The 113,890-nt window shown below is 58.0% G+C and carries 113 protein-coding genes, 1 pseudogene and 1 riboswitch (2 of these 115 running past the window's edge); of the genes and pseudogenes, 55 read left to right on the top strand and 59 right to left on the bottom strand.

Going from position 1 to position 113,890, the window contains the following annotated elements; genetic code table 11:
* Positions 1-1,570: the 5' portion of a catecholate siderophore receptor Fiu gene (locus ACNAZS_RS08195; RefSeq protein ID WP_415788055.1), read on the bottom strand. The gene continues 752 nt to the left of window position 1, outside the view; only the first 1,570 of its 2,322 coding nucleotides appear in the window; the start codon lies at positions 1,568-1,570; its stop codon lies beyond the left edge, outside the window.
* 302 nt (positions 1,571-1,872) lie between these two features.
* Here ACNAZS_RS08195 and ACNAZS_RS08190 point away from each other — a divergent pair, with 302 nt between their 5' ends.
* Positions 1,873-2,778, top strand: coding sequence for a LysR family transcriptional regulator (locus tag ACNAZS_RS08190; protein ID WP_415788053.1), 906 nt, complete (start codon positions 1,873-1,875; stop codon positions 2,776-2,778).
* On the opposite strand, the gene ACNAZS_RS08185 is transcribed toward ACNAZS_RS08190, so the two are convergent.
* Genes ACNAZS_RS08185 through ACNAZS_RS08160 form a run of 6 tightly spaced genes read right to left on the bottom strand, consistent with a single transcriptional unit; the run spans position 2,768 to position 7,682 of the window.
* Positions 2,768-3,490 (bottom strand): amino acid ABC transporter ATP-binding protein, encoded by a 723-nt coding sequence (locus tag ACNAZS_RS08185; RefSeq protein ID WP_415788051.1) that lies wholly within the window; start codon positions 3,488-3,490, stop codon positions 2,768-2,770. The two genes, ACNAZS_RS08190 and ACNAZS_RS08185, sit on opposite strands and share 11 nt — an antisense overlap.
* A gap of 8 nt (positions 3,491-3,498) precedes the next feature.
* Entirely contained in the window at positions 3,499-4,191 is a 693-nt protein-coding gene (locus tag ACNAZS_RS08180) for an amino acid ABC transporter permease (protein ID WP_415788049.1), read from the bottom strand.
* A 6-nt stretch (positions 4,192-4,197) separates the two neighbouring features.
* On the bottom strand, positions 4,198-4,902 hold the full coding sequence (locus ACNAZS_RS08175) for an amino acid ABC transporter permease (RefSeq protein WP_415788047.1): 705 nt from the start codon (positions 4,900-4,902) through the stop codon (positions 4,198-4,200).
* A gap of 24 nt (positions 4,903-4,926) precedes the next feature.
* Positions 4,927-5,757, bottom strand: a complete 831-nt coding sequence (locus ACNAZS_RS08170; RefSeq protein ID WP_415788045.1) for an ABC transporter substrate-binding protein — start codon at positions 5,755-5,757, stop codon at positions 4,927-4,929.
* Between the two features lie 18 nt (positions 5,758-5,775).
* On the bottom strand, positions 5,776-7,002 hold the full coding sequence (locus ACNAZS_RS08165; protein WP_415788043.1) for an aminotransferase class I/II-fold pyridoxal phosphate-dependent enzyme: 1,227 nt from the start codon (positions 7,000-7,002) through the stop codon (positions 5,776-5,778).
* An 8-nt stretch (positions 7,003-7,010) separates the two neighbouring features.
* The gene (locus tag ACNAZS_RS08160; RefSeq protein ID WP_415788041.1) at positions 7,011-7,682 is read right to left on the bottom strand and encodes an RraA family protein; all 672 of its coding nucleotides are present in this window, start codon (positions 7,680-7,682) and stop codon (positions 7,011-7,013) included.
* 442 nt (positions 7,683-8,124) lie between these two features.
* Between ACNAZS_RS08160 and ACNAZS_RS08155 the strand changes: the two genes are divergently transcribed.
* The 4 genes from ACNAZS_RS08155 to ACNAZS_RS08140 all read left to right on the top strand — a co-directional run bounded on the left by ACNAZS_RS08155 (position 8,125) and on the right by ACNAZS_RS08140 (position 12,646).
* The gene (locus ACNAZS_RS08155; RefSeq protein WP_415788039.1) at positions 8,125-8,685 is read left to right on the top strand and encodes a sigma-70 family RNA polymerase sigma factor; all 561 of its coding nucleotides are present in this window, start codon (positions 8,125-8,127) and stop codon (positions 8,683-8,685) included.
* 1 nt (position 8,686) lies between these two features.
* A complete protein-coding gene (locus ACNAZS_RS08150; protein WP_415788037.1) occupies positions 8,687-9,685 on the top strand; it encodes a FecR domain-containing protein in 999 nt (332 codons plus the stop codon).
* A gap of 140 nt (positions 9,686-9,825) precedes the next feature.
* Positions 9,826-12,300: a TonB-dependent siderophore receptor gene (locus tag ACNAZS_RS08145; RefSeq protein ID WP_415788035.1), complete on the top strand. Its 2,475-nt coding sequence runs from the start codon at positions 9,826-9,828 to the stop codon at positions 12,298-12,300.
* Between the two features lie 64 nt (positions 12,301-12,364).
* A complete protein-coding gene (locus ACNAZS_RS08140) occupies positions 12,365-12,646 on the top strand; it encodes a peptidylprolyl isomerase (protein WP_415788033.1) in 282 nt (93 codons plus the stop codon).
* A gap of 92 nt (positions 12,647-12,738) precedes the next feature.
* Here ACNAZS_RS08140 and ACNAZS_RS08135 read toward each other — a convergent pair whose 3' ends face one another.
* The 8 genes from ACNAZS_RS08135 to ACNAZS_RS08100 all read right to left on the bottom strand — a co-directional run bounded on the left by ACNAZS_RS08135 (position 12,739) and on the right by ACNAZS_RS08100 (position 18,501).
* Positions 12,739-13,554 carry an HvfC family RiPP maturation protein gene (locus ACNAZS_RS08135; RefSeq protein WP_415788031.1) on the bottom strand — a complete coding sequence of 272 codons (816 nt, stop codon included), beginning with the start codon at positions 13,552-13,554 and terminating at the stop codon, positions 12,739-12,741.
* Positions 13,547-14,422: an HvfB family MNIO-type RiPP peptide maturase gene (locus ACNAZS_RS08130; protein ID WP_415788029.1), complete on the bottom strand. Its 876-nt coding sequence runs from the start codon at positions 14,420-14,422 to the stop codon at positions 13,547-13,549. The genes ACNAZS_RS08135 and ACNAZS_RS08130 overlap by 8 nt, the downstream gene beginning before the upstream one ends.
* Positions 14,423-14,465: 43 nt before the next feature.
* Entirely contained in the window at positions 14,466-15,008 is a 543-nt protein-coding gene (locus ACNAZS_RS08125) for an HvfA family oxazolone/thioamide-modified RiPP metallophore (protein ID WP_415788027.1), read from the bottom strand.
* A gap of 91 nt (positions 15,009-15,099) precedes the next feature.
* Positions 15,100-15,750: an HvfX family Cu-binding RiPP maturation protein gene (locus ACNAZS_RS08120; RefSeq protein ID WP_415788025.1), complete on the bottom strand. Its 651-nt coding sequence runs from the start codon at positions 15,748-15,750 to the stop codon at positions 15,100-15,102.
* Positions 15,750-16,130 carry a hypothetical protein gene (locus ACNAZS_RS08115; RefSeq protein WP_415788023.1) on the bottom strand — a complete coding sequence of 127 codons (381 nt, stop codon included), beginning with the start codon at positions 16,128-16,130 and terminating at the stop codon, positions 15,750-15,752. The genes ACNAZS_RS08120 and ACNAZS_RS08115 overlap by 1 nt, the downstream gene beginning before the upstream one ends.
* Positions 16,131-16,393: 263 nt before the next feature.
* Complete coding sequence (locus tag ACNAZS_RS08110; protein ID WP_415788021.1) at positions 16,394-16,870, bottom strand: DUF4148 domain-containing protein; 477 nt, start codon at positions 16,868-16,870, stop codon at positions 16,394-16,396.
* A gap of 334 nt (positions 16,871-17,204) precedes the next feature.
* Positions 17,205-17,723 (bottom strand): thioredoxin family protein, encoded by a 519-nt coding sequence (locus tag ACNAZS_RS08105; RefSeq protein WP_415788019.1) that lies wholly within the window; start codon positions 17,721-17,723, stop codon positions 17,205-17,207.
* Positions 17,724-17,811: 88 nt separating this feature from the next.
* Entirely contained in the window at positions 17,812-18,501 is a 690-nt protein-coding gene (locus ACNAZS_RS08100; protein WP_415788017.1) for a cytochrome c biogenesis CcdA family protein, read from the bottom strand.
* A gap of 256 nt (positions 18,502-18,757) precedes the next feature.
* Here ACNAZS_RS08100 and ACNAZS_RS08095 point away from each other — a divergent pair, with 256 nt between their 5' ends.
* The 5 genes from ACNAZS_RS08095 to ACNAZS_RS08075 all read left to right on the top strand — a co-directional run bounded on the left by ACNAZS_RS08095 (position 18,758) and on the right by ACNAZS_RS08075 (position 24,447).
* Positions 18,758-19,492, top strand: coding sequence for a response regulator (locus ACNAZS_RS08095; RefSeq protein WP_415788015.1), 735 nt, complete (start codon positions 18,758-18,760; stop codon positions 19,490-19,492).
* Positions 19,492-20,826 (top strand): ATP-binding protein, encoded by a 1,335-nt coding sequence (locus ACNAZS_RS08090; RefSeq protein WP_415788013.1) that lies wholly within the window; start codon positions 19,492-19,494, stop codon positions 20,824-20,826. Before ACNAZS_RS08095 ends, ACNAZS_RS08090 begins: the two co-directional genes overlap by 1 nt.
* A gap of 36 nt (positions 20,827-20,862) precedes the next feature.
* Entirely contained in the window at positions 20,863-22,113 is a 1,251-nt protein-coding gene (kynU, locus tag ACNAZS_RS08085; protein WP_415788010.1) for a kynureninase, read from the top strand.
* A 174-nt stretch (positions 22,114-22,287) separates the two neighbouring features.
* Positions 22,288-23,379 carry a tartrate dehydrogenase gene (locus ACNAZS_RS08080; protein ID WP_415788008.1) on the top strand — a complete coding sequence of 364 codons (1,092 nt, stop codon included), beginning with the start codon at positions 22,288-22,290 and terminating at the stop codon, positions 23,377-23,379.
* 81 nt (positions 23,380-23,460) lie between these two features.
* Entirely contained in the window at positions 23,461-24,447 is a 987-nt protein-coding gene (locus ACNAZS_RS08075) for a Bug family tripartite tricarboxylate transporter substrate binding protein (RefSeq protein WP_415788006.1), read from the top strand.
* 91 nt (positions 24,448-24,538) lie between these two features.
* On the opposite strand, the gene ACNAZS_RS08070 is transcribed toward ACNAZS_RS08075, so the two are convergent.
* On the bottom strand, positions 24,539-25,456 hold the full coding sequence (locus ACNAZS_RS08070) for a LysR family transcriptional regulator (protein ID WP_415788004.1): 918 nt from the start codon (positions 25,454-25,456) through the stop codon (positions 24,539-24,541).
* A gap of 254 nt (positions 25,457-25,710) precedes the next feature.
* Between ACNAZS_RS08070 and ACNAZS_RS08065 the strand changes: the two genes are divergently transcribed.
* From ACNAZS_RS08065 to ACNAZS_RS08055, 3 genes are read left to right on the top strand one after another with little or no spacing between them, the layout of a single operon-like run.
* Entirely contained in the window at positions 25,711-26,571 is an 861-nt protein-coding gene (locus tag ACNAZS_RS08065; protein WP_415788002.1) for a heme/hemin ABC transporter substrate-binding protein, read from the top strand.
* Positions 26,572-26,611: 40 nt separating this feature from the next.
* A complete protein-coding gene (locus ACNAZS_RS08060; protein ID WP_415788868.1) occupies positions 26,612-27,583 on the top strand; it encodes a FecCD family ABC transporter permease in 972 nt (323 codons plus the stop codon).
* Entirely contained in the window at positions 27,583-28,371 is a 789-nt protein-coding gene (locus ACNAZS_RS08055) for a heme ABC transporter ATP-binding protein (protein ID WP_415788000.1), read from the top strand. The genes ACNAZS_RS08060 and ACNAZS_RS08055 overlap by 1 nt, the downstream gene beginning before the upstream one ends.
* Before the next feature lie 60 nt (positions 28,372-28,431).
* Here ACNAZS_RS08055 and rodA read toward each other — a convergent pair whose 3' ends face one another.
* The 5 genes from rodA to ACNAZS_RS08030 all read right to left on the bottom strand — a co-directional run bounded on the left by rodA (position 28,432) and on the right by ACNAZS_RS08030 (position 34,320).
* The gene (gene rodA / locus ACNAZS_RS08050) at positions 28,432-29,568 is read right to left on the bottom strand and encodes a rod shape-determining protein RodA (RefSeq protein ID WP_415787998.1); all 1,137 of its coding nucleotides are present in this window, start codon (positions 29,566-29,568) and stop codon (positions 28,432-28,434) included.
* A complete protein-coding gene (mrdA, locus tag ACNAZS_RS08045; protein WP_415787996.1) occupies positions 29,565-31,748 on the bottom strand; it encodes a penicillin-binding protein 2 in 2,184 nt (727 codons plus the stop codon). Before mrdA ends, rodA begins: the two co-directional genes overlap by 4 nt.
* Before the next feature lie 24 nt (positions 31,749-31,772).
* Positions 31,773-32,339 (bottom strand): rod shape-determining protein MreD, encoded by a 567-nt coding sequence (gene mreD, locus ACNAZS_RS08040; RefSeq protein WP_415787994.1) that lies wholly within the window; start codon positions 32,337-32,339, stop codon positions 31,773-31,775.
* Positions 32,326-33,210: a rod shape-determining protein MreC gene (gene mreC / locus ACNAZS_RS08035; RefSeq protein WP_415787992.1), complete on the bottom strand. Its 885-nt coding sequence runs from the start codon at positions 33,208-33,210 to the stop codon at positions 32,326-32,328. The genes mreD and mreC overlap by 14 nt, the downstream gene beginning before the upstream one ends.
* Before the next feature lie 66 nt (positions 33,211-33,276).
* Positions 33,277-34,320: a rod shape-determining protein gene (locus ACNAZS_RS08030; protein WP_415787990.1), complete on the bottom strand. Its 1,044-nt coding sequence runs from the start codon at positions 34,318-34,320 to the stop codon at positions 33,277-33,279.
* 230 nt (positions 34,321-34,550) lie between these two features.
* On the opposite strand from ACNAZS_RS08030, the gene gatC reads away from it, so the two are divergent.
* From gatC to gatB, 3 genes are read left to right on the top strand one after another with little or no spacing between them, the layout of a single operon-like run.
* Positions 34,551-34,859, top strand: a complete 309-nt coding sequence (gene gatC / locus ACNAZS_RS08025) for an Asp-tRNA(Asn)/Glu-tRNA(Gln) amidotransferase subunit GatC (protein ID WP_415787988.1) — start codon at positions 34,551-34,553, stop codon at positions 34,857-34,859.
* Between the two features lie 3 nt (positions 34,860-34,862).
* On the top strand, positions 34,863-36,404 hold the full coding sequence (gatA, locus tag ACNAZS_RS08020) for an Asp-tRNA(Asn)/Glu-tRNA(Gln) amidotransferase subunit GatA (RefSeq protein WP_415787986.1): 1,542 nt from the start codon (positions 34,863-34,865) through the stop codon (positions 36,402-36,404).
* Positions 36,401-37,858, top strand: coding sequence for an Asp-tRNA(Asn)/Glu-tRNA(Gln) amidotransferase subunit GatB (gatB, locus tag ACNAZS_RS08015; RefSeq protein WP_415787983.1), 1,458 nt, complete (start codon positions 36,401-36,403; stop codon positions 37,856-37,858). The genes gatA and gatB overlap by 4 nt, the downstream gene beginning before the upstream one ends.
* A 103-nt stretch (positions 37,859-37,961) precedes the next feature.
* On the opposite strand, the gene pyrE is transcribed toward gatB, so the two are convergent.
* Positions 37,962-38,630, bottom strand: a complete 669-nt coding sequence (pyrE, locus tag ACNAZS_RS08010; RefSeq protein ID WP_415787981.1) for an orotate phosphoribosyltransferase — start codon at positions 38,628-38,630, stop codon at positions 37,962-37,964.
* Between the two features lie 119 nt (positions 38,631-38,749).
* Between pyrE and ACNAZS_RS08005 the strand changes: the two genes are divergently transcribed.
* Both ACNAZS_RS08005 and gdhA read left to right on the top strand, forming a co-directional pair.
* Positions 38,750-39,538, top strand: a complete 789-nt coding sequence (locus ACNAZS_RS08005) for an exodeoxyribonuclease III (protein ID WP_415787979.1) — start codon at positions 38,750-38,752, stop codon at positions 39,536-39,538.
* A 437-nt stretch (positions 39,539-39,975) separates the two neighbouring features.
* Positions 39,976-41,319, top strand: a complete 1,344-nt coding sequence (gene gdhA / locus ACNAZS_RS08000; protein ID WP_415787977.1) for an NADP-specific glutamate dehydrogenase — start codon at positions 39,976-39,978, stop codon at positions 41,317-41,319.
* Between the two features lie 79 nt (positions 41,320-41,398).
* Here gdhA and ACNAZS_RS07995 read toward each other — a convergent pair whose 3' ends face one another.
* The 4 genes from ACNAZS_RS07995 to metX all read right to left on the bottom strand — a co-directional run bounded on the left by ACNAZS_RS07995 (position 41,399) and on the right by metX (position 45,336).
* Positions 41,399-42,037: a trimeric intracellular cation channel family protein gene (locus ACNAZS_RS07995; protein ID WP_415787975.1), complete on the bottom strand. Its 639-nt coding sequence runs from the start codon at positions 42,035-42,037 to the stop codon at positions 41,399-41,401.
* Positions 42,038-42,148: 111 nt separating this feature from the next.
* Positions 42,149-43,411 carry a muropeptide transporter gene (locus ACNAZS_RS07990; protein WP_415787973.1) on the bottom strand — a complete coding sequence of 421 codons (1,263 nt, stop codon included), beginning with the start codon at positions 43,409-43,411 and terminating at the stop codon, positions 42,149-42,151.
* 60 nt (positions 43,412-43,471) lie between these two features.
* Positions 43,472-44,089: a methionine biosynthesis protein MetW gene (metW, locus tag ACNAZS_RS07985; RefSeq protein WP_415787971.1), complete on the bottom strand. Its 618-nt coding sequence runs from the start codon at positions 44,087-44,089 to the stop codon at positions 43,472-43,474.
* On the bottom strand, positions 44,086-45,336 hold the full coding sequence (metX, locus tag ACNAZS_RS07980; protein WP_415787969.1) for a homoserine O-succinyltransferase MetX: 1,251 nt from the start codon (positions 45,334-45,336) through the stop codon (positions 44,086-44,088). Before metX ends, metW begins: the two co-directional genes overlap by 4 nt.
* Positions 45,326-45,405: riboswitch (SAM riboswitch) on the bottom strand. (Overlaps the previous gene by 11 nt.)
* 348 nt (positions 45,406-45,753) lie before the next feature.
* On the opposite strand from metX, the pseudogene ACNAZS_RS07975 reads away from it, so the two are divergent.
* Positions 45,754-45,981, top strand: a pseudogene (locus ACNAZS_RS07975) (LuxR C-terminal-related transcriptional regulator); the annotation flags it as partial.
* On the opposite strand, the gene ACNAZS_RS07970 reads toward ACNAZS_RS07975, so the two are convergent.
* Positions 45,959-46,501, bottom strand: a complete 543-nt coding sequence (locus tag ACNAZS_RS07970) for a hypothetical protein (protein WP_415787967.1) — start codon at positions 46,499-46,501, stop codon at positions 45,959-45,961. The pseudogene ACNAZS_RS07975 and the gene ACNAZS_RS07970 overlap by 23 nt on opposite strands.
* A gap of 134 nt (positions 46,502-46,635) precedes the next feature.
* Between ACNAZS_RS07970 and gshA the strand changes: the two genes are divergently transcribed.
* On the top strand, positions 46,636-48,210 hold the full coding sequence (gene gshA / locus ACNAZS_RS07965) for a glutamate--cysteine ligase (protein ID WP_415788866.1): 1,575 nt from the start codon (positions 46,636-46,638) through the stop codon (positions 48,208-48,210).
* 59 nt (positions 48,211-48,269) lie between these two features.
* Here the strand turns inward: gshA and ACNAZS_RS07960 are convergent, their stop codons facing one another.
* From ACNAZS_RS07960 to ACNAZS_RS07950, 3 genes are all read right to left on the bottom strand, one after another.
* The gene (locus ACNAZS_RS07960; protein WP_415787965.1) at positions 48,270-49,628 is read right to left on the bottom strand and encodes an ankyrin repeat domain-containing protein; all 1,359 of its coding nucleotides are present in this window, start codon (positions 49,626-49,628) and stop codon (positions 48,270-48,272) included.
* A gap of 153 nt (positions 49,629-49,781) precedes the next feature.
* Positions 49,782-50,873 carry an ankyrin repeat domain-containing protein gene (locus ACNAZS_RS07955; protein ID WP_415787963.1) on the bottom strand — a complete coding sequence of 364 codons (1,092 nt, stop codon included), beginning with the start codon at positions 50,871-50,873 and terminating at the stop codon, positions 49,782-49,784.
* A gap of 162 nt (positions 50,874-51,035) precedes the next feature.
* Positions 51,036-51,653, bottom strand: a complete 618-nt coding sequence (locus ACNAZS_RS07950; RefSeq protein WP_415787961.1) for an ankyrin repeat domain-containing protein — start codon at positions 51,651-51,653, stop codon at positions 51,036-51,038.
* A gap of 308 nt (positions 51,654-51,961) precedes the next feature.
* On the opposite strand from ACNAZS_RS07950, the gene ACNAZS_RS07945 reads away from it, so the two are divergent.
* Complete coding sequence (locus tag ACNAZS_RS07945) at positions 51,962-53,773, top strand: hypothetical protein (RefSeq protein ID WP_415787959.1); 1,812 nt, start codon at positions 51,962-51,964, stop codon at positions 53,771-53,773.
* Between the two features lie 17 nt (positions 53,774-53,790).
* On the opposite strand, the gene ACNAZS_RS07940 is transcribed toward ACNAZS_RS07945, so the two are convergent.
* Positions 53,791-54,126, bottom strand: coding sequence for an STAS domain-containing protein (locus ACNAZS_RS07940; protein ID WP_415787957.1), 336 nt, complete (start codon positions 54,124-54,126; stop codon positions 53,791-53,793).
* An 89-nt stretch (positions 54,127-54,215) separates the two neighbouring features.
* On the opposite strand from ACNAZS_RS07940, the gene ACNAZS_RS07935 reads away from it, so the two are divergent.
* From ACNAZS_RS07935 to ACNAZS_RS07915, 5 genes are all read left to right on the top strand, one after another.
* A complete protein-coding gene (locus ACNAZS_RS07935; RefSeq protein ID WP_415787955.1) occupies positions 54,216-54,683 on the top strand; it encodes an ATP-binding protein in 468 nt (155 codons plus the stop codon).
* Positions 54,684-54,948: 265 nt separating this feature from the next.
* Entirely contained in the window at positions 54,949-56,907 is a 1,959-nt protein-coding gene (locus tag ACNAZS_RS07930) for a SpoIIE family protein phosphatase (protein WP_415788864.1), read from the top strand.
* A gap of 56 nt (positions 56,908-56,963) precedes the next feature.
* Entirely contained in the window at positions 56,964-58,118 is a 1,155-nt protein-coding gene (locus tag ACNAZS_RS07925; RefSeq protein ID WP_415788862.1) for an ABC transporter substrate binding protein, read from the top strand.
* Positions 58,119-58,287: 169 nt separating this feature from the next.
* Positions 58,288-58,869: a BspR family type III secretion system anti-sigma factor gene (locus ACNAZS_RS07920; RefSeq protein ID WP_415787953.1), complete on the top strand. Its 582-nt coding sequence runs from the start codon at positions 58,288-58,290 to the stop codon at positions 58,867-58,869.
* Between the two features lie 228 nt (positions 58,870-59,097).
* Complete coding sequence (locus ACNAZS_RS07915) at positions 59,098-59,655, top strand: RNA polymerase sigma factor (protein WP_415787951.1); 558 nt, start codon at positions 59,098-59,100, stop codon at positions 59,653-59,655.
* Here ACNAZS_RS07915 and sctC read toward each other — a convergent pair.
* The 21 genes from sctC to ACNAZS_RS07810 form a co-directional block, all read right to left on the bottom strand.
* The gene (sctC, locus tag ACNAZS_RS07910; protein ID WP_415788860.1) at positions 59,628-61,394 is read right to left on the bottom strand and encodes a type III secretion system outer membrane ring subunit SctC; all 1,767 of its coding nucleotides are present in this window, start codon (positions 61,392-61,394) and stop codon (positions 59,628-59,630) included. The two genes, ACNAZS_RS07915 and sctC, sit on opposite strands and share 28 nt — an antisense overlap.
* Positions 61,395-61,465: 71 nt before the next feature.
* Complete coding sequence (locus ACNAZS_RS07905) at positions 61,466-61,861, bottom strand: type III secretion system chaperone family protein (protein WP_415787949.1); 396 nt, start codon at positions 61,859-61,861, stop codon at positions 61,466-61,468.
* Positions 61,858-62,913, bottom strand: a complete 1,056-nt coding sequence (sctU, locus tag ACNAZS_RS07900) for a type III secretion system export apparatus subunit SctU (RefSeq protein ID WP_415787947.1) — start codon at positions 62,911-62,913, stop codon at positions 61,858-61,860. The genes ACNAZS_RS07905 and sctU overlap by 4 nt, the downstream gene beginning before the upstream one ends.
* Entirely contained in the window at positions 62,910-63,710 is an 801-nt protein-coding gene (sctT, locus tag ACNAZS_RS07895) for a type III secretion system export apparatus subunit SctT (protein WP_415787945.1), read from the bottom strand. Before sctT ends, sctU begins: the two co-directional genes overlap by 4 nt.
* Positions 63,711-63,728: 18 nt before the next feature.
* Positions 63,729-63,992: a type III secretion system export apparatus subunit SctS gene (gene sctS / locus ACNAZS_RS07890; RefSeq protein ID WP_415787943.1), complete on the bottom strand. Its 264-nt coding sequence runs from the start codon at positions 63,990-63,992 to the stop codon at positions 63,729-63,731.
* A 16-nt stretch (positions 63,993-64,008) separates the two neighbouring features.
* Positions 64,009-64,692, bottom strand: coding sequence for a type III secretion system export apparatus subunit SctR (sctR, locus tag ACNAZS_RS07885; RefSeq protein WP_415787941.1), 684 nt, complete (start codon positions 64,690-64,692; stop codon positions 64,009-64,011).
* On the bottom strand, positions 64,689-65,855 hold the full coding sequence (sctQ, locus tag ACNAZS_RS07880; protein WP_415787939.1) for a type III secretion system cytoplasmic ring protein SctQ: 1,167 nt from the start codon (positions 65,853-65,855) through the stop codon (positions 64,689-64,691). Before sctQ ends, sctR begins: the two co-directional genes overlap by 4 nt.
* Positions 65,845-66,447: a hypothetical protein gene (locus tag ACNAZS_RS07875; RefSeq protein WP_415787937.1), complete on the bottom strand. Its 603-nt coding sequence runs from the start codon at positions 66,445-66,447 to the stop codon at positions 65,845-65,847. Before ACNAZS_RS07875 ends, sctQ begins: the two co-directional genes overlap by 11 nt.
* Positions 66,444-66,950 (bottom strand): type III secretion system stalk subunit SctO, encoded by a 507-nt coding sequence (gene sctO / locus ACNAZS_RS07870; protein WP_415787935.1) that lies wholly within the window; start codon positions 66,948-66,950, stop codon positions 66,444-66,446. The genes ACNAZS_RS07875 and sctO overlap by 4 nt, the downstream gene beginning before the upstream one ends.
* On the bottom strand, positions 66,947-68,278 hold the full coding sequence (sctN, locus tag ACNAZS_RS07865; protein ID WP_415787933.1) for a type III secretion system ATPase SctN: 1,332 nt from the start codon (positions 68,276-68,278) through the stop codon (positions 66,947-66,949). Before sctN ends, sctO begins: the two co-directional genes overlap by 4 nt.
* A gap of 27 nt (positions 68,279-68,305) precedes the next feature.
* A complete protein-coding gene (locus ACNAZS_RS07860; protein ID WP_415787931.1) occupies positions 68,306-68,953 on the bottom strand; it encodes an HrpE/YscL family type III secretion apparatus protein in 648 nt (215 codons plus the stop codon).
* Complete coding sequence (locus ACNAZS_RS07855) at positions 68,923-69,549, bottom strand: SctK family type III secretion system sorting platform protein (protein ID WP_415788858.1); 627 nt, start codon at positions 69,547-69,549, stop codon at positions 68,923-68,925. Before ACNAZS_RS07855 ends, ACNAZS_RS07860 begins: the two co-directional genes overlap by 31 nt.
* Positions 69,550-69,575: 26 nt before the next feature.
* Positions 69,576-70,400 carry a type III secretion system inner membrane ring lipoprotein SctJ gene (sctJ, locus tag ACNAZS_RS07850; RefSeq protein WP_415787929.1) on the bottom strand — a complete coding sequence of 275 codons (825 nt, stop codon included), beginning with the start codon at positions 70,398-70,400 and terminating at the stop codon, positions 69,576-69,578.
* Between the two features lie 53 nt (positions 70,401-70,453).
* A complete protein-coding gene (gene sctI / locus ACNAZS_RS07845) occupies positions 70,454-70,888 on the bottom strand; it encodes a type III secretion system inner rod subunit SctI (protein ID WP_415787927.1) in 435 nt (144 codons plus the stop codon).
* Positions 70,889-70,890: 2 nt separating this feature from the next.
* Complete coding sequence (locus ACNAZS_RS07840; RefSeq protein ID WP_415787925.1) at positions 70,891-71,331, bottom strand: hypothetical protein; 441 nt, start codon at positions 71,329-71,331, stop codon at positions 70,891-70,893.
* A gap of 6 nt (positions 71,332-71,337) precedes the next feature.
* Positions 71,338-71,811 (bottom strand): tetratricopeptide repeat protein, encoded by a 474-nt coding sequence (locus tag ACNAZS_RS07835; RefSeq protein WP_415787923.1) that lies wholly within the window; start codon positions 71,809-71,811, stop codon positions 71,338-71,340.
* 19 nt (positions 71,812-71,830) lie between these two features.
* Entirely contained in the window at positions 71,831-73,072 is a 1,242-nt protein-coding gene (sctE, locus tag ACNAZS_RS07830; protein ID WP_415787921.1) for a type III secretion system translocon subunit SseC family protein, read from the bottom strand.
* 18 nt (positions 73,073-73,090) lie between these two features.
* Positions 73,091-73,957, bottom strand: coding sequence for a type III secretion system translocon subunit SctB (sctB, locus tag ACNAZS_RS07825; RefSeq protein WP_415787919.1), 867 nt, complete (start codon positions 73,955-73,957; stop codon positions 73,091-73,093).
* Complete coding sequence (locus tag ACNAZS_RS07820; protein WP_415787917.1) at positions 73,944-74,468, bottom strand: SycD/LcrH family type III secretion system chaperone; 525 nt, start codon at positions 74,466-74,468, stop codon at positions 73,944-73,946. Before ACNAZS_RS07820 ends, sctB begins: the two co-directional genes overlap by 14 nt.
* 14 nt (positions 74,469-74,482) lie before the next feature.
* Positions 74,483-74,752 carry a hypothetical protein gene (locus ACNAZS_RS07815; protein ID WP_415787915.1) on the bottom strand — a complete coding sequence of 90 codons (270 nt, stop codon included), beginning with the start codon at positions 74,750-74,752 and terminating at the stop codon, positions 74,483-74,485.
* A gap of 133 nt (positions 74,753-74,885) precedes the next feature.
* Positions 74,886-75,425 carry a hypothetical protein gene (locus ACNAZS_RS07810; RefSeq protein ID WP_415787913.1) on the bottom strand — a complete coding sequence of 180 codons (540 nt, stop codon included), beginning with the start codon at positions 75,423-75,425 and terminating at the stop codon, positions 74,886-74,888.
* Between the two features lie 194 nt (positions 75,426-75,619).
* On the opposite strand from ACNAZS_RS07810, the gene sctW reads away from it, so the two are divergent.
* From sctW to ACNAZS_RS07770, 8 genes are all read left to right on the top strand, one after another.
* Positions 75,620-76,720, top strand: coding sequence for a type III secretion system gatekeeper subunit SctW (gene sctW / locus ACNAZS_RS07805; protein WP_415787911.1), 1,101 nt, complete (start codon positions 75,620-75,622; stop codon positions 76,718-76,720).
* A complete protein-coding gene (locus ACNAZS_RS07800) occupies positions 76,717-77,097 on the top strand; it encodes a type III secretion system chaperone family protein (protein ID WP_415787909.1) in 381 nt (126 codons plus the stop codon). Before sctW ends, ACNAZS_RS07800 begins: the two co-directional genes overlap by 4 nt.
* A 15-nt stretch (positions 77,098-77,112) precedes the next feature.
* On the top strand, positions 77,113-77,508 hold the full coding sequence (sctX, locus tag ACNAZS_RS07795) for a type III secretion apparatus assembly protein SctX (protein ID WP_415787907.1): 396 nt from the start codon (positions 77,113-77,115) through the stop codon (positions 77,506-77,508).
* 8 nt (positions 77,509-77,516) lie between these two features.
* On the top strand, positions 77,517-77,915 hold the full coding sequence (gene sctY / locus ACNAZS_RS07790) for a type III secretion apparatus assembly chaperone SctY (protein ID WP_415787905.1): 399 nt from the start codon (positions 77,517-77,519) through the stop codon (positions 77,913-77,915).
* Between the two features lie 9 nt (positions 77,916-77,924).
* Complete coding sequence (gene sctV / locus ACNAZS_RS07785; RefSeq protein ID WP_415787903.1) at positions 77,925-80,018, top strand: type III secretion system export apparatus subunit SctV; 2,094 nt, start codon at positions 77,925-77,927, stop codon at positions 80,016-80,018.
* 25 nt (positions 80,019-80,043) lie between these two features.
* Positions 80,044-81,336 (top strand): type III secretion system inner membrane ring subunit SctD, encoded by a 1,293-nt coding sequence (gene sctD, locus ACNAZS_RS07780; protein ID WP_415787901.1) that lies wholly within the window; start codon positions 80,044-80,046, stop codon positions 81,334-81,336.
* 34 nt (positions 81,337-81,370) lie between these two features.
* Positions 81,371-81,613 carry a hypothetical protein gene (locus tag ACNAZS_RS07775; protein WP_415787899.1) on the top strand — a complete coding sequence of 81 codons (243 nt, stop codon included), beginning with the start codon at positions 81,371-81,373 and terminating at the stop codon, positions 81,611-81,613.
* Between the two features lie 72 nt (positions 81,614-81,685).
* Positions 81,686-81,955, top strand: a complete 270-nt coding sequence (locus ACNAZS_RS07770; protein ID WP_415787897.1) for an EscF/YscF/HrpA family type III secretion system needle major subunit — start codon at positions 81,686-81,688, stop codon at positions 81,953-81,955.
* A 40-nt stretch (positions 81,956-81,995) separates the two neighbouring features.
* On the opposite strand, the gene ACNAZS_RS07765 is transcribed toward ACNAZS_RS07770, so the two are convergent.
* On the bottom strand, positions 81,996-82,439 hold the full coding sequence (locus ACNAZS_RS07765) for a type III secretion system chaperone (RefSeq protein WP_415787895.1): 444 nt from the start codon (positions 82,437-82,439) through the stop codon (positions 81,996-81,998).
* 384 nt (positions 82,440-82,823) lie between these two features.
* Here ACNAZS_RS07765 and ACNAZS_RS07760 point away from each other — a divergent pair, with 384 nt between their 5' ends.
* The 19 genes from ACNAZS_RS07760 to ACNAZS_RS07670 all read left to right on the top strand — a co-directional run bounded on the left by ACNAZS_RS07760 (position 82,824) and on the right by ACNAZS_RS07670 (position 103,707).
* Complete coding sequence (locus ACNAZS_RS07760) at positions 82,824-83,285, top strand: type III secretion system chaperone (protein ID WP_415787893.1); 462 nt, start codon at positions 82,824-82,826, stop codon at positions 83,283-83,285.
* A gap of 174 nt (positions 83,286-83,459) precedes the next feature.
* Positions 83,460-85,160: a hypothetical protein gene (locus ACNAZS_RS07755; protein WP_415787891.1), complete on the top strand. Its 1,701-nt coding sequence runs from the start codon at positions 83,460-83,462 to the stop codon at positions 85,158-85,160.
* A gap of 188 nt (positions 85,161-85,348) precedes the next feature.
* Entirely contained in the window at positions 85,349-86,986 is a 1,638-nt protein-coding gene (locus tag ACNAZS_RS07750; RefSeq protein ID WP_415787889.1) for a BCCT family transporter, read from the top strand.
* An 83-nt stretch (positions 86,987-87,069) separates the two neighbouring features.
* Complete coding sequence (locus ACNAZS_RS07745; protein ID WP_415787887.1) at positions 87,070-88,947, top strand: DUF294 nucleotidyltransferase-like domain-containing protein; 1,878 nt, start codon at positions 87,070-87,072, stop codon at positions 88,945-88,947.
* Positions 88,948-88,960: 13 nt separating this feature from the next.
* Positions 88,961-89,710, top strand: coding sequence for a 3'-5' exonuclease (locus ACNAZS_RS07740; protein ID WP_415787885.1), 750 nt, complete (start codon positions 88,961-88,963; stop codon positions 89,708-89,710).
* A gap of 261 nt (positions 89,711-89,971) precedes the next feature.
* A complete protein-coding gene (locus ACNAZS_RS07735; RefSeq protein WP_415787883.1) occupies positions 89,972-90,529 on the top strand; it encodes a DUF3455 domain-containing protein in 558 nt (185 codons plus the stop codon).
* A gap of 95 nt (positions 90,530-90,624) precedes the next feature.
* Complete coding sequence (locus ACNAZS_RS07730) at positions 90,625-91,191, top strand: sigma-70 family RNA polymerase sigma factor (protein WP_415787881.1); 567 nt, start codon at positions 90,625-90,627, stop codon at positions 91,189-91,191.
* Positions 91,188-91,913 carry an anti-sigma factor gene (locus ACNAZS_RS07725; protein WP_415787879.1) on the top strand — a complete coding sequence of 242 codons (726 nt, stop codon included), beginning with the start codon at positions 91,188-91,190 and terminating at the stop codon, positions 91,911-91,913. The genes ACNAZS_RS07730 and ACNAZS_RS07725 overlap by 4 nt, the downstream gene beginning before the upstream one ends.
* 219 nt (positions 91,914-92,132) lie before the next feature.
* Positions 92,133-93,290: an NAD(P)/FAD-dependent oxidoreductase gene (locus ACNAZS_RS07720; RefSeq protein ID WP_415787877.1), complete on the top strand. Its 1,158-nt coding sequence runs from the start codon at positions 92,133-92,135 to the stop codon at positions 93,288-93,290.
* A gap of 33 nt (positions 93,291-93,323) precedes the next feature.
* A complete protein-coding gene (locus ACNAZS_RS07715; RefSeq protein WP_415788856.1) occupies positions 93,324-93,692 on the top strand; it encodes a RidA family protein in 369 nt (122 codons plus the stop codon).
* Positions 93,693-93,715: 23 nt separating this feature from the next.
* Positions 93,716-95,170 (top strand): M81 family metallopeptidase, encoded by a 1,455-nt coding sequence (locus ACNAZS_RS07710; RefSeq protein ID WP_415787875.1) that lies wholly within the window; start codon positions 93,716-93,718, stop codon positions 95,168-95,170.
* 39 nt (positions 95,171-95,209) lie between these two features.
* Positions 95,210-96,793 (top strand): ABC transporter substrate-binding protein, encoded by a 1,584-nt coding sequence (locus tag ACNAZS_RS07705; RefSeq protein WP_415787873.1) that lies wholly within the window; start codon positions 95,210-95,212, stop codon positions 96,791-96,793.
* Between the two features lie 42 nt (positions 96,794-96,835).
* Positions 96,836-97,771: an ABC transporter permease gene (locus tag ACNAZS_RS07700; RefSeq protein WP_415787871.1), complete on the top strand. Its 936-nt coding sequence runs from the start codon at positions 96,836-96,838 to the stop codon at positions 97,769-97,771.
* 5 nt (positions 97,772-97,776) lie between these two features.
* The gene (locus ACNAZS_RS07695; RefSeq protein ID WP_415787869.1) at positions 97,777-98,643 is read left to right on the top strand and encodes an ABC transporter permease; all 867 of its coding nucleotides are present in this window, start codon (positions 97,777-97,779) and stop codon (positions 98,641-98,643) included.
* An 8-nt stretch (positions 98,644-98,651) separates the two neighbouring features.
* Positions 98,652-99,632, top strand: coding sequence for an ABC transporter ATP-binding protein (locus ACNAZS_RS07690; protein WP_415787867.1), 981 nt, complete (start codon positions 98,652-98,654; stop codon positions 99,630-99,632).
* Positions 99,633-99,665: 33 nt separating this feature from the next.
* Positions 99,666-100,655: an ABC transporter ATP-binding protein gene (locus tag ACNAZS_RS07685; RefSeq protein ID WP_415787865.1), complete on the top strand. Its 990-nt coding sequence runs from the start codon at positions 99,666-99,668 to the stop codon at positions 100,653-100,655.
* Between the two features lie 26 nt (positions 100,656-100,681).
* Positions 100,682-102,133, top strand: coding sequence for an N-acyl-D-amino-acid deacylase family protein (locus ACNAZS_RS07680; protein ID WP_415787863.1), 1,452 nt, complete (start codon positions 100,682-100,684; stop codon positions 102,131-102,133).
* Between the two features lie 24 nt (positions 102,134-102,157).
* A complete protein-coding gene (locus ACNAZS_RS07675; protein ID WP_415787861.1) occupies positions 102,158-103,078 on the top strand; it encodes an N-carbamoyl-D-amino-acid hydrolase in 921 nt (306 codons plus the stop codon).
* A 17-nt stretch (positions 103,079-103,095) separates the two neighbouring features.
* Positions 103,096-103,707 carry a helix-turn-helix domain-containing protein gene (locus ACNAZS_RS07670; protein WP_415787859.1) on the top strand — a complete coding sequence of 204 codons (612 nt, stop codon included), beginning with the start codon at positions 103,096-103,098 and terminating at the stop codon, positions 103,705-103,707.
* Between the two features lie 16 nt (positions 103,708-103,723).
* Here the strand turns inward: ACNAZS_RS07670 and ACNAZS_RS07665 are convergent, their stop codons facing one another.
* Both ACNAZS_RS07665 and ACNAZS_RS07660 read right to left on the bottom strand, forming a co-directional pair.
* Positions 103,724-105,127, bottom strand: a complete 1,404-nt coding sequence (locus tag ACNAZS_RS07665; protein ID WP_415787857.1) for an MFS transporter — start codon at positions 105,125-105,127, stop codon at positions 103,724-103,726.
* 24 nt (positions 105,128-105,151) lie between these two features.
* Complete coding sequence (locus tag ACNAZS_RS07660; RefSeq protein WP_415787855.1) at positions 105,152-105,469, bottom strand: EthD family reductase; 318 nt, start codon at positions 105,467-105,469, stop codon at positions 105,152-105,154.
* Between the two features lie 508 nt (positions 105,470-105,977).
* Here ACNAZS_RS07660 and ACNAZS_RS07655 point away from each other — a divergent pair.
* The gene (locus ACNAZS_RS07655) at positions 105,978-107,231 is read left to right on the top strand and encodes an acyl-CoA dehydrogenase family protein (protein ID WP_415787853.1); all 1,254 of its coding nucleotides are present in this window, start codon (positions 105,978-105,980) and stop codon (positions 107,229-107,231) included.
* A gap of 60 nt (positions 107,232-107,291) precedes the next feature.
* On the opposite strand, the gene ACNAZS_RS07650 is transcribed toward ACNAZS_RS07655, so the two are convergent.
* The 4 genes from ACNAZS_RS07650 to ACNAZS_RS07635 all read right to left on the bottom strand — a co-directional run bounded on the left by ACNAZS_RS07650 (position 107,292) and on the right by ACNAZS_RS07635 (position 112,489).
* Positions 107,292-108,995, bottom strand: coding sequence for an ATP-binding cassette domain-containing protein (locus ACNAZS_RS07650; protein ID WP_415787851.1), 1,704 nt, complete (start codon positions 108,993-108,995; stop codon positions 107,292-107,294).
* Positions 108,992-109,855, bottom strand: coding sequence for an ABC transporter permease (locus tag ACNAZS_RS07645; RefSeq protein ID WP_415787849.1), 864 nt, complete (start codon positions 109,853-109,855; stop codon positions 108,992-108,994). The genes ACNAZS_RS07650 and ACNAZS_RS07645 overlap by 4 nt, the downstream gene beginning before the upstream one ends.
* On the bottom strand, positions 109,852-110,781 hold the full coding sequence (locus ACNAZS_RS07640; RefSeq protein WP_415787847.1) for an ABC transporter permease: 930 nt from the start codon (positions 110,779-110,781) through the stop codon (positions 109,852-109,854). Before ACNAZS_RS07640 ends, ACNAZS_RS07645 begins: the two co-directional genes overlap by 4 nt.
* A 70-nt stretch (positions 110,782-110,851) precedes the next feature.
* A complete protein-coding gene (locus ACNAZS_RS07635; protein WP_415787845.1) occupies positions 110,852-112,489 on the bottom strand; it encodes an ABC transporter substrate-binding protein in 1,638 nt (545 codons plus the stop codon).
* A gap of 206 nt (positions 112,490-112,695) precedes the next feature.
* Here ACNAZS_RS07635 and ACNAZS_RS07630 point away from each other — a divergent pair, with 206 nt between their 5' ends.
* Positions 112,696-113,890: the 5' portion of an LLM class flavin-dependent oxidoreductase gene (locus tag ACNAZS_RS07630; RefSeq protein ID WP_415787843.1), read on the top strand. The gene runs 119 nt beyond the window's last position; the window shows 1,195 of its 1,314 coding nt (coding positions 1-1,195); the start codon lies at positions 112,696-112,698; its stop codon lies off the right edge, out of view.

The following is a 113,890-nucleotide window of genomic DNA, read 5'->3' as shown; positions in this document are numbered from 1 at the left end:
TGCCCGAAATGCGCTCGTCGACGGTATTGATTGGCGTACCGACTGGGGCGCCATTGCACGCGACCGGATTACGACCCGTACCGCCGCAAGCGGTGGCGCTGTCGTATTTGGTGCGATAGTGATCCAGGCGAATGCCGCCGTTGACCTGCCATGCATCGCTTAGATCGATAGTGTCGAACGCGTAAATGGCGACCGTATCCGTGGTCCCGTGTGCGTTGGCACCGTTATTGTGTATACCGTCTGCGCTGATGCTGTTGTCGGGATTGTAGATATTGACCGGCGGATACGTCACGGGTGGTGTCATGCCGTACGAATCCTGCATTTCACTCGTGAACTCGAAGCCCGTGCTCAAGTCGTGTTTAAGCGAGCCGGTGTTGAACTTGGCCGTCAAGTTTGTCTGGTTGGTCCAGATGCGGTTGTTGATGTTTTTCTGATTGGCCGAACGCGACATGTACCAGGTACTCGGATCATTGGGATCGCCAATCGTCAGGTTCGACGCGCCTGCCATGAAAGAGGTCAACAGATAGTTCTGCTTGGTGCGCGACCAACGGGTCACATTGCGCAGCGTCACGTTTTCGTTGAGATCGTGCTCTAGGCGCAAGGTCGCCATGTCAGTGGTCGAGTAATCGTGATCTGATTGAGTGCCGTAGAAATTATTGGTATCGACCGTGTCGGCGTTGTCCAGAAAGGACAGTGAATCATTGGGTGCGGAGTAACCCGGCAAGCCTATCGTGACCACGCCGCCATCGGGCACATTGGTCTGTTTGACGTGCATAAAGTCCAAGAACACGCGAGTATCGGTTCCCAGGCCAAAGGCCAGAGACGGCGCGACGCCCCAACGGTTGTTTTCGATTTGATCACGACCCGCTACGTCGGACTTCAAACCCATCATGTTCAAGCGAAACGCCGAGGTCTCGCCGATGCTTTGGTTCCAGTCCAGCGTCGAACGCTTATAGCGCGCGCTGCCGATGCCAAAGCTGGCGTCAAAGCTGTTGTCGAGCTTGGGTTGCTTGCTGACCAGATTGATCGAGCCGCTAGGTGCGCTGCGGCCATAGTCTGAGCCAGAAGGCCCTTTAATGACCTCCACGGCTTCGGTATTGAACATATCGCGTTTCACGCTGGCGATATCCCGAATGCCATCGACATAAATACTGTTGGACGTATCGAAACCTCGCAGATAGATGGCGTCGCCGGTTGAGGTATTGCCGTTCTCCCCCGCGTAGAACGTCCCTGCGCCGGCTACGTTGCGCATGGCTTCGGTCAGCGTGGTGGCCTGCTGGTCCTTCATCAGTTGCTCGGTCACGACCTGCACGGTTTGCGTCGTGTCGACGAGCGGCTGGGTGAATTTGGGAGATTCGAGCCGGTTTGCCTTGTACGATGTTCCGTCCTCACCAATGACGGTAACGGGCGACAGGGTATTGACGCCCGACGCCGCGGGGGTCTGGGCCGCGGCCATACCAGACTGGCCCAGCATCAGTGTCGCCAGGACAGAGGCTGCGGCATTGCCCGCCAGGGTGCTCTGGCTCACGGCGCATAGGGGTGCGCATTTTCTATTCTTGATATATGGCATTCGGCTTCTCTTCGGATGTGAACAAACAGGGCGTCCTCTCCTACGATCCTGTTTCAGTTAGCTACAGAGAATAGGATTCTAAATAAAAATGATTTTTATTAACTGACAGAAAACTGAAACGTTGCAATACAGAGACACGGCATAAAATCGACAGAACCGTCCCTCGTTCTTACATCATGAGATTCTTTATGTCGCAGCGATCCACACGCCTTGCCATGCTGATGGCAGGCATTTGCCCCACCACCGCGAGCACTGCCCGGGCGGTCAAGCGATCCGGGGCTTCGGTTGACTAACGGTCTTCCATGCTGACCTTCAAACAGATCGAAGCGCTGTACTGGGTTGTGCAGTTGGGCAGTTTTGCCAATGCGGCCGAGCGGCTCAACACGACCCAGTCCGCGATTACCAAGCGCATCCGGGAATTAGAGACCCATTTCAATATCCAGGTCTTTGACCGTAGCGGTCAACGGGCCACGCTCACCAGCACCGGCGAAGAACTGCTGGCGATGGCGACAGATCTGCTGGGCCGCCGGGATCAGATGCTGCTGAAGATGCAAGGCATTAAGCCGTTCTCGGGCTCGCTGCGGCTGGGCATTACGGAAATCACCGCAATGACTTGGCTGCCTAAGTTGATGAAAGAGTTGCGGACGTTGTTTCCCGAACTCGTGGTTCAGCCCAAGATCGGCCTGGCGTGGCAGTTGCAGCAAAGTTTGTTGCAAGGACAACTGGATATGGCCATCTTGCACCGAGAATTGCGCAACCCGTTCCTAGAGGCGGAACCGATCGCGCAAGTGAACTTCTCATGGGCGGGCAGCCCCGAAATAATTTCTCCGACGAAGGTGTACTCGCTAGAAGAAATCTCCCGCATGAATATCATTCGCCAAGATCCCGAGTCAGGCCTTAATGCCATCTATGACGAATGGTTTGCCCCCTTTACGCCGCAGTCGAATCTGTTCACCATTAATAGCCTGCAGGCCATGGTAGGGATGGCGGTCGCAGGGTTTGGCGTGACGTGTATGCCAGAGGATTACTTCTCGGATCTATTCGCAAGCCGCAAGCTGGTTGCCCTGCGTACGACCAAAACGACGCCCTCGTCCTTGTACTGTGCGATGTACGCCAAGCAATCGAACACCATGTTCTATCAGGAGATCGCGCGCATTGCGCGCGAGGTGTCTGATTTTTCTCAGCCGTACGGCGGTGTTAATGCTTGATATCCGACAGAAACTTGCGCGCCCGATCAGTCTGAGGTTGCTCAAAAAACTGTTTGGGCGGGGCTTGCTCGACGATGCGGCCGGCATCCATGAACCACACCGTGTCAGCCACATCGCGGGCGAAGTTCATTTCGTGTGTCACGCACACCATCGTCATGCCCTCGGCGGCGAGTGATTTCATCACCAGCAGCACTTCGTTAACCATTTCGGGATCCAGTGCACTGGTGGGCTCGTCAAACAGCATGATGCGCGGTTTCATTGCCAGCGCGCGGGCGATGGCCACACGCTGCTGCTGCCCACCCGATAACTGACCCGGATAGGCATCAGCCTTGTGGCCCAGACCCACGCGCTCCAGCAACGCAACAGCGTGCTCACGGGCCTGCGCTTTATTCATGCGCTTGAGCATCACGGGCGCCATCATCAGGTTGCCCAGCACATCCATGTGCGGGAACAAGTTGAACGACTGAAACACGAAACCAATATGGCTACGCATCTCGTCTAGCGAACCACTGCCATAAACATCCGTGCCATCGACGAAGATGTTGCCCTTCTGGATAGGCTCCAGGCGGTTGACGGTACGAATCAATGTGGACTTTCCCGACCCTGAGGGCCCACATACCACCAGGACCTCTCCTTTTTGTACTTGGGCATTGATGTTGTCCAGGGCGAGATAGTCGCCATACCATTTACTAACGTTCTTGAATTCGATCATGAGTAGGCCTAGGCTGCTGCAGGTCGAGATCCGTTCATGCGGATCTCGACGAGTTTAACGGCGCCGGTAAGAATCAGGTTCAGCACGAAATAAGTCAGCGCCAGCAATGCGAAGACCTCAAACGGCTTGGTCAGCAACATGTTGTTGACCTGCGCTGCCGCAAACGTCAGTTCGTGCACGCTGATCACGAAACCCAACGAGGTTTCCTTCACGGTCGAGATGAATTGACTGAGCATGCTGGGCAAGGTGTTGTACAAGGCCTGCGGCAGCACGATCTTGCGCATAGTCTGCATATGGCTCAGGCCCAGCGAGCGGCCTGCTTCCATTTGTCCGGCCGGTAACGCCTGAATGCCACTGCGGATAATCTCGGACAGATAGGCGCCCTCGTAGAGAATCAACGCGGCGGCCATGGTGGTCACGCCACTGACCGACGTGCCGATCACCAGGGGCAAGAAAAAATAAGCCCAAAAAATGAACATGATGAGTGGCAAACCCCGCACCAAATACACCACCGCCGTTGCCGGCCAATAGAGTATTTTGTGCGAGCTGATGCGTCCCAGCGCCAACAACACGCCCAGCGGGAACGCCAATGCCAGGCTGATCAATGCCAAGCCAATCGTTGCGATCAACCCGCCCATCGGACCGTTGGGCCATTGGCCGACCAGCAACAATAACCAGTTATCGGAGAGTATTTCCAGCATGACGCGTTACCGGGCCTTGGTCACGTACGCGACCCGTTTAGAGAGATAGGCGCCCGTAACCATCAGCAGCAGAGAGATCACCAGATAGAGCACTGTCACAACGGTGTAGATTTCGAACGTTTTAAATGTGGCGGATTCGATTTCCCGGCCCGCCCCCGTGAGCTCAATCAGACCAATTGCCATTGCCAGGCTCGTGTTTTTAAACAGCAGCAAGGTCTGATTGGTCAACGGCGGAATCGAAATCTTGAATGCTTGAGGCAGGATCACCTTGCGCATAGTGCGCAGATAACTCAGGCCCAAGCTACGCGAGGCCTCCATCTGGCCGCGAGGAATCGCGCGGATCGCGCTACGCAGGTCCTCGCTCACATAAGCAGCCATCACCAAGCCGATGGCGATGGTCGCGTAAAAAAACTCGCCACCCACACGGTTGATCACATCTTCCGCCGCCAGAGGCATGAGAGCCGCCACACCGAAATACCACACCAGAATATGGACCAACATCGGCACGTTGCGATGAAAAGCCACATACAAGATGATCAGGGCGTTCAGTATCCGAATGTTGAGCATGCGCAGCACAGCCAGCACGCTGCCCAGCACGAATGCGAACACCCAGGCAAACAAAGTCATTTTCAGGGTGGTGAAAAGCCCACCCAGAATCAGCGTCGGGTAGCCGTTATTGAGTAACGCACCGAAATCTAATGTGTAGTTCATAAACCGCTACCCGCTCTGCCCACATTAACCCTTGATTTCTTCGACCTTGAAGACGCGCTTGGACGGGAACTTGGTGTCCGGGCCAAACCAGCGGTCATAAATCGTTTGGAGCTCGCCGGACGACTCCAGCTTGGAGAGCACTTTGTTAACTTCGTTGCGTAGACCCTCTTCGCCCTTGCCCATACCGATACCCCACGGTTCGACGAACAGCGGATCTTCGATGATGTCGAGTTTGACGGGCGTCGCCTCAGCATCTTGCTTGAACTTGATCAGCATGAGCTCAGATCCGACAAAGCCAGAGACCTTGCGCTGTTGCAATGCGACAAAGGCCGTGGGAGGATCCTTGAAGGTCACGGTGGTCACGTCGGGGATCAGGCGCTTGGCACCCGCCTCGGATGACGAGCCCGACACAGCGCTGACGCGCTTGCCAGCCAGATCTGCGTTGGTTTTCAACGTGGCCGCATCATCGCGACGGATCAGAATTTTCTGGGGGCTGACATAGTGCTGGTAGCTATAGTCGATCTGCTCTGCACGCTGCGGGCTCCAGCCCAGATTGGCGGCCACCACGTCGACACGCCCCCCAGCCAATTCGGGGATTCGGGCGGCCACCGAAATCATTTTCACCTCGAGCTTGACGCCTAGATCGTCGGCGATCGCCTTGCACAGATCTATTTCGTAGCCCACAACCTGGCGCGTCTTGGGATCCTGGAAGCTAAACGGCTCGGACGTACCCAGCGTGCCGCAAACCAGCGTGCCACGCGCTTTGATATCGGCCAGCGCGTCTGCGTGCGCCATATTTACAATGCCCAGGCACGCCAATAGGGGAACGCACTTCAGTATATTTTTGAAGACCATGATTTCCTTCCTTGAATGTTATTGAAGTTTGCTGCAAGCCTGCGATAGCTTTTCGCAGCCGGTCTTGATGGTTTCCAGATCGGTGGCGAAACTCATGCGCAGGTAACCAGGGTTGCCATAGGCCGTGCCGTCCAGGACCGCAACACCGGCCGCGTCCAGCAGGTAATGCACGAAATCCAGATCATTCGTAATGGCCTTGCCAGCGGGCGTACGCTTGCCGATGAAGCCCTGGATATTGGGAAATACGTAGAAGGCGCCCGCCGGATTGGGACACGACATCAACGGGATGCGATTGAGCAGATTGACGATGGTGTCGCGGCGCTCTTTGTAAATCGCCACGGTATCGGCCACGCATTGCTGATCGGCTGTCAGTGCCGTCGCCGCGGCGACTTGGCAAATCTGGCTGGCGCACGAGGTCGATTGGGAAATCAGCGTCGAGATCGCTTTGGCCAACCACGCGGGGCAGGCCGCGTAGCCAATGCGCCAACCGGTCATGGCATACGCCTTGGAGACGCCATTGACCAGCATCACGCGCGATGCCAGGCTCGGATTCACGGTCAGCGGCGAGAGATAGGTACCGTCGTAACAAAAGTGTTCGTAAATTTCATCGACCATCAGCAGCACTTGCGGATGACGCTCCAGTATTGCCAGCAATGCCTTCAGTTCAGCCTCGGTGTAGATCGCACCCGACGGGTTATTCGGTGCATTGAGCAGCAACCACTTGGTGCGCGGCGTGATGACAGCCTCGAGGGCCTGGGGCGTGACTTTGAAATCCTGGGCTTCGGTCGTCGGCAGAATCACCGGCTTGCCATCATTCAACAGCACCATGTCCGGGTAGGACACCCAGTAGGGCGTGGGAATGATGACTTCATCGCCCGCGTCCAGTGTGGCCTGCAAGGCCGAGAAAATCAATTGCTTGGCGCCCGTACCAACAACCAGTTGATCCAAATCGAAAGACAACTGATTTTCACGCTGAAATTTTTGCTGTACGGCCGACAGCAGTTCGCGAATACCGGACGATGAGGTGTACTTCACCGCACCACTCTCGATCGCGCGGATACCGGCCTGCGCGATGTGTGCCGGGGTTGCCAAGTCGGGCTCACCGATAGTGAAGTCGACAATATCTTTGCCTTCGGCGCGAAGCATGTCGACTTTGCGTTTGGCCGCCATGCTCGGCGACGGTTTGATGGCGCTCATGCGCCGGGCAAGAAATGAGGGGGCTTGATTCGAGTTGCTTAGCGTCATGATTCGATCTACAGGAGGTTCTTGGCTTCCAATACGGGGTGCAGCCAGCTTTGGCGGTCGGCGCCACTATCGATCTCTGCCATGATCCGCTCTTCTTTAGCGGCATGGGCGCGGGCTTTTTCTACCAGGGCATCCGCCTGGCTGACGGGAAACGACACGATGCCGTCCTCGTCGGCCACAATGACATCGCCCGGATAAATGACTTGGGCGCCAATGGTGACAGGGACGTTGACTTCGCCCGGGCCGTCTTTGTAGGGGCCGCGATGTACATGGCCACGCGCATAGCAGGGGAACGAATCGTTTTCGAATGCGGCGACATCGCGAATCGCGCCGTCGACGATCAGGCCAACGCAGCCAAGCCGTTGCAGATAGCGTTTCATGATTTCGCCCACGCAGGCGTTGGTCAGATCGCCACCCGCGTCCACGACCAGCACATGTCCCGGCTGAATCAGCGTCATGGCTTTGTAAATGAACAGGTTGTCGCCGGGTCGCGTCTTCACCGTGACGGCACTGCCGACCAGCTTGCCACGACGGTTGTAGCGGCTCAGGCCCACAACGCCGCTCTGGCGATGCATGTTGTCGCTTAGGTGCGGGGTCACAATGGATTGCAGGGCCTGGGTCAACTCGGGACTGAGCACCGGCGCGGCCGCATTGAGGGTAAATGGCGAAGCGTTCTGCATGGTTGATCTCCTGAAGCCAGGATCATGCAAAACAATCCGCATGTGCAAAAAGGGAATTAAATGCCTATCGTTTTATTCCTTTTAGGAATATTACATGACATTGGCCCCACTGAATTTCATGACGGCAAAGTTTTTATTCTTTAAGGACAAGGCCTTATATTTTTTCGGAGTAGACCGTTAACCATTCAGCCGTCTCGTCGGGCGTGCACCATGATGGCGCCTGACTCGGGAAATCCCCTAGCAGAAGTCTGCTCAATTTGCACACTTTCCGTAGCCACAATCTATTAATGCGGGGGAATTGCGATAGAAACCGCTGATGCAGCAAGGCGAAATAAAAGTTGAATTTGACGGCACGGGTAATACTGGATTTCAAATAAGAACTATTTCTATTAATATTGCCGATTCACCTGCTCCCTTGCCAACGCCTGCAAAGAGTTCGATCGTGAGTGCCGCGCCCTACCCGTCTCTGTCTTCGTCGTCGGTCGATACCCTATACACCGACCATCACTCCTGGCTTCGGGCGTGGCTGCAGCGGCGTCTGGGTAACGCAGCCGATGCGGCCGATTTGGCACATGACGCGTTTTTACGTTTGATCCTGAAACCGGCCCCACGTGGTTTCAGCAGCCCATCAGAGGCCAGGGCCTATTTGCGCACGATGGCGCAAGGGATGTGCATCAATCTATGGCGCCGGCGCCAGATCGAACAGGCCTGGCTGGATACCGTAGCCGCGCAACCCGAAGGTTTTGCCCCCTCTGCCGAGCGCCAGGCGATTGTCCTGGAAGCCTTGCAAGAGATCGCCGAATTGCTTCAGGGCCTGTCTCCCAAGGCGGCTCAGGCCTTTTTGATGTCGGCCGTATGCGGCATGACTGCGGCAGAGGTCGGCAATGAGCTTGGCGTGTCGTCGCGCATGGTGCGCAATTATGTCGCACAAGCCATGCTGCATTGCATGCAAGCAGATGCCGTGCAAACAGTGGCCGAACTACGATGTGCTCCCCTGACGTGACATGACGCCTTCTCACGAGATCATGACAGAGGCCGCACAGTGGTATGCCTTGCTGATTTCCGGCGAGGCCTGCCCAGCAGATCGGGTACGCTGGCAGGCGTGGCTAACCTCCCATCCCGAGCACCGGCGCGCATGGACGTACGTGGAATCCGTCAGCCAACGCGTGCTGGCGCCCCTGCAAGAGACACCCGACCCGCCGTTGTTGGCGGCCAAGATTCACGATGTTCATACCCGAATACGATCTCGTCGGCGTGTGTTGGCGGGCCTGGGCATCCTGGCAGGCGTAGGTCTGGTCGGATGGGCAAGTCGGCCACACACTCCGATTGCAGATGCCTTATCGGCCTGGATGGCGGACTATCGCACCGGGACAGGCGATATACGCGAGTTCAAATTAGCGGATGGGTCACGCATCTGGCTCAATGCCGCAACCGCGGTGAATGCGGAGATACAGGTTCGTCTGCGCAAACTCACCCTTGTCGCCGGCGAGGTCCTGATATCGACGGCCCAAGGGGATTCACGACCCTTTATCGTCGAAACCCCGCAAGGCAGCCTGCGTGCGCTGGGCACCCGATTCACGGTGCGACGTGAATCCGGGCACACGTTTCTGGCGGTCTACGACGGATCGGTGGAGATCCGCACGGCGGACAATGCCGCCACCCGCATTATTCCAACCGGGCAGCAGGTTCGCTTCACCCCGGACCGAATCAGCAATGCGACGCCCGCCGACCCGGCCCGCGAGGCATGGAGCCGGGGGGAACTGATTGCCTGGGACTTGTCTTTGGCCAGCGTCGTCGAGGAACTCAGCCGCTATCACTGGGGGCATATCAGTGTGGCATCCGAGGTCGCACAACGGCGCGTATTCGGCACGTTTCCGTTACGCGACGTCGATGGCACCCTTGCCATGCTGGCCGAGGCGGCGTCGCTGCACATACATAAGCCGTTGCCGTGGTGGATTTCAATCGACCCCGACGGGACCACAGCGTCCACGCCACCCCGTTGAGTTCCGCTTTTTGCCCTCTCGATTGATTTAAGGATAGAGAGGGCCAAATCATCAAAAACCGCGATCTGCATGCGCGCGAGAGGCCCCATTGCATCAACCCTTGTTGAGAGAAAGCCTCCATGTCCCGGTGCCCGCCATCCATGCCCCGCCGTCCATTGCCCCGCATGGGCCATTTTCCTTATCTGAATCTCGCCCGGCAGACACCGGGGAAAACCAGATTTGACACCAAACCCCGGACAATAGGGACTGGTTTTAGTGCCATCGCCGCCGCGATCATCGCGGGCGTCGGCATGCTACCTGGCCACGCCCATGCCGCCCAAGGTCTCGTCGCACAGGCAGCATCGACCGCGGCGCCTGCACAACATCACTACGATATCCCCGCGGGCCCATTACGTACCGTATTGACCCGCTTTGCCAGCGAATCGGGTATTTTTCTGGCGGGATCCATCGACCTGGCCAATGGAAAAAACAGCACTGGCCTGAAAGGCAGCTACACCGTTTCTCAAGGCCTGGCGAACGTGCTGGCGGGCACGGGCCTGCAAGCGACGCCCGATGCAAACAAGCGATATATCCTCAGGGCGTTGCCCCCCGCGAGCGTGAGTGAACTCCCTGTCGTCACCATCACGGGCCAAACCGAAAGTGGCACGGGACCGGTGATCGGCTATATGGCGCGCAACAGCGAAACCGCCACGAAGACCGACACACCTATTGTCGAGACGCCGCAATCGATCTCGGTCGTGTCGGCAGACCAGATCCGCGACACGGCATCCAGCACGCTAGATCAGGCCTTGACCTATAGCGCGGGCGTGCGCACATCGATCTACGGGGCCAGCTCTCGCCTGGACGCGATACAGGCTCGGGGTGTCGAGATTGAAGATATTTATCTAGACGGCCTGAAAGACCGGGTCAATTTCTGGACCAGCGCGCCGCGCGTAGAACCCTATTTGATGGAGCGCATGGAAGTCCTGCGCGGGCCCGCATCCATGCTGTACGGCCAAGGCGGCCCTGGCGGACTGGTCAACAACGTCAGCAAACTTCCTCAGTCAGAGGCGCAGCGTGAAGTCGGCATTCAGGTGGGCAGTCACAACAAACGACAGATACAGACGGATCTGACGGGCCCGTTGAATGAAGATGCCAGCTTGATGTATCGGTTGGTGGCCCTGGGCCGAGAAAGCGGCACGCAGATTGACCACGGCCAGGATGACCGCCAACTGATCGCGCCCTCGCTGACATGGGCACCCAGTGCCAGTACCGACCTGACGCTGCGGTTCAAATGGCAAAAGGATCGGGCCAACGGCGATTCGGGCAGCACCCTGCCCTGGGACGGCACGATTCTATCCAATCCCAACGGACAGATTTCCCGACACACCTTCATCGGAGAGCCAGGCTACGACCACTTTGACGCCGACAGTTGGCAGGCCGGCTGGTCGTTTCGCCATGCGTTCAATGATCAATGGACGTTTCGCCAAAATACGCGCTGGACAGATACCAAGACGGACTATGCGGCCTTTGATGTCTATGCACCGTATTTGGATGCTGACCAACGCGTGCTAGATCGGGCCGCTTATTTTTGGAAAACGGACATCAACGTCTTTGCCGCGGACCAGAACCTGCTCGGCAAATTTTCAACAGGATCGGTTGCCCATCAATTGCTGGTCGGTCTGGACATCATGCAGTATCGCAAATCGGGCTCCGGTGTGGATGACGTTCCGATCGCCGATGGCGGTGGATTGGCGCCTATCGATGTCTACGACCCCGTTTATCAGGGCAACTATAGACCTCCCGAGCTCGAACCAATCGCCACGAACGGCGTCAAGCAACTCGGAATCTACGTTCAGGATGAAATGCGTTGGGGGTCGTGGATTTTGCTGGCCGGTTGGCGGCACGATGAGTCGCAAAACTGGGAAGACGGTGCCGACGATCGTAATGACCGCGCCGATACCATGCGTATGGGCTTGATGTACGAGATCGCGCCCGGCCTGCTGCCCTACATCAGTTATTCGGAATCCTTCCTGCCCCAGGGCAATACGGATTGGGGTCAACAACTGCGCCCGCTTCGCGGTAAACAATGGGAGGCCGGTGTCAAATACCAACCCCCGGAGCAAGATTGGCGCGCCTCGGCGGCGGTATTTGAACTACGGGAGGTCAACCGCACGGTAGAGGTCTCGCCGACCGAAGTTGCGCAACGCGGCAAAACCCGAAACACCGGCCTGGAGCTGGAATGGGTGGGCTCCATCACCCCGCAGGTCGATATCAACGCCAGCCTGACCCTTGTGAACGTCGACCGCCAATTGAGCGGTGTCCCCAAGCGGCAGGCCGCGCTATGGGGAACTTATAAATTCTCGATCGGGAATCTGGATGGCTTCTCTGCTGGCGCGGGCGTGCACTACGCGAGTGGCTTCGTCGACGAGTCCAGCGAAGGCGCGGACGTGCCCAGAACCCCGTCGGTCACCTTACTGGATGCCATGCTGGCATGGGAAAACCGCAATTGGCGCATAGCGCTCAATGCCAGCAATCTGACCGATAAAGTCTATTTCAGCCAATGCTCGGAGTGGGGTTCTTGCTCGTATGGCACGGGCCGTCTGGTTACATTGAGTACAACCTATCGCTGGTAGGTAATGCCTGACCGAGTATTATTTGGTCGGCAGTCATCTTGTTATTTATTAAAGGAGCAATTCCATGGCCCAAGCCAGCGCACGCCACATCCTGGTATCCACCGAAGCCAAATGCAACGAACTCAAGACCGCGATCGAAGGCGGTGCCGACTTTGCCCAAGTGGCACGCGAGAACTCCAGCTGCCCCTCCAGCCGTGATGGCGGCAATCTGGGCACCTTCAGCCCGGGTCAAATGGTGCGTGAATTCGACCAAGTCGTGTTCAGCGCCCCGCTGAATGTGGTGCAAGGACCGGTGAAAACCCAATTCGGCTATCACCTGCTCGAAGTGACTGATCGTCAAGATTAATCACAGTGCTGCCTGCGGAGCGTCAGCCGCCCCGCAGGCCGGCGATGACGGCCTGCCACGCTTGGCCGTCATCCCACGAAGAAAACGCGCGATTAAGCGGCAGCGCTAAACGCCAGTACGCGTTGATCAAGCAGGCTCTGCAGCAACGCCTCTGCCGAGGCCATGAATGCGGTCATATCCGGGACCGCGGCGTCTTTGCCCAATTGCTGCAACAGAATTCGCGCAGGCATGCCTGGATATTGCTCAACGCATTGCAATAGATGCCACGCCAACGGGCTCAACTCAGAGAATCTCACGACGTCATCGGGATCACGGCGTACCAACAGCAAGGTAGGCACGTCAGGCGGCTGGACGGGTTGATATTCCGGACCCAGGCGATGGACGGGCCAGGTGTAAACCAGTGGCCAAGCCAAGGGCGATAATCGCAACCCATGATCCAATAACGACGGATACTGTTGCGGCAATTCCGGCCCGAATATCACAATATTCACGCCATCGGCCGGCTCAAACGATTCCGCGTCACGTTGCATCAGCACCATCTCGACCCATTCATAGTGCGCCAGTTCAACCATAAAGGGACGACAGCACGCGGTCGGAATGGATGCAGGATCAAGGCCGGCAAGGAACTCGACAAACTGGGCGGATACCTCGCCAAATCGCGGGGTATGAGATTGGAAATCCCGCAGGAAACGCTTGACCAGGAGTGCCCAGTTTTGCGGCCCCAGCAATGACACGAGCACAGGAAAAGTACCGCCCAGCAACGCGATCAAGTTAGCGGGAATCAGCTCAAGGTAAACCTTGACCCGAGTGGCATTCATGCCTGCCGGCGAGGGATAACGCAATGGGTCACGCAGATGTCGAGTCAAGGCCTGCTGCTGGGTATGCAATGCGGGGGCATCATTAGCCATGGCTTACCTCTTCGTGCCGGGTCGTCAGGGTTTGTGCTTGCAAGCCGCGAATGACACCCAACTCAGCCACGAGTTCTGCGTAGGGCGGAAAATTAAAGTCCCGCTCCAGCAAGGTAGGCTGCACGCCGAAGCGTTCATGCGCCAGTTCCAGCAAGGACCACACCACGGATTTAACGGGCGCACCGTGCGTATCGATTTTTAAGTCCTCAGCTTCGTCGTAATGGCCTGCCACATGGTACCCAACCACACGGCCGGGGCTGACACGATCCAGATAATCCGTGGGATCGAATCGATGATTGATCGCGTTAACGTAGACGTTGTTCACGTCGAGCAACAAATCGCAGTCAGCCTCTTGCACTACCGCGTTGACGAACGTGACCTCGTCCATATCTTGGCGCGGCTTGGCATAATAAGAGACGTTCTCCACGGCAATACGGGTCTCCAGAATATCCTGAGTACGACGGATGCGTGCCGCCACATGATGGATAGCCTCTTCGGTAAACGGCAATGGCAGCAGATCGTACAAGTGTGCCTCGTCGGTGCAATAGCTCAGATGCTCGCTGTAGGCAGAAATGTTGTGATGGCTCATAAACAACCGGATATCCCGCAATAGGGCCTCGTCCAGCGGTGCAATACCGCCCAAAGAGAGCGAAAGACCGTGGCAATAGAGCGGATAGCGTTCCGCGAGACGATGCAACGCCTTGCCGTGTGCGCCGCCCACACCCAGCCAGTTCTCAGGCGCCAACTCCAGAAAGTCAAAATCTCCCGCAGGCGCCGCTTGCAGATCCCGCAACAGCGCGCGACGCAGCCCTAGCCCCGCCAAGGCGCGAGTCGAAGGATTCAATGATGAAGTCGTGGAGTCAGGCATCTGGATTCCTTTGAAAACAAACCGAACTGGCTGGGTGATACCGTCAGTCGGCGATACTGCTGAACAATCCCTTGGGCATGGGTTTGCCATTGGCGGCGTAAGTGGCCTTCAAGTAGTCATACGCTTCTTGTTCAGAAATTTTGCTGTCTCCACTGGTATCGATTTTTTTGAATACATCGGCACGACCGGGAGCAACCTTCAGAAACTCGGCCCGGGATACAAAGCCGTCACCATCCGTGTCGGTCTTGGAAAACGAAGCATCGCCGCATTTACCTTCACCGCATTTCCCCTCGCCACATTTACCTTCTGCCGACTTGGCGTCGGCGCCGCATTTGCCTTCACCACATTTGCCTTCTGCCTCGGTGGCTTTGGCATTGCCGCCCGACTTGGTTTGAGCACTGGTTTCGGCGCCGCACTTTCCTTCACCACACTTACCTTCGGCAGGCTTCGCGTCGCTGGAAGCGACCAGATAACCCTGTGCCAGAGGTTGCATGGCGAAGGCGGATCCGCTCAGCAGCACACTACCGGCCAACGCTGCGCCAATCAGGCCCAGGGCGGTTTTGCGGGGCGTAGAAATGTTAGACATAGACTTCTCCAGAGTAGGTGCACATCAAGGTGCGTCGTAATTGCCACGATCTGTGGCGTTTAGAAAAACACGTTAGGTAGCGAAGGAATTACTAGGCCTGCAGCGCGAAAAGCAGTAACACCAACCCGGCCACGAACACGACAATCCCGGCCCAAGGCACAAGCAAGGACAGCGGCAAACCCAGCAACACCAAAGTGATGCCCCAAGCGAAGGCGAGGCGAGTAGCCGGCTCGACAGGCGGGCGACCACGGAACGTAACAATCAGGTGATCTAGGCTGAAGCGCCCTGCCCCGTTGAGCATCAGTGGCAACAGCATGATCAAATACAGGAGCGGAAGTTTGTAATTTCCGTAGCCCTTGTCAGTAATGGCATAGCCCTGCCACAACTCACTCAAACTGGTCCAATCGCCAGGCCAGTGGACCGCGTAGGTCGCCACAATGGTCAGTACCCACAAGGAATAGGCGACAAAGCGTGTGCCCAATCCCAACAGCAGGGCCAGACTGCCCAAGAGCTCGAACCAAGTCGCCAGCGACCAGTTGAGATTGGCGCCCAGTACGGAAAAGGGCCACGGGAAACGATCGCCAAGTTGAGCAAACCAGTTCTCGCCGAGTAATTTCTCACGGCCCGATTCGAAAAATTCCCAGGCCAGAATCAAACGCAAGCCTAACGGCGCTAACCAGTTCCCCACTCGATTCAAAGGAGAAAGGCTCAACTGGGTGGGACTCAACGCGGCGTGGCGCATCACAACACCGACACGTCACGGCTTGCCATTAGCGAAGCAGGCGAGTGCGCGTAAGCCGCCAACTTGGTCCGGTATGACACACTGTCGATGTCGGGCGTCGCGTTACCACGCCATGCTTCAGACAGACCAGCATTGCGCCAAGCGGCGAGATCGGCTGTAACCTGCATACGCGAGAGTGTTGAACGCGTAACGGGAATGTAGGTTTGATCGCCTGGTTGCACGTTACCGGTGGCCTTGGCAAGCTCCAGATCCGCCTTCACCTCTGCGCCTGAGAGCGTCGAGAACGTGGGCGGCACGTAGGTTTCTTCGGCAGCGTGCACAGCAGTACCGGCAGACAGGGCGGACAAAGCGATGGCGAAAATGGCGACTTGGGTTTTCATGATTAATCTCGATAAAGAAAGTTAGGGATGAATAAACTGCAAGGGGTTATCTGAATCCGTTGGACATTTCAGTCCGCAGCTTTTGTCGCATCATGTATTGCGCAGGTGGCTGCGGGTTGGCTGTCCATGGAAGTCATTACAAGGCAGTGGCGTATCCCGGTTGTGTCGCGTGATCCCGTTTTTTGGTGCGCAACGTATCTATGTAGGGGGTAGATACACTGCGATACGAAACTACGGCTGACCGGGGTTTTCCACTCGACTTATTACTGAACCGCACCGCCGTGGGCCTTTTGTTGCGCAACTAAGTATTGGTAGTAGGCGAGTTTGTGGCGGTATGCCGTGCTGTAGATATCGGGGGTTTGCTCGCCGCGCCATTCCTCGGCCAGTCCCGCCTTACGCCACGCAGCCAGGTCAGCTTTGACTTCCGTACGCGACAGGGTCGAGAACGTGGGGGGCACGTAAGTTTCGTCACCATCCTGGATCTGTCCGGCAGCACGGGCGGCGGCCAGCTCGGCGCGAACTTCGCCGCTTGAGCGGGTTGAAAAGCTGGGCGGCACGTAGGTTTCGTCGCCGCTTTGCACGTTGCCGGCAGCCTTGGCGGCAGCGAGCTCGGCCTGGACTTCAGCACGGGACAACACGTCGAAGGTCGGTGCGACATAGGCGCTTGCAGCGGTTTGCGCGGCGGCGCCTGCCGACAGGAGGGACAATGCAACAGCGAGGATAGTGAATTGGGTTTTCATGATCGGTCTCGATATAAAAGTGTTGGAAGAAACGAAGGATTTGTTTAAGCATGTTGGGCATCACGTCTTTCGTGTTGTCCATGGAAGTCATTACAAAGGGCTGGCGTATCCCGGATGTGTCGTGCAACCCAGGGTTTTGGCACGCAACGTATCTATAGAAAAGGCAGATACAGTGCGAAAAGAAATAACGCTCTGGCCGCGTTCGGTAGCAAACGAAAACAGCGTTCAAAAATCCCACGCGAGGTGCGTAACACCAGGATGGCGCGAAGGCCTGGTCACGAAAAAAGGGGGCGGCCTATGGCCGCGCCCTGCTACGTCTGGCGATCTCACAAGATCAGCCGGGTTGCGCCAGCAGACGCTGGATTTCCGCTTCGGTCTCTTTGTATTTCCCTTCGCCAAAATGGCGATACACGATTTGGCCGTGCTTATCGATCAAGTAGGCGGCGGGCCAGTACTGGTTGCGATAAGCATCCCAGGTAGCGTAGCGATTGTCTTGGGCCACCGGGTACTTGATGCCCAAGCGCTCCATCGCCTGGCTGACATTCTTGGTAGACCGTTCAAAAGGAAACTCTGGAGTGTGCACGCCAACGACGACAAAGCCCTGGTCTTTGTACTGTTGATACCAGCGGGTCACGTAAGGCAGTGTGCGAATGCAATTAATGCAGGTGTATGTCCAAAAATCCACGAGCACGACTTTTCCGCGCAAGGACTGCAGCGTCAAGGGATCGCTATTGAGCCATTTCTCGATCCCGGTAAATTCCGGCGCGGCGACCGGGGCGGATTGAGGCGCGGCCTGTACGGCACAAACGACGAACAACGAGGCAGCGGCCAGTGATTTCAAAAGGGTCAGCATGATGATGTCCTTGCAAAGATGATTGGGCCCAGAGAAGGGGCACGGGTCAGGAAGAAAGGCCTTTTGGCATAGGCTTCGTTAGCCCTTCTCATTGAAAGAAATTGGCGAACCAGGCATAGAACAGGATGTCGTACTGGAAATGAATGGCCAGCGCGGTCAGTACCAACAGCCCCCCGAATCCTTGTTGCAGACGGGGGGTATAACGATTGATCCAGCGCACATGGGTAGCGATGGCCTGACCGCCATAGGCAATGGCAAGCATGGGAATCCCTGCGCCGATGGCGTAAAACAGCAATAACGTGCTGGATTGGCCCAGGTCCTGAGCCTTGGCGGCCAGCACCAGGATGGAGGCCAGCACCGGCCCGGCACATGGAGTCCATATCGCACCTAACGAGATGCCCAACAGGAATCCTCCCGCATTGCTGTTACCGGTTTTGCCAGATAGCAGCGCGATATGCTGTAGCGGCCCGCCGACACCCGCGATCAACCAGTCGTATGGGCGAGGCCAGATCCGTGCCAGTCCGAACAGCACCAACAGAACGACTGAGGTTGAGCGCACCGCCTCGTGGACGGTTTCGTTCAAGTTCGACAACAGACTCAGTGTGATCCCCAGTCCGGCAAACGCCGAAACAAAGCCGGTCACGACGAACAACGGACGTAGCCGAGTAGCGCGTTCGACTGAGCTACCCAGCAAAATGGGCAGGAGAGGCAATACGCAGGGTGAGGCGATGGTCAGGATGCCGGCGAGCAAGGCAATAGGAGCATTAATGACATTCATGGCGAATATTCCGTGATCAGGAAACGCCATTTCATCCGTGTCAGGTATCCGGCTTGTGCCGCGAATGCGTCAATTTTTCAAGTTCTTGTATCGTGTACGGCGGTATATACACTACGACACACAAGGGGGGGTTCCCTCTGCACGTGCGTTGACTACACTTCTGGTCATACCGAGGCGCCCCGACCTGACGTGCATCCCCTAGCTCTGGTTCCAGGCCCCTGCCCACTTTGATGTATTCCAGATAAGGCTGCTGTACATGGATCAAATTGATCACATCATGATCGTTGACGACGATCGGGAAATTCGTGAACTGGCCGGCAATTTCTTGAAGAAAAATGGCCTGGAAGTGACATTTGCCGCGGATGGCAGGCAGATGCGCTCATTGCTGGAAGGCATGAAAGTCGACCTGATCGTGCTCGACATCATGATGCCGGGCGATGATGGACTGGTGTTGTGCCGGGAATTGCGCAGTGGCAAGCACCGCAAGACGCCAATCCTGTTACTGACTGCGCGCAGCGACGATATGGATCGTGTCATCGGTCTGGAGATGGGCGCCGATGACTATCTGGTCAAGCCCTTTGTCGCGCGCGAGTTGCTGGCCCGCATCAAAGCCGTGCTGCGTCGCACCCGCATGCTGCCCCCGAACTTCCAGGTCACCGAGCCTGGACGGCAGATCAAGTTCGGCAACTGGCGGCTGGACACCACAGCGCGGCACTTGCTGGACGAAGACGACACGATCGTATCGTTGAGCGGTGCGGAATACCGGCTATTACGCGTATTTCTGGATCACCCGCAACGCGTGCTCAATCGCGATCAATTATTGAATCTGACCCAAGGGCGCGATGCCGACATGTTCGGTCGATCGATTGATTTGTTGGTCAGTCGAGTACGGCTGCGGCTGCGCGAGGATGCTCGTGAACCTATGTATATCAAGACGGTACGCAGCGAAGGCTATGTATTCACGGCTGCGGTCGAGGTGCAGGAAGAATAATGCGCATATCCCGTTTGCCGCTGCGCCTTTGGCCACGCACACTGGTCGCGCGCCTGTTTCTGATTTTTCTGGTGGGCCTGGTGCTGGCTCACACCCTGTCGTTTGCCCTACTGTTCTACGAGCGCTACGACGCGACCAAATCGATGATGCTCGGCGACCTGGAGCGTGACGTTTATATTGCCGTCGACATTCTGAATCGACTCCCCGCTGACGAGCGGGCCGACTGGCTGGAGCGTTTATCCAGCGGCCGCCGCCAATACCTGCTGGGCCCGGGCCAGGCCGATCAACCATTGCAGCTGACCGAGGCACGTAACGCGGCCGACTCTATTGAACAGGCCGTACGCAACCGCTATCCGATCGTCGTGCACGCCATGGAGGGTGACGAGCGCCATATTCAGGCCCGAATCACCCTGCAAGATGGCAACCCGATTGTGCTGGATATTCATTTGGGTATGCCTCCCTTGGCCATGTGGCTGCCCGTCGTCTTGTGCATACAGTTGGCGTTGCTGGTGCTGTGTGCCTGGATGGCCGTGCGGCTTGCGGTACGCCCCCTGACACATCTCGCGCAGGCGGCGGACACGTTAGACCCGAATCGAACTGGTCCGCGCCTGGATGAACAAGGTCCCGCAGAGGTAGTGCAGGCCTCCGCCGCATTTAATGCCATGCAAGACCGCATCGCCAGTTATCTGAAAGAGCGGATGCAATTGCTGGGCGCGATCTCGCACGATCTGCAGACACCGATTACCCGAATGAAGCTGCGAGCCGAATTTATGGACGACTCGACGGACAAGACCAAGTTGACGCAGGATTTGGGCGAAGTAGAGCGTCTGGTACGCGAGGGAATCGAATATGCGCGTAGCGCCCATGGCACAGAGGAAAAAGCGGCGCGGATCAATCTACACGACTTTCTGGACAGCCTGGTCTGTGACTACCAGGATACTGGCCAGCAAGTCGCGTTGACCGGCCCGTCGGACCGGGCATCCAAGCTGGTGCATACCCGCCCCCACGCACTGCGGCGCATATTGGGCAATCTGATCGACAATGCACTGAAATTCGCAGGCGCCGCTGAGGTCTCTATGCATGATCGCGGGGCGCGGGGAATATCGATTTTTGTACTAGATCGTGGCCCGGGGATCCCGCCCGGCGAACTGGATGCCGTGCTGCAACCGTTTTACCGTCTGGAGGGCTCGCGCAATCGGGATACGGGCGGCACCGGGTTAGGTCTGGCAATCGCGCAACAACTGACTTCCGTCCTCGGAGGCACGCTGGTATTAAGCAATAGGGCTGGCGGGGGATTATCGATAGAGGTGCAAATCCCCGTCTCGCTTGAATAGACGGTGCTAGTATTCAGAGGTCACCAAGGAGCCTCTATGCCTACCCGTCAAGCGTGCCTGCAGGCCGATCAGAAAGATCCTCTGGCATCACTGAAAGCCCATTTTGAACTGCCCGCGGGCGTTCTTTATATGGATGGGAATTCGCTGGGCGTTTTACCAAAAGCCGCCGCCGAGCGCAGTGCACAGGTCATCCAGAAAGAATGGGGCCAAGGGCTGATTCGCAGTTGGAACGACGCCGGTTGGTTTGACCTGCCCTCGCGCTTGGGAGACAAACTGGGGCAGTTGATCGGCGCAGGCGCAGGTCAGGTTGTCGTAACCGATACCACCTCGTTGAACCTCTTCAAGTCCTTGGCGGCGGCGCTGCGCATTCAGCAGCGCGCCGCGCCACAACGCAAGGTCATCGTGTCGGAACGCGACAATTTTCCGACCGATTTGTACATGATTCAAGGGATGATAGACCTGCTGCAGCAGGGCTACGAGATGCGGCTGGTCGATGAAGACTTATCGCTAGAACAAGCGCTCGATGACACGGTCGCGGTGCTGCTGCTCTCGCACGTGAACTACCGTACCGGCTATCTTTACGACATGGATCGCGTCACCGCACAAGCCCACGCCCAAGGGGTGTTGACGATCTGGGATCTGGCCCACTCGGCAGGCGCCGTGCCGGTGGATTTGACGCGTTCCAATGCGGACTTCGCAGTAGGCTGCACGTATAAGTATTTGAACGGCGGGCCGGGCGCGCCTGCCTATATCTGGGTGGCCCCGCGCCATACCGACAGCTTCTGGCAGCCGTTATCCGGCTGGTGGGGACATCAACGGCCCTTTGACATGGCCGTCGCCTACGAGCCCGCGGGTGGTATTCGCCGTTACTTATGCGGCACGCAACCGATGGTTTCGTTATCGCTGGTGGAATGTGGCCTGGATATCAGCCTACAAGCGAACATGAAGGACGTACGCCAGAAATCACTGGCGCTGGGCGACTTGTTCATTGAGCTCGTGGAGCAGCGCTGTACCGACCACCCACTGACACTCATCACGCCGCGCGAACATGCGCAACGTGGCAGTCATATCAGTATTCGGCATCCCAATGGCTATGCCGTTATGCAAGCGTTGATTGCACGCGGCGTGATCGGCGACTACCGCGAACCCGAAGTCCTGCGTTTTGGTTTGACGCCGCTATACCTGGGCTATACCGACGTCTGGGATGCGGTTGAGATTCTGAAAGAGGTACTCGATAGCAAGGTGTGGCAGCAACCCGAGTTTTCACGGCGAGGCGCAGTGACCTGACATATGGGTTTGGCAGGCAGGTGATGGCGGGCCTCGCCACGGCGAGCACGCCAAGCCCCACCGTTAACCTGAAGTTAATAATGCTTTGAATCGCCTGCGCCCCTGCGCGGTGTGACGGTGGGTACAGTGTCTGGCAAACATGCTGGCGATCGACGTCAGCCAGGAGCCAGGCACATGAAAACATACCGTATCGCAACTATTCCCGGTGACGGCATCGGCAAGGAAGTCATTCCTGCCGGTCGCGAAGTCATGCAAACGTTAGCCGAGGCCGACGGCTCGTTCGTCTTCGAATTTCATGATTTTGATTGGGGCGGTGATTACTACCGCCGCCATGGCGTCATGATGCCCGCCGAGGGTCTGGACGAGCTACGCGACAAAGATGCTATTTTGTTTGGGTCGGCAGGTGATCCGGACATTCCGGATCACATCACGCTGTGGGGCCTGCGACTGAAAATCTGCCAGGGGCTGGATCAATACGCCAACGTGCGACCCACCCGCATTCTGCCCGGTATCGACGGGCCGCTAAAGCGCTGCACACCGGAGCAACTCGACTGGGTGATCGTGCGCGAAAACTCTGAGGGCGAATACTCGGGTGTCGGCGGTCGTGTGCACCAGGGTCAACCCATCGAAGCCGCGACCGACGTGTCCATGATGACGCGCGCGGGTGTCGAACGCATTTTGCGCTTCGCTTTTCGGTTGGCGCAGTCGCGCCCCCGCAAACAACTGACGGTAATCACCAAATCCAATGCGCAACGCCACGCCATGGTGATGTGGGACGAAATCGCCCTGGAAATCAGCCGCGAGTTCCCCGATGTGCACTGGGACAAGGAGCTGGTAGACGCCGCCACCGCGCGCATGGTGAACCGCCCCGCGACGCTGGACACCATTGTGGCGACTAACCTGCACGCCGATATTCTGAGTGATTTGGCCGCGGCACTGGCCGGGAGCTTGGGCATTGCCCCGACCGGCAACATTGATCCGGAACGACGTTACCCGTCGATGTTTGAACCCATTCACGGCTCTGCCTTCGACATCATGGGCAAAGGCCTGGCAAACCCGATCGGCACGTTCTGGTCGGTGGTGATGCTCTTGGAACACCTGGGCGAGCACCAAGCCGCCGCACGTGTGATGCAGGCCGTGGAAAACGTGACGGCCGACCCCGCGCTACATACCGGTGATCTTGGAGGGAAAGCGACGACAGCGCAAGTCACGCAAGCCGTGTGCCAGTACTTGAAACAAACGGCGGCCCAGACACAAGCCGCATAGTGTCAGCCTAACGCACTACCCGCGGAGGATGATCTCATCTTTCGCGCGATCAACAAAAAATCGACAAAACGAGGAGACATCATGAAACCTGCAAAGCATGCCTTGCGTGGCGCGCTGGCGGGCGCGCTCTGCGCCCTGGGCTTTACCGCAGCAACGCCCGCGGCGGCGCAAATGTATCCGACACGACCCGTCAACCTGGTCGTCCCCTTTCCTGCGGGCGGCACGACTGATGCGCTCGCCCGCGCGCTGGGCCAAGAACTGGCGAAAAGCCTGGGCCAACCCGTAGTCGTGGAAAACAAACCCGGCGCCGGCGCGACATTGGGCGCCGATTATGTGGCCAAGGCGACCCCGGACGGCTATACCTTGCTGATGGGCGCGGTCCATCACACCATCGCCACTAGCGTGTACCGCAACCTGCAATACGACTTTCAGAAAGACTTTGCACCGGTCACCACCGTCGCGTTAGTTCCGAACATCCTGGTCGTCAACCCCAAGGTCCCCGCGCAAAACGTAGAGGAATTACTGGTCTTGGCTCGCAAAACACCCGGCAAGATGACATTTGGCTCCAATGGCGTCGGTACGGGACAGCATCTGATCGGCGCACAGTTTCAGAAGGCCGGTGACGTTACCCTGCTGCACGTGCCGTACAAGGGCAGCGGGCCATTGACGACCGACCTGCTGGGAGGCCAGATCGATATGTCGTTTGACACGATCACGCCTGTGCTGCCACACGTCAAATCTGGCAAGCTGCGTGCGCTGGCGGTCACCACCGATCAGCGTTCGGCCGCGCTGCCCGACGTACCTACCCTGGCCGAGGCCGGATTAAAGGGCTTCAATATGGGCACATGGTTTGGAGTGCTGGCGCCCGCAGGGACACCGCCCGACGTCGTCGCGCGCCTGAACACCGAAATGGTCAAAGTCATTAAATCACCGGCATTCGGCAAACGTATGGCGGAAATTGGCGCGGTACCCATTGGCGATAGCAGCGCAGAGATGGCGCAACAAATCAAAATGGACACGGAAAACTACGCCAAGCTGGTCAAAGAAGCCAACGTCTCGGTCAATTGATCATCCTTACGCTGCGCCGCTCGCCCAACGAAGGAGAGTGGCGCAAACGCCTGTCAATCTAGCGCACGCCTCACCAACGGGGACGATCGCACTACCACGAGGCACCCTTGCCGCCTTTGCGTCGATCCTGAAAATAATCGACCAGAAAATCAATAAATACCCGCACCTTGGCCGACAGATGATGGCGTTCTGGAAACACGGCGTGAATATCGGCGGGCGGTAGGGCGTAATCTTGCAGCAGCAACGCTAAACGCCCCGCGCGTAGATGACGCGCCAAATCCCACTCGGCACGCTGCAATATACCCAAGCCGGCCAACCCCCACGTCAGAGTGACCTCGCCGTCATTGCTACTCAACGCACCACGCACTTTTATCGTTTCACTATAGGCCCCTTTGGTAAACCGCCATAAGCCATAGGTTTCGTCATTTTGGCGCAGCACGATGCACTGATGACGGATCAGATCTTGCGGCACCAAAGGGTGCCCATGCTTTTTCAGATAATCCGGCGACGCGCACACGAGACGCCGATTAGGAGCAATGGGACGTGCAATCAGACGGGTATCCGGAATATCCCCAAAGCGGATCGCGACATCAAACGCATCTTTGACAAAATCACCCGGTGCATCCGTCAGCTGCAATTGCACATCGACCTCGGGATAGCGTCGTGCAAACAAGACAATGGCGGGCGCAATATAACTGCGCCCGAATCCCAAGGGCGCATTCACCTTCAATAGCCCCCGCGGTTGCGTCTGGCTACTGGCGATCAACTGATCGAGATGGTCGATGTCGTGCAGGATACGCCGGGCGTTTTCCAGGTAGAGCTCGCCCTCGGCCGTTGGACTGAGGCGGCGCGTATTGCGATTGAGCAAGCGTACGCCCAGGCGATCTTCGATCTGCGCGAGCCTTTTACTGACCGCGGCGGTCGTCACACCCATCTCGCGCGCCGCGGCAGACAGACTGCCGGCGCGCACCAATTCGACCAATAGTTGCAGTTCTTGGGACTGGCCCATCGGCGTTACGACCCCGTGCAAAAGATGAGAATCATAGTAGCTCAATGCACCCATATCACCTGTCACTGAAGCCAACGGGACGTCACGGCTACTCCGTGTCCGGTAGACTGATACTCCGAAGCTGGTCGGCGTGCGCGCGTTTCATTAACCTATCAATACTGAACCGCAAATCACCCAGTGGTGGCCCTGGCAGCGATACTGGGGATCGGGAATCCGTCGCGCGATAACATCGAGGTTCTATCAAGGATAGCAACATGGCAGCAAGCCTAGTCAAGACGATCGCCGCACTCACCGCAGCCTGGATCGCAGGCCTCGCCCAGGCCGCGAACGAAGCCCCCGCTCACGCTCAACGTGTTGTGACGTTGGGTGGCACGGTAACCGAGATCGTCTATGCTCTGGATCAAGGAGATCGACTCGTCGGAGACGACGTGTCCAGCCTCTACCCCGAGGCAGCCACCAAATTGCCACGCGTGGGGTATTACCGTGCCGTACCGGTCGAGGGTGTGCTGGCTCTCGACCCGGACTTGATCCTGGCCTCTGAACAATCCGGCCCCCCCGCCGCCTTGGCGCGTCTGAAAGACATCGGCGTCCCGGTGGAGATTATCTCGGACAAGCCCAGCGTGGAATCGCTTAACAAGCGCATCCGGCAGATCGGCAACGCACTCGGCGTGCCTGAGCGCAGCGAGCAACTAATCAAATCGGTCGATGCGGCATTACGCGAGGTCCAAGGACTACCCGAATCTCATTTACGCGCCGTACTACTGATGAACCGGACGGGGACCCCTCAAGGTGCAGGTAGCGACACCGCCGCCTCGCTCGTTCTGGAACTCTCTGGCTTGATCAATGTACTCGCCGATCAAAAGGGCTACAAACCCGTGTCGGCAGAGGCCCTCAGTGCATTGGCCCCCCAAGTCATTGTTGTACCTCGCATGGCGCTGGAGGCTAATGGCGGCATGGAAAAGTTGCGTGCGATGCCGGGCGTCGCTCTGACGCCCGCGGCAACTAACCATTGCATCGTCGTGCTGGATGATCTACTGGCGCTGGGTACCGGACCGCGGCTGCCTCAGGCTATCCGTACGCTGAAGGAGATGCCTTGTGTCGCTCGCCAAGGCTAGCCGCCTGGGACATCCTGTCAGGCGTGTTACCCCCTCCGTCATACTGATCGGACTGGGTGGCGCAGCGTTGGTCGTCGCGCTGCTTGCCGCCCTGAGCGGCGCAGTCGACATTCCCTTCACTGACGCGTTGCGCCTGCTCGCGACAGGCGCATCACAGCCCGACGATACGCTGTGGCGCAATGTGTTGTGGGATATCCGCCTGCCACGTGTCTTGCTCGCCGTGGTGGCGGGCTCGGCGCTGGCCATTGCGGGCGCCGCGATGCAAGCGTTGTTTCGCAACCCGCTTGCCGAGCCGGGCTTGGTAGGTATTTCAGCGGGGGGTGCGCTGGGCGCCGTTGCCGCCATCGTGCTCACAACGGGCGGTTTTATCGTCACCGCGCCTGCCGCATTTGTGGGCAGCTTATTAACCACCGCGGCGGCGTATGTGGTCGGACGGCGCGTACCAGGCGTCGCCGGTCTATTGCTTGCTGGCATCGCTATCAACACCGTCGCAGGCAGCCTGATCGGGTTACTGACCTATATGGCTTCCGACACGCAATTGCGCGACCTGACGTTCTGGAGCATGGGTAGCCTGGCGGGAGCCAGTTGGCTGCTATTGGCTTTTCTTGCACCATGGACGCTGCTGTGGTCCTTCTGGCTGATGCGACAATGGCGCGCGATGAATGCCTTGCTGCTTGGCGAACGCGAGGCGCAGCATTTGGGCTTTGCCCTGGTGACGGTCCGCTACAAACTCGTGGTGGCGACCGCCCTGATCGTGGGCCCACTCGTGGCCGCGACCGGCGGAATTGGTTTTGTAGGCCTGGTCGTGCCTCATCTGGTTCGCATGACCTTGGGCGCCGACCATCGTTGGCTACTACCGGCATCGATGCTGACAGGTGCGCTGGCGTTGACCCTGGCGGATTGGCTAGCACGTATTGTGGTGATTCCTGCGGAATTACCGATCGGCTTAGTCACGAGTTTGGTGGGTGGGCCCTTTTTCCTGTGGTTGCTGGCACGGGGGCGTCGATTCTGATGAGCCTGCGTACAATAGACCTGAGCCTCTCACGTAGCAAGAACCGTATCCTTTCCGGGGTATCGCTCAACATCGAGCCTGGTCGCGTGATGGGCCTATTGGGCGCCAACGGCGCGGGTAAATCAACACTGCTCGCGGCGCTGGCCGGAGAACTATCTCCCGACACCGGCGGTATCGAACTGGACGGCAAGCCCCTCACCCGCCTGCCGTTACGTCGGCAGGCCCGACAGCGTGCCGTCCTGCCACAAAAGCCGTCGCTCAGTTTTGATCTGAGTGTGCACGAAGTCGTGGGCATGGGCACTTATCCCTTTCCCGAACTCGATCCTGTCGAGGTCGACGAATTGATCGAAGCAGCCCTCGCGCTGGCCGGTGTGCCGCATCTGGTCCAACGGCGTTATCCGGACCTATCGGGTGGCGAACAGCAAAGAGTGCAGTTTGCACGCGTCCTGGCGCAATGCCAGGCACAACGTGATCCAATGCTCTCTCGCTATCTGCTGCTGGACGAGCCGATTGCCAGCCTGGACCCCAAACATCAAATCGAATTGCTGCGGACCACGGCCGACCTGGCCCATCAGCACGGGTATGGCGTCTTGATCATTGTGCACGACATCAATTTGGCGGCACGGTGGTGCGATCAGTTAATTATGCTGGGCGAGGGCACGGTCGTCGCCGATGGTGTGCCGCAAGAAGTTTTGACCCAGGACAATCTACGTACCGTATATGGCATCGAAACAGACATCCTCCCCCACCCGACTCTGCCTGGGCGTTTACTGGTGCTGGCCGGCTAACGGAAGTGCAAACTGAAACGAAAAGGGAGTTGCGGATGGCCAACCATAGCGTAGCGACCGCTAGGTCTGCTCATTACGATAGCGAGAGATACTCATCAGTATCCCGCACGCTATCCCCATCGTCAGTAACGCGGTCCCACCGTAGCTCATAAACGGCAATGGCACGCCCACAACGGGCAGAATGCCCGTCACCATACCGACGTTCACAAAGACATAAATAAACACCATCATCGTCAGTGCACCGGCCATCAGACGTCCAAACTGCGTGGTCGCGCGCACGGCGATGGTCAGGCCCCGCGCGATCAGCAAGATATATAGAACCAGCATGGCGACCCCGCCGTACAAGCCAAACTCTTCTGCATAGACAGCAAAAATAAAGTCAGTGGTGCGCTCGGGGATAAAATCCAGGTGGGTCTGTGTGCCCTGCATATAGCCCTTGCCATACAGGCCTCCAGATCCGACAGCGATCATGGATTGAATCGTATGAAAGCCTTTGCCCAAGGGGTCCGAACTGGGATTGAGCAAAGTGCAGACACGCTGTTTTTGGTACTCGTGCAGGACGACCCAGTCGACGTCGGGCTCGCACAAGATGTCTTCGTAATAAATCAGCGTGCTGATACTGAATATGCTGACGATAGCCAGCGGTGCCAGGAGCTTGAACGACAAGCCGGCAAAGTAAATCGCGCAAAAGCCTGCGCCAAACACCAATAATGCCGTACCCAGATCGGGTTGCAACACGATCAGTCCAAACGGCGCGGCCAGCATGCAAGCGGCAACCAGAAAGTCACGAAAACGCACATCGCCCTCGTGTTGCTGAAAGTACCAAGCCAGCATCAGCGGGACCGAGATTTTCATCATCTCGGAGGGCTGAATGCGCGTGAAACCCAAATCCAGCCAACGCGTCGCACCTTTACTGGTTTCGCCAAAAAACTCCACGCCCAGCAACAAAACCACGCCAAGAATGTAAAACGGCAACGCCAGGCGCATGAGCTTGGGAGGCGATATGAGCGCCGTGAGCCACATGGCGAAGAACGCAATCAGGAAGTTTCGCGACTGGTCGGCATAGCGCCAATCGGTGCTGCCGACGGCCGAATGCATGACCGTTAGTCCCAACGCAGCGAACATTGCCAGGATGATCAATAACGGCCAGTCAAAGGCCAGGAATACGTGAGCTAGCAGAGCACCCAGACGCTTCATGGCTTGACTCTCTTTTCGGATGCTTTAAACAGGTCATCCAGATCGGACAATGCCGGGCCGGTAGACGGACGTCGCGTTGCCGTCGGCGCTTGCGGAGCTGGGGTCGCCTTGGGTACTGGCCGCGGCCGCGGCGGCGCAGGCGGCTTATCGGAGCCTGGAACCCATCGGAACTCGGGTTCGGTCTCAGTCACGCCCTCGCTGCCGGTTACGACGGCACCATCAGGCACCGATGCAGAGTCTGCCTCTGGCGTCGCGCCGGTGCCGGCCTCAGGCGCAGATTCGGACAACGGTGCGACGCCGGATGGCAACACGACCCGTGAACCCACCGGGGGCGTAGCGGGCCTGGATAACCAATAATCAAATACGGTACGGGCCACAGGCGCTGCCACACTCGCCCCCCAGCCGGCGTTTTCTACCAGCAAGGCAACCGCAATGCGCGGTTTGTCCGCCGGCGCGAATCCCATGAACAAGGCATGATCGCGCAATCGCTCATCCAGCTCGCTGGCCTTGTATTTTGATCCTCGCAGACTGAACACTTGGGCGGTGCCGGTCTTGCCTGCCGCCTGATAGGCTGCGCCTGCAAACGCACGCCGCGCCGTCCCCGAGCGCACCACGCCCACCATCGCATTCTTGATGACGTCGACGTTCTCTTGTTTTAACGGAATGAGATAGTCCGGCGTTGAGGGGGTGGGCGTGGCAACGCCAGTACGCGTATCGCGCGTGGCGTGTACCAGGTGAGGCCTGCGATAGGCCCCGCTATTGGCCAAGGTCGAGGTCGCCTGCGCCAACTGCAGCAAGGTGAACGAGTTATACCCCTGTCCCACGGCGACGGAAATCGTCTCGCCCGCATACCATTGCTGCTGCTTGCGATCTTTGTAGGCTTTGCGCTTCCATTCTATGGACGGCAAGATACCGGCACGTTCGCCGTCGAGATCGATACCGGTTATTTGGCCAAAGCCGAACTGTTTGGAAAAATCATGCAATCGGTCAACGCCGATCTCTGGGCCCAACGAATAAAAATAAGTATCAGATGACACCACGATCGCGCGGTGCATATCCGTCATGCCATAGGCAGCGCCGCCGGCATTCCTGAAGCGCTGGCCACCGAACTCATAATAACCAGGATCGGAGATGCGCTGTTTCGCACTGCGCACGCCCAATTCCAATGCCGCCAGCGCGACAAAAGGCTTATAGGTCGAACCAATCGGGTACGTGCCGTACAGAGGACGATTGATCAAGGGATGGTCGGGCGACTCGTTCAGCAAGCGCCAGTTTTCGACGTCGATACCGTCAATGAATAAATTGGGGTCGAACGAGGGCTTTGAAACAAAGGCCAGAACCTCTCCGGTGTCAGGGTCAATCGCCACCAAGGCGCCACGCTGATCTCCAAACGCCTCTTCGGCCACACGCTGCAGTCCCAGGTCAATGGACAGCATGATGTCCACACCCGGCACGGGATCCCTGCGATGCAACGTACGGACAGGACGACCACTGGCATTGACCTCGACCTCTTCGATCCCGGTCTGGCCGTGCAATTGTTCTTCCCAGCTTTTCTCGATGCCCTTCTTGCCAATGACATCGGTGCCACGGTAATTACCCAACTGGCCTGCTGCCTCCAGTGCCTCGACGTCGTTCTCGGAAATCCGGCCGATAAACCCCACGACATGGCCAGCGGTCGCCCCCTGGGGATACTCGCGCACCCAACGCGCGCGCAACTCGACCCCAGGGAACTCATACGCATGCGCCGCGAACCAAGACGCCTCGGTATCGTTCAAGTTATTGCGCAAGATCAAGCTGGCATAACGGCCGGACTCGAGCACACGTCGCTTGAAACGGCGTTGGTCACCCGGACTGACATACACAATCGGAGTCAGGCGTTCGAGCATCGCGTTGATGTCACCGGCGTGGCCAGGCACGACTTCAAGCGTATAGGTACGGTAATTGCGCGCCATAACCACGCCATTGCGATCCAGGATCTCGCCCCGCCTCGGTGCAATGGGAACCACAGCGATGCGATTACGATCGGCACGCTCGGACAAGCCCTCGTAGCGGTCTACCTGTAAATACCAGAATCGTCCCACCAACACAAAGAAGCAGGCCAGCGCAAACAAGCCGCCCACCCAGGCACGCAAGGCAAAGCGCTGCTTTTGCTGTTGACCGGTTTTTTTGAATTCAAACATGGCGGGCCGCTATCAAACCCGGCCCTAGACCGATGAGGACTCGACGTCGTCAGCCCCTCCCTGCGGCAGATGCAGAACCCACCCCAGTAGCGGCCAAATGACTGTCATGAGCAAAACACTCAGGACCCAGGCCCAACCCGACCACCTGCCGGCCAACCAGGCCAAGACCAGTTGTTGTGCCAGCTGTGCCAAAAAAAACACGGGCAGCATGTGAATAGCCTGGCTCAAGAGGTCAAAGTGCCGCAAGCGACGATGCAGCGCAACCGCGCCATACGCCACCAATGTGTACGACAAAGCATGCGCCCCCAGCACCGTAACGTCGTGCACATCCATCAACACGCCAAAGCAAAACGCCGCCACCAGCCCCATGCGACGGGGCTCATTCACGCACCAGAAGGCCAGTACCAACACCAAAATGTCGGGTGCGCCTTCCCAGACGCGCCAGGGCAGCAAGGACAGCAGCCACGCCACCAGCACTGTGCTCCAGACGAAATAGATATTGGCCGGACGCGTCAAGCGTTCGGGCTGCACGTTGCGAGGGGTGCCCAGGCGACGCGCGGGCTGCTGGATTGATGAATCATTTCGGGCCATCAGACTCAGCCTCTTGTAGTTCAGATTCTGCGCGCGCGACATCAACCTGCAGCACTAGGAAATGACGATGACGTTCGGGGTGAGCCAGCGGCTCGCAAATCGCCCGGGCAAATCCCGATGCCGTGTCCCGCTCGACCTTGAGCACCTTGGCCACCGGCAAACCCGCGGGAAATAGCCCCCCCACGCCGCTAGTCACAACAGTGTCGCCCTCCTGGATATCTGCGTTGGCCGCCAGGAAGCGGACTTCGATGCGACCCGGGGAGTTTGATCCAAAGGCAATCAAACGCAAACCATTGCGCAAGACCTGCACGGGCACGGAAACGCGTTCGTCGGTGACGAGGGCAGCCTCTGCCGCCTGCGGTGTCACACGAACAATCTGGCCGACCACACCGCCTTCGTCAATGACCGGCATACCCGGTGCCAAGCCCGACCGACTGCCCTTGTTAAAGACCAGTCGCTGCTGGAAACTGTTGGCGGGTTCGTACATCACCTCGACCACCACGGCAGCTTGGTCGACCGTATCGGTGACACCCAGCAAACGGCGCAATTGCGCGTTTTCGGCGGCCAACTGAGCGGCATGCGTCGTGACCTGCGAGAGTTCGATACGCTGGCGCTGTAGCGCCTCGTTTTCGTTACGATTGTGGTTGGCCGCGTCGATCCACTCGTTGACTTGTCGAGTCAGATCGCGCGGCGCCATGACCGTGCGTTGAAACGGATACAAGCCGACCGAGAGGGTCCGCCGCAAGGGCTCGAGCAGATGAAACTGCGAATCGAGGATCAACAACGCCAGCGACAAAGCGACCATGACGGCCAACCGGATTTCGACCGGTGGGCCGCGCCTGAACAGCGGTGGAGACCCTTGTCGTTGCATGAATATCCAGCTTGGCGTCAGCCCCTGCAGCCACTACGCCGGGTGGCGCCCGCTGGCGGCACGGGCTTATTCGTTAATGAAAATAGCACCCAGCTTTTCGAGATGCTCGAGTGCTTCACCACAACCACGAACCACGCAGGTCAGCGGATCCTCGGCGACCACCACAGGCAAACCGGTTTCCTCTTGGAGCAGACGATCGAGATCACGCAGCAGCGCGCCACCGCCGGTCAGGGCAATGCCCTTGTCGGTAATGTCGGCCCCCAGTTCGGGCGGGGTTTGCTCCAGGGCGATTTTGACGGCTGAGACGATCTGGTTCAGAGGATCGGTCAGCGACTCCAGAATCTCGTTCGATGACACCGTAAAACTGCGCGGCACACCTTCGGCCAGGTTACGGCCCTTGACTTCGATTTCGCGGACTTCGGAACCCGGAAAGGCGGACCCGATTTCCTTCTTGATGTATTCGGCCGTGGGCTCGCCAATCAGCATGCCGTAGTTGCGACGGATATACGTGACGATAGCCTCATCGAACTTGTCGCCGCCGACGCGCACCGAGCCCTTGTACACCATGCCGCCCAGCGAGATCACAGCGACCTCGGTCGTGCCACCGCCAATATCCACCACCATCGAGCCGCTGGCGTCCGAGACAGCCAGGCCTGCCCCGATGGCGGCAGCCATGGGTTCTTCGATGAGATAGACGTGCGAAGCGCCTGCCCCGAGGGCAGATTCGCGAATGGCACGGCGCTCGACCTGGGTCGAGCCGCAGGGCACGCACACGATAATGCGCGGACTGGGCGCCAGCATGTTGCGCGGGTGAACCATGCGGATGAACTGCTTGAGCATCTGCTCGGTCACCGTGAAGTCGGCGATCACGCCGTCTTTCATGGGCCGGATGGCTTCGATGTTGCCGGGAACCCGCCCAAGCATTTGCTTGGCCTCGTGGCCAACGGCCTGGATGATTTTTTTGCCATGGGGGCCGCCTTCGTGGCGGATGGCTACGACCGAAGGCTCATCGAGCACGATGCCCTTGCCCCGGACGTAAATCAGCGTATTGGCGGTACCGAGGTCAATCGCCATATCGCTAGAAAAGTAACTGCGCAGGAATCCGAACATGGGGGCTCAGCGAGATTCAGAAATAGTGCCGGTCTGCAGTAAACGGACCGTATACACAGGCCCGCCGCATCTCTGCAGCGTGAAACGATGAATGATAACTTATAATTTCTTCGAAAATAGCGCAAAAGTGCTGACAGTTGATGGTTTGTCACAGGGATAGACACGGTGTAATCCCATCCCCTCCTCTGGCACGGCAACCTGCCCCCTTGGATTTTTCTTAGTTTCCCCACATGGCGCTCAACGAACAAGATGTAACCCGCATTGCCCGGCTGGCCAGAATTGAACTGACGCCGGACCAGCGCGACCGCGCGCAGGACGAACTCAATGGCATCCTCCACCTGATCGAACGGCTGCAAGCCGCTGATACACAAGGGGTCGAGCCGCTGGCCCACCCCCTGTCGGCCCACCAGGACATCTCGCTGCGCCTACGTCCGGACGTGGTGACCGAAACCCCCTCCGAGGCTCGCCGCGCCGAGTTGCTGGCCAATGCCCCGGACGCCCGTGACGGCTTGTTCCTGGTTCCCAAGGTCATCGAATAAACCATGACGACTCCTGCCCTTCATACCCAATTCGGTGGTATTGCCGAACTGCGCATCGCCCTGGCCCAACGCCAGGTCAGCGCCCGCGAGCTAGCCCAGAGCGCGTTGGCTGCCGCCCAGGCCGCCAGCGACCTGAACGCCTTTCTGCACATCGACGAGACCCTCACCCTGGCGCAAGCTGATGCCGCCGATGCCGCCTTGGCAGCCGGTACCGCCGGCCCTCTGGCGGGCGTGCCCATCGCCCACAAAGACGCCTTTGTCACCCGCGACTGGCACACCACCGCCGGCAGCAAGATGCTAAAGGGCTATACCAGCCCCTTCGACGCGACCGTGGTGCAGCGCCTGCAGGCCGCGGGCGCCGTGTCGATCGGCAAACTCAATTGTGATGAGTTCGCCATGGGCTCGGCCAACGAAAACTCGGCCTACGGCCCGGTACGCAACCCCTGGGATACCCAAGCCGTCCCCGGCGGCTCGTCGGGTGGTTCGGCGGCCGCGGTAGCGGCCCGCCTGGTCGCGGCCACCACCGGCACCGATACCGGCGGCTCGGTGCGCCAGCCCGCCGCCTTGTGTGGCGTCAGCGGCATCAAGCCGACCTATGGCACGGTATCGCGCTTTGGGATGGTGGCTTTTGGCTCCAGCCTGGATCAGGCCGGTCCCCTGGCCCCGAGCAGCCGCGACCTGCTCGAGTTGCTGGATCCGATGAGCGGGTTTGACCCGAATGATGCGACCAGTCTCGAAAGCTGCGATGGCACCCCTAACGCGCCTGGCCGCATCCGGGCCGCCTACGACGCCGCGCAGGCCAGCTATGACGCGGCCGGCAGCCAGCCCCTCAACGGGCTGCGCATCGGCGTACCCGAGGAGTATTTCGGCGCAGGCCTCGCTCCCGATGTTGCCGCCGCCGTCGAATCAGCACTGGCGCAGTTCGAGTCCCTGGGTGCGCGACGTGTATCCATCTCGCTGCCGCGTACCGAGTTGGCGATCCCGGCCTACTACGTTATTGCGCCTGCCGAAGCCTCGAGCAACTTGGCACGCTACGATGGCGTGCGCTACGGCCACCGCGCCCAGGAATACGGCGACCTGAATCAAATGATCGCCCGCTCCCGCGCCGAGGGCTTTGGCGATGAGGTCAAGCGCCGCATTCTGATCGGGACTTATGTTCTGTCTCATGGCTACTACGACGCGTATTACCTACAAGCCCAGCGTGTACGACGCCTGATTGCACAAGACTTCCAACGCGCTTACGCCGACCAGTGCGATGTCATCATGGGGCCGGTGTCGCCCACTGTGGCCAAAAACCTCGGCGACAATCGTGACGACCCCACGGCCGACTGGCTGGCTGACGTTTATACACTGGGCGTCAGCCTGGCAGGCCTACCGGCCATGTCTGTTCCCTGCGGTTTCGGCGAGACAGGCCGGCGTCCCGTTGGCCTGCAAATCATCGGCAACTATTTCGACGAAGGCCGCCTGTTGGCCATCGCCGACCGTTATCAACAAGTCACCGACTGGCACCGTCGCGTGCCCGGCCAGCAAGGCACTGAGCAATGAACTGGGAAATCGTCATCGGCCTGGAAACGCATACGCAGCTTTCCACCGACGCCAAGATATTTTCGGGCAGCAGCACGCGCTTTGGCGCCGCCCCCAACACGCAGGCCAATGTCGTCGACCTGGCCCTGCCGGGTAGCTTGCCCGTGATGAACATCGGCGCCACCGAGCGTGCCATCCGTTTCGGGCTGGCCGTCGGTGGCACCGTTGCCCCCCGCTCGGTATTCGCTCGCAAAAACTACTTCTACCCCGATTTGCCCAAGGGCTACCAAATCAGTCAGTACGAACTGCCGATCGTGCTGGGTGGGACGATTTCGTTTTTTGTCAACCAAGAGGAAAAAACCGTCAATCTGACGCGTGCCCACCTCGAAGAAGACGCCGGCAAATCACAGCACGACGACTTCACGCTGTCCAACGGCAAACCGGCCAGTGGAATCGATCTGAACCGCGCTGGCACTCCGTTGCTGGAAATCGTAACCGAGCCCGAAATGCGCTCGGCCGCCGAAGCCGTCGCGTACGCACGGGCATTGCACAGCCTGGTCGTCTGGCTAGGCATTTGTGACGGCAATATGCAAGAAGGCTCCTTCCGCTGCGACGCCAACGTCTCCGTACGCCCTGTCGGTCAAGCCGAATTCGGTACCCGCACCGAAGTCAAAAACGTCAACTCGTTCCGCTTTCTGGAGCGCGCCATCTTGTTCGAAGCGCGCCGCCAGATCGAACTGATCGAGGACGGCGGCACCGTCGTGCAGGAAACCCGCCTGTACGATGCCGACCGCGATGAAACGCGCAGCATGCGCAGCAAAGAAGACGCCCACGACTATCGCTATTTCCCAGATCCCGATCTGCCCACGCTGGTCATTTCGCCCGACTGGGTGGAGCAGGTGCGTGCCCAGATGCCCGAGCTGCCCGCGACTCTGCGTGTGCGCTTCGAGCGCGACTACGGACTGTCCGCCTACGATGCCGCCCAGTTGTCCGCCAGCCGTGGCCTGGCCGCGTACTTTGAAGCTGTCGCGCAGGCCCTGCCGGCAGACCAGACCAAGCAAGCGGCCAACTGGATCATGGGCGAGGTCTCCGCCACGCTGAACCGCGAAGAAAAAGACATTGCGGATGTCCCGGTGCAAGCACCCGCCCTGGCGGCGCTGATCGGTCGCATCATTGATGGCACGATCTCCAACAAGATCGCGCGCGATGTGTTTTCAGCCATGTGGGCCGGTGAACAAGGCGGTCAGCCCGACGCCATCATTGAAGCTCGTGGACTGAAACAAATCAGCGATACAGGCGCGATTGGCGCGATGATCGACGAGGTCCTGAATGCCAACCCGGCTATCGTGGCCGAATACCGCGCAGGCAAACAGAAGGCTTTCAACTCTTTGGTCGGCCAAATCATGAAAGCCGCCAAGGGCAAAGCCAACCCGCAGCAAGTCAACGAGCTATTAAAGCAAAAGCTGGATAGTTAAATACCCAACACACAGCCTGAACGCCTGCGGCAACGCTCGCAATAATGCAACAGGGTCAGCAAACGCTGACCCTGTTGCATTTTCGAAAAGGCAAATCAGCGCGTCACGCGATGCCGTATTTCGCCCGATACGCCAGTACCGCATCACGGTGGTTCGCGAACTGGTCGTCGTCCTGCAGCAGCGTCAAAATATCCGCCAGCGACGCAATGCTGATCACGGGGATACCGTAGGTATTGGCGACCTCTTGCACCGCGGAGTGCGGCGATAGCGCGTCATCGGGGCCAGCGCGCTCCTGGCGATCCAGGGCGATCAGCACCGCGGCCGGCTCGGCGCCCGTGGCACGAATGATCTCGACCGACTCGCGCACTGAGGTGCCCGCCGTAATGACGTCGTCAATAATGACCACTTTACCGTGCAGCGGAGCACCGACCAGCGTGCCGCCCTCGCCATGGTCTTTAGCCTCTTTGCGATTAAAGGCAAACGGGATATCACGCCCCTGCATATCGGAGTGTCCCGCCAGCGCCACCGATGTGGCCGTCGCCAGTGGAATGCCTTTGTAAGCCGGCCCGAACAGCATGTCAAAAGCCACACCGGAATTCAGCAACGCCTGTGCATAAAACTGCGCCAATCGGCCCACCGAGGCCCCGCTATTAAACAAGCCCGCATTAAAAAAATAGGGGCTGATTCGGCCAGACTTGACCTTGAAACTGCCAAAGCGCAACACGCTCTCGTCTAGAGCAAAACGGACAAAATCGGTGGAGATGGCAGCCATGGGCGGGGGGATTCCGATGAATAACAAGACGGGACGCATTTTAGCTGGCTTCGTTCCAGTGCTGGTAAAGTCGCCCCTTAGGGCCAACATTTGTCGATCGCCATACAGGAGTTCTCGCCGTGCTGCGCATTACCTCGCTCAATCTGAATGGCATCCGGGCAGCCTTTCGCAAAGGCTTGCAACCCTGGATGCAGACCCACAACGCCGATGTACTATGCCTGCAAGAAATCAAGATTGCCGACACGGACCTGACCGACGACATGCGGCATCCCCCCGGCTATACCGGCCATTTCCACCACGCCGTCAAGAAGGGTTACAGCGGGGTGGGCATATATCTGCGTAATGCCGCGGAGCGTGTGAATATTGGCCTGGATTGCGAAGAGTTCGATGCAGAAGGCCGTATCATTCGCGCCGATTGGAAAAATCTGTCCGTCATCAGCGCGTATCTGCCCTCGGGCTCTAGCGGCGACGAACGCCAGCAGGCCAAATATCGTTTCCTGGACACCTTTGGTCCATGGATGGACGAGCTGATGCAAGAGCACAAAAAAACCGGCCGCGAATTTGTGATCTGCGGTGACTGGAACATTGCGCACAAAGAAATCGACCTCAAAAACTGGAAAGGAAACTTGAAAAACTCCGGCTTTCTACCGGAAGAGCGTGCCTGGCTCAGCGAGGTCTTTGATCGGCGCGGATTTATCGATGTCTTTCGCCAACTGGATGATCGTCCTGACCAATACACATGGTGGAGCAACCGTGGCCAAGCCTGGGCCAAGAACGTGGGGTGGCGTATCGATTATCAGATCGCCACGCCCGGCATCGCCGCGCGCGCGCGCAGCGTTGCCATCTACAAAGACGAGCGCTTCAGCGATCACGCGCCGCTTACCATCGACTACGACACCACACTATAAATCACGGCTCAGATGGTCAAAGCCACGCCATCTGAGCAAAATAATAAATGGGGACATATAAATCCCAAAACGGGTTGCATTATCTTTTTTGAAGAGTGATCGGCCGCATGACTTCATAGTGCTTGCCTGACCGATTATGGCCCTTTTATTACCGCAATAAATAGGGACGCATTATTCTCAGAGGAGAACACGGCCTTTCCTTTGGGTAACACCTCAATCACCCAGAACCTGAACGGTTAGTCTTTTTGTTGCGTCCCCAATATAGGCTCGGCGTAACGTCAATATCCATGCGGGTTTCGGGCTGGATATTTTTTGCAACCCCATCCAGATCGACCTACAATTGCGCACCGAGTCAGTGCCATTCCGCACTGTTTTGGATCTAATTGCACCACATCCGGGCGCCCATGCACCGGTTTGCGGCACCCCAGGAGACCCCGTTGAAATTGCAAAGTCTTGACGACTTTTTGCGTCAGGTCGCTGTGCGCGACCCGCAACAGCCCGAATTTATGCAAGCCGTGCACGAAGTCATGGCCAGCTTGTGGCCGTTCCTCGCGCAGCACCCCCATTACGCCGAACAAGCGCTGCTTGAGCGCTTGGTAGAACCCGAGCGCGTGATTCAATTCCGCGTTTGCTGGACGGACGACCAGGGTAAGGCGCACGTCAATCGCGCATTCCGTGTACAGCACAGCTCGGCAATCGGCCCTTACAAGGGCGGTATGCGCTTTCATCCGTCGGTCAATCTGTCGGTGTTGAAATTCCTGGGTTTCGAGCAAACGTTGAAAAACGCCTTGACCACCTTGCCAATGGGCGGCGGTAAAGGCGGATCGGATTTCGACCCCAAGGGTAAATCCGACGCCGAGGTCATGCGCTTCTGCCAGGCGCTCATGCTCGAATTGCACCGTCATTTAGGCCCCGATACGGACGTACCCGCTGGTGACATGGGCGTTGGCGCACGCGAAGTCGGCTTCATGGCCGGCATGATGAAAAAACTGTCGAACTCGGCGGCCAGCGTCTTCACCGGCAAAGGGCTGACCTTTGGCGGTAGCCTGATTCGTCCCGAGGCCACCGGCTACGGCACCGTTTATTTTGCCGAGGAAATGCTCAAGCGTACCGGCTTGTCGTTTGACGGCCTGCGCGTTTCGGTGTCGGGCTCCGGCAACGTTGCTCAGTACGCGATCGAAAAAGCCATGATCCTGGGCGCACGCGTGGTCACCGTCTCTGACTCCGAAGGCACCGTCGTCGACGAAGCCGGCTTTACCCACGAGAAACTGGCCGCGTTGATGCATCTGAAAAATGACCTGCGCGGCCGCCTGGCCGAATACGCCGGCCAATTCAAGCTGACCTATCTGGCCGGCAAACGCCCCTGGCATATCCCGGTAGACATCGCGCTGCCCTGCGCCACGCAAAACGAACTGGAGCTCGAAGACGCCCGCACGTTGATCGCCAATGGCGTCAAGTGCGTCGCAGAAGGCGCCAACATGCCTGCTACGCTGGATGCCGCCAAGGCCTTCATCGAAGCCGGCGTGCTATACGCGCCAGGCAAGGCGAGTAACGCCGGTGGCGTTGCGGTATCGGGCCTGGAGATGAGCCAAAACGCCATCCGCCTGCCATGGACACGCGACGAAGTCGACCAACGTTTGCACGCCATCATGCGTGACATCCACGAAAACTGCGTTCGCCACGGCCAAGGTCGCGGCACGTCCGTCAACTATCTGGATGGCGCCAACATTGCGGGCTTCGTCAAGGTCGCCGACGCGATGCGCCAGCAGGGCCTATATTAAGCCCGCTTGACCCCGCAGGGATCAACGGTCCGGCCAATACGCCGGGCCGTTTTTTGTGCTGCGCGCGGCGCAATATCCCTCAGTGCCAGTCATCCCGGTACACAAAGCGCGGCATTTGCCAATTAAACCGCAAGGCCAGCAGACGGAAAGCCAGTCCCACCGCGAGCGCCACAGGCACCACAACGTTGCCAGACCAGTCCAGCGTCTGCAAACCGACATACAGTGCCCCTGTTACGATCGACACACTCGCATAGAGCTCTTTGCGAAACAACAGCGGCACGTCGTTACACAGCACATCTCGCAGGACGCCCCCCGCGCACCCGGTAATCATGCCGCTGATCAATACCACGCTGACCGACATTTCCATATGCTGTGCCACCTGGCAGCCAATGACCGTAAAAGCCACCAGCCCCACCGCATCCAGCCAGAGAAACAGGCGACGCAACCGTCGCATCCACGGGGCCATAAAAGCGGTCAATAGCGCCGCGCCGGCTGTCATCCCCAAGTATTCGGGATGCGCGACCCAAGTCAGGGGATAGTGTCCCAGCAGCACGTCTCGCAACGACCCACCGCCCAGCGCCGTCACGCACGCAATGATACAGACGCCCATCCAGTCCATATCGCGACGGCCCGCCGCGAGCGCCGCCGTCATCGCCTCGGCCACAATAGCGATCAGATACAGCGTATGCAGCAATAACGTAGACGTCTCAGCAGACATAACCACCTCACAAACACCGCCACACCAAGCGGTGCGAGAACCCTTCGGTCCATCCATCAGATAGACCCAGGACACAACCGCGAAACGGTCGATCTAAAACCGCTGGACCGATCATGCCCGTGGCTCCAGGGCCTCGATCGTTCGGCGCTGGTTCCACAGCAGTAACAACCCAGGCACGGCAATCGCCACCGTCAACAAGAAGAATCCCGGCCAATCCAGCCACCGCACTAACGGTGGCGTAAACGGCCCCGCCAGATAGATCCGCCCCACCGCCGACAGCGCCGACAGCAAGGCAAACTGCGTCGCCGAAAATCGTTGCTGGCACAAGCCCATCAACAAGGCGACAAACGACGCGGTACCCAGGCCGCCGCACAAGTTCTCGACACCGACGGCGGTCCCCATCAGCCAAATGCTTTTAGGGCTGACCGAGATCACCCAATATCCCAGATTGGAAATTGCCTGCAAAATACCAAACGCCATCAAGGAACGATATAGCCCCCAGCGCGTCATCAACGAACCACCCGCCAGCGCCCCGACAATCGTGGCGACCAATCCCAGCACCTTGTTCACCGTCCCGACCTCGGTGGGGTCAAACCCCGCTCCACGAATCAGAAAAGTCGTCGAGAGCGCGCCCGCAAACGCGTCCCCGAGCTTGTACAACACGATCAATGCCAGCACCGTCCACGCGCCGCGCCGGCTGAAAAACTCGCGAAAGGGTTCAACAACGGCCAGGCTCAGCGTCCGCGGGGCAGTGGCAGGCTGTTCGGGTTCGGGCGCCCAGAACGTCGCTGCCGAACAAAGCAGCATCAGCCCTCCCATCAAAACGTACATGCCCCCCCAGCCCAACCACTGATCGGCCAAAATCAAGGCCAGGCCGCCTGACACCACCATTGCTAGCCGGTACCCCAGTACTTTTAGCGCAACCCCTGCCCCCCGCTCATCCCGATGCAACACGTCCGTGCTATAGGCATCAAAGACGATGTCCTGCGTAGCAGAGAAAAACGCCACCATTACGGCCAACAGCGCCAAAGGCAGCAAAGCGGATCCAGGCGACAGCAGTCCCATCGCCATGATGCTTGCGGCCAGCAACAACTGTGTCAACAGCATCCAGCCACGCCGGCGTCCCAACCAGGGAGGCACGTAGCGATCCAGCAGCGGCGCCCACAAGAATTTCAGCGTATATGCCGAGCCGACTAGCGTCAGAAAGCCGATTTCTTCCAGGGATACTTGTTCGACCGTGGCCCACGCCTGCAACGTGCCACCCGTTAGTGCGATCGGCAAGCCGCTGGCAAAACCCAACACCAGCAACGGGGCGACCCGGCGACCGAAATAGACGTGCGAGGCAGCAGTAATAGGGGATCTCCTGACAACCATGGCGCAGCGAGCGCCAAACATCCCGCATATTAACCAATGGTCGTGCGACCGCCAGCCAGATCAGGCCGACGCGTAGCGATAGACGGCGAGTGTGCTGCGCCAACCGGGCAGTACCTTGATCTCGCGCCCTTCGTGAAACGTGGCGCGCTCCAGAATACGCAAATTCAGATCTGCCGCCAGGATCTCAAAATCGCGCAGCGTACACAGGTGGATATTGGGCGTGTTGTACCACTGGTAAGGCATCTGCCCCGTCACTGGCATGCGCCCGCGCAAAATCGACCAACCATGCGGCCAATAGCCGAAATTGGGAAAAGACACGATGCCATAGCGTGCCACTCGCGCCATTTCGCGCAAGATATGCTCGGTACGATGCATCGACTGCAGCGTCTGCGACAGCACCACGGTATCGAACTGCTTGTCGTCAAACAGCGCCAGACCATCCTCGAGGTTCAATTGCAGGACCTCGACGCCACGCTGAACGCACGCGATCACATGCTGATCATCGATCTCGACGCCTGCGCCATGCACCTGCTGCTCATCGCGCAAGTATGCCAGCAAGGCGCCATCGCCACAGCCCAGATCCAATACCCGGCTACCCGGCTCGATCCAGCTGGCAATACGAATCAAATCGGGACGCACATGCCCTGTCCGCCCAGGCTTAGCCAACACCGCACTCATTCAGACTCTCCTGCGACGAGGGCCTCTAGTCCCAACTCTCGTGCGATGCGTTCGTAGTAACCCCGCACGACCGCGTGATAGCGCGAGTCGTCCAGCAAAAACGCGTCATGCCCGTGCGGCGCATCAATTTCCGCATAGGTCACCGGGCTGCTGTTCTTGAGCAACGCGCGCACGATTTCTCGCGAACGCTCAGGCGGGAAGCGCCAATCGGTCGTAAACGATACCAGTAGGAAATCCGCCTTGGCCGGCGCCAACGCGCGCGCCAAATCGCCGCCCGTATTACGCGCGGGATCAAAATAATCCAGCGCGCGTGTAATCAGCAGATAGGTATTCGCGTCGAAATAACGCGTGAATTTTTCACCCTGATAACGCAAATATGACTCGACCTCGAACTCCACGTCGTAGCCATAGCGATAGGCGCCACCCTCGGCCGGTTCACGCTGAGTACGGCCGAATTTCTCAGCCATATCGTCATCGGACAGGTACGTAATATGGCCAATCATGCGCGCGACCGACAACCCGCGGCGGGGTACCGTTTGCTGCGCGTAATAATCACCCCCATGAAAATCCGGGTCCGTAATAATGGAGCGCCGGGCCACTTCGTTAAACCCGATATTCTGCGCGGACAAACGCGGCGTGCTGGCCACGACCACGCAATGCGCCACACGCTCGGGGCAGGTAATCGCCCAGCTCAACGCCTGCATACCGCCCAGCGACCCCCCCATGACGGCGGCAAATCGCTGGATCCCGAAATGATCCGCCAGGCGTGCCTGAGCATGCACCCAATCTTCGACCGTCAAGACGGGAAACGCGGCCCCCCAAGGCAGGCCCGTCTCCGGATTAATACTGGCCGGCCCCGTAGACCCGAAACACGAGCCGAGGTTATTGACCCCGATGACAAAATAGATATCGGTATCGAGCGGTTTGCCGGGCCCCACCATGTTGTCCCACCAGCCAATATCTTTGGGATCATTGTGAGCAACGCCCGCCACGTGATGCGAGGCGTTCAAGGCATGACACACCAGCACGGCATTTGTGCGCTGTGCATTCAGCGTGCCATAGGTTTCCACAGCCAACTCATAGGACTGTAGCGACTGCCCACTGGCCAACGGCAGCGGTTCGTCAAAGCGGATGAACTGAGGGGTCACGACCCCCACCGAACCGGGCGCAACGAGCGCGGGCGCGGCAGGCGAGTGGACGATATCGGGGGCAAACCCCGCGGCGGAATGCAAGGCAGGAGCGGTCATACGGACCTCTTTAGCTGGATTTATAGAGGCGCCCGCAAGCGGATCAGGCAAATCGGCGCCGGTTTGAGGAGGAGATTTTAACACTCCCGAGAATTCATACCTGGATCCTATCCCCCAGCGCGGCCCGCGATACCTGCCCTTGATACCCATAGGCCGCCGTAGTCACCCGCGACACCGGCCGTGCCACCCTCCGGGGAACCTGCAAGCGTAGCCACTAGCGTTGACGCGTCTTTCCCCTTGAAAAAGGGGCCGATAAACCAGCATCAGTTCAACGACCTGGATGTGTCCGCCTCAGATACGTCCGATAACAACCGCCGCGCCCGCAGTTCGCGACAAGCTCCATGGATTGCAGGGAAAATCTCCGCTCTCTCACTCGTAGTCCGCCATCCCTTCCGGGGATTCTCCGTCACATATCTTATGCAAGAAACACCTCTTTCCAACCGCGAGATCGTCTGCCTGCATTGGTCATCGTGGGGAAAAACCAGTTGGGAAACCGGCACCATCCTGGGTATCAGCGAGCGCACCGTCAACTTCCACATCGGTAATGCCTGCACCAAACTCGGTGTCCGCGGCCGACGCGCCGCCGTCGCCATGGCGCTCAGACTCGAGCTGTTGCTAATCATTACCGATGCAGTTTTACCGAACGCACGAACTCCTGCGCGCGCTCCAACGGCAAATCCTGATCCGTGCCCGCCGCCACCGCATCAATCAACATGGTGTCTGTCACCCATACCCGTGCCATCAGCCAGCCCGACTGGTCTCCCATGCGGCCCCGCGCCACGATCTCATCGCCAAAATCCGGCAAAGACGGCGGCGCCTGTGCTCCCAGATTGACATACAGCGATCGCATCACCGCCTGCCCCAGCGCCTCTCGCGCCACGGGGTCCCGCGCGATCTCCTCGGGCAAGGGCGCACTCCCTATGGCAAACATCGCCTTGTCGACCTGCGCCGATGTCAACGTAAAAGACAACGTCTCGCCGTTCAGGGTTATCGTACGGGTCTCCGTCTGTACTCGCGCCGGAAATGCCACTGTGGCATGACCATCGGCCACCATCATTTCGCGCCAGTTGTAACTGGGTGAACATGCCGCCAACAGCCCCACGGCACACAACATCTGTAGCAAGCGCACACGCGGCAAACACAAACGAAACAGCCGGAAAATCATAACGTTACGGTCTCCATTGCACATAATAGTACGATCGGATTGTCTCCGATCCCAGGATCATAGCGAGGTTACCTCGGCAGAAAACCCTCACTCCCCGTAAAATCCGGCCTCGATATTAAAAAACTCCTATGACTGTGACCGATACCGCTGCCAGCCGCTTGGCCCGCCTCCAGGCCCATACCGCCCTGCTCGCCCAGACCCTGCGCGGCATCGAAAAAGAAGGTTTGCGCGTCGATGCCCAGGGCCACCTGTCCCGTACACCGCATCCTGCGGGGTTAGGCTCTGCCCTGACCAACGCCTACGTCACAACGGACTATTCCGAAGCCCTGCTCGAGCTGATCACGGGCACCCACGCGCGCGTCGACTCGCTGCTCACCGAGCTGGAAAACACCCATCGCTTCGTCTACAGCGTGCTCGAGAACGAGACGATCTGGAACCAATCCATGCCAGCGGCCTTGCCGGCCGAGGCAGACATCCCCATTGCCTGGTACGGCACATCCAATACGGGGATGCTCAAGCACGTCTATCGACGCGGCCTCGCCGAACGCTACGGTAAAGCCATGCAATGTATCGCTGGCGTGCACTACAACTTTTCGCTGCCCGACGAACTGTGGGACATCCTGGCTCCCGGCTCCTCGGACTCGCGCGACCAACGCTCGCGGGGTTACATCGGCCTGATCCGCAATTTCACCCGTTACTCTTGGCTGCTGATGTACCTGTTCGGCGCCGCGCCTGCGCTATCGCGCCAGTTCATGGGCGACAACACGTCGCAATTGCAAACATTGGGTGCCGACACCCTATATTTACCCTATGCCACCAGCCTACGCATGAGCGACCTGGGCTATCAAAGCAAGGCCCAATCACAGCTCAAACTTTGCTACAACGACCTGGACACCTTTCTGGGTCGCCTCTACGAGGCAGTCACTCAGCCCTGGCCCGACTACCAAGCCATCGGCACACACCGCAATGGCGAATGGATCCAGCTCAACACCAACGTCCTGCAGATCGAAAACGAGTACTACTCCAGCATTCGCCCCAAACGCGCCACGGGCCGCTGCGAACGTCCGATTACCGCGCTATCCCAGCGTGGCGTGCAATACGTCGAGGTCCGTTGTCTCGACATTGATCCCTACGAACCCGTGGGTATCGCCGCCGACACGGCACGTTTCATGGATGCATTCCTGCTGTTCTGTGCGGCGTCTGACAGCCCGTATTTCACAGAAAATGGCTACTGCCAACGCAGCGCGGATAATTTTTCTCTTGTGGTCAAAGAAGGCCGCAAACCGGGCTTGCAACTTGATCGCGACGGCACCGCTATCGGTCTGCCCGTCTGGGGCCATGAGTTGCTAGACCAAATTGCGCCTTATGCCGCGCTGTACGACCAAGCCATAGGTGGCGACGCCTATGCACGTGCATTGCAAGCCCAGCGCCACAAGCTGGACCATGCGGACGACACGCCTTCGGCGCGCCTGCTCAGCGACCTGCGAGACAGCGGGCTGTCGTTTCACGACTACTCTCTGCAACGTAGCCGCCAACACGCGGATACCCTGCGTGCCCAGCCGTTACCATCGGACGTCGCGGCCGCGTATGCCGAGGGCGTAACGCAATCCCGTGACGAGCAAGCCCGACTGGAGCAGAACGACGAAGTCGACTTCGATACCTATGTCGCGCAATATCACGCTGCGCTAAAGGCACCAAAGTCGACTTGACGCAAATACTATCGAGTAACGCGAAAGCGTTGTTCGATAGTATTTCTGCAATAGTAAATCTACACGGGCTGATTGCCCGTACTACTCTCGGCTGACGAAGAAGCCTCTTGTGCTCGCAATAGCTCCTCAAGGAACGCTTCGTCCTGGCGCTCGCGATCCGACAGCTTCGGTTCAGAGCTCTTTGCTCCGTACCTTCCCAACAATGTCACGGTGTCGTCATTGTCATCGCGTTGCGCCACCCACAAAGCAGTCGCCCCATCGTCTCTCTTCGCATTCACATCCGCGTTGTGTTCCAGCAGCGCCTCGACTGCAGCGTAATTATCGACCTCGACGGCGACAAACAATGGGGTCCTTCCCCGCCCGTCTGTCATGTTGACATCAATAGAAGGCACTTGAATCAGACGCTTCAAGCCAGACGGATTGGATCGAGAAGCAATATGCAATGCGGAGGCTCTATCCAGGTCCGTCGCGTTAATGTTGGCCCCTGCCTTAATGAGCGCATCCAAAACGGTGCCATCGGCTGCGCGTGCCGCGTGTAGCAATACGGTGCACCCTTCTTTGCTCTGGACCTCAAGGTCAGGCTTGAGGCTTAGCAGGAATTCCAGTGTCCTGTACCCACCACGCGCTTTAGCGGCAAAATCCACCGCACGCATCGAGAGCGTTTTCCCTTCATTGTCTGTCTTGTCGAGATCAGGCGAACACTGATTGACCAGGTGCTTCAGAATGGCGGAGTCTTCCATCGAGACAGCGAGGTGCAAGGCGTCGTCTCCATAGTCATTTGCAATGTCGATACGCGCACCATGCTTACTCAACACTTTTACGGCATCGAGACTTTTCGCTTTAATGGCCAGCATGAGCGCGCTGTTTCCGTTGTTGTCCTGACGGTTGATATCGGCCCGGAGTGAACTCGCATCATCAGTCGAGCCGGCCTCAAAACCCAACAACACTTTCACGGCATCCACAAACCCCGAAACAGCGGCCCACATCAATGCCGTGTATCCACGATTATCCACAGCGTCAGCTGACACATTCGCCGCTAACAACGCCTTGAGAGCGACCACATTGTTATTTTCTGCCGCGTATGACAAAGGGGCCCGGCCCAGGCCGTCGGGACGATCAAGAAGATCGTGAGGGACTACGCGAATCAACGTGTCCCACATCTCTTGATTGTCGACCTGACCCAGAACGTCATTCCATCCGCTGTCGATATCATCGCGAAGACCCTCGATCAGTTGCTGCCTGCTATCGTTCGCGAACAACGCTTTTACGCCGTCTGCATCGCGGTTCTTAACGAGATCGCACAGCGTACCCGAGTCCGACTCTGATTGATGTTCGCCCTCTAGCGAGGTTTCCGTAGTCGCCGATGCGGTATGACTGGAGAAAAAATCGATCGCAGACTTTAAAGCATGGGAAATCATGATTGCAGCACTCCGCTTGAAAATCATCGCACCTGGGGCTTCGAACGCGAGGCGCGGTGCAACGGGTTGAACTCCAGCCATGAGTAACGGCAAGGCCGGATGAGTTCCACCGAGAAAGCGTCAAAAACATGCCAGCCAGCGATACTTTCTCTATCACTCAAGATCGGGATGCTGACCAACCACAAGCATTGGTGCCAGGCTTATCATGGCCTTCTCAGGAATAATCTGATCCCGGGCTCGGGCCATATCGTCCGCGGATCGGCCTCGCGCGTTTGTGCGTGTAGGATTGGCCCCGACCTCACGAAGGTACTGCTCGAGAGGCTTATTTCCAGTCCAGGCCGCGAACATCAGCGGCGTCTGGCGATATTCGTCTGGATGATCGACGTCTGCCCCGTTATCGATGAAAAGCTCGGCAACCTGTCGATCTCTCACATAGAAAAGGGGTGTTCTTTTCTCCCAATCGCTCGCGTTTACATCGATGCCATGCTCGTCGATTAAATAGCGCACCATGTTGGCCTCTTGGCGAATGGCAGCGTAATGCAACACCGACCGCTCGCGGCGGTCGCGAGAATGAACATCGGCTCCCGCCTCCACCAGCAACTGAACCGTGTCAAGCGAGCCTGTGTGCACGGCGCACATCAACGCATCCTGCCCTGAGCGATTCTTCAGATGCACATCGGCCCCCTTCTCAATCAGAAAAGCGACTACCTCGACATACCCGTATCTCGCGGCCAGACTGACCAGACTATTTTGTTCGGCATCGAGCGTATTGACCCTAGTCGCTCGCACCTCATAACCCAGAAAATTCTTTATGGTGCTTACGGTGGGCGAGACTAGCGTAGCAATCTGGGCACTGTATGACATATTCGGGGATGGCAACAACTCCCGCAAAACGTCTATCTGATCATGCTGCGTAGCGAGCACCAGAAGGTCCCGGCCACTCTCGTCAGGGAGCTCAACAAAATCGGAGGGCAGCGTGCTCAGCATGGCGCGCAATGCCTTGACATGACCGACCGCGGCAGCCGCATGCAACGGTGAGTGCGCTGACTCCCTTATCCCTTCGGCAATCAGCGCAACATCGGAAGCCCCGCCGAGAAGGTCCTCAATGGCATCCACGTCGTTATTTTCAACGGCGCCGATCAATGCCGCCAATAGCGCTGCTTTGCGCTGTGAGGTGTCGCCGAGTGCCGGCAAGTAACGCAACGCGTACTGGCCAGCGGCATAAAGAGAAGATGCGATCATCATTATTCCAATCCTTTAATCAACGAATTACCGAGGTTGACACAGCAGGCGTCAGGCAATCAGGGTATGGCATGCGCTATGAGTAACCCGTCTGTGCGTCAGGTTCCGGCCGTCTCGCCACTAGGCCGTATGGGGGTATTCGAATACATCACCTGGTATGCGGCATCAGCCGACACCCTCGTGTGCCACGCCGCGCACCTCTTGAATCAGGGAGATATCACGGTGCTGAAGCAAATACTCCAATACGGAGAAGTTTCCATGTTTCGCCGCAAGCATCATGGCGCCGCATCCATTCGCATCCAACGCTCGTGTTTCAGCTCCGCCCTCAATGAGTTTCTCCAAGGCGAAATAACATGTGCCCTTTGCTGCGCGCAGTAGGGCGGTACATCCCTCGCCATCACACAGCTCGGCATCCGCTCCCGACGACAGCAGGAAATTCAAGACAGTGGGATCAAAGTACCTATCCGCATAATCGGCAGCATGCATCAAGGCCGTCACGCCGTTCCGATCCGCGGCGTTGATATCAATGTGCGCTTGATCACACAGCAGACGAACGACAAACAGCGCATTACGCTTGGTGGCGAGGCTGAGCGCCTTCTCGCCTGTATGGGTGATGCTGTTGACGTTTGCGCCTTGATTGATCAAGGCTGCGGCGACATCGTAGTTCTCTTCCTGAAGGGCCAGCAGCAACGCGACACCCCCAGCGCTATCGCGGTCCAAATCGCCGCGACGCCCGATATCACTGGCGGGTTGGAGAGTCACGGACGAACGAGCATGGGTCATTGAAACACTCCACTCACAAGATCGTTGATTTGTTAATCGGGCCGGATTGAATATAGCCAGCCCTATCGGCCATCGTGAGTAACTCGAAGCCAGCATCGGGTTCCCAGTGTCGGATAGAGATTTACCCTGATGCAACCTCATCGCTGCCCTTTCAGAGGATTGTCGGCTCACGTTTTTCCCGCTGCTGTGGAACCGAGCACCGACTGGAGTTACCTACGCAGACTGAAGGATTTCCTTCATCCCGTCGACAAAACCTCTACGGCCCATGTCTTGCATTGGCGTAATGCACAATTTCGGAAACCCAGAATATGCGCCTTTTACCGCAGCTATTTTTTTCCTTCGGTCAACACCCCTTTGATGTGAGTCTTGATCCATACACCTTCGATGTGCACCAGAGTCCTAACGCCGAAGCCAGCCATGCTGCACACGGCGACAAACAAGACACGACCTCTGCCGTCACGCAAGTCCCGCTGTCCGAGGAGTACAACCTCACCGGTCTACTCCGGTCCGATACCGCACCTTCGTTATACGAGCGCAACTGCGCCGCGCTACGGGAACTCCAGGACGAGATTGGCTCAGCGCTACGAACCTTGGATGAACAGTTGCGCAAGGTGGACGCCAGCCACCAACGCATCATGCCGCTGTCGCTGGATCAACCCGCCGCCACATTGAGTTGGCGTGACACCGCCACGCGGTGGCACTATCAGGTTCAAGCTGCCGCCTCCGTTACGATATCCACATTGGGGTGGAGCGCGCTCGTGACCGGCCTGCCCTACATCGCCGGCCGCTTCACGGACAACCTTCTGATATCGTCGGCAACATGGCTTGGCGCGGGCTACGTCGGCGCCAACAGGCTACGCAACATCCCTGATGGACAGCGCCACCAAACGGCCAGCGGGCTGATAGACACCAAACTGCTGGAAATACAACCACTGCAGCATCGACTGGCGCTCCTGCATAAAGAAGAAACAACGCGCCAGCAGGCTATGACGCGCGTCATCACCATGTTCGCAGAGCGCCAGCAGCATCTCTGCCATCTCGAGCAAGCGTTCGACGCACTGACCCTAGCGCTCGGGACCAAGGTCCCTACGACCGACGCTCCATTACCCGACTCAGCATTTCTGGCGTCGCTACGCAGCTTCGTGACGGAAGGACTATCGCCCATGATTCGGACGATGAATCGCTTCATAGCCGCCCTATGGAGCTTGGTAGAACGGTACGCCGCCTATCAGGCCGAGCGCGCTTACCACCAAGGAGAGGGGAAACCCGTTCTCGCCGCGCTGACAACGAAGCCATTGGGACGAAGTACCAGCATCGTCAATGACCACTACCGTTGCGCTTTAGCGAACTACGAGTGTGCCAGTGGCCTGGATATATCGCAGGCCGACGTGCGTCGCCAGCTCTACATGGGCGAAAACATTGCCTATGCGCTCACGTCCAGTACTGCCCCAACACCTGGCGCGGTGATTTTCCAGGGCGACAGAGAACGTGTCGTCGTCACGTCCAATCTCACGACAACGCGTGCTTTAGCCTGGTATTTCGACTCGGCCGCTGATCAGCCACCATCTGGCGGCGCCGCGGCTTTCTCCGCCGTTCAACGCGCTGACGACGGTAGCCTATTGATTGCGGACCCTGACGGCAAGCTGTATGACTTTTTAATGCAGGCGCCCTGCGCCTATACCCGTGCGATGTTCAATGCCAGGGATTCCGTCGATGACCTCGACACAGGGAGATTTCACGTGCTCGACTACTATGCGGGATTCCCGAGGGCAACCAAAGGAATGCAATTCGAGCGCGATCTGGGCAAAACAGGAGCCTTCGCACTACGTGTGACGCTACTGAAGGACACTCCGGAATACGGTATGGTGTTCAAAGCCATCCCGCTGGCCGATAAACATCACCTCGCCTATCGCGTCACTGCCACCAGCCCACCCATCACGAGCCGCACGCACCTGGCAGCAGCGCATTATGAGAGCATATCGACAGAGGAACTACATCGCACTCGCGACCATCTCATTGACGAAATGCGGCATCAAATCCATTTGCTGAAAGGAGAGCTGAAGCAGCTATCCGAACTCGAGAACTGGGAAAACCCCTGCTTTCACACCCAGCCCGCCTGAACCCGGTGCAGCGTCGATCAGCGCAGGAGCAAAAGCGCCTCGCCACGGGACGCTGCAACCGTCAGGATGCCAAGAAAACCACTGATTTCGAAAACCTCGAGAACCTTGGGCTGTAAGCCGCACAGTACCAATTTTCCGTCCACCTGTTTGAGCCTTTTAGCCAACAGCAGTACGACTCTCAACCCCGCACTGGAGATATAGCTCAATAGAGACAGATCCAACACCACTCGCCGCTCGCCCTTATCGACTTGCGCAAGCAAATCAATTTCAATCGCCGATGCATTGCCGCTATTCATCTGCCCCTCGGCAGACACCACCACTGCACCTTCAATCTTATCGATTTCAAGAGCCATTTCATCGCCTCGTAAACGTGACTAGCGCGCAAGCACCTTAATTGATCAATGGACGGATGATACGCCAACACTCACGCCAGAAAGCAAGAATGCTCCAGCAAACCGATACGCTTGATCTCTCTCCTGGCGTACATGCCGTCAGGTCGGCTACACGATGGCTAGCATCAATCAGTGATCGCGAGCGGTGGTCGGCGGCGCTTGCTTTTGCCCTCACACTTTGCGTGGACGAGGCCCTCACCAATGTCGTTTCCTACGCGTTCTCTCCCCTCGATGCCATGACCGCCGGTCGGCGCAGCGGCGATCAAGCCCCTCCCTCCATCCATCTGCGCTGCACCCTGCTGGCTCAGCAAGTACGCATCGAGATTATTGACAACGGGCGATCTTACGACGTCACTCGCACCGCCCCCCTTTCCTTGGCTCAATCGTTGGACGAGGCACGGATAGGGGGACTTGGCTTGCACCTGATGCGTCATTACTTGTCCGATATGTCGTACCGCAGACATGAGAACAAAAACCATCTGACGCTCATCATCAACACCCATGATGGCGCTACATAAGGCCTGACGCCACACCCTAGCGGCGCGCAAGCCGCGTATACCTCGGTTGCTTTCAGGTTTGGGCTTTCACCTAAAAAACGGAACCAATTACCCCTTAGGGTTACTCACTCTCGTTGGACAGCACCTAATTCTCATTCTTTTCCGGGCGCGATCCGCTCCGATTTTCCCTCTTTGTTTTTCTTCTTTCTTCATGCCTTTCCGGACGCTACATAGCAAGATCTTTGTATTGGTCACCGGGACCCTTATCACCATTGCGATAGTCGTGATGCTGACATCGCAGCGCAATGTCACCGATACCGTCATGAGTAGCGAGCATCATGCCATCCGCAATGTGATGTCGCTCATCCAGCATGATGCAGCATCGCGTTGGTCCGCCATGCTCAACAACAAAATATCGGTCGTGCGCAACGGGCGGCGCCAGCTTATGCAGACCGGGGACGTCATCGCTGCGACATTGGAGTCCTATGCCCATTTGGCCGACGACGGCATCGTGACGGAAAAAATCGCCCAAACACTTGCTCGCGGCTGGATCAATGACCTCCACCTCGATGACGATCGTTATGCATTTATTTTTGATGCACAGCATCGCGTACTGGCCAGCGGTCTACCCGGCATGATCGGTCACGATCTCTCCGAGCTACGGGATTTTAAAAACCGACCGCTGGCCCAGTCTGTGCTGGACGAAAGTCGTGACTCCGGTTACAGCTTTGCAATCTACCGCCGCCCTGGCAGTCCGCGCGCCTCGATACGCTCGTCCAACGAGCCGACCGAGCTCTCCGACGACAAAACGCGCTATGCCTATTTTGGCTATTTCCGGCCCTGGAACTGGGTATTCGCCGTCAGCGATAGCACAGCGGCAGTGATCAGTCAGATCGAGGCGCATCGTGCGCAGATGGAGCAGTCCTTGCGCGAGACGCTATCGCCGCTCAGGCTGGCCCATTCCGGGTTTGTATTCATCGTGGCCGACGACGGCCGCATGGTGGTACCGCCACCAGACACCCACACCAGTCTACTCAATGGTCTCTTCAACAATGGCCAACCATTTCGACAGCGTCTGACCGAGTCTGCGCAAACGGATTTCCAGATGCTACGTATCGACGGTGCCCAGGGGCCCTGGCAAGTGGGCCGTGTGCGATTTTCTCCATTGCAGTGGACGATATATTCCGTGGTGCCCGAAGGCGATTTAACCGCGCCCGCGCGCGAACTTCTCCGAAATCAAGCCGTCATTTTCGGGGCCATGCTAGTGATCGCCTTGTTCTGTGCCTGGCTGCTCGCCGCGCGTATCGTTCGGCCACTCAAGACATTGACGAGATTTGCACACCAGCTCCCCGAGCAGGCGCTGCATGCGGAAGACCGCTTTCCAATACACATCGCCGCCCTGCCTGAGCGCTACCAGGACGAAGTCGGCCGACTCGCTGCGGCCTTTTTATATATGGACGGCAAGCTACGCGAGAACATTACCCGATTGATGAAAGAAACTGTCGCCCGAGAGCGCTTCGAGAGCGAACTCAATATCGCCCGGGCGATTCAACTGGGTCTACTGCCAATTCCGCTGTCTCGTGTCGCACAAGAGCGTGTCGACCTGCACGCATTGATGCGGCCCGCCAAACAGGTCGGCGGCGACCTTTACGACTACTTTATTCTGTCAAACGGAAAACTCTGCGTTGTCATTGGCGACGTATCGGACAAAGGCGTCCCGGCCGCGCTGTTTATGGCCATCACTCGTACGCTGATACGAGCCACGGCCGAAGACGAAGTCGATCCAGCCCGCATCGTGCACAAGGTCAACGACCGATTGGCCGAAAACAATCCAAATGTCATGTTCGTCACTTTGCTTGTGGGCGTTCTGGATATGGCCACTGGCGAACTGATATGGGTTAATGCCGGACACCTGGCACCCATGGTTATCGATGCATGTGGTGCCGTGCGCACACTGGCGGGACGCAGCGGACCTGCTTGCGGCGTGCAGGAAAACATGCCCTACCGGACTTACGCCGCGCAACTGCAAATCGGAGAGACATTCATTGCCTATACGGACGGCGTTACCGAGTGCGTGAACCGGTGCAACGAACAATACGGCAATGATCGACTGGTTGAAACACTGACCCATCCGACAACCTCGACCGAACGGCTAACCGAACGTCTCGTCCGTGATGTCGACACCTTTGCGGCGGGCGCCGAACAGATTGACGACATTACTCTCCTTGCGCTCTGCAGAAAATGAAAACGTTATTGACTCGCATCGCCATACTGCTGTTTGTCTCGCATGTCGCCGGCGTGATGACTTGCACGGCGGTAGCCGGCACGCCTACAAGGGCCGCTTCCGTTGCCCCCGGTAATGCACCGTCGTCCATTACACGACAGCCACTCGTCAGTGCAGTGACCCCCACACTTCGGCCCGACGGAAAAAAATGGCGACTGGGTTACCTTGGCAGCGGAGAGCATACGGAGTATCCCCGCACGCTGCGAGCTATTGTCCAGGGACTGGCTCAGCTCGGCTGGCTATCGACACCTGAGCTACCAGCCGATCTGAGTAGCGAACAATTATGGGCATTCCTGGCCGAACACACGACGAGCGCCTATCTGGAATTCGTTCACGATGCCTGGTGGCAGCCAGGGCATTTTGACGCCGAACAGCGTCCCAAAGTCCGCGATGCCGTCATGGCACGCCTGTCGACCCTGTCGGACATCGACCTGATTATTGCCATGGGAACCTGGGCAGGGCAAGACATGGTCACGCTCGACGCGCCTGTACCCACTATCGTCGCGGCGGCCAGCGACGCTGTCAGCGCCCACATCGTGGAGTCGCCCGCCGACAGCGGCCTGGACAACCTACTGGCCCGAGTCCAACCAGAGCACCATCAACAACAGGTCCGGCTATTTCACGACATCGTGCCGTTTAAACGCCTGGGATTGGTGTACGAAAACACCCCAGAAGGAAAGACCTATGGCGCGGTCGACGCCGCACAGCAAGTTGCCCGAGAGCGAGGTTTTGACGTTATCGCCTGCCATGCTCGGTCGACTGGCCTCACCCGAGAGCAAGCGTCCAAAAATGTTCTCGACTGCTACCGGCGGCTGGCGCCAGACATCGATGCCGCCTATGTCACCCTGCACATCGGCACGGCAGACACCACGACCGGGCATATCGCGCAGATACTACGTCAGGCTCACATCCCCAGCTTTGCCATGCTCGGGTCCGAGTATGTCGAACAAGGCATCCTTCTTAGTTTGGCTCAGGCGGACTACGCCTACGTCGGCCTGTTTTATGCGAAAAGCATCGCACGCATTTTCAATGGCGCCCAAGCCCGTCAACTCAATCAGATATGGATGGATCCCCAAAAGCTCGCCATCAACCTGTATACCGCTCGCCTGATAGGCTTTGACCCCCCTGTCGATGTCCTGCTTGCCGCCGACGAAGTATTTGAAAACAACTAGGTTTTTCTACTGTCCCCTATAATGACACGGTAAATTTCAATACGATTGATTTACCACGCGGATGTCGTGCAGTGAGTTGGAACTTCCTTTGATCTAGCGGTACTCAGGTTAGGTAAAACTCAGCCCTTCTCCGTTAACCCGACCCCATACAAGCCCCTCAATAGGCAGCATGAATAACTCATCGGTTACACCCTCGTCACCGTTGCTATCCCTTGAAACGTTTACCGAAGCAGCAAAAGCTGGCCAACATGTTTACGTCACCGTCAATGGCGAACAACGTCAGGTACTTGGCTTGGGAAGCACTCCGCAGGGCCGCAGTGTCGCGTGGTTGACCCCGGACGTTGATACCACTTCTATGTTTACCCGAGCCCTCGAACACACCTATGGTCCTGGCATTGCCAGCGCCGTCGCCCGCGAGCTCGGGCTCATGCCGAACCCCGGCAAAGCCCTCTCGTCACGTAGCGTAGAAGCCGCGGTCGATATGGCAAACACCTCACGTCATGCCTTATCCGGGGTTGATTTTTTGTCGCGTATCGGCACATCGTCCGTGGCCAATACCTCAGCGTTTCAGCAAGCCTGTCACGACGTCAACGTCGATCCCTCAACCGTCACCACCGAACAACGTCAATGCCTGGATCAAGCCATGCACGTTCGCTTCGAACAGGCTTACGCCACAGGACAAAGCCCGGTCTCTCCGGCGACTGCCAACCAATGGTTGCGTGAATTGCTGCAACAGCCCCAGCGCGACTGAGACCAACATCCCCCTGATCGCCTCCTACTGCACAGCTGATGTGACAAATCAGCACATAAACGTTGCAGTTCTTATTACTAATAAATATAATTATTGCAACATTTTTACACTAATAACGATAACAAAATAAATAAACTGTGTTAGTCTGATATTTATAGTAACGGTATCGAGCCAACCTTGGCCTCTACTTGTTTGCCCCCTGCTGGTCCCACAGAAGGCTAAACCTCAGTGACCGGATCCGACGACACAGATCTCCCCAAGAGCGGTGACACCGCCCTGCTTCATGAACTAGTACTCAAGCATTCAGACCGCTTGCAGCGCTTCATCATGAAACATATCGGCAACGCCACCGAAGCCGAAGAGCTTGCTCAGCTAGCCTTTGTCGAGGCGGCCGCATCGTATAGAGCCTTTCGTGGCGAATCTCAATTGTCATCCTGGCTGTATGGCATCGCCCTGAACCTGGTACGCAATTACCTGTCTCGCGCCCCAGAGCGCCGTCACGAGTTTGTCAGCGACGCGGCCCTGGATATGCAGGCTTCGTCGGATCTGACGCCCGAAGCGCAGCTTGCCCAAAATCAAACCATGGCGCTATTACATGAATCCATCAGCGAACTCCCCGCCAATATGCGCGAGATTCTGCTGCTCGTTGGCATGGAAGAACTTTCCTACGAAGATGCCGCTGTCCTGCTATCCGTTCCCATAGGGACGGTACGCAGCCGTTTGTCTCGGGCACGTACCGCGCTACGCGCAAAATTACATCAGAAAGGATTGTCGTTAGATATGTAGTCTGCGGCACGGATGGGCGCTTCCTCGTTGGCGCCCCCTATCGGTCGCCGAATGATGCGCGTATCTTCGTTCTGATCGGCCAACTCCAAAGCGTCCCCTCCCATCATTGGGCGCCGTTCGTCCCAAGTCAGATTAAGCAATCTCGTCACATTCTCAGCCCATGATTGAGGCACCGGTTTGCCGTTGATCGCGACCACTCGTGGCCGAATCAAAAACAACCGTTCGCGACGCAGCGACGTCTTGGCGCGATTGGAAAACAGCGCACCCAAAACCGGGATGTCTCCCAGAAAAGGTACCTTGTCGACCTGTTCGGTGTCCTGGCTACTGTTGTAGCCTCCGATCAACAAGGTCTGATCATTGCCCACCACCGCCAGGGTACTAATATTGCTGCGCCGTACCGTAGGTAAACCGTCAATTTGACGCTCTTGCTGAATACGGCCATCTTCAATATCGATGGTCAACTCCACGCGCATGCCTTCGGCACTCGGAATATAACGGGGGGTCACGCGCAACGACGTGCCTGCCGTAATAGGCGTCACCGTTGCCACTTTCTCACCACGCGTCTGAACATAAAATGTATCAGACACGTCGATCAAGGCACCCATATTGTCCGTCGTCAGAATCGACGGCTGAGACAGAATACTGGCTTGCCCCTTGGTCTGCAACGCCCGCAAGCGTAAAGCCAATGTGCTTCCGACGCTCAGGCCTATCGTGCCAGGAGATATCCCTGCCGCACTGTCGATCGGCAAGGTGCCATTAGGTGCGAGCGCCAAGTTTCCATAACCTAAAGAGGTATCGCCAACAAGTGCTCCCCAAGAAACACCTAACTCACTGATCAAGTCAGAGTTCACGTCGACAATCATGGCCTCAATCTCGATCAAGGTGCTCGGCACATCCAATTGTTCAATCAACTCACGATAGATAGGAATGCGATCAGGAATATCCTGAACAATGATGGCATTCAAACGAGCGTCTGCCTGTACAGTCGGCTCGCGAAAGCGCAGGCTTCTGCTGGGGGAGGAAGATCCGGTGCCCGCCGGCGAGCTCTTGACGTTCGCCGCTTCGGTCCCATCCGAGCCCACCGGAAATAGCGGCGGGCTTTCTCGTAACGGCGCGGCAATGGATGACAACGTTTCATTCGTCGCACCACCACTATCGCCCATAATCAGGTTACGTAATACTGTTGCCAGCCCCGGGGTCACCACCGACTGGTCTCGATAGGTAACCGTACGATCATTAACCGTCGCATGCTTGAGTTTAAACACCGCGACTTCTTGGCCACCCGCTCCCATCGGCAGCGCGGCCACCGTACGGGCGACCAGATCGACATAACCCGGCGGGCCCGATACCAGTGCAATGCCCTGATCCGGCAACTCTCCCCAGCCAAAGCGGGGATCCAAAACGCCCAATTGATCCAGTGCCGCACGCAAGGCGGAGATCGAGCTGCCCATCGCGCTGATGGACCGGGTCTTCATATCATTGCTTCGGCTGATAAACAGGGTCCCCGCGTAGACGAACCACGTAAACCCATACACCCCACCCAGTCGATTCAAGAATTCGGTTGGGGAGTTGGTGTTGAACTTTCCGTTTACCGTACCTAATACATTCGGGCCCATTTGCAGAGCCAAACTAAAGCCGCCTGCAAAGTCGCGCAACAGTGCGGGCAAATTTTCCTGATTTGCATAATAACTGTAGGGCACGTTCGGCCAATTCGGCGCGGCCGACCCGGCGCTGACCATACTAAATGACAACAGACTTGCCAAGATAGATCGCTTGAACACTCGGACTCCTGTCACGCCACGAAAATAATTCAACTGAGACGCCCCAAAGCACCCACCCAGAACGACAACGCATTCACAAATTGCGCCATGGACTCTTCCATAGAAGCGTCGATTGACGGTGCCACCAATTGCTGCAACCACAGGCTGGTTTCTCGTGGATCGATCACACACGTCGCCGCGTAGGCGCTCAGCGCACCCACCGCCAAGCTGCCAACCTGACACAGCCAGTCGTCGCGCGTCACCCCCTCGACGGGCACATTGACCAGCCGGGAAAGCAAGACCACGGCGCCTTGTTGCGTGGCCTGCAAGTGCACGCGGTATTTGTCGTCCACCACTACTGTCAAGCGGCCAGGAAACGGCTGCGGCACGAGGATGTCGTGACGCGCGGCGTAGTCCACGATTAAAGGATGAGCCTTTGGGGTCATATAGCCTCCGTACCGTCGGTCAACTTTCTCACCAGACGCAGCGCTTGCGCGACAGGTTCCAGCAGCTCCGCGGGAATAAATTGCTCCACCTGCGCCGTGCTCCATAATGCCCGCGCCAGCGGAACGTTCTCCAGCACGGGAACACCGGCTTCGATTGCGACACGTTTTATCGTTTCCGCCGCGGCGCCCTCGCCTTTGGCGACCACTTGAGGCAGCGGCGTATCATCCATCTTGTAATAGAGCGCCACGGCCAAATGGATAGGATTCGTAATGACGACCGAAGCCCTTCGCACGGCTCGTGCGCCACCTTGCATGGCCATCTCCTGATGCAGGTGCTTGCGCTTATGCTTGATAAGCGGGTCGCCTTCCATTTCTTTGTATTCCTGTTTGACCTCGTTCTTGCTCATCTTCAAGCCCTTTTGATACTGCATCCGCTGCCAGACAAAATCGGCGATCGCGATGATGATGTAGACGAGAGCCACATTAAGCAGCAAGGTCGCCATCATGCTTCCAACAGACTCCCCCAGGCCTTCCAAACCGGTACGAGGTACTGCCATTAGCTCGGGCAACTCATCGCGTATGACGATCGTGATCAGCACGCACAGGAAAACTATCTTGATAAGGGATTTGAGCGACTCGATGAGATTTTTCTTGGAGAAGGTACTTTTAAGGTTCTGTAGCGCATTCAATTTCTTTCCGGATGGCTTGATTTTCTCGAACGCGAGCACAAACCCCACCTGCAGATACTCTGCAAATAGTCCGACGAGCAACACAATCAGCACAAAAGGAAACACCACGCCGATAGCCTCTTTAAGCGCCGCCGCCAGCGCGGTGGGCAACGCGACCGAAAACGGCATACTCACCAACGTAGAGGGAATCAACAGCAGGCGGCCCAACGATTCGGTGATGTTGCCCGCATTCAGGCACATGTAGCCAAACAAACTCAAAATCAACAGCGTCTGCGTAAAATCCTTGCTATGTGCAACGTCGCCTTTGCGTCGCGCGTCACGCAGTTTTTTGTGACTTGGCGGTTCGGTCTTTTCTCCGCTCATGGCGCCCGCCATTGATCATCAAGAAACGGCAAAATCGTAAGCACATCATCATTGGTGTCACGGGCGTACTCGAATAAGGTGCTCATGTACAACACCAGCACCAGCAGCGCCAGCGCGCTCTTGATGGGCATGGCCAAAAAAAACACTTGCAGTTGCGGCGCGAATCGACTTGCCAAGGCTAGACCAAGTTCGGCCAGAAACATGGCGATCACAGCAGGCGCGGCCCACAGCAACGTCATACGCATGAGCCGGGAAAACTGGTCCAAAATCAACGGCGCGCTTTCTCGACTCAACGTCGGCGTCCAGCTCCAAAGATCCCACAAGCGATAGCTGTCATACACCATGGTCAGCGTCAGCGCGAATCCACCGCTGACCAGAAAGAACACGATAAATGCCTGGTTAAACAGAATGCCCAACGGAGACGAGTCGTCGCCCGTGGCGGGGTTGAGTATGGATCCCATACTCGCGCCACGCTGGTTGTCTACAATGAATCCCACTGCCTCAAAAACCCAGAATGGAATAGCCGCCAGCAGACCCAGGGTCAGTCCGATAAAGACCTCCTTCCCGATGATCAGGATAAGCGCCAGCGCATGCAAATCCAGGCGGGCGTACTCGGGCATCAACATAGGCACCAGCAGCAGCCCCAATGCTGCCGAAACGGCATAGCGCAACATGCCCGGCAATACCTGCCGATTGAATATCGGTAACATCACGCAGAGCGCCAGAATGCGAGGCTGCGTCAGCGCCAGAGTGCCCAAAAACAACTGAGCTTGAGCATAGTTCGTCCCATCTATCATCGTTGACTGGGCGCTCCGTTAGACGCGATGCAAAACATCGAATATCAAGATCGTGAAGTTATAGAGCTCACCACTGAGCCAGCGCGCCGTTAATAGAATCGTGGCAAACACCGCGATCAGCTTGATGGCGAATGACAACGTCTGCTCCTGGATCTGCGTCAACGCCTGAAACAACGAAAACAAGGTTCCCACAATCGCTGCCACCGCAATGGGCGGCATAGAGAGCCACAAGACCAGGTACAGCGTCTGCGTCATATACGACACGATATCGACACTTTGCATTTTTATGCCAACCCCATCAACGATAAGAAAGGACGAGACCCTGGATCAACCGAGTCCACCCATCGACCATGACGAACAGGAATAGCTTTAACGGCATCGATATCGTGACCGGCGATACCATCATCATGCCCATAGCGAGCAAAATGTTCGATACGATCAGGTCGATGACGATGAACGGTAGATACAACAGAAATCCCAACTGAAAGGCGGCCGTGAGCTCGGAGACCAAAAAAGCGGGGATCAACACCAGCAGATCGGTCTCCTGTAACTTGCTCGCCTGTTCGGCACCCCACAAACGTTGAGCAGTTCGCATAAAGAAATCACGCTGCTCGGGGTTGCTGTTTCTGAGCATAAAAGCCTGCATCGGTGCCGCGCCGTTCTCCAGCGCACGCAAGATGCCGGTCAGTTGCACCGTCGACGCGTCTGGCGGCGCGATTCTCGACTCGTTGGAATAGACTGCGGAATCGTGTCGAAGGCTCGCGCCTATCTCGTTGATAACTGGCGCCATCACATAAGCAGAAAGCACCAGCGCCAATCCGTACAGTGCCATATTGGGGGGCACCTGCTGCACCCCCAGGGCGTTACGAACAAGCGCCAATACGACCGCGATTTTCAAGAATGATGTCGTCATCACCGCGGCCAACGGCACCAACGCCACTAGAGCGAGAACAACCGCCAGGGTGATTGGATCGACGTTCATGCTTCGGGCACACCCAGCGCGCGCAGCGTCACGCCGACTCGGCCCTCGATCTCGACCAGATCCCCCGTTCCCACCCATGCGCCATTGGCCCGGATGATCACAGGTCCGGACGCCAGCGGGCGCGACAAGTCGAACGTCTCGCCCGGCTGCAGGCGACGCAACTCGCCCAGCGTCAGTTGACGTTCGCCCAATGAAAAGGTCAGCCGTACAGGCACCGCGTCCGCATCAAACACCTGTACAAACTCGTCAGTAGCACGCTCATCGTCGAGATCGTCGTCCCGCTCATCCTGAGCATCCGGATACTTTGGGATTTCATTCATCAGCGAAGTCCAACTTTGAGTCACACAATACGAATCAGCCTGCGGCCGAACACACAGGCCCTGAGCGCCGGCCACAAGCCATAAGTCACCCCCAGGCGTCACCCGATAGTGATCAATAAAAACCGTATCTTGCGCTTGCAATTCACGTAGTCCCGCAGCGCTAAGCACCGTCCAGCCCAGATCGACACCTATCGTTACCGGCAACTTGTGATCATCCAGGCCGTTCAACGCAGAGGGCACCTGCTGAACCAGATTGGCGATCAGCATCAGACCCAACGCATCGGTCTCCAGCACGGCATACGCCACCTGACGAGTCGCCTCATGCCGGATGGTCACGACCCACGAGTGGGGCAGCGAATGGTCTACGAGCCCTTCCGCCGTCACATCTGGGCGGCCATTAACGTTGTTCACATCGATGGCTGCGCAGACCTGTGTCAGCAGCGTCTCTATCGCAAACGCCTGCATGGGCTCGTCTAACGCGTCCGTGGGAATCCCCGCCAGACTCCCATTTATCCAGGCAGAGATCGCCGCATTCGTTAGATGCACGCAAAACTGGGCACCGGCCCACGCCAGATCTCTTCGAATCGTGCAGGCGGCCCGCAGTACATCGGTCTGTCCTTGGGCAAATCCCAATTGCCAAATGGACGCGCCTCCACTTTCTCCATCTGCAGTCATCGTGGGCAACGAAAGTACCTCGCCGTCAAGCGGTGGCAAGCTCAACGTCATCGCCGCGCCGTGCCTGGCAATCAAGCTAAGGGCTTGCGACTCCGTGCGCGTCAGTCGTGGCAAGGCGGGCGCAAGAAACGTGAGTACGGGTAAGGTGTGCGCGGCTTCAGAGGTCATGATTCTCGCCCCGTGCGTCAAGGATGGGATCGCCATCCGCTTGGCGGATATGTGCGGCGCTTGAGTCGTCTGTGCGTACATATACGCGTGAAGCCCGTTCTATCTGATTCGCGAACTCGGAGGCCAGGTTTTCGAAAATGTCGCACAACGCCAGGTGGGAACGCTCATCGGCACACTCAAAATCGACAACGACACGGCCATCCTCCTCGTATACTGAAAGGGTGACGTCAGGCAGAACGTCATCGGCCAGATCCATGCTGATCCGACGCTTGTCTGTTCCGTCTCGTGAGACATAAAGACGCTGCACGGTGTCGACGATTAGCTCGATCAGACTCAGAGACTGAGGGGTCGCCACTTCGGCTGTCGATACGGGTTTACTTTCCCCAAATAGGTCAAAGGGCGTCGGCATCGGTACTGCCTCATCCTGATCGCTGGCATCTTCGGGCGCTAACGCCTCAGAGAAGGCCCGCTCGTGGGCATGGGCATCGAATTTTCCGGCAGAGGGCAACGTGGTTTGCCCTTCTGGCTTATCTGTCAGCCGGGCTGGCTCACACTGAGCCGAGCCCATTCTCTGATCGCGTTCTGCTCTCATATCCGCTCGACCTCCTCGTGCTCGCCCCATTCAACCCGCTCCCACGCCAGCGACGCCACCTCCTCGAGTTCGAGGTCCTCGTTGTAATCTTGTAATCTAACGAGAGAATCCATGTGGACGTCTGTCAGTTCAAGAAATTTTCCGCTCATCCTGACGGTCTGCCGATGGGCATCGCGACACGCTTGCAACGCCAGTCCGGCTTGCTCCCTGTTCTCCTTCGCCCGATTTGCCGCGGCCTCGTGAGCTTCCTCATCGGTGCGCAACGAAGCAACCTCTTGCAATACGTGCTCGATGTCTCGCACCTGCACCACGCGGTGATAGAGACGCCTATACAGGTCTCGCTCGCGAGATTCCGCCCACAAACGAAAATCCATCAGTTGATTCTGCGCCCGCTCGCTTTCACGCTCTGCCTCGACACAACGTTGCCGTTCACGCATCACGGCAATTTCAGCCTGTGTCTCGCGAAATCGTTTGATGGCAAGTATCTCGTCGAACAAACTCATGCCGTCTCCGTTATTGCTTGCATTGCCGCTAACGCTTCGTGCAACGTGGAATGTTCGTCTATGCGTTGACGCAGAAACTCGGTAATCGCGCCATATTTTTCAATTGCCTCATCGGTCGTGGCGTCGCCGCCCGTTTTATATTCCCCGATTTTGACCAGCAGCTCGACTTCTTGATATTTGGCCAGCAACTCGCGTAATCGACCGGCGGCGCGCTTGTGCTCGTCGCTGACCACCGAATTCATGACGCGACTCACCGATGCCAGCACGTCAATGGCAGGATAATGATTGGCAGACGCCAACTTCCGGGACAACACAATATGACCATCGAGAACGGACCGCGTCTCGTCCGCAATAGGTTCGGTCATATCGTCTCCTTCGACCAAGACGGTATAGAGCGCGGTGATCGAACCATGTTCGTTCATTCCCGCCCGCTCCATGAGTTTGGGTAGCGTGGCAAAGACGGAGGGAGGATAGCCACGCCGCGTCGGAGGCTCCCCCGCCGCCAAGCCGATCTCTCGTTGCGCCCGCGCAAAGCGAGTCACCGAGTCCATCAAGAACAACACCCGCATGCCCTGATCGCGAAAGTATTCCGCAATAGCCGTCGCGACATAGGCTGCCTTGGCACGCTCCATCGATGATTTGTCGCTGGTCGCGCACACGATGACACTTTTTCGACGCCCTTCCATCCCAAGCTCGTGCTCGAGAAACTCCCTGACCTCCCGACCACGCTCGCCGATCAACGCCACAACCGTGACGTCAACGGCAGCGCCTTTCACGAGCATGCCCATCAGCGTGGACTTGCCGCCCCCCGCGGCGGCAAATATTCCCAGGCGCTGGCCTTCGCCGCAGGTCAAAAGGGCGTCCAACGCGCGCACGCCCAGGTCCAACGGACGATCGATCATTCGACGTTTGAGCGGATCGGGAGCGTCGGCGAAAACCGGATAGAACTTGCTGGCTTCTAGTGGACCGTGCTCCGCTTCATCGAGTGGCCGCCCCAATCCGTCCAGCACCCGTCCCAGCAGTCCGGGGCCGACCGGTACCCGGTGCGCACGCCCCGTCGGAATCACTTCGGTTGCAGTCGAGATACCAAACATGTCTCCGATCGGCGTCAGCAACGCCGCATCGCGTATCAAGCCAACGACTTCGCCTTTCATCTCGAAATCGTCGCCCGGATTACGCAGAATGCAGACTTCGCCGACCTTTACTGCCGGCACGACGGCTTTAATGATGGTGCCCGTCACCTGAATGACCTTCCCCTTGATACGCAAGGTCGGTGCATCCTGCATCGCCAGGCTCATCATTTCGCTGATGTAGTCGAATTGCCGCAATCTCTCTTCCTCTGGCGTGTGACGTGCTTATATTCGGCTACCCAAGGTGCGCTCAAACGCTTTGCGCAACGCCTCAATTTGCCCGTCCAAACTGGCCTCCACCATGCCGATCTCACTTTCGAGAATGCAAGCGCCGCGCAACACACGACCGTCGGCGATGATATCCAGATAGCCGACGCCGGGATACGCCACCAACAGATCGTTGACACACTTGCGTACCGTCTCGACCTCGTCGGGATGCAAACGCAGTGTCATCTGCTTTTGATTGCGTACGACGGCCAGAGCGTTGCGCACGACAGCCATGACTTTTTCCCGATCATCAAACCCCTCGACGACCTTGCGTACAGCCTGCATCACGAGCTCCACCATCGTGTTCTCTACGCCGGCGAAGTAATCGACGGTACGACCGACGGTATCGATCATTTTTTCAGCTTGATCCAACAACGCAGAGGCTTTGCCCTCTGCGTATCCACGCGCGCACTCGGCGTCGAACGCCGCCTGAGCGCTCGCAACAATGGCCTCGGCTTGGGTTCGGGCATGTGCCAGCAGGGATTGTGCCTCTGTCCACGCGTACCGATCGACACCGCGCAACACGTGAACGCCCGAATGCAGTCTCGGCAGTTCACTCGAGGGAGAAAGGGGTATCAACGGATCTCGTGGAAGAAGGAACACCATGTCGCATCCATTTTTTTCAGCACCGCAAGACACAACTCCCATGCCGCTTCGGCAGTCAATGGCGAATCACTTTCCCGCACATCGCTGGGTAGCTTGAGCTCTATACGTCGCATCACCTGCGCCGGGGCTCCGCTGACGCAACGTAGTAAACAGCCATATCCGAGGGACTCCAGTACTTTCAACATATCCCTCTCGTGCATCAACGCTGCGCCGCCGTCATACTCATGAGCGCCGCACGGCACGGTATCGTGTTGCACGAATCTCAATAGATCACTTCCGAGGGATGCTCTTAGCGCCCGCACCCGTGGGCCCAGAATCGTTTGCCTCAACGAAGGACCACACAAAACAGCACCCACGCGACGGGCCAAGGTTGTCAGACTGGCCACGGGCAATAGCCCCAACGCGAGTTCCGGGTGATGAGTCTCGTACACCATCCCTAAATCCAGCCTACGCAGAATGTGGCGCGACCAATGCTTGTGCCAAATGCGTTGCCAATCTCTCGTCATCGATGTCGACGGGGTCAGATCAAGTGTGGCGAACGCGGCATGTCGACTTGGATGCAGCGTTCGGCTGGGTAGAAAATTAAACTCCAACATTCGCCCTGAAAATAGGCTTGGCTCGATCACGAACTTCCCCTTTCAGGCAGCGTCGGTTCATTCGCTTGCCTCGTTGATCTGAGCACACCTTGGTTCCTTGGTACGCTATCTGCCTTGGTCGACCAACGGTAGCGCCAAAGGAGATAGCCGACCGCACTTGTCAGCAAGAGCACCAGCCCTCCCAGCACGGCCCAGCCGAAGATCAGCCGCGTCGTCGAGCCTTCGGTGACCTCGATACCGAGTATTTGGTGCAGAGATGCCGGCGACTCGCGATTGATGATCAAAGGCTGCGCCGCGACCAGAGCGATAGACACCCGATCCTCGGTCAGACCGGGAATCGCATGCGTGACGAGCTTGCGAATCTGTGGTTGCAAGGCGTCCAGGTTGTAGCCCAATTGGTGTTTGATAAAAACAGCCGCCGTTGAGGGAGTGGCGTCCTCGCCGACACCGCCACGCTCAGGCAGCACGACGTGTACGCGTGCCGTCACGACACCATCCATCTGGGTCAGCGTCCCAGCTAGCTCCTGGGACAGGGCATAGACGTAGCGAGCCCGCTCCTCCAAGGGAGAGGAAACCAGGCCCTCCTTGCGGAATATCTGTCCCATCCCGTCAAATCGATCTCGCGGCAACCCACGCGTACGCAGGATATCCAGCGCGCGAGCCACATCATGCCCCTCGACCGAGACGGCCACACCCGTCTTAGTGACGTTTTTTGCGGCGTTCATGCCCGCGTCCAACAGTACCGACAACACCTCGTTGGCTTCGCCCTCACTGGCCGAAGAAAACAGATCAACGCGTGCGCTACATGCAGTCAGCAACATGATCAGGCCCAGAAATAATCTGCGCATCATCCTGAGCGGCGCACTCGGCGCTGCTGCGGATTGCTCAAAGGCCCTGTACACCATCAAGACATCCTGACCAAAGTGTCAATATTCTGCGTACTGCGTGCGACGGCCTTACCCACCAACTCGTACTGGACGGAGACCTGCAACATCTCGGACTGCACTTTGAGCATGCTCGCGGTCGAAGGCTGGCGAGCCAGGTCCGTCAGGCCCGCCGTCACGTTCTGCCACTTTTGTGCGTAGTCGGCCGAAGCGGATTGCAGCCCTGTCAGAATTTGATTCCCCAACGTTTTCGTCTCGTTGGACGACGCCAGTACATGGTCGGGTAAACCCATGTGTGAAGCGGGTGTCGCCACGGAAACGGGATCGGGAGCGCTCATGACCGCATTGAAGCGTTGTGTGACCAACTCGGTCGCTGCGGTTGAGCCGACCGCCGGCAACGCGGGTACTGACAGCGCGGGTGCCAGTGCAACCGTTGCCAAACTGGAGATATCCATGCTTAATTTTCCTTGGGTAGACCCAAAAGTGTTCGTGCTAATTGAGGTCCCGGTCCGTGGCCTGGGGCAACCCGCTCGAGTAGCGCTCGGCTCTGAGCATGATGACCCGCGAGTTGCAGAGCCAAACCATGCCAAGCGTGCAACACACCCGTCTCGTCTTTATCCAGGCAGGACGCCCGCTCGAGGAACAGGACGGCTTCGTCGGCACGACCGGCATAGAAACGTGCCAAGGCCTTTCCAAGCCAAGGGTAAGCGCGGTCCGGCCGCAGGCGACACAAGACGTCGAAAACTGCATCGGCACTCGCTACGTCGCCTTGATCGGCCGCCAGAAATCCGACCTCCGTCAACAGCTTGGCGTCCTCGGCAGAAAGTACGATGGCTGTCTCACCCGAAACGGATGTGCCGACCTCCGATGACGGCCCTCGATCCTCAGGGCTATGCATTTTGTGTCATGCCGGATCGCGTTTGGTGATGAGACTCAACATGCCCTGCGCCCGGCGCTCCAGCTCGAGGTTGTCGCCTGTCTGTGCCTCTCGCAGCAGACTCTCCAGCGTACGGCAGGCGTCATCTCGTCGCCCCGCACCGACGTGGCATTGGGCGATGCGTTGTGTGGCCTCGAACGAGCCAGGAAATAGCGTCGTACAAAGGGAATACATACCAATGGCCTCATCCAGACGGCCAAGCATCTGTAGACTAAGTGCCAGCCCATACAGATAGTGGCGACGCGTTGGGCCGTATTGAGCAAGAAAGGCGAATATGGGTAAGGCACGATCGTACTGACCCTGCGCAATATGGGCATGAGCCAATGCATAGATCAGCTCAAGTTGGTCGCGCGTAAAGCGCTTGGTGGAGGGAAGGTTCTCGAGGCTGTCATACAAGTGCTGACCTTGCGCGGAACGCCCAATCGATGTCGTCTTATTCATGATGCTCTCGCGATGAGAATCAAACCGGCGCGCGCCGGCCGATATTGGTCGATATCTGCGACAGGCTGGCATACAGGTCTCTGATTATCTGGCTGGCGGCCTGCATACTGTTCTGGACTTGTTCGAGGACATTGCGCATGGTGTCCTGGTCTTGCTCTATACATTTCTGCGCGACGAGCTTGTTCGCCTTGAGCTCCAAGGTAGCGGCCTGGATTTCACTGGCCTGCGCTGTAGTCACCGCGGTGGAAATTTTCATTGCTCCCGTGGCCATCATCGTCCCCCCTTGCACCACCTGGCCGCCACTTCGGACAATCCCATTGGTGATCGCCATTGCGGACGGCACGGCGCCTACCCCTCCGGAACCCACGACAACCACAATGCCCACCGTGAACGCGGCGACCATACCCACCACGGCACCCACGATCGCCGCCGTTTCTGGACTGGCTCCCGCCAACTCGCAAATGCCCGTTGCCATCGTTCCTACCATCTGGGGTTCGATCAGTAACAGCACAGGCAGCGCAACCGCAGCCACCCCTACCAGCACTTTTCCGATTTTCTCGGCTTCGTCCTGCTCCACACCAAAAGTCTTCAGCAGCTGGACAGATCCGCTACTGACCAAGTTGCTCAGGCTGATTTCCGGTCCGCCGAGTTCTTTTGAGGCCTGGTCGGCAAGCGACATCGTGGCGCCAATCAACGCCATGACCGATAGCGCCAACAAGGGGATTGCGGCACCTCCGGAGGCAATAGCGGCGACAGCTGTCACGGCGACGATCGCCACGGAGACAACGACGGCCATGATCTTTCCAACCCAACCGAATATCTTGCCCAATTTTTCGCTTTTGTCGGCCTCCACGAGTTTGGCCCGCAAAGCTTGAGAATTCAGCTGTGTGTTCTCCAGATTCTTGTCCATCTTGGACTTGTTCACCAGGACGTTGTCCTTGAGTGTTTCCAACCGCTCTTGCTGCATTTTGGTGCTGAGCCTGACTATCGCCGAGAACATATCGTCTGGAGAAAGGGCAAGTGAGGGCAACGCGAGCGATGGGGCACCGTGATCATTGGATATCCCGTCGTCAGTCTGGCCTTTTTCCCCTAGGGGTCTATCGCTGGTATGCGCATCGGCCAATAGCCGGGCAATATCGTTAAGCGTCGCCGAAATAGTCGTTTTTTTTGCACTCGCAGCGTCCGGGAAAAGCCGCTCGAACTCACTATCTGACGCCGATGCCAATGAGGAGCCGAACGAGCTAGGTGGCGAAACCGACATTTCAGGGCTCCATGTGGACTAGATATTGCGGGCAATGCCCTGATTGGTTTGCAGTCGTGACTGTTCCATGCTCTGCAGCTTTTGCAACACGTCACGGATGATGTCCATCATCTGCTGCATCTCGTCGCTGAGCTGCTGCGCCCTGGCATCATGCGCGCGCGAGGTAGCGTCGAGCTCGGTTTTTTCGGCGCTGAACTTCGCCGCCTCACCCTCGGCGACAGACTGTACGACGCCGCCCGCTCCCCCCGTGATGCCCGATACGCCCTGGCCAAACGCCGTCGACATATGCGCCAGACCATTGAATCGGTCGACCGTGCTCTGTAACGCTCTGGCCCCGTCAGAACCCGACTCCAATTTCGCAATATCTAACGACGTAGTCGCCGCCTTGGCACTAAAGACGCCGGAAGCCACTCCGCTCGCCGTCATCGCCACGCCGCCTACCAATTGCATGCTCGCCGCAGCAATCTGCCCCCACTTGCGGTTTTTTGATTCGCTCAGTATGGCGTCGGCCGCGTCGTACTGGTTGGCAACCTGATTCTGGATCTCGGTCTGTCTGATATCGCGATCGCGAACACGCTGGTCAATCGCGATACGCAGCAACAAGTCCAGGATGGAATAAATATCAATGCTGAGATCTTCTGTCGTGAGGTCGCTCAGCGAGGCTTGCGTTGACGAAATGACAGCGTCCAAATGCGTTGGTAACTCGGGGACCGGAAGCAGGTCGTCTGATAGGGAGTCCGCGAAGGACTGTTCTGCAACATCGGCAGGGACATCCAGTCGGGCCTGCTGCGTCACCGCACGATCAACCGTGCCGATAAAATCCGTGGCGGGCAAGCCATCCAGGCTGGAACCCGTCACGCTGACATTCGTTTTAGAGACCATCATCGGACGCTCCGTCTTTAGTGGGTTGCTTGCGCTGAAGGGCAAGTCGCAGCACCTGCGCCCGCATGAACGCAGGGCCTTGGGTATCGTCGGCGCACATTTCCAGCACCAGCGCGAGAGAGTCCCTGGCCTCGGAAAAGCGCGACATGGCAATCAGACACTCCGCGGCGTGCAAGATGGGGCGTGGATCTTCCACCCATGCGACTGCGGCAACCATGTAGTGCTGTAGTGCATCGGTATAACGCTCGAGCATCTGGCATGAGCAGCCCAGGGAAAACACATAGCGAGGCTCAAGGTGGTCTTGCATCACAAGCAGCGAAAATACCTTGAACGCGTCGCTATATCTCCCCTGCTCGTATAGGCCATAGCCCATGCGATACAGCGCTTCGCGCTCGTCTACCGTCGTTCCCCAATAGGCATCGCCCAGTGTGCCGCCTGATTTCAGCAACTGTGAGAGCGCATCAGATACGCCCCGCGCGTCTGGGTCGATGCCGTGGACAGATTGACTTGTCATGAGATGCGGCTTCGTTAGACCATGGTTCGTGAGCGCTTTGGGCCTTTACCTGCCGTATCCTGCTCAGGACGAATCTCGGCTTTCCTTTTGTCGACGTCCTGCTTGATGTCACGCAAGGCCGTCTCGAACTCGGCGGAGATATCGTCAGCGAGATCTCCTGTGACATAAGACGACAGCACGCTGCGTGCCCGGGCAGGATCCAAGCCTTGATCCTGAAAAAATTGGTCCGTGTTGGCTATTGCACCGCGAACTTGGATGAGTAATTGCTCTGTGGCCTGCTGCATTTCTGTCGCTTTCCGTATCGCCGCTGACATAAAGAACCGCCTTTTCACAAAGAATGGGAATGAGTAACGTCAAGACCAGACAAGTTCCATCGAACAACAAGAGAATTTGCATCCGGGGCCGAGGCAGGTCGCCTCAACGCGTGTTGCTGATGATGGCGGACTTGTTGTCTTGCTCTTTTTTAGTGGTGTTGCTCATGAGTTCAAAAAACTGCGTGCGCTTTCCAAAGGTCGATTGCAGCGTGAACATTTCCAACTGTGCGATCGCTGTGCCGCTGTCGAGCTGCCCCGTTACCTTGGAAGCTGCGGTTTCCAGTTCACCTTTAGTGGCGGTACGGTCTCTAACTTTTTGTGCCAATTCCGGCATCCCGGCCTGAGTCAGAAGGTCAGGCAGGCTGTCGACATCCGCATCAGGCAATCCTTTGGCAATCGTCGTGTCCGGCTTCGCGTCGGCAGCAAATTTTCCTACAGCGCCGTTCACGCCGGCCAATACGTCCTTTAGTTTGCCGGCATTGTTGTTCCGTGCCGTCATGGCTTCCATTTGGCTGGACATCCGCTCATCCAGCAACCCTAGCAACGCATAACAAATGGCCATCAATCGCGTCTGAGGATCCAGACTATCTGTCTTGATATCGGAAACACCGCTGGCACCAGAACTACCTATTGCCATATTCATGCTGATTCTCCTAATTCGAATGGGGCGCTTGAGAGCCGTCGTAGATCTCAGTCACACAGTGCATAGGTAACGCCAGCATTCAGTGAGTTCCAAAATTTCGCGGGCGCACGTTTTAAGACCGACCATGGAACCTTTCTCTTTGCACCGTTACTACAACCTACAGCAGGCTTTACCTACGGCAAGAAGGTGCCGCCATGAACTCAGTAAATCCCTCTCTATCCAGCAAAACGTCGCTTTCCCAAGCGGAGCTCATCCGATCCGAACCTCGGAATCCGGACTCTGGCTTGCTGTCGGGACACAGTACTCATGTCTCCCATGGGGAGTTCTCCTTGATGGAGTCGGCCGAAGAGATCACCTTTCACATGGCCCACAAAATCGAAGACAAGCTCCATTCCGAGCGCAAGATCCGCGGGGAGACTCCGGTTGACGAGATCACCACCGAATCCATTCTTGCGCATATGGCACAGGCCTACGAGGCTGACGCCCAAGCCAAGCTCAACGAGATCGCCGCAGGCATATTGGCCGGACGAACCGACCCTCAACTGGCCGCGACGACGTTCTCTTCCGACCGCACCCAGCAATACCTCGCGTTGCAATACGTTCTGCGCAGAGGCAGGGAAAACGCGGCACCGGACGACATTCTGGCGAGTCTTCTCGATGCGCTATCAGAGCTGGAAATTCAGCACGGGCCATCCATCCGGGCGGGAATCAACACAATCGATGCGGCAGCGGCGTTTGCTCAGACGCCATCCGAGGTCACCCAGTTCCAAGCCACCTATCGGGACGTCGTGCTCGGCGAGGCCACGCTGGCGAAAACGCTGGCCATGGCATTATCTCGATTTGGCGGGGAACGCATAGCAGAGGGACTGAAAAAACTGATTCAGGCGTTGGGACTGGATCTCGCAGCAGCCCGACCGTCGGTCAGTACCCATCGCATTCATGCCTTGCTACAGGACATGTATCACCTGGAGGTTGCCGTCACGATTCTGGATGGCTGCCGCGACATGGGGGCACGACTGACCGCGTCAGCCCGTGCGACCTTTGATCCAGAGCGGCTGATGCATGAGCTTGTCGATATCAGCGGCGAAAAATGGGTACCGGAATCCCGCTTCTCCGGTTTGATGAATGATCATGGCGTTCAGACCTTGCCGGATAGCATCACCTTCTTGAAAAGTGTCCGCCGTCTCCTCAGCGATCTACCCGTACAGATCTACCCCGACCATGAGGCGAGGGAGTTCGCACTCGAGGCAGCCCAGTTTGCACTTGATTCGGCAATAGACAAGGAAAACCCATGAGCCGTTGGGCGATCGCGCTACAGCAGCTCGGCGAGCAAATCAATATGCCCGCGCTAGCCTTCAACGACAACGGCCGGTTAACACTGGAAACCACGACGGGTCGGTGTTTTGCGGCGGAGACGGTAGGTGACGGCCTGTTGATATATGCCTCGGACCCCACCCCCTACGATGGTCCGAACCGACTACTACGCGCCTGGAAACGCACCTATCTCCATCGTCTGAATGGCCGGCCTGTACAGACCGCTTTGCGCGAACACGATGGCGTGCTTCGTCTATTTGCCGTGGTGCGATTACAAACAGACGAGTGCTCTGCCCATGCGCTGCGCGGCGCTATCGATGACGTGTCGCGCTGGCTCGATAGCACCCGGCAACCTTAAGGCCAAGGAGAGATCATGCCAGCGATACAAACGAGCGCTTTGTCATTCGAACGAGGTATAGACGGCATCAGCCACGTCAGCCGTGACAACGATCATGAACCGTGGCCCGATCGTCAATCCCTCTCGCCTGCGTCAAGCAGTGTCAAGGCGCACCTGACCGAGCTACTCGCCCCACCCGACACGACGCGCTACCTGAACACCATGCTGCAGCCCACGGTCAGCAATCCCGCCTTGCTGACGCCCGCCACCTATCATGCGACCTTGTCCAACGCTCTGCAGAGTCTGCGCACGGCAGCAAGCTCCACGAACGAGCACAGCCGCCCACTGAGTCGTGCCGCTCGACTGTTGACCGAAGAGCTTGGCCTGCGCGATCTGGCACAAATATACCGCAGTGCACTTTATCAAGGCTGATGAAAATCATGTCGCTCAGCACCGATGCCCACGAATTACTTGGCCTACTGGCTCACCTTTATCTCGAAAACAATCGTCCCGAGAAGTCGGTCGTTCTGCTCCAGGCCCTAGACGCCGTCGGGCTAGCCTCGCGTCGCGATAATGTCACACTCGCACTGTCCCTCCTGCGCACAAGTAAGCCGGAAGAGGCAATGGACGTTCTGGATCGACTGGCGCTTAATGGCGCTGTCGACGCCCCCTTTCATTTGATCCGGTCTCAGACACTGCACGCGCTGGACCGTTACGCCGAAGCGCACGCCGCCATGCAAGCCTACATCAGTCTTCGCGTGCGCAATCACGAAGATCCAATTCCGCAACAATCCTCTCGTAACGCGCACAAGACGCCTGCGGCAGGCGCGCCAGCTTAACTCCCCTTCATGCAACTACTTAATCGCGCAGTATCAACCGCCACTAGCCGCAACGACATAGTCCTTGCGGTGCTGATCGTGTCGATCATCTTCATGATGATTCTGCCGTTGCCCACCGCACTGGTCGACATATTGATCGGCACCAATATGACCTTGTCAGCAGTCTTGCTGATGGTCGCGATGTATCTCCCCTCGCCGCTCGCTTTTTCGTCGTTTCCGTCCGTTCTGCTTATCACGACACTGTTCCGACTTGGGATATCCATTGCCACGACGCGCTTGATTCTTCTCCAGGGAGATGCCGGGCACATCATCGAGACGTTTGGTAATTTCGTTGTCGGCGGCAATCTGATCGTCGGCCTGGTCGTCTTCCTCATTCTTACCATCGTGCAATTCGTCGTTGTTACCAAGGGCGCCGAGCGTGTAGCGGAAGTAGCTGCACGGTTCTCTCTGGATGCCATGCCGGGAAAGCAGATGGCCATTGACGCGGACCTGCGCGCCGGCACCATTGATATGAACGAGGCACGTCGGCGCCGTCAGTTGGTCGAAAAGGAAAGTCAACTCTATGGTGCCATGGACGGCGCGATGAAATTCGTCAAAGGAGACGCCATTGCCGGCCTGATCATCGTCGCCGTCAACCTCCTGGGCGGCATACTCATCGGAACGATGCAACGCGATCTGACGGCCGGCGAAGCCGTGCAGGTGTATTCCATCTTGACGATCGGCGACGGCCTGATTGCCCAGATTCCCGCGCTATTCATCGCGATTTGTGCTGGCATCATTGTCACGCGGGTACAGACAGGCGACGGTCCGTCCAACGTCGGCAAGGATATCGGCGCCCAGATTCTGGCTCAACCTCGTGCATTGCTGATTGCGGCGGCGATCGCCATAGGCATGGGCCTCATTCCTGGTATGCCGACGCTCACCTTTCTGTCATTAGCGGCCATCGTCGGAACCGTCGGCTTTGTGCTCTTGCGAGGTACACGTAAAGTCGTCGATGCCAAAACGGGCAAGATCACAGAGATCCCGGCGTTGGCCGCGGATGGGCACCCAACGGAATCAAACGCGGCTCGTGATGGCATGGCCGAGTTTTCTCCCACGCTGCCCCTCATGATCGACGTCGCCGCGTCGCTGCAATCCTATTTTGACGTAACGGAACTCAATAGCGCGCTGCTCAAGATTCGGCGGGCGCTGTACTTCGATATGGGCATCCCCTTTCCTGGGATTCAGCTTCGATTTAACGAATCTATCGCACACGAGTCCTATCACATTCTGTTGTCGGAGATTCCCGTGTCACAAGGCAGGTTACGTCCAGACGCCGTACTGGTTCGCGAGACAGAAACCAACCTGCAGACGTTGCAGATTCCCTACGAGACCGACAAGCGCTTTTTGCCGAATCTACCGACCATTTGGGTTGGCAATGTTCATATACCGACGCTAAAAACCGCCAACATTCCCTTTATGGACGTACACCAAGTGCTTACGTGGCACCTGGCGTTTGTCTTGAAGAAATACTCGTCGGATTTCATTGGCATACAAGAAACCCGCTTCTTGCTGACGGCCATGGAAGACCGTTTTCCCGATCTCGTCAAGGAAACCATACGCGTCATGCCCGTGCAACGCGTCGCTGAAATCCTGCAGCGCCTGGTATCCGAGGATATCTCTGTACGTAATTTGCGCACCATCCTGGAGGCCCTTATCGAATGGGGACAAAAAGAAAAGGACTCAGTTCTGTTGACGGAGTATGTGCGTGTCGCCCTCAAGCGCAACATCAGCCACAAGTACTCAAGCGGCCAGAATATTTTGCCCGCCTACTTGTTGGCTCCTCACGTCGAGGAATCCATACGCGGCGCCATCCGGCAGACCTCTGCCGGCAGCTATCTGGCAATGGAACCTGCCGCCTCTAAATCGCTGGTCGAGAACTTGATTCGCACGGTGGGCGATCTGTCATCGGCGTCACAAAAACCTGTGCTCCTGACCTCGATGGATATCCGTCGCTATGTACGGAAAATGATAGAGCAGGATCTCTACGACCTACCGGTACTGTCTTACCAAGAGCTCACCGCGGAGATCAACATCCAGCCATTGGCTCGTGTCGAGCTGTGATCCGGAAGCCATCCATACACCCATCATGACCCAAGCCCTTGAACTACGCGTCCTGATAGGGTTGCACCGCGCAGCGCGGTGCGCAGTGCATGACGGCGCCACTATTGGCTCCGATCCCGAGTGCGATATCGTGCTGACCGACGAGGGCATTGCGCCTCGTGCCGGACGTATCCGGCTCAAGGAACAAGGTTGGTTACTCGATACCGATGATGCCACCCCCGACGGCATGGCGACCATTCCGTGGAATCACGGCACTTCGATCGGCAAAGCCTGGATCGCCATCGCACCCTGCGACGCGCCCTGGATCACGCCCGATCTCGATGATGCGGCGGCACAAGTCAGAGCGCAACATTCAGCGATGCACGATCGAGTAGGCAGCGGCCCACGCGACAGCGGAGTCACGAACCGCCCCTTTCCCGAAAGGAAACGCTCCCGCGCTTGGCCCGTTCAACTCGGACTTGGCGCAGTAGGCCTGGCGATTTTGACGGCAGTGGCCTTGATCCCCTTGTCGACTGCCACGATAGCTCCCCAAAAAACTTCACGACAAACCCAGGCCGAACAATCGTTGGGGAAAATTTCCGCCGCCCTGGAACGTCTCGGCCTGGCGTCCAGTCTACACGTCACGCTCTCGAAAGCCGGCTCGGTGTCCGTGTCAGGGTGGGTCCGCGATAAAGCCCAATACGAAGCGACAGCAATCGCGCTGTCGCGAATCTGGCCCATGCCAGCCATGCGCATCAGCATCGAATCCGACGCTATCCTTACCGCACGTTCTATCTTGCAGCGATTTTCCGTCAAATATGACCCACTCTATCAAGGCAATGGACGACTGGAGATCGTAGGCGTCGCGACCAGCGCGCGCGAACGGGTGGCGGCATTGGATGCAGTACGCGCCCAACTATCTGGAATGACTGTTTTGGGCAACAACATCGAACTCGCCCAGGAGCTCAGCGAGCGGCTTTCCGAGAAGCTGGTCAGCCTCGGACTGTCTGGTGTCACTTTAGTCTGGAAGGCCGGACATTTAGAGATCTTGCCACCCGCATTTGACGATGCTCGGGAAAAGCAACTGGATACCGTGGTCGACGAATTCAACAAGAAATACTGGAATATTGCCCAGCTCGGCAGTGCCAAGCCCGAGACCGTCGCCGATAGCGTGCCATTCGCTATACGCAGCGTTATCGGAGGTCCGCAACCCTTTATCGTACTCGCCGATGGCAGCAAAATCTTGGTCGGCGGGATGCATAAGAAATACAAACTGATCGCCGTCGAAGACAAGCGACTTATCTTCGACGGGCCACGTCGGGCCATTGTTACACGCTAGTGCCAGCCTCGTTGAGATGCATACTCAAACACACATGAATACGATGAAAACCGCCGCGATGTGCACCGATCTCGAGTCTCGCCTTGCCTCGCCTCAAGGAGAGACATTACGTGAGTCGTATAGAAAACAGCTACTCGCGATCGCGACAGATATACATATAAAGATCGGCAAGGGTGTTACGCCAACCGACTATCCGATTGCCCGTGCCTTGGTCAACGCCGTAGAAGCAGCGCTCGACGTACTCGATCGCCATGCCGTAAAAAAAGGAGAACGATAGACACGTTCGTCCCGATCCATTTCCATCTCAAATACAAAATCGTCTGCTCTCATTGAACGTTAGGAGATATCCATGAGTCTACTATCCGGCATTTCTGGCTCAGCTGGCTTGAGCTTTACCACAGTCAACAACACCATCAATTCTGCCCTACAGACGCAGGAAACCCGATTCAAGTCGACGCTGTCGTCGATGCAGACCGACGCCGATGGCAACATCTCACAGGTTGATCTGCTGCGCATGCAACAGCAAATGGCACAGTGGTCATTATTGGTCGAAACGCAAAGTACGGTCATCAAGCAAATTGCAGACGCGTTGAAATCGGTCATCCAGAAATCAAGCTAATGCCGTGATCTCGGCGAGACCGGGCGATCCGCCGAGACGCTCACACCGTACGCAGGCTGAGCGCCAGCTCACCGCCTGCGCTGTCAACGTTGTGCGCCGCACGCGATAAATTTGACTCCCAAATTTCGACTTGATCCAGCAAGCATTCGATCGCCGATAACAGGCGAGTCGCCTGACAGTCCGCCTGCGGCACGCCAAGCTGCAGGATCAAACGTCCGTCTGGCGCCATGCACGCGACTGTACCTCCTGCCGCCTGCATGAAATTGCTGCTTGCCATCAGCATCGCCTGAGCCGCAGTAATGCCGCTCGAGCTCACCGTACACGACAACAAGATATGGTCACGTGCGCGGAAATTCACAATCGTTACAACATGCCTGCTGTCAAAAATCAGTTGGCAAATCCCGTCGTCGCCGGGTGCCAATGCGGGCATCCCTAGCAGTTGACCAACATCAGACAGCAGATACGCAAACGAGGAGTTCGGCACAGTATGGTTAACGAAACGACGCGGTGACTATAGACATATAGGGTACAAGCGCTGCTCATTGAAAAATGATGCACCGAGCGCAACATTTCAACAAGTTCGCAAAATTATCACAATAGAGATCCAGAAGATATAAGTAATTTCGGCAAATCAACTGCTGGGCAACGATCTCTCTCCAGACGCTCGGATAACAAGTTTCTCGCACAGGTTCCATTGAACAAGATTTCTTTGATGCTCAACGGAACCACCTCTAGCAAGCTGTCACTAAGAATCAGTTGTTTCGTAATCTGGCCAAACAACTGCTCGCATTACTACATCACATCGCATAAAAACTGGCAGCTCGCGACCTGGACTTTCACTGGTGCCGCGATTACTTCTGGAGTCACCATGAAGTTTGAAGAATTACTCACGGCCCTCGGTCTTGCATCACAAGAGCAGGTGGATGAAGCCGTCAAGGCTGGCGCGTGCTCTCTGCAGTTTGATAAAAAAATTACGATCAATATCGAGCATGATCGCAATACCGGCACCGCACAAGCCTACTGCGAGGTTAGCCGTGTTCCCGCCACCCACAAGGACGCATTCTTCGCTGTGTTGTTGCAGGCGCACATGTTTGGAACCGCCACCGATGGGTGCATGTTCGGATTCGATCCAAACCAGCACCATGTCATTTTGTTCAAGACACTGCCGCTGGATCTTCTGGATAACACCGCCGCGATTTCACAACTGGAAGCGCTCGTCAATCAATCGATACGCTGGAATGCATATCTGCCACAACTCATTGACAGTTGGGGCGACCGCGTGACTCAAGAGGCCCTGAGCACCGCACACGCCATGGCCGTTCGTAGCTAAGAAGAACCCATTATGACGACTTCAATCTCTCAAGCCATCTCGATCGCGGCCAGATCCACCTCCATGGGTGTTCAGTCGGCAGCGTTCTACGCCCTGGACAAATCCGACATACTCAATAGCCTGACCTCGCGCATCACGGGAGGATCAATCAATCGCTATACGCTGGCGCAATCCGTGATTCAGCAAGCAACAGAGCTCGCGCTGGAAATCCCCTACTGTCGTAATGAAATACAGCGCATTGCGGATTTGCAGTTTGGTCTGGGCCAAGTGGACGGCGTAAATTTCGCCAGAAGCATCATCAACGTGCTTCGCGAGACCAATGAAGCAGAAATCAACGAGAGCCTTTCCCAGGTACTTGGCCCCATCCTGGAACAGATGGGAGCGACACAAGCCATCCCCTGGACGATGATTGCGCCCACGATCACCCTTTCCCAGGGCGTTTTCGCCAGCCATATCGGTGCGAGACCTGTCGAGCGTTTCCTGGCGACATATATCAAGACCTTCGGCTGGAATATCGCCAATCAACACATCCAGACCGCGGCACAAGAGCAGAACTCGATTGTTCGCGCCGGCATTGGCTGGGTAGCGAGCTTTGTCCAAGGCCTCATTCATCGAGGTGTCGTCGAAGACCCGCAATTTCAGGATGGCCACTATCCTGAACATGCGCTTGTCGTTGGCTGCCTGCACGCCTATCTGTCCAACCAAGCCGATTGCCGGGCGGCGATTGACGCCTATACGCCGTCGACTGCATTGCTCAATGGCCAGTCCATACGAGATGTTGCCGCCCTGGCGAGCGACTTTGCGACACATCGCACCGTGTTGGCAGCAGAGGCTCTCGAGGTTTCGGCACAAAACCTGGTTCTTGCAGGCGAAATGGTCAAAGCCGCTGAGGAGGCCGTCAAGTCAGCCGAGAATGGCAGCGAGGCGCAGGTTGATGCTCAAAGCAACCTCAGGTTCACGGGCAACGCCCTCGTGAGTCAGGCCGGGGAGGAGGCCCTGGCAAAGGCGGCATATCAAAGCGCCTGCACCGCGCGAGATATTGTCTTCGCAGCGTCGGACCTACTCGTCGACAAACCCGAACGAGACGCGGACGAACGGATAAAAGGAGCAATACGCACCTTGCTGAACGTTGTCTTGAAATCACAAGGCGTATCGATCGACGAATCAGGCTATGTCGCGACGGGGGTACGGTATGTGATCGACACAGCCGTCGTCCCGGCCTTGGCCAATAATCTGCAGGCTGACAATCATCTGCCGGTACAGAACATCATTGGCACCTATGCTGCACTGCATGATAATGACCTATCGGCGCTGCAATATTACCTGTCTGCCCAGCTCAATTCTGCCTTGGCCAGCCGCGCCGTGAGGAACGGGGTACCGGTGTCCTGGTTCGAGGACACCGCATCTCGCGCCGCAGTAAAACTGGCAGTCTCCCATCTCGATCTATATATTCGCAACGGAGACTTCCACCAGCCAGAGAGTCCTGAATATCGCCTAATCGCGGACGTTATCAACACGACCGTCACCAACAATGAATCCTATACCACCGCAGCTGAGTCTTATCTACACAATGTGGCCCAACGTGAATCGGGCAACTATATTGCACTCCAGAACGTAGGGGCGACCGTCGCCGTTGCAGCGATGGGGCTCGGAGGCGCGGCCTATTCGGTTGCGAATTCAGTTGCCGAGGCCGGCCGTGACTATCGACGCGACCTCGTGACACAACTCAATGAAGTCGGCGTCACTGAAACACTGAAAAATGCAACGATGAGGGTAGGTACGGCCATTCCCTCCTACGTATCACGCGTTACGAGCCACATCGCGACTAACCTTACCACGAGTATCGTAAATCTGATGCCAGTCAGCATCTGCTAACTGCGGCAGTCGCCAAATCACGGATCCGCATCAATCCCTCCCATCGCTTCATCTTGCCCGGGCTGCAGGCGGCCAATCTTTCCATCACACCATGGTTGTTAGAATGTCCGTTCTTGATGGACTGAAATCCGTCGGCAGCACGGGTTGACTCCATCCGGTTCAATGTGATTTCCAGGGGGGCGTGATTGATGGAAGAGAAACCAGAGAAGAAAGACCCGATGATCCCCGATGGCGATGTCAATCCCATCGAGACCGATTATCAGATCGGACAGGACAACATCATCGTCAACGTCGGCCCATTCGGTCTCGACATTCACAACCCCGTGTTCGGCATTGCAGGGGGGCTGGTGGTTCTATTCGTGGCCTTGACGCTAGGGTTTCACGATCAAGTCGAAACGCTATTCAGTGGCATGAAGGACTGGCTAACGTCCAATCTCGATGGGTTTTTCCTCGTCGCCGGCAACTTTTTTGTATTGGTATGCCTAGTCGTCGCCTTTTCGCCGCTGGGCAGGGTGCGGCTGGGAGGTACTGAAGCCAAACCCGATTATTCCTATGTCGGCTGGTTCTCGATGTTGTTCGCCGCGGGCATGGGCATCGGATTGATGTTTTTCGGCGTCTCCGAGCCCTTGACACATTTCAGTACCTCACTCGCGGGCATTGAAATGGCAGACGGTGTGCGCACCGACTGGGCACCGCTCGGGGCCGCTGCCGGTGACGCGCAAGCCGCCGCGCGCTTGGGCATGGCAGCAACCATCTACCACTGGGCGTTGCACCCGTGGGCCATCTACGCCATCCTCGCCCTTGGGTTAGCTCTGTTTTCGTTTAACAAAGGGCTGCCCCTTACAATCCGGTCGGTGTTCTACCCACTACTGGGCGAACGCGTGTGGGGCTGGCCGGGACACATCATCGACATTCTTGCCGTGCTGGCGACGCTATTTGGCCTGGCTACTTCGCTGGGCTTTGGCGCCTCGCAGGCCAGCTCGGGCCTGCATTTCCTATTCGGCACACCGGAGGGCATCACCACGCAGATCATACTGGTCATCGGTATCACGGCCATCGCGCTGGGCTCCGTTGTCGCGGGATTGGATGCGGGCGTCAAGCGCCTGTCCGAAATCAATATGGCGCTGGCACTGCTATTGTTACTGTTCGTCATCGCGGTCGGGCCGACGCTGGATATCTTAAGCGGCTTTTTCTCGAACCTCGGCGCCTACCTCGAGTACCTGCCCGCGCTGTCCAACCCCGTAGGTCGAGAGGACACTAATTTCCTGCAAGGCTGGACGGCCTTTTACTGGGCATGGTGGATCTCTTGGTCGCCCTTTGTCGGGATGTTCATCGCGCGCGTTTCGCGTGGCCGCACAGTACGTGAATTCATCATCTCGGTCCTCATCGTGCCCTCGCTGGCTTGCACGCTGTGGATGACGGTCTTCGGCGAGACCGCGATTTCTCAAGTTGTGCAGAACGGCTATGAGGCTGCGCGTGATGCCGAGTTGCCGCTGCAGCTATTCATGATGCTCGATGCGCTGCCATTGAAGGAAGTTACCTCCTTTATCGCCATTGTGTTGGTAGTCGTATTCTTCGTCACATCCTCCGATTCGGGCTCGCTCGTGATCGACGTGATCTCCGCTGGCGGCAAGGTCGATGCGCCTGTCCCTCAACGTGTATTCTGGGCCATATTTGAGGGGCTTGTCGCCATTGCGCTGATTTTCAGTGGCGGGCTGGTGGCCTTGCAAGCGATGGCGGTATCGACCGGTTTACCGTTTGCCATTGTGTTGCTGGTATCAACGATAGCGATCGTCAAGGGGCTGATGTCGGAGCCGCGACGCTAAACGTGCCCGCTGGCCCGGCGACACAAATCGACTGGGCCAGCAGGCGACAGAGATAATCCCGCCATCATTGCCGTATCCGAACCATGCAGATCGAGCAACTTGAAGTCATCGATTTTCTCCTGGCTCGCTCCCCTTTTGACGCGCTGCCGCGGGAGACGCTGGAGCACTTAGCCGCCGCCGTCGACGTTTGCTATTACAAGTCAGGCGAACAGATCGTCGAGTTCGGGCAGGCGTCCGAGTTCTGGTATGTGATACGTAGCGGCGCGGTCGAAGTCTTTCGACGTGACGGAACGCTATACAACCGCCTGACATCAGGCGGGTATTTTGGCGAATTTGGTCTACTGCGTCACGGTCGGGTTCGTTTTCCTGCGCGCGCGCTGGAGGATTCGCTGATCTACCTGATTCCGCAGTCGGTGTTTCTGGACTTGTTCGAAAATCATGAAGCGTTCGCGGATCATGTTGAGCTTGAGGACCGCACACGACTGCGACAGGTCATGTCGCGCCGAGAAGATGCCAATGAGTTGCTGTCAGCGACCGTGGACACCCTCGTTGGGCGCGAGGCCGTAACGTCAAATGGTAGTGCGAGTGCGCGCGAAGCTGCCCAGCGCATGACACAAGAGGGCGTGTCCTCACTGCTGATCATCGACGATAATCCGGACGTACCCGAGTTGCCATTGCTGTCCGGCATCGTCACGGACCGTGATCTGCGTACCCGCCTGCTGGCGCCTGGTCTGGATCATGACACGCCGGTAGCCGAGATCATGACACCGCACGTGGTAACGATAGCGCACAACCAGCTCATCTTCGAAGCCATGCTGGCAATGCTGCGCCACAACGTGCACCATTTGCCAGTCATGAAGCACCAGCGTCCGATCGGCATCGTCGCACTCTCGGACATTATCCGCTACGAATCGCGCAACAGCCTGTTCGTGGTCGGGAATATCTTTCGTGCACAGACGGTGGATGAGCTGGCCGCGCTAGTGCCGGACGTACGTGCCTGTTTCACGCGCATGGTGAATGAAGACGCCAGTGCACGCATGGTGGGTAACGCAATGACCGCGATCGGACGTAGCGTCAAACAACGTCTGCTGGAACTCGCCGAAGCCGAACTCGGCCCCACACCGGTACCCTATTGCTTTCTGGCGCTAGGTTCAATGGCTCGTCAGGAGCAGTTGATCATTACCGATCAGGACAACGCCATCATTCTGGATAATCGCTTTGACCCCGCTCGGCACGGTGACTGGTTCAACGCGCTCAGCACGTTCGTCTGCGACGGACTGGCGCGCTGCGGCTATACCTACTGTACCGGCGGAGTGATGGCGAGCAATGAAAAATGGCGCCAGCCGCTTGCCGCATGGGAGCGTTATTTTACGGATTGGATAGAGCGCCCGACTCCCGAATCACTGCTTCATGCCGGCATTTTCTTCGACCTCGATGGCGTATGGGGCCGCACGGAATGGGTCGTGCATCTGCGCGAACTGATCGCGCGCAAAGCGAAGGGAAATTCGCGATTTCTCGCCTGCATGGCACGCAATGCGCTGCTGCGCACACCACCACTGGGTTTCTTCAAGGACTTCGTTGTCGAGTCTGACGGCCGCCACACCCATGCGATCAATATCAAGCGTCGTGGCACCGGACCGCTGACTGACCTGATCCGCGTCCATGCACTGGCGATCGGCGCGCAATCGCTGAATTCCTTTGAACGAGTGCGCGAAATCATCGATGCGGCCATCCTGCCGCTGGGAAGAGGGCAGGATCTGTACGATGCGCTGGAATTCATCACAACGGTACGAACTCGCCGCCAAGCCGATGATCTGACTGCGGGCGACGAACCCGACAACAGCATCGAACCCGAGAAGCTATCGGAGTTCGAGCGCAAAAATCTGCGCGATGCTTTCCTGATTCTGAGCAACGCGCAAAAATATCTTAAGTATCGTTATCAGCCCGGTCGGGCCAACTGAGTACAGGAACGTCATGCTGCACCTGGGGGACTTACGAACCAAGCACGGAAATCGCCCGGATGCGCAGGAGCAGGACTGGCAACAACGTTTTGCGACACTGGCTGACACGGCACAAGATCCGCGCCTGAGAGCCTTCTATGCACAGGGCATACCGCCAGGTGACAGCTTCTTGCAGGATGTCCCGATGGCTGCGCTCGATGTGGAAACCACCGGCCTCGACATTTTGCGCGACGAAATCGTCAGCATCGGCGTTGTACCGATGACAATGACACGTATTCAAGCCAGCGCATCGCGCTACTGGGTGGTTCACCCCACCGGCGAATTGACGCCAGAGTCGATAACAATCCATGCAATCACGCACTCGCAGATCGAAACGGCCCCTGATCTGAGTGTGGTCCTTGAAGAAGTGCTGCAAGCGCTGGCAGGCCGTATTATCGTCGTGCATTGCCGTGCAATCGAACGAGGTTTTCTGGATGCTGCGCTCAGGACCCGCATTGGTGAAGGCATAGAATTTCCGACCATCGACACGATGGAACTCGAAGCGAGGCTACACCGCAAATCTCCCAGCCTGTTGGCCCGATTAATGGGCCGCCCTAAGCAGACCGTTTCGATCCGGCTGGCGGCCAGTCGAGCGCGGTACCGACTGCCACGCTACCGTGCCCACCATGCGTTGACTGATGCATTGGCCAGTGCTGAACTGTTGCAAGCTCAGGTGGCGCACAGGTTTTCCGTAGAGGCGCCACTACGTACGCTGTGGACCTGAAATACACGCCATCTAGATGCTATGTGAACCCGCTCACGCGGGATTCCGTGGAGATTTGAGTGGTTTGGAACCTGCATGTAGGCGTTATTGAAAAACGCCAGGCTCGCCTTGCCCTGGGTAGACTTCGCTGATCAAGCCATAACTGCCCGGCAGATGTAACAATCGAAACCGCTGCATCCAAATGCCTACCCCGCGTGTAGTACCTATGACGGCGCCTGCGGGTCGAGCCGTCACTTCTCATTTTTCTGCGGGAGACTATTCATGAAGATCCAGCGTACGTTCACTGTGCCGGCCACGGTCGGCCTGTTCGCCGCCACCATATTGACGGCCTGCGGCACTATGGCCTCCAAGCCAATGAGCTATTCACAAGAAGGCCTGCCGGCCAGCATCCAGGTGCCCTCCGGCAATAAGGTCGCCTGGGAGACGGTGGGCTCCGGCGACATCACCTACGAATGCAAGGCCGGAACCAGCGGCCAACCGGGCTGGATGTTCATCGGTCCCGATGCCATGCTGAAAGATCGCCACGGCAAACAAGTGGGTAAGTACTACGGTCCGCCAGCCACCTGGGAAGCCATGGACGGATCCAAGCTGACCGGCAAGCAACTGGCCGTGGCACCGTCGGGCGAAGGCAACCTGCCCTATCAATTGGTGCAAGCCAATCCCGCTATGGGCAAGGGCGCGATGACGGGCGTCACATACATTCAGCGCGTGGCGCTCAAAGGCGGGGTAGCGCCGAACATGCCTTGCAACGCGACATCGCTGGGCAAGCGCAGCGTTGTCCAGTACCAAGCGGACTACATATTCTGGAAGGCCAACTAAGAGTTCGAAATGCCATCGTCAAGCATTTCCCGGTAAGATGCGGCAACAACGTGGACCGGCGTATCCCGCCGGCCTCCGCTTAGCTGCGAGGTGCCATGCCGGGTCTGCCTGATGAGGAATTCGACTACGAAGCTGCAGTACGCGGATGCGCGGCGCGTCACCGCGACGCACTCGAGCATTTGTACCAACGCGAAGGCGCCCGCCTGTTGGGAGTGGCCCGCCGTATCGTGGGCGACGCTGCCGTGGCAGAGGACATCGTGCACGATGCTTTCATCAACATCTGGAACCAGGCCTCGGGCTTCGATCCCGCCCGAGGCTCAGCGCGCGGCTGGCTTTACAGCATTACTCGGCACTTGGCGCTAAATTTTGTGCGCGACCACGCGCGCCTGGTGCCTGTCGATGAGGCCGTGGCCGCACGTCTGGACGCCGATGTGGCCTTGCAGGACTGGCGCGATCGCCACGGGCTGGCCTGGGCCGACTATGCAGGCCGCATGGGGCCCTGCCTGGACGAACTGCCCGCCGAACGCCGCAACTGCATCGTACATGCCTATGTCGAGGGCCTATCGCATTCCGAGATTGCGCAGCGGCTGGGCACGCCGCTAGGCACGGTCAAGGCCTGGATCACACGCAGCCTGAAGGCACTGCGGGACTGCCTAGCATGACCACGCTTCACGACAATCCGCCCGACGACCTGGACGCCCTGGCGGGAGAATATGTACTGGGCACCTTGCCGGCAGAACAACGCCGCCAAGTGCAAGCGAACCTGCCGCATGATGCGGCGTTGCGCACGGCGGTGTTGTATTGGGAAGAACGACTGCTGCCCTTGGCCGACTTGGCGGCGCCGGTGCAGCCCTCATCCGGACTCTGGCTCCGCATCCAAGGCAGTCTGGCGGACCCCGCGCCCACAGTCTCGTCCCGGCGCGGCACACGCCCGTGGGCTGCGCTGTGGGCCAACCTGCCATTCTGGCGTGGACTGTCTGCTGCGGGGGTGGTCGCGGCAGCCTTGCTGGCCGCCCTGCTCTTGTTCCAACCCGCCGGCATGCCGCCACAATATGTGGTGGTGCTGGTGGCACCGCAATCGCAGGCGCCTGGTTGGGTCATACAGGCCCAGGCTAACGACGCAGTGCAATTGGTGCCGCTCGGACGCACGCAGGTACCGCCAGGCCGGGCGCTGGAGTTCTGGACCAAGGCCGACGATTGGCCCGGCCCGGTATCGCTGGGCCTGGTTCAGCCCGGCCAGACGATCCGCATCCCGCTAGACAAACTGCCGCCGCTGGTGCCCGATCAGCTCTTCGAGCTGACCCTGGAACCGGAAACAGGATCTCCTATCGGCCGGCCAACCGGGCCCATCCAGTTCATCGGCCGCGCGGTCAAGGTGATGTGATAACGATATCCCGGCGCCCTTTAGCCCTGCTTGGAAATCGTTAGAGGCTTGTGATCCCCAATGCCTGGAAACCCTCAAAATCGTCACGGCATTAACCCGTAGTCGCGGGTAAACCCCCACGAAAGTGCCTTGACCGCAGTGCTCGTTGAGTACATATTTTCGTTTACGAGAATTCTCATATTCGATAAATAGCGTTGTTGAGCGAAAAGGTGGCGTTTCATGACAGTAGGGAAGGTGTACGACTATCTGATCATCGGTGCGGGGATTGCGGGTGCGTCGCTGGCCTATCGATTGAGAGAACGTGGCTCGGTCCTGGTCGTCGAGTCGGAAAGCCAAGCGGGATATCACTCTTCTGGACGTTCCGCGGCGATGTTCATGGAAACCTACGGCACGGCTACGGTCCGCGCATTGACGCGGGCCAGCAGAGCGTTCTTTGAAGCCCCGCCAGAGGGTTTCTGTGAACATGATCTCTTGGCTGACCGAGGCGTGCTCTATATCGCGCATGATGGGCAGGAAGCCCTATTGGCCGAAACATTTGATCAACTGCAAAAAACAGGATCAGCGGTACGTCAAGTCACGGCAGATGAGGTGGTTTCCCGCGTTCCCTGCGTGCGCCGGGACGGTCTGATAGGCGCCATCGAAGAAGCCGACGCCAAGGATATCGATGTACACGTTTTACTGCATGGATTTCTGAAGGGCGCCAAGCAAGCCGGCGTCGAGTTTTGCTACAGCGCCTCGATTGTCGGCGCCAAACGCGAAGACGGCCAATGGCGTGTTGATCTCTCCTCGGACGCCACCGTTGCAGCCAAGAATGTCATCAATGCCGCAGGAGCATGGGGGCAACAGGTCGCAGATCTGTTTGGCGCCACCCATATCGGCTTGCAGCCAAAGCGCCGCAGCGCTTTCACATTCACGGCGAAGAACAGCCAAAATACGGGGTGGGACGACATAGAACGATGGCCGGTAGTGGCAGCCGTCGATGAGTCGTTTTACTTCAAGCCCGATGCCGGGCAACTGTTAGGGTCCCCTGCGAACGCCGATCCCATCGATGCGCATGATGTCGTTGCCGAGGAACTGGATATCGCGATAGGCATTGACCGCATTACCACCGCAACCACGCTGGATATCCGGCGCCCTAATCACACGTGGGCCGGCTTGCGATCATTTGTGCCAGACGGCGATTTTGTGATCGGCTGGGATAAGAATGTCAGTGGGTTTTTCTGGTTGGTTGGCCAGGGTGGATATGGCATTCAGACGTCACCGGGAGCGTCGCTACTGGCGGCCAACTTGATCCTTGGTGAATCACTGGACCCATCCCTACAGGCCGAGCATCTGGATGTCTCGATTGTCTCGCCCGCGCGCTTCAGCGCCGAGTGAGTCTAACTGGTTTATTAAACATAGAGAGCCTTGATCATGAGCATTGAACGTTACGAGTCGCCTTTGGGCCTGCCTTTCTCACGCATGATTCGCGCGGGAGGCTTTGTCTTTTTCTCTGGGCAGATTCCGATGGATGCCCATGGCAAAGTCGTCAAGGGTGACATCAAGACGCAGACGGCCGCCGTGATGGAACGACTGAGTGACAGCTTGAAGGAAGTCGGCCTGGGTTTCGAAGATGTGGTGAAAGCCACGGTGTGGTTGTCCGATCTTGCGCTGTTTACCGATTTCAATGAAGCCTATCGTGGCTATTTCACGGCCGGCCTGCCTGTTCGTTCAACCGTCGAGGCCAAACTCGCCATGGGCGTGGATCTGGAAATCGAAATTCAGGCGTTGGATCGCTGACCTGATCCAGGAGAGAGACAACCATGCGGATATTCACGGCTTCGCTCGCGACCGAAACCAATACCTTCTCCCCGATCCCCACGGGTATCGATTCGTTCAAGGCCCGTGGTTACTATCCCGCTGGCACACACCCCGATACGATGCTGCAATTCTCGGGGCCGCTGTGGGCCGCGCGTGAACGTGCCAAAGAGCAGGGTTGGACGGTGATAGAGGGGGCGGTGGCGGGCGCCGTCCCCGCAGGGCTCACAACACGCTACGCCTACGAGACGTTGCGCGACGAAATTTTGCAGGACCTCAAACGTGCCGGTGCGGTGGACGTAGTGGTGCTGGGCTTGCATGGCGCCATGGTGGCAGATGGTTATGACGACTGCGAAGGCGATTTGATTTCCCGCGTACGCCAAATAGTCGGACCCGATGTGGTCGTCGGCGCAGAGCTTGATCCGCATTGCCACATGACACCACTTATGTATGAGAACGCCGACATTCTGGTGTGCTTCAAGGAATATCCGCACACCGATATTCTCGAACGAGCCTATGACCTGGTGGATCTCTGCGCCGCCAAACAGCAGGGAAAATTCAAGCCGGTGCTGGGGGTGTACGACTGCGAGATGATTTCCATTATGCATACGAGTCGGGAACCCATGCGCAGTTTCGTGGATCGGTTGCTGCAGATGGAGCAGGAACCTGGCATCTTGTCTATCTCGATTGCGCACGGATTCCCTTGGGGAGACGTACCGGGCATGGGCAGCAAAGTGCTGGTCTATACCGACGGCGATACCGAACGCGCGCAACAACTCGCCGACCGCGTGGGCAAAGAGATCATCGGTTTTCGCGATGCTTTGCAAACGCCCTGCCCGACGACGACCGAAGCCTTGCAGATCGTTGCCGACAATCAACGTTATCCGGCGGTACTGGCGGATTCTGCCGACAACGCCGGTGGCGGCGCGGGCAGCGACTCCACGTTTGTGTTGGCGGATTTCTTGAAAAACAACATCCGTGATGCCGTGATCGGTCCGATCTGGGATCCTGGCGCCGTTGGTCTGTGTATGAATGCTGGCGAAAACGCCACGATCAAACTGCGTATCGGCGGCAAGGTGTCCGAGGCGTCTGGCCAACCCGTCGATGCGCTGTGTACGGTCAAGGCCCTGCGCCGAGACGCGTATATGACGGGATTGTCGAACACGCCGTCGTCGCTGGGCGATGTCGCCGTCGTCGAGACCGCGGGCATTACGCTGGTCTTGACCTCCGTGCGAAATCAGGCCATCGGACAAGATTTGTTCACGCAGTTCGGTATCGACCTACGCAAGCAAAAGTTCATTGTGGTGAAGTCTTCGCAGCACTTCTATGCCGATTTTTCAAAAGTGGCCGCTCAGGTGATTTACTTGAGTACCCCCGGATCGGTTTCCTCGGACATCAACGCGTTGCCCTATAAAAAACTGATGTATCCAAAATGGCCGCTGGCCACGCCGGCACATTAATGCATCGCAACTATACATAGACCGACACAGGGAAAAACCATGAAAATGACATCCATCTGCATGAAAACGCTAGTCACTGGCATGTTGACGGCAGGCTTATTGTTAGTCAGCGGGACGGCCTCGTCGGAAAGTACGATCCGCCTCGCGCCCACGGCAGATCTGAAGACATTGGATCCGCTGTTCAACACCGCCTATATCACGCGCAATCACGGTTATATGGTGTTTGACACCTTGTTCGCACAAGACAGCAAGGGACAAGCGCAGCCGCAGATGGTGGATAGCTGGAAAAAATCCGAAAATGGCAAGCAATGGTCTTTTACCCTGCGCGATAAGCTGGTTTTCAACGACGGTACCCCGGTGACCGCCGCGGATTGTGTCGCATCGATCGAACGTTGGGCCAAGAAGGACACGCTAGGGCGTCTCCTGATGAAGGCTGGTGCCTCATTGAAGGTCGTCGACGATAAAACATTCGAGCTCACGCTTGAAAAGCCGTTTGGTCTCGTCTTGGCCGCACTGTCCAAGCCCTCAGGTATGCCGCTTTTCATTATGCCGAAGCGGTTGGCCGATACCGACCCCAGCGTACCCGTCACGGAGATGGTCGGCTCCGGTCCATTTCTCTTTAAGAAGGACGAATGGGTACCCGGCAACAAGGTGGTGTACGTCAAAAATCCGAACTACACACCGCGCTCGGAGCCCGCTGATGGCCTGGCTGGCGGCAAGGTCGCCAAGGTCGATCGCGTTGAATGGATCTATATTCCCGACGCGAATACTGCTGCTGCCGCGCTACAAAACGGCGAAGTCGACATGATCGAGAGCGTCACGCCCGACTTTCTGCCGGTACTGGAGGGAAATTCCGATATCACGCTGATTCCCACAGCGGCCTCTCAGGGCATGATCGTTCCCAATCACCTGTTCCCGCCCTTCAATAATGAGCTGGCACGCCAAGCGATGTATCACGTCGTCAATCAAGCGGCATTCGTTTCGGCCGTGGGCTATACCGACAAGTACCGTACCGAATACTGCCCATCGATGTACACATGCAGCTCGCCCTACACAACCGATGTCGGCGCAGCGCAATACAAGACGCCGAATATTGAAAAAGCGAAAGAACTGCTGAAAGCGTCCGGATATCAAGGTGAGAAGGTCGTCATCCTGTATCCGACGGACAACGTGAATTCACCTGCCAGTCTGGTACTGGCCGAGGCATTGAAAAAGGCCGGATTCAACGTCGACCTGCAGGCCATGGACTGGGCCTCTGTCGCGGCACGCCGCCTCAAGAAGGATCCCCCGGCAGAGGGCGGGTGGAATATTTTCCTGACGCACGGGGGGTACTTCGACGCGAGCACGCCAGTCACGAACCCCTGGCTATCCGCGTCCTGCGGCAATGGGCTGCCGGGTTGGCCCTGCGATAAAAAGCTTGATGAATTGCGTGCGCAATGGATTGCCGAGGGTGATGAGGCAAAGAGCAAGGAACTTGCCGCGCAGATTCAGGCGCGTGCCTATGAGTCCGTGCCTTATGTCATCTGGGGAGAATTCAACCCGGTCATGGCAACACGGGGCCTGACCCATACCGATCTGCTGAAAACGGGTGTCCCCGTGATGTGGAACATCGAGAAGAACTAAACCGGCACGGGTCAGTGGGAACCCAGAACAAGGAGTCTTGAGTTGCTATACGTATTACGAAGACTGATCGCGACCATTCCTGTCATGGTTGTCGTCGCGGTGTTTGTTTTCCTGCTGACCCACATGTCTCCTGGTGATCCGGCGGCCGTATTGGCCGGAGACAATGCCACCGTGGAGGATGTCGAAAAAATCCGCGCCAGCATGGGGCTGGACAAACCCCTCGTCGAGCAATTCCTGATCTGGAGCGGAAATATTCTGACCGGTGACCTGGGGACGTCGACATCGACCAATTTGCCGGTGTCGAAGCTTATTTACCAACGCATGGGGCCCACACTATCCATCGCGCTGTTCACGATCTTGTTCGCGGTTCTGCTGGCGGTTCCGCTGGGTGTCGCAGCCGCCTGGAAAGCGGGTTCGCTCACTGACCGATTGATCATGCTGGCGTCTGTCATGGCATTCTCCATTCCCGTTTTCTTGATTGGATACGGGTTGGTCTACGTCCTGTCAATCAAAATGGGTTGGTTCCCCGTGCAAGGCTATAAGCCGCTGTCGTCGGGCGTCGCCCTTTATTTCAAGCATTTACTGCTTCCCTGTCTCTCGTTGGGACTGGTCTATATGGCGCTGCTGACGCGCATGACTCGCGCCACCATGCTGGAAGCGCTCGGCGAAGACTACATTCGCACCGCTAAAGCGAAAGGACTCGGGACTCGCCTGGTGATCTGGCATGCACTCAAAAACGCGGCAAACCCCATTGTCACAACCATCGGCGTCGGTATCGCCATGCTCATCGGCGGCGTGGTCGTGACCGAAACGGTATTCGCGATTCCCGGGCTGGGAAGATTGACGGTGGACGCCGTATTACGCCACGACTATCCAGTCATCCAGGGCGTGCTGCTGATTGCGTCGGCTGTCTATGTATTAATCAACCTTGTCGTCGACCTTAGCTACAGAATTTTTGATCCCAGGATGGGGCGCTGATCGCCATGCAAACACTCACACTAGGCGCCAAGATCACCAGAAAGAGAGTATGGACGCTGTTTCGCCTGCAGCCCGCCATGTATATCGGGATTGCCGTGCTGGCGATCCTGGCTGTAATCGCGGTGTTTGCACCGCTGTTGTCCAGCCTGAATCCGTTGGATATCAATCCCCTGGCACGGATGAAGCCGCCCTCGGCAGAGCATTTTTTTGGCACGGACGCTCTAGGACGCGATGTGTATACACGCGTGATCTATGGATCGCGCGTTTCACTGGTGGTCGGTGTTGCAGTGGCCGTGATCAGCGTGGTGCTGGGCGTGGTGATCGGCATGATGGCAGGCTATTTCTCTGCGCTGGATATGCTGATCATGCGCATCATGGACGGTCTGATGTCGATTCCGAATATCTTGCTGGCGATTGCGCTGATGGCGGTGTTCAGGGGCGGTCTGACCACCGTGATCATTGCCATCATCATTCCGGAAGTCCCGCGTGTGGTGCGCTTAGTGCGGGCGTTAGTCTTGTCGATCCGCAACCAACCGTACGTCGAGGCCGCCACGGCCGTCGGCACCCGCACGCACAAGATTCTGATAATGCATATCCTGCCGAATTTGTTTGCCCCGTTGATGGTTCAGGCCACGTTCATTGCTGCGTCCGCCATCATTACGGAGGCGGTGCTCAGCTTCTTGGGGGTAGGCATTCCACCGCAGATACCGAGCTGGGGAAACATCATGGCAGACGGACGCAATTTCCTCTCCATTGCATTTCACATCATTTTGTTCCCGGGATTGTTCTTGGCAATGACCGTGCTGGCCGTCAACATGCTCGGCGATGGCCTACGCGACATGCTGGACCCCAAGCTGGCGAAGAAGATCTGAGGCGCGCGATGAATACTCACAAAGACATACTGCGCGTCGAGAATCTAAGCGTGCATTTCGAGGGGCTGGATAGAACCGTCGTGGCCGTGAACGATCTTTCCTTTCACGTACGCAGCGGTGAGACACTGGGCATTGTCGGTGAGTCAGGTTGCGGGAAAAGCGTCACCTCACTGGCCATCATGCGTCTGCTCGCCACGTCTGCACGGGTGGTGTCGGGATCCATCAACTTTGAAGACAGAGATCTGCTGTCCTTAAGTGAAAAGCAGATGCGCGCGCTTCGCGGCAATCAATTGTCGATGATTTTCCAAGAGCCCATGACGTCCTTGAATCCGGTATTCACGGTAGGACGTCAGATTGCCGAGTCCATTGTGTTGCACCAGGGAAAGTCATACAAGCAGGCGCTGGTCGATGCCCAGGGGCTGCTGGAGCTTGTGCAGGTTTCAGATCCCGCCAAACGGCTGTCGAACTATCCCTACGAGTTGTCGGGAGGGATGCGTCAGCGCGTCATGATCGCGATTGCACTGGCATGCAAGCCTCGGTTGCTGATTGCCGATGAACCCACCACCGCATTGGATGTGACGATCCAAGCGCAGATTTTGCAGATCCTCAAGGATATTCAAGAGCAGATGGGGACGGCGACGGTATTGATTACGCACGATCTGGGGGTCGTCGCAGAGTCCTGTGATCGCGTCATGGTGATGTACGCCGGCTCAAAGGTCGAAGAGGGGCTGGTGTCAGACGTGCTGTATCGGGCGCAGCATCCGTATACGCGGGCGCTCATTCGTTCGTTGCCGGCTTTCGTCGATAATGGCTCACAACAGCCACGGCTTGCCGAATTGCCCGGTATTGTTCCGACGATCACGCCGCAATCATCGGGTTGCGCGTTTTCTTCGCGTTGCGAACATGCCATTGCGTCTTGTGCGTCCGTGCCCCCGGCGATCATTCAGGCCTCGGATGCGCACAAGTACTGGTGTCGCGTGGCGTCGTAGTGGCGCGAACGATAGAAATAGTGAGAAACGGATATGTCTCGGGAAAACATGCACGCCACGCACGGTAGTGATATCCAGATGGAGGTCGTCGGGCTAAGCAAGCGCTTCACGGTCAAGCATCACGGAAAAAACGCGGTGCTCAATGCGGTCAGCGACGTTTCTTTCACCGTGCGTAAAGGCGAGACGTTCAGCATTGTTGGCGAATCGGGCTGCGGCAAATCGACCTTGGGGCGTTGCCTGGCCAGACTGCTGGAACCATCGGAAGGACAAGTTATCTTTGAGGGCAAGGATGTAGGGCAGCTCAAGCGCACGGCGTTGCGAGAGCTTCGAAGAAGGATCCAGTTCATCTTTCAGGATCCTTATTCCTCGATGAACCCACGCATGCGCGTACGGTCTATTCTGGCCGAACCGTTGAATAATTTTTCCGTTCCTTCGTCAGCGATCACCGCTCGCCTGGACGACCTGCTGCGTCTGGTCAGCCTGAAACCCGACTCACTGGACAAGTACCCACATCAGTTCTCGGGTGGGCAGCGCCAACGACTGGTCATTGCACGCGCCTTGGCATTGGAGCCGGATTTCATTGTCTGTGACGAGCCCGTTTCGGCATTGGATGTCTCCGTTCAGGCACAGGTGATCAATCTGCTGGTCGATTTGCAGAAAGACTTGCAACTGACTTACCTCTTTATTTCTCACGATCTGAGTGTCGTGCGGCATTTGAGTCACAAAGTAGCGGTGATGTATCTCGGCCGAATGGTCGAGGTCGGAACACGCAGCGAGATTTTTCAAAACCCCCGCCACCCCTATACCAAGGCCTTGCTGGCAGCTGTGCCGCGTTTTTCGGAAGAGAGTCGTGCACTGCCTAAGTCTCTGCGGCTTTCAGGGGAGATTCCCAGCCCTTTATCGCCCCCCTCGGGGTGTGCCTTCCGTACCCGCTGCCCAAACGCGCAAGCGATTTGTGCGCGCGAGTTGCCCGAGGCAAGGCGCTTTAGCCCAGATCATGTGGTGGCCTGTCATTTTGCGTAGTAATCGGATTTTTCAGGAGTGGATGTATGAGCAGCCAAAATATTGAGTCCTACGACGTTATCTTGTCGGGCGGCCTGGTTATTGATGGTACGAACACCAAGCCGTACCTGGCGGATGTCGGCGTGCGAGGCGATCGTGTTGCCACGATCGGCGATCTATCCAAGGCAACCGCGACGCATCGTGAAAATATCTCGGGTCTGGCCGTATCGCCAGGATTTATCGATTCGCACACCCACGACGATAATCTGTTGCTGCGCAAACCCGCGATGGAACCCAAGATATCCCAAGGGGTCACGACGGTAATTACCGGGAATTGCGGCATCAGTCTCGCACCATTGCTGCATGAAAGCCCACCGCCGCCTCTCGACCTGTTGGATCTAGGGGGAAGTTACGCCTTTTCGACGTTCGCCGATTATCTACAGGCTCTGCAGCAATCTCCACCCGCGCTGAACTGCGCTTGCATGCTGGGGCATTCCACTTTACGAGCGGCCGTGATGCCCAATCTCGAGCGGAATGCGACGCCCGAGGAAATCGAAAAGATGCGAGACTTGGCGCGTGAGGGAATGGCCGCCGGGGCGATCGGCATTTCGACCGGGACGTTTTATCCGCCCGCTGCCCACGCGACAACCGAAGAAATTATTCAGGTTTGCCAGCCTCTGACGGAGCACAACGGCATCTACGCGACACATATGCGCGACGAAGGCGATGAGATTGTTGCCGCGCTGAACGAAACGTTCCGGATCGGCAAAGAGCTCGACGTCCCGATCGTGATATCTCATCATAAACTCATGGGAAAGCAGAATTTCGGACGTTCAGGCGAGACGCTCGCGATCATTTCCGAGGCGATGAAGACCCAGGAAATTTCGTTGGACGCTTACCCTTATATAGCCGGGTCCACCATACTAAAGAAAGACCGTGCGCTATTGTCGGCCAAGACGCTGCTCACCTGGTGCAAACCCTTTCCCGAATATACGGGCCGCGATCTGGACGATATCGCCAAAGAACGAGGCAAGGATCGCTGGGACGTTGTCGATGAATTGATGCCCGCCGGCGCGATCTACTTCATGATGGACGAGCATGATGTCCAACGCATCATGTCTTTTCCGGACACCATGATCGGTTCTGACGGTTTGCCTCACGACACACATCCCCACCCTCGCCTGTGGGGCACGTTTCCCCGTGTGTTGGGCCATTACAGCCGCGACCTGGGCCTGTTTCCCATCGAGACAGCCGTGTGGAAGATGACCGGCCTGACTGCGAGTCGGTTCGGCCTGGCAGACCGCGGCGTGATTCAGCAGGATGCCTTTGCCGACCTGGTTGTCTTCGATCCCGCCACCATCGCGGATACCGCGACGTTCGAGGCGCCCATGACGCATTCGCGGGGCATCCATCATGTGTATGTGAATGGCAAGAAAGTATGGGATGCCGACGCCCATTTCACCGGAGAGTACGCGGGTCGCGTGCTCAAGCGGTCCTGATCTGCGAACGCCAAGGAGCAAGATGTGAAATTGCACATTGCCGTGGCCCAGATGGGCCCCATCGCACGCAGTGATACGCGTCGTCAGGCCGTGGCACGCCTGTGTGACATGCTTGAAGATGCGGCGGGTAGAGGCGCTAAATGGGTCACCTTTCCTGAGCTGGCCTTAACGACCTTTTTTCCTCGTTGGACGATCGACGACACGCAAGAGCTGGAGAGCTTTTTTGAGACGGAAATGCCCGGGAAAGAGACGCAGCCCCTCTTTGACCGAGCGCGTAAATTGGGAGTTGGCTTTTACCTTGGGTACGCCGAGATCGCGGGCGACCGACGGTTTAACACCAGTATCCTGGTCGACAGCACGGGAAACATCATCGGGAAATATCGAAAGATTCATATTCCTGGCGACGCACAGTCCCAAGACGGGTATCCCATTCAGCATCTCGAAAAGCGGTATTTCGAGGTTGGCGATCTGGGTTTTCCGGTATTTGATGCGGGTGATACACGAATCGGGATGTGCATCTGCAACGACAGACGATGGCCGGAAACCTATCGCGTCATGGGTCTGCAGGCTGTCGATCTAATCATGCTGGGCTACAACACACCGACCGGTTACGGGCGATTGGGAGAGCCCAGACATTTGCCCCTGCATCACAATCATCTCTCTCTGCAGGCATCGGCGTACCAGAACACATGCTGGATCGCTGCCGCGGCCAAGGCGGGGGTTGAAGAAGGCATACACATGATCGGCGGCTCGTGCATCGTCGCGCCTACCGGCGAGATCGCGGTCCAGGCCCTGTCCGAGGACGACGAAGTGATCAACTATGTCTGCGATATGAGTCTGGCCGACGGCTATCGGGGTAATATTTTCCACTTTGAGCGGCACAGGCGTCCCGAACATTATCGGGCCATCGTGGATCGCGTGGGATCCAGCCGTTCGCCCTTTTAAAAATGGGAGAGGCATCTATGGCAGAAAAGGCGGACGCGCGAAGCCAGAAAAGTTTTTCAAAAGAGGCAATGGGCGGTCGCCTGAGAGCTATACGCAAAGAGAGAGGATTTACCCTCAAGCAGCTGTCGGCCGCCTCGGGGGTAGCGCTATCCACCTTGTCAAAGGCTGAACTGGGGCAGACTGCGCTGAGCTACGAGAAATTCGTCGCCATCTCGTTGGGCCTGAACGTGGATATGGCGGTGTTGCTGCAAGCCCGCGACAATCCGGTGCCCAATCGACTCAACGGTCAGGCACTGAAGGCTTGCAGCCTGGGGCAGGATGAATATCAAACCGATACCTATCGGCATCAGTTTTTATTCAGTGAAATTTCGGGCAAAGTCATGACCCCGATCATCGCAACCATCTTTTCCCGTGATCTTGCAGAGTTCACGGAATACATCAAGCATCCGGGGCAGGAATTTACCTACGTGGTCTCGGGAGCCGTTCGTATTGTTTTTGAAACGGGTAACGAGATCAGCCTGAAGCGCAATGAGTCTGCCTATTTTGATAGCTCGGTCGGTCATGTTTATCTGTCGACGAGCAAATCTCCAGCCCGTGTTTTGGCTGTTTGTACCGAGTTGACCGGGTAATATAAGTTGTCACGATCTACTGCCGTTTCCAGCTGAGTCCTGCTGCCAGCGCCAGTGCCGCGCCTATTGCCAATGAAGCCACGGTAAATCCGAGCCGCACATCATGAGCGGCTGCGCCGTCAGGTGCGATCGCGATGAAAAGACCACCAATTATCGCGATGCTTACCGCAGCGCTAATCTGCAAAGTGGCGGTGACCAAACCGGAAGCAAGCCCAGCCCAACGTGTGTCAACCTGGTCCACGTTCAAGCGAACCAGTGCAGGTAGTGCGATGCCTTGTCCAGCTCCAATCAGGAACAAAGGAAAGACGAGCCAAGACGATGCATCGATGCAGGCCAGAACTGCGACCATGACCAGGCCAAGCACTTCCAGGATCATGCCAAACGCTGCAGTGCGCGAACCCAAGCGCCGGACGATGGGTGGACCGCATAGCGGCCCCAGGAAAAAGCCAATACCGAGCGGCAGGATTGCCAAGCCGGCTGCCAACGCATCATTACCCAAACCGGCCTGTTCGTACACCGCAAACACAAAGAAAAACGCCGCAAGAGAATAGAAGAAGAATGCTGCCGTCAGACTGCGTTTCAGCCCGCGAGCTGCCAGAATCGAGGGCAAAATCAAGGGCGCTCTGTCAGCGAGCTCTTGTCTTTTTTCATACCACCAGAAGACACACAAAAAAGGCGCGCTCAAACTAAGTAGCGCGACGCACCACCACGGCCAGTGGTGCTCCCGTCCTTCTACGAGGGGTACCACCAAAGCCAGCAAGCCGGACGCTAGCAGCAACGCCCCTGGCACGTCCAGGCGAGCGGAACGCTCTGCCCGACTCTCACGAAGCAGCGCCAGCGCAGCGGGGATCGCGACGACAATAAGGGGGAGGTTGATCAAAAAAACGCTGCGCCAACTGAGCCCCCACGGACTGGCCGAAACCAGCACGCCCCCCAGCAGCTGACCTCCCACAGAAGCCAAACCGAACGTCGCTCCATACAGACTGAGTGCACGATTCTTCTCGCTTGCCGGAAAAAGGGCGTGTATCGATGCCAACGATTGCGGCGCCATGATGGCCGCCGATATCCCTTGCAGCAGTCGTCCGACAACGAGCACGCTCGGCGACGGTGCTAAACCGCACAACGCTGAAGCCACGCCAAAGCCAAACATACCGCCAACGAAAGCTCGCTTTCGCCCATAGAGATCACCAAGACGCCCTCCCAAAATCAACGTGACCGCATAGGCTGCGGCGTAGACCGAGATCACCAATTGCGAGACATCGGAAGATGCTCGCAGGTCGGTGCGGATGGCGGGTAGCGTCACATTGACGATGAAGAAGTCCAGGGGCGGCAACATTGTGCCGATCAACAAAACAGCGAGGGCCAACCAGCGGCGCGAATCAAGCGCCGCTGGCTCGGATGCATAAGTCAACGTATTCATGGGCGGTGAGCCTGTACTGGCCAATTAAAGTGCAACTGCCCGGACGCGCTGAGGAGCAATGGCGGTAAAGCGCGGCACGTCAGCCATTACATCGGAGGCTTCCGGCGATGCGAATGCAATTTCTAACGCGGCTTCATCTCGGAAGACGCATTCACAGATTGCGACGGTTCCTTTGTGTTCGGTCGTCGGAAAATAAGCCGCCACGCTGAGTAGACCGTACTGAGCCCAGGCCTTCATGGCCAATGGCAGATGGACGTCGACGTAATAGCTACGATTAAACGTATCTTGTGGCGTACCTTGGTAAGTCACGTAGACAACAACCGGAGCAGTTTGAGTATTCATAGGGCCTCCACAAGGCATCAGGCTACTTATTGAACGTTTGACAACCTATCAGCCTCGAACTGGGCCGACTCACCGACAGGCGAGATGGTGACGTCTATGAAATTATTTGTGAACTGCCATTCGCGTATATTTTTTGTGCATTTTTGAACGGTGATTCATGGCATGGACTGGAGCGATGTTCGAATTTTTCTGACGGTAGCCCGCGCAGGTTCGAGATGCGCGGATTTTCATCCAAGCCCAGCAGAGCAAGGCGCTGCGCCACATGCCGCAACAAGGCCGACGAGCGCGAACGGTTGGAGAGACTGCCACAAGGGTAAGAATACTCATGACATCTTGCAAATAGACAAACCCGACAGGATTGTCGGCACTGCCACCGGACCGCGATCAGATACCGTCTCGGCTTGTTCTTATTCAGCCTGCGGCGGCTCATATGGATATGAAAGATGAGTCGTTGATCTCTTCCCCGGCTTGTTTCATAGTCCTCCGCTTACCTTGTATGGAGAAATGCGTGGGACAGATTTCGCAAGGCTGGGGCGCGGGCCCCAGCGCCGACTACGAAACGCTGGAGCGGCGGTTCCGCGGTATTTTCAATGACATCCGTGCCGGCGCTATTGAACGGGAGCGCCATCGCGTCCTGCCACGCCAGGAAGTGCGCGCGCTGGCCCAGGTCGGCTTCACCGCCCTGCGCGTGCCCAAGGAATATGGCGGCAGCGGCATCACCCTGCCCGAACTGTTCAACCTGCTGATCGAACTGGGCTCGGCCGACTCCAACGTCGAACAGTCGCTGCGTGCTCACCTCGGTTTCGTCGAGACCGTGCTCAACACCGACAACCTGTCCTGGCGCGAGGCCTGGCTGCGCCGCATCGCGGCGGGCGAACTCGTCGGCCCCGGGCGCGGCGAGACCGACAACCGGCAAGGCACGCTCGGCACCCGTCTGTTTCAGCGCGACGGCAAGTGGTTCGTGAGCGGATCCAAGTTCTATTCCACCGGTCTGATGTACGCCGATTGGGCCGATGTGGGCGTCACGAGTGAAGACGGCAAGCCCTACGCTGTGACGCTGCGCACCGACAGCTCGGGCGTCGAACTGGTGGACGACTGGAACGGCTTCGGCCAGCGCCTGACCTCCAGCGGCACCACGCACTACCGCGACGTCGAGGTTGACCCGTCCAACATCCGGCCCGACGAAGATCGTGTGCCCTACTACCAGGCCTTCTATCAATCGCTGCACCTGGCCAACATCGCCGGCATCGGCCGTGCCGTGGCCGACGAAACCGCCGCCGCGGTGCGGGACCGCAAACGCAGCTTCAGTTCGGGCAATGCACCACTGGTGCGGCACGACCCGCAGATCCTGGAAATTGTCGGGCGGCTGCGTGCCGCCGCCTATGGCGCGGGCGCCATCGTGCTGCAGAATGCCCAGGCCCTGGAACGCGTATGGCAGGCTTCGCGCAGCGGCGATGCCGAGCGCACCGAGCAGGCACGCGCGATCGCCGACCTGGAAATCGCCCAGTCCCAAAGCCTGGTGATCGAGCTGATCCTGGATTCATCGACCCGGCTGTTCGACGCCCTGGGCGCCACGTCGACCTTACCGCATCTAGGCCTGGATCGCTTCTGGCGCAATGTACGCACCCTGGCCACGCACAACCCTCGGATCTACAAGGACCGCATCGCCGGCGATTTCGCCGTCAACGACACGCCTGCGCCCAATCAGTGGAAGATCGGCGTCGCCGAGCCGCAAACCGCGGCCCAGGCACAAGCCGCCTAAGACGTGCCCGCGCCAAACGGCATGGGGCACTCACAGGCATGGGCGGTGCCCCCTTTCGCATCAGGCGACCTGACGCCACGCGCCCGGCACGGCATCGAGCAAGGTTCGGGTATACGAATGCCGAGGATGCGTCAGCACCTGTCCCGCCTCGCCCTGCTCGACCACCCTGCCCTGTTGCAGCACCAATACCCGGTCGGCCACGTGCCGCACCAAGCCGATGTCGTGCGAGATGAACAGCAGCGCTGTGCCCATGCGCGCCTGCAATTCGCCGATCAGATCGATGACCTGGGCCTGGATACTGACGTCCAGGGCGGACACTGGCTCGTCGCACACGATCAGCGCGGGTTCGGCGGCCAGGGCGCGGGCAATGGCGACGCGCTGGCGCTGGCCGCCCGATAAGGTGGCGGGCAAGCGATCGATCAGACGCTCGTCCAGGCCCACTTGCGCCAACAAGCCACGGACGCGCCGGTCCAACTCGGCCCAGCCCAGCACCCTGGGCAAGTTCTCGAGAATAATGTCGCGCACCGTATAGCGCGGGTCGAAGCTGCTCAGGGGGTCTTGCGGAATGTACTGCAGCTTGGGACGCAACGCCCGGCGGCAGCGCTCGGGGATGCCGGACCAGGGTTTGCCCAGCAGGGATACGCCGCCCGCATCGGGTTCGAGCAAACCAAGAACAATCTTGGCGCACGTGGACTTGCCCGACCCCGATTCACCCACCAGGCCCAGCACCTCGCCCGCGCGAATCTCGAACGACACCTCGTCGAGCGCCTGGAACTCGCCGCCGCCGCGCTGCTGCCAGTAGCGCTTGCCCAGGCCTTCGGCCCGCAGAATTACCTCGCCGCCCAGCGCCGCGCGGGGCGGCAAGGGTTCGCGCAGAATGCGCGCCACGGTCTGGTCATCCGCCGCGCCGGTCTCGATGCGTGCCGATGCCAGCCGGTATCCGCGCGACTCGGCCGACGGCACCGCCGCGATCAGCGCACGGGTGTAGTCGTGCCGAGGGTGGGACAACACTTCACGCGTCGACCCGTCGTCTACCACCCTCCCGCCGCGCATGACCAGCACGCAGTCGGCGATGTCCGACACCACCGACAGATCGTGGCTAATCAGCAATAACCCCACGCCGTCCTCGCGCACGCGCCGCATCAAGACCTCGATCACCTGCTTTTGCACCGTAGCGTCCAGCGCCGTGGTGGGTTCGTCGGCAATGATGAGCCTGGGATGAGCCGCGATAGCGGCCGCGATGAGAGCGCGCTGGCGCAAGCCGCCGGAAAGCTGGTGCGCGTACTGCCGGCTGCGCGCCTGGGGGTCGGGGATGCCAGCTTGCGCCAGGGCGTCTAGCACCCGGCCGCGCACTGCCCGTTCGCCACGCAGCAAGCCATGTACGGCAACGGTCTCGCCCACCTCTTGTCCAATCTGGCGCAAGGGGTCGAGCGACACCAGCGCGTCCTGCATCACCAGGCCCGCGAACCGGCCGCGCACGTCACGCCATTCCTGCAGCGTGAAACGCAAGGCATTGCGCCCGCCGATCTCGTAACGCCGGGCCGACATCCGCGCGCCCTTGCCGGCTAGATTCAGGATGCTGCGTGCCGTGAGACTCTTGCCCGAGCCCGACTCGCCCACCAGGGCTACGCACTCACCCGCCCGGATGCACAGATCGATACCGTCAACCAAATCTTTGTTGTCGTTCTTGCCCGGAAAACCGATACGCAGGTTCTCGATATCGACCAGAACTTCGCCCCGCCGGCCATATGTGCCGTCTTTCATGCAGCCTCCCTGCGTTCGAACCTGAGTTGCAGATCGCGTCCCAGCACGATAAAGGAAATGACTGTCAGGGTAATGGCCAGCCCCGGAAAAACGCTAGGCCACCAAGCGGTGCGCAGCACGTCGCGCCCTTCGGCCAGCATTACCCCCCATTCGGGCGTGGGCGGCTGCGGCCCCAGGCCCAGAAAGCTCAAGCCAGACACCGCCAGAATGGTCGTACCCACATAAACGGTAGCGACCACCGGCACCGCCACCAGCACATTGGGCAGCAGATGCGTGCAGAACACCGCCAACCGGCTGCGCCCATAGATGTAGGCATGAGTGACGTAATCCGCCTCGCGCACCAGTTGGGTCTGCGCGCGCACCAACCGGGCGAACTTGGGAATGCCCGCGATGCCCACGGCGATGGCGATGTTGCGCGCCTCGTTGCCCATGAAGGTCACTACCATCATGGCTAGCAAGACGCCCGGATAGGAAGAAATGACGTCGAACACGCGGCACAGGCCTTCGTCGGCCCAGCGGTTGCGCTGACCGGCAAGGATACCCAGCAGCACGCCGAACAATACCGAGATGACGGTGCCGGCCAGCCCAATGGACAGCGAAAAATGCGCGCCGTGGATGGTGCGCGCCAACACGTCGCGTCCGATGCGGTCGGTGCCGAAAGGATGCGTCCAACTGGGCGGCTGCAATATCGCCAGAAAATCCGCTTCCAGCGGATCGTAGGGCGTCAACCATTGCGGCGCCGCCACGCACAGCACCAGCAAGGCCGCGAAAGCCAGCGACAAAATGGAAGACAGGCGCGGCAGCCTGGCGGCGACCGCCCGTCCGTGGCCACCAGCAGCGGTCAAAACCGTGGTCGTCATTGCGTTCTGAGCCTCGGATCGATAAATAGATAGAGAATGTCCAGCGCGGTGGAAGCCACCACGTGAACGAAGGCTGCCAGCAGCACCACGGCCAGCACGATGGGCACGTCATGGGTCAGCACGGCGTTGAGCGTGACCGTGCCCAGACCCGGACGGCCGAAGACCTTTTCAGTCAGGACAGCGCCGCCCAGCAGGCCGCCGATAAGCCAACCGCCCAAGGTCATGGCCGGCGCAACGGCGTGGCGCAACACATGGCGCAGACGGATGCCCCCCTCGCTCAAGCCCCGCGCCCGAAGCGTCACGACGAAAGGCTGCTCCAGCGCCTTATCCAACGCCTCACGCAAGACCTGGCTGAGCAGGCCCGCCGTGGGCAAGGCCAGTGTGATGGCGGGCAGCACCAGCGAGCGCCAGCCGTCGCCCCCTGAGACCGGGAACCAGTTCAAGCCGAAGGAAAGCGCCATCAGCAACAGCAGGCCCAGCCAGAACACGGGCACCGACACGCTGAAGCGCTCAAGCAACTCGGCGCATCCGCGGCCCAACCGGCCCGCGCCGCTGGTGCCAAGCGCCACGGCCAGCGCCAGAACAAAGGCCAGCACCCCCGCCGTGCCCGCCAACAGCACTGTGGGCGCAAGCTGCGAGAACAGCACCTCGGAGACAGGCTGGCGCAGGGTATACGATGTGCCCAAATTGCCGGAAAAAATATTCGACACGAAATTCCAGTACTGCCACGCCAGGCTGCGATCCAGCCCCCACTCGGCCGCGATAGCCTCGCTCAAGCCAGGGTAGTCCAGATCGCCCGCCAGGATGTCCTGCACCTCGCCGGGCAACGCGTGCAGCGCCAGAAAGGCCACGGTGGCGCTGCCCCAGGCGACCAGCAAGCCGCTGACCAGTTTTAACAGCACGCTGCGTGCAAGCGCCGCTTTCATTGAACGCCCCTCCTGTCGCTGCGCCACTTCCTCTCGAGGAAGAATTCACGTTTGGGACGACCCAGTGCGCTCATGGTTTCGCCAGCCATACATCGTAGAAGTTGGACGGTGAATCGAGCTGGGTTTCGAACGACAAGCCCTTGACGATCTCCTTGGCTCCCAACTGGTAATTGGCGGCGAACAGCGGCACGATGAATGCTTGGTCCACCGCGCGCGTTTGCGCCGCGAACACCAGCTTCTTCTTTTCTTCGGGATCGGTGGCCGCCAGCGCGCCGTTGATCAAATCGAAGAGTTTCCGGTCACCCTTGTCGGCCCGCGCGCGGATGAAACCGCTCTCGCCGATATTGCCTTGCAGCTCCTGAGCCGCGTCGGCGGGCAGATATGTGTTGGGATAAATCGTCCAGCTGCCGTCCTTGAGCTGCTGCGCCCACTCCCCGCCCGTGATGATGCGCAGTTTCAGATCGAAGCCGAGGTTCTTGCGCAACTGCGCCTGCAAGCCCTGGATCAGGATGTCCCGATTGTCGCGCACATAGGGTTGCGGATAGCCTACCTCGATCGACAGGCGCTTACCGTCCTTGACGCGATAGCCTTGGGCATCGCGCTGCGTCCAACCGGCATCGTCCAGAAGCTTGTTGGCGCCGGCCACGTCATTACCCCAGGCGTTTTCCAGCGACTTGTCGAAGTAGTAGTTATCGAGACCGATATTGGACCAGGCCCGGCGGTACGTCCCCTGGTAGACACTTTGCACCAGTGCGCCGATATCAGCTCCATCGCGCAGCGCGCGACGAACCCTCACATCGTCGGCGGGCGGATGCGTGTAATTGATGTTCAACGTGAACGAGGTCGAGGCGCCCGACGGGCCCACCAGGAATTGAAAATCCGGCTGATCCTTGAACAAGGCCACGTCGGCCGGCTGCACGCCTTCGATCACGTCGACCTGGCCCGACTTCAAGGCGCCCGCGCGCACTGCGTATTCGGGCAAGAAGCGCACTGCCACCTTATCGAGATAAGCAGGCCCCTGATGCGCAGCATAGCCCGGCCCCCATGCATAGTCGGGGTTCTTGGCGAAGGTCACCGATTCACCGCGCGTGTAATTCTGGAACACGAAAGGGCCGGTGGCCGCCAACGCAGGACCACCCGCGCACAAGCTGGCGCCCGAGTCGAGCGATTTGGGCGAAAGAATGCCCAGGCGGATGCTGGAAATCGATTCGAGCAAGCTCGAATCGGGCCGGTTCAGCACGATCTCGACCTCATGAGAGCCGAGCGTGCGCACATCGCTCACGGCCTTGAGCAAATCTCCCGCGCCCGCGGTGTTCTTGACGTCGCGCACGTAATCGAAGTTGGCCTTGACCGCCTCGGCATCGAAGCGAGCACCGTCATGAAATCGCACGTCCTCGCGAAGCTTGAACACATAGGTCTTGCCGTCCGACGAGATGGTCCACGACGACGCCAGCCAGGGCAGGAACTTGCCGCCCTCAGCCTTGGCCACCAGCGAATCGACATAGTTGCGTATCAGGATGTAGGCGTTTTGCTGCGAAGAGCGATGCGGGTCGAAGCAAACCGGCTCCGTCGTCACGCCGAAGACGATCTCGCCGCCTTGCACCGGCGTTTCCGCCTGGGCCGAAGAGACTGCTGAGAAAGCGGCGGCTAAGACGGCAAGCGCCGCCGTCAAGACTGGCCGGCAGCGCATCGTGCGTGAACTCATCATGCAAACTCCAAGCGATTCTTAAAAAGAAAACCGCCATCCTATCGGAGTCGAGACAGCAATTGTTATGGTCTTTTGGCATAAACATTCGCGTCGGCGAGACATAAACAAATACCCGCATGAAGACATAATCATTTGATCGTTTGATGGCTTGGCGTTTTGGTGAAAACTGTCTGATTCCATACGCTGGCTATCATCGGAAGACGCTCATGCCATCCCATGCTCCCGCTTCCCGCGAGCTGCATCTGAACATCAACATGCTGCATTCGGGTTTCGTTCCCTCGGCCTGGCGCCTGCCCGAAGCACAGACTGATGCCTTGTTCGACGTTGCCCATTATGTTCGGCTGGCCCAGGTCGCGGAACGGGGCGCGTTCGACGCGGTCTTCCTGGCCGACACGGCGGCCATCAGCGACCAGGTGCAATACCGCTCCATAAATGCGCTGGAACCGACGCTGCTGCTGGCGACCCTGGCCGCGCATACGCGCCGCATCGGCCTGATCGCCACGGTATCCACCAGCTACAACGAGCCCTACAATATCGCCCGCCGCTTCGCCACGCTGGATCACATCAGCGCAGGCCGCGCCGGCTGGAACATCGTGACCACGGCCGACCCCGCGTCGGCGCGCAACTTCGGCCGCGATGTCGCCATCGACCATCAAGAGCGCTACGCGCGCGCCGCCGAATTCGCCGATGTCGTCAAGGCGTTATGGCACAGTTGGCAGCCGGGCGCCTTCCTGGGCGACAAAAACTCGGGGTATTTCGCCGACCCGGATCGCATTCAGCCGATCGCTCACCAAGGCAAGTTCTTTTCGGTGCACGGCCCGCTGACGCTGCCGCCCTCGCGCCAAGGCCATCCGGTGCTGGTGCAAGCCGGCGGCTCGGGCGATGGCCGGGAGTTGGCCGCCCGGCATGCCGAAGCAGTATTTTCGGCATCGGAATCGATCGACGAGTCGCGCGCCTACCGGCGCGACCTGCACGAGCGCGCCGCGAAATACGGGCGCGGCCCCAACGCGGTCAGCGTCCTGGCCGGGCTGACGACCATCATCGGCGCGACCGAGGAAGCAGCGTATAGACGCCGCGACGAACTGATGGACCTGATTCCCCTTGAATACAGCGTCAAGCGTCTGGCGGGCACGCTCGGCGTGCCGCTCGAGTCGATCAAGCTCGACGAGCCTATCGCGCAAAACCTGGCGCTGCCCAAGAACGGCACGCATACCTTCTTCAACACCACGCTGGCGGCGGCCAAACGCACCGGCGCCACCGCGCGCGAGCTGATACGCGAATTCGCCGGCGGCGGCGGCCATCGCGTCATCGTGGGCACGCCGGAGCAGATCGCCGACGATATCGAGCATTGGTTCCGTACCGAGGCCGCCGACGGCTTCAATTTGATGCCCGACACGCTGC

The organism is Bordetella tumulicola (assembly GCF_965138755.1).
Classification (GTDB): Bacteria; Pseudomonadota; Gammaproteobacteria; order Burkholderiales; family Burkholderiaceae_B; genus Bordetella_A; species Bordetella_A tumulicola.
The sequence above is the reverse complement of the archived record's forward strand: the minus strand, read 5'-3'. Positions and strand labels throughout refer to the sequence as shown.

What these genes read in the sequence shown, in the direction of transcription:
- ACNAZS_RS08190 (WP_415788053.1), top strand. Translation starts at nt 1,873, where the DNA reads ATGCTGACCTTCAAACAGATCGAAGCGCTGTACTGGGTTGTGCAGTTG.
- ACNAZS_RS08185 (WP_415788051.1), bottom strand. Translation starts at nt 3,490, where the DNA reads ATGATCGAATTCAAGAACGTTAGTAAATGGTATGGCGACTATCTCGCC.
- ACNAZS_RS08180 (WP_415788049.1), bottom strand. Translation starts at nt 4,191, where the DNA reads ATGCTGGAAATACTCTCCGATAACTGGTTATTGTTGCTGGTCGGCCAA.
- ACNAZS_RS08175 (WP_415788047.1), bottom strand. Translation starts at nt 4,902, where the DNA reads ATGAACTACACATTAGATTTCGGTGCGTTACTCAATAACGGCTACCCG.
- ACNAZS_RS08170 (WP_415788045.1), bottom strand. Translation starts at nt 5,757, where the DNA reads ATGGTCTTCAAAAATATACTGAAGTGCGTTCCCCTATTGGCGTGCCTG.
- ACNAZS_RS08165 (WP_415788043.1), bottom strand. Translation starts at nt 7,002, where the DNA reads ATGACGCTAAGCAACTCGAATCAAGCCCCCTCATTTCTTGCCCGGCGC.
- ACNAZS_RS08160 (WP_415788041.1), bottom strand. Translation starts at nt 7,682, where the DNA reads ATGCAGAACGCTTCGCCATTTACCCTCAATGCGGCCGCGCCGGTGCTC.
- ACNAZS_RS08150 (WP_415788037.1), top strand. Translation starts at nt 8,687, where the DNA reads ATGACGCCTTCTCACGAGATCATGACAGAGGCCGCACAGTGGTATGCC.
- ACNAZS_RS08145 (WP_415788035.1), top strand. Translation starts at nt 9,826, where the DNA reads ATGCCCCGCCGTCCATTGCCCCGCATGGGCCATTTTCCTTATCTGAAT.
- ACNAZS_RS08140 (WP_415788033.1), top strand. Translation starts at nt 12,365, where the DNA reads ATGGCCCAAGCCAGCGCACGCCACATCCTGGTATCCACCGAAGCCAAA.
- ACNAZS_RS08135 (WP_415788031.1), bottom strand. Translation starts at nt 13,554, where the DNA reads ATGGCTAATGATGCCCCCGCATTGCATACCCAGCAGCAGGCCTTGACT.
- ACNAZS_RS08130 (WP_415788029.1), bottom strand. Translation starts at nt 14,422, where the DNA reads ATGCCTGACTCCACGACTTCATCATTGAATCCTTCGACTCGCGCCTTG.
- ACNAZS_RS08125 (WP_415788027.1), bottom strand. Translation starts at nt 15,008, where the DNA reads ATGTCTAACATTTCTACGCCCCGCAAAACCGCCCTGGGCCTGATTGGC.
- ACNAZS_RS08120 (WP_415788025.1), bottom strand. Translation starts at nt 15,750, where the DNA reads ATGCGCCACGCCGCGTTGAGTCCCACCCAGTTGAGCCTTTCTCCTTTG.
- ACNAZS_RS08115 (WP_415788023.1), bottom strand. Translation starts at nt 16,130, where the DNA reads ATGAAAACCCAAGTCGCCATTTTCGCCATCGCTTTGTCCGCCCTGTCT.
- ACNAZS_RS08110 (WP_415788021.1), bottom strand. Translation starts at nt 16,870, where the DNA reads ATGAAAACCCAATTCACTATCCTCGCTGTTGCATTGTCCCTCCTGTCG.
- ACNAZS_RS08105 (WP_415788019.1), bottom strand. Translation starts at nt 17,723, where the DNA reads ATGCTGACCCTTTTGAAATCACTGGCCGCTGCCTCGTTGTTCGTCGTT.
- ACNAZS_RS08100 (WP_415788017.1), bottom strand. Translation starts at nt 18,501, where the DNA reads ATGAATGTCATTAATGCTCCTATTGCCTTGCTCGCCGGCATCCTGACC.
- ACNAZS_RS08095 (WP_415788015.1), top strand. Translation starts at nt 18,758, where the DNA reads ATGGATCAAATTGATCACATCATGATCGTTGACGACGATCGGGAAATT.
- ACNAZS_RS08090 (WP_415788013.1), top strand. Translation starts at nt 19,492, where the DNA reads ATGCGCATATCCCGTTTGCCGCTGCGCCTTTGGCCACGCACACTGGTC.
- kynU (WP_415788010.1), top strand. Translation starts at nt 20,863, where the DNA reads ATGCCTACCCGTCAAGCGTGCCTGCAGGCCGATCAGAAAGATCCTCTG.
- ACNAZS_RS08080 (WP_415788008.1), top strand. Translation starts at nt 22,288, where the DNA reads ATGAAAACATACCGTATCGCAACTATTCCCGGTGACGGCATCGGCAAG.
- ACNAZS_RS08075 (WP_415788006.1), top strand. Translation starts at nt 23,461, where the DNA reads ATGAAACCTGCAAAGCATGCCTTGCGTGGCGCGCTGGCGGGCGCGCTC.
- ACNAZS_RS08070 (WP_415788004.1), bottom strand. Translation starts at nt 25,456, where the DNA reads ATGGGCCAGTCCCAAGAACTGCAACTATTGGTCGAATTGGTGCGCGCC.
- ACNAZS_RS08065 (WP_415788002.1), top strand. Translation starts at nt 25,711, where the DNA reads ATGGCAGCAAGCCTAGTCAAGACGATCGCCGCACTCACCGCAGCCTGG.
- ACNAZS_RS08055 (WP_415788000.1), top strand. Translation starts at nt 27,583, where the DNA reads ATGAGCCTGCGTACAATAGACCTGAGCCTCTCACGTAGCAAGAACCGT.
- rodA (WP_415787998.1), bottom strand. Translation starts at nt 29,568, where the DNA reads ATGAAGCGTCTGGGTGCTCTGCTAGCTCACGTATTCCTGGCCTTTGAC.
- mrdA (WP_415787996.1), bottom strand. Translation starts at nt 31,748, where the DNA reads ATGTTTGAATTCAAAAAAACCGGTCAACAGCAAAAGCAGCGCTTTGCC.
- mreD (WP_415787994.1), bottom strand. Translation starts at nt 32,339, where the DNA reads ATGGCCCGAAATGATTCATCAATCCAGCAGCCCGCGCGTCGCCTGGGC.
- mreC (WP_415787992.1), bottom strand. Translation starts at nt 33,210, where the DNA reads ATGCAACGACAAGGGTCTCCACCGCTGTTCAGGCGCGGCCCACCGGTC.
- ACNAZS_RS08030 (WP_415787990.1), bottom strand. Translation starts at nt 34,320, where the DNA reads ATGTTCGGATTCCTGCGCAGTTACTTTTCTAGCGATATGGCGATTGAC.
- gatC (WP_415787988.1), top strand. Translation starts at nt 34,551, where the DNA reads ATGGCGCTCAACGAACAAGATGTAACCCGCATTGCCCGGCTGGCCAGA.
- gatA (WP_415787986.1), top strand. Translation starts at nt 34,863, where the DNA reads ATGACGACTCCTGCCCTTCATACCCAATTCGGTGGTATTGCCGAACTG.
- gatB (WP_415787983.1), top strand. Translation starts at nt 36,401, where the DNA reads ATGAACTGGGAAATCGTCATCGGCCTGGAAACGCATACGCAGCTTTCC.
- pyrE (WP_415787981.1), bottom strand. Translation starts at nt 38,630, where the DNA reads ATGGCTGCCATCTCCACCGATTTTGTCCGTTTTGCTCTAGACGAGAGC.
- ACNAZS_RS07995 (WP_415787975.1), bottom strand. Translation starts at nt 42,037, where the DNA reads ATGTCTGCTGAGACGTCTACGTTATTGCTGCATACGCTGTATCTGATC.
- ACNAZS_RS07990 (WP_415787973.1), bottom strand. Translation starts at nt 43,411, where the DNA reads ATGGTTGTCAGGAGATCCCCTATTACTGCTGCCTCGCACGTCTATTTC.
- metW (WP_415787971.1), bottom strand. Translation starts at nt 44,089, where the DNA reads ATGAGTGCGGTGTTGGCTAAGCCTGGGCGGACAGGGCATGTGCGTCCC.
- metX (WP_415787969.1), bottom strand. Translation starts at nt 45,336, where the DNA reads ATGACCGCTCCTGCCTTGCATTCCGCCGCGGGGTTTGCCCCCGATATC.
- ACNAZS_RS07970 (WP_415787967.1), bottom strand. Translation starts at nt 46,501, where the DNA reads ATGATTTTCCGGCTGTTTCGTTTGTGTTTGCCGCGTGTGCGCTTGCTA.
- ACNAZS_RS07960 (WP_415787965.1), bottom strand. Translation starts at nt 49,628, where the DNA reads ATGATTTCCCATGCTTTAAAGTCTGCGATCGATTTTTTCTCCAGTCAT.
- ACNAZS_RS07955 (WP_415787963.1), bottom strand. Translation starts at nt 50,873, where the DNA reads ATGATGATCGCATCTTCTCTTTATGCCGCTGGCCAGTACGCGTTGCGT.
- ACNAZS_RS07950 (WP_415787961.1), bottom strand. Translation starts at nt 51,653, where the DNA reads ATGACCCATGCTCGTTCGTCCGTGACTCTCCAACCCGCCAGTGATATC.
- ACNAZS_RS07945 (WP_415787959.1), top strand. Translation starts at nt 51,962, where the DNA reads ATGCGCCTTTTACCGCAGCTATTTTTTTCCTTCGGTCAACACCCCTTT.
- ACNAZS_RS07940 (WP_415787957.1), bottom strand. Translation starts at nt 54,126, where the DNA reads ATGGCTCTTGAAATCGATAAGATTGAAGGTGCAGTGGTGGTGTCTGCC.
- ACNAZS_RS07935 (WP_415787955.1), top strand. Translation starts at nt 54,216, where the DNA reads ATGCTCCAGCAAACCGATACGCTTGATCTCTCTCCTGGCGTACATGCC.
- ACNAZS_RS07930 (WP_415788864.1), top strand. Translation starts at nt 54,949, where the DNA reads ATGCTGACATCGCAGCGCAATGTCACCGATACCGTCATGAGTAGCGAG.
- ACNAZS_RS07925 (WP_415788862.1), top strand. Translation starts at nt 56,964, where the DNA reads ATGACTTGCACGGCGGTAGCCGGCACGCCTACAAGGGCCGCTTCCGTT.
- ACNAZS_RS07920 (WP_415787953.1), top strand. Translation starts at nt 58,288, where the DNA reads ATGAATAACTCATCGGTTACACCCTCGTCACCGTTGCTATCCCTTGAA.
- sctC (WP_415788860.1), bottom strand. Translation starts at nt 61,394, where the DNA reads ATGGTCAGCGCCGGGTCGGCCGCGCCGAATTGGCCGAACGTGCCCTAC.
- ACNAZS_RS07905 (WP_415787949.1), bottom strand. Translation starts at nt 61,861, where the DNA reads ATGACCCCAAAGGCTCATCCTTTAATCGTGGACTACGCCGCGCGTCAC.
- sctU (WP_415787947.1), bottom strand. Translation starts at nt 62,913, where the DNA reads ATGAGCGGAGAAAAGACCGAACCGCCAAGTCACAAAAAACTGCGTGAC.
- sctT (WP_415787945.1), bottom strand. Translation starts at nt 63,710, where the DNA reads ATGATAGATGGGACGAACTATGCTCAAGCTCAGTTGTTTTTGGGCACT.
- sctS (WP_415787943.1), bottom strand. Translation starts at nt 63,992, where the DNA reads ATGCAAAGTGTCGATATCGTGTCGTATATGACGCAGACGCTGTACCTG.
- sctR (WP_415787941.1), bottom strand. Translation starts at nt 64,692, where the DNA reads ATGAACGTCGATCCAATCACCCTGGCGGTTGTTCTCGCTCTAGTGGCG.
- sctQ (WP_415787939.1), bottom strand. Translation starts at nt 65,855, where the DNA reads ATGACCTCTGAAGCCGCGCACACCTTACCCGTACTCACGTTTCTTGCG.
- ACNAZS_RS07875 (WP_415787937.1), bottom strand. Translation starts at nt 66,447, where the DNA reads ATGAGAGCAGAACGCGATCAGAGAATGGGCTCGGCTCAGTGTGAGCCA.
- sctO (WP_415787935.1), bottom strand. Translation starts at nt 66,950, where the DNA reads ATGAGTTTGTTCGACGAGATACTTGCCATCAAACGATTTCGCGAGACA.
- ACNAZS_RS07860 (WP_415787931.1), bottom strand. Translation starts at nt 68,953, where the DNA reads ATGGTGTTCCTTCTTCCACGAGATCCGTTGATACCCCTTTCTCCCTCG.
- ACNAZS_RS07855 (WP_415788858.1), bottom strand. Translation starts at nt 69,549, where the DNA reads ATGTTGGAGTTTAATTTTCTACCCAGCCGAACGCTGCATCCAAGTCGA.
- sctJ (WP_415787929.1), bottom strand. Translation starts at nt 70,400, where the DNA reads ATGATGCGCAGATTATTTCTGGGCCTGATCATGTTGCTGACTGCATGT.
- sctI (WP_415787927.1), bottom strand. Translation starts at nt 70,888, where the DNA reads ATGGATATCTCCAGTTTGGCAACGGTTGCACTGGCACCCGCGCTGTCA.
- ACNAZS_RS07840 (WP_415787925.1), bottom strand. Translation starts at nt 71,331, where the DNA reads ATGCATAGCCCTGAGGATCGAGGGCCGTCATCGGAGGTCGGCACATCC.
- ACNAZS_RS07835 (WP_415787923.1), bottom strand. Translation starts at nt 71,811, where the DNA reads ATGAATAAGACGACATCGATTGGGCGTTCCGCGCAAGGTCAGCACTTG.
- sctE (WP_415787921.1), bottom strand. Translation starts at nt 73,072, where the DNA reads ATGTCGGTTTCGCCACCTAGCTCGTTCGGCTCCTCATTGGCATCGGCG.
- sctB (WP_415787919.1), bottom strand. Translation starts at nt 73,957, where the DNA reads ATGATGGTCTCTAAAACGAATGTCAGCGTGACGGGTTCCAGCCTGGAT.
- ACNAZS_RS07820 (WP_415787917.1), bottom strand. Translation starts at nt 74,468, where the DNA reads ATGACAAGTCAATCTGTCCACGGCATCGACCCAGACGCGCGGGGCGTA.
- ACNAZS_RS07815 (WP_415787915.1), bottom strand. Translation starts at nt 74,752, where the DNA reads ATGCAGCAGGCCACAGAGCAATTACTCATCCAAGTTCGCGGTGCAATA.
- ACNAZS_RS07810 (WP_415787913.1), bottom strand. Translation starts at nt 75,425, where the DNA reads ATGAATATGGCAATAGGTAGTTCTGGTGCCAGCGGTGTTTCCGATATC.
- sctW (WP_415787911.1), top strand. Translation starts at nt 75,620, where the DNA reads ATGAACTCAGTAAATCCCTCTCTATCCAGCAAAACGTCGCTTTCCCAA.
- ACNAZS_RS07800 (WP_415787909.1), top strand. Translation starts at nt 76,717, where the DNA reads ATGAGCCGTTGGGCGATCGCGCTACAGCAGCTCGGCGAGCAAATCAAT.
- sctX (WP_415787907.1), top strand. Translation starts at nt 77,113, where the DNA reads ATGCCAGCGATACAAACGAGCGCTTTGTCATTCGAACGAGGTATAGAC.
- sctY (WP_415787905.1), top strand. Translation starts at nt 77,517, where the DNA reads ATGTCGCTCAGCACCGATGCCCACGAATTACTTGGCCTACTGGCTCAC.
- sctV (WP_415787903.1), top strand. Translation starts at nt 77,925, where the DNA reads ATGCAACTACTTAATCGCGCAGTATCAACCGCCACTAGCCGCAACGAC.
- sctD (WP_415787901.1), top strand. Translation starts at nt 80,044, where the DNA reads ATGACCCAAGCCCTTGAACTACGCGTCCTGATAGGGTTGCACCGCGCA.
- ACNAZS_RS07775 (WP_415787899.1), top strand. Translation starts at nt 81,371, where the DNA reads ATGAATACGATGAAAACCGCCGCGATGTGCACCGATCTCGAGTCTCGC.
- ACNAZS_RS07770 (WP_415787897.1), top strand. Translation starts at nt 81,686, where the DNA reads ATGAGTCTACTATCCGGCATTTCTGGCTCAGCTGGCTTGAGCTTTACC.
- ACNAZS_RS07760 (WP_415787893.1), top strand. Translation starts at nt 82,824, where the DNA reads ATGAAGTTTGAAGAATTACTCACGGCCCTCGGTCTTGCATCACAAGAG.
- ACNAZS_RS07750 (WP_415787889.1), top strand. Translation starts at nt 85,349, where the DNA reads ATGGAAGAGAAACCAGAGAAGAAAGACCCGATGATCCCCGATGGCGAT.
- ACNAZS_RS07745 (WP_415787887.1), top strand. Translation starts at nt 87,070, where the DNA reads ATGCAGATCGAGCAACTTGAAGTCATCGATTTTCTCCTGGCTCGCTCC.
- ACNAZS_RS07740 (WP_415787885.1), top strand. Translation starts at nt 88,961, where the DNA reads ATGCTGCACCTGGGGGACTTACGAACCAAGCACGGAAATCGCCCGGAT.
- ACNAZS_RS07735 (WP_415787883.1), top strand. Translation starts at nt 89,972, where the DNA reads ATGAAGATCCAGCGTACGTTCACTGTGCCGGCCACGGTCGGCCTGTTC.
- ACNAZS_RS07730 (WP_415787881.1), top strand. Translation starts at nt 90,625, where the DNA reads ATGCCGGGTCTGCCTGATGAGGAATTCGACTACGAAGCTGCAGTACGC.
- ACNAZS_RS07725 (WP_415787879.1), top strand. Translation starts at nt 91,188, where the DNA reads ATGACCACGCTTCACGACAATCCGCCCGACGACCTGGACGCCCTGGCG.
- ACNAZS_RS07720 (WP_415787877.1), top strand. Translation starts at nt 92,133, where the DNA reads ATGACAGTAGGGAAGGTGTACGACTATCTGATCATCGGTGCGGGGATT.
- ACNAZS_RS07710 (WP_415787875.1), top strand. Translation starts at nt 93,716, where the DNA reads ATGCGGATATTCACGGCTTCGCTCGCGACCGAAACCAATACCTTCTCC.
- ACNAZS_RS07705 (WP_415787873.1), top strand. Translation starts at nt 95,210, where the DNA reads ATGAAAATGACATCCATCTGCATGAAAACGCTAGTCACTGGCATGTTG.
- ACNAZS_RS07695 (WP_415787869.1), top strand. Translation starts at nt 97,777, where the DNA reads ATGCAAACACTCACACTAGGCGCCAAGATCACCAGAAAGAGAGTATGG.
- ACNAZS_RS07690 (WP_415787867.1), top strand. Translation starts at nt 98,652, where the DNA reads ATGAATACTCACAAAGACATACTGCGCGTCGAGAATCTAAGCGTGCAT.
- ACNAZS_RS07685 (WP_415787865.1), top strand. Translation starts at nt 99,666, where the DNA reads ATGTCTCGGGAAAACATGCACGCCACGCACGGTAGTGATATCCAGATG.
- ACNAZS_RS07680 (WP_415787863.1), top strand. Translation starts at nt 100,682, where the DNA reads ATGAGCAGCCAAAATATTGAGTCCTACGACGTTATCTTGTCGGGCGGC.
- ACNAZS_RS07670 (WP_415787859.1), top strand. Translation starts at nt 103,096, where the DNA reads ATGGCAGAAAAGGCGGACGCGCGAAGCCAGAAAAGTTTTTCAAAAGAG.
- ACNAZS_RS07665 (WP_415787857.1), bottom strand. Translation starts at nt 105,127, where the DNA reads ATGAATACGTTGACTTATGCATCCGAGCCAGCGGCGCTTGATTCGCGC.
- ACNAZS_RS07660 (WP_415787855.1), bottom strand. Translation starts at nt 105,469, where the DNA reads ATGAATACTCAAACTGCTCCGGTTGTTGTCTACGTGACTTACCAAGGT.
- ACNAZS_RS07650 (WP_415787851.1), bottom strand. Translation starts at nt 108,995, where the DNA reads ATGAAAGACGGCACATATGGCCGGCGGGGCGAAGTTCTGGTCGATATC.
- ACNAZS_RS07645 (WP_415787849.1), bottom strand. Translation starts at nt 109,855, where the DNA reads ATGACGACCACGGTTTTGACCGCTGCTGGTGGCCACGGACGGGCGGTC.
- ACNAZS_RS07640 (WP_415787847.1), bottom strand. Translation starts at nt 110,781, where the DNA reads ATGAAAGCGGCGCTTGCACGCAGCGTGCTGTTAAAACTGGTCAGCGGC.
- ACNAZS_RS07635 (WP_415787845.1), bottom strand. Translation starts at nt 112,489, where the DNA reads ATGATGAGTTCACGCACGATGCGCTGCCGGCCAGTCTTGACGGCGGCG.